Source organism: Azospirillum sp. NS33, assembly GCF_059703765.1.
Genome location: NZ_BAAKJB010000004.1, coordinates 1 through 108,577, shown reverse-complemented (window position 1 = coordinate 108,577; position 108,577 = coordinate 1). Strand labels below are relative to the sequence as shown.

The following is a 108,577-nucleotide window of genomic DNA, read 5'->3' as shown; positions in this document are numbered from 1 at the left end:
GACGGGGGACGCCAGGGCGGCGAACGGGTCGGTGACGGCCGGTGGCGGCGCAGCCCCCATCCCGCCCGGCTTGACCAAAGGCATGGTGTCCTCCGTTTCCTAGGCGAGCCACCGGCGCAGGTGCACCGCGACGTGTTCGGCGTCCAGCACCACGTCCGCACCGCCGCGGCGGATCAGGTCCTGGGGCATCCCGAAGACGACGGCGCTGGATTCGGACTCGGCGATCGTCCGCCCGCCGCGGGCCCGCAGGTCGGTCATGGCGGTCGCCCCGTCGTTGCCCATGCCGGTCAGCAGGACCCCCACCAGCTGGCGCGGTTCGACCAGCGCCAGCGCGCTCTCCACCAGGCGGTCAACGTTGGGGTGCCAGGGCCGGTCCGCCGCCAGCGGGACCGGCATCACGCACAACCGCCCGTCGCGGCGCGCCAGCACGGCGTCGGCGCCGCCGCGCGCCACCACCGCCAGCCCGGGCTCCAGCGCGACCGGCTGGGCCGCCTCCACCACCCGCAACGCGCACACGTCGTTCAGGCGCCGCGCGAAGGTGCCGGTGAACGCGGCCGGCATGTGCTGCACCACGACGATCGGCCAGGGGAAGGCCGCCGGCAGGATCGGCAGGATCAGTTCCAGGGTGCTCGGCCCGCCCGTCGACACCCCGATCACCACCACCCCGGGGGGATCGCCGGCCCGCGGCACGGCGGGGATCACCGCCGGCTGCGCCTGCTCCGGCGGCAGCCCGTCCTCCGGCGTCCCGATGATGCGGGCCCGGGTCGCCTGCAGGCGCTCGCGCAGGTTCCGGGCGCGCCGCACCCGTGCGGTGGCGGCCCCCCGCACCTTGGCGACGATCTCGGCGGCGATGCGGACCACGCCGAGGCCGCTGGCGGTCGGCTTCTGCACGGCGTCCACCGCCCCCAGGCGCAGCGCCTCCAGGGTCGGCTCCGCCCCGTCGGCGGTGAGGGAGGAGAGCATCACCACCGGCTTGGGGTGCTCCACCATGATGCGGCGCAGGCACGACAGCCCATCCATCCCGGGCATGGTGACGTCCAGGGTCACCACGTCGGGGTCGAGGTCCGGCAGGAGCGCCAGCGCCTCGAGCGCGCTGCGCGCGGTCACCACCTCGATGTCCCCGGCGGCCGTCAGGATGTCGGTCAACTGCCGGCGCATCAGCGCCGAATCGTCGACGACCAGGACCTTCACGATTCGGCTGCCCACGGTGTCATTGCGCTCAGAACGTTTCGACTGCCGACGAAAGCTGATCCATGTCCAGCAAGGCGTCAACCTCCAGAAGGAGGATCATCCGCCGCCCGCCGTCGAGATGGGCGACCCGCCGGATCAGGTGACGCTGGGCCACCGACACCGCCGGGGCCTCCTCGATCGCCGCCGCCGGCAAGCCCACCACGCCGAGCACGGCGTCCACCGCCAGCCCGACCCGGGTGACGTGAAGGCCGACCACGAGGATGCGCGGCCGCTGCGCCGCGCCAGCGCCGCCGGGCAGCTTCAGAATCCGCGCGGGGTCGAGCACCGGCAAGGCGGCCCCGCGCAGGTTGGCCAGCCCCGAGACGAACTCCGGCGCCTTGGGAAGCGGGGCCAGAGACTCCGGACGGCGCAGCACCTCGCGCACCGCCGCCACCGGCAGGCCGTATTCGCCGGCGCCGATGCGCACGACCACGTGCGGCTCGACGCCGCCGCCATGGGCGGCCCCGTCCGCCATCCGCCCGTCCGCCTGTCGCCCGTCCGCCATGCTGCCGGAGCCCTCCCCTTCACCGCCGCCGAACGCCGCCGCGAGCTCGGCGGTGTGGGCCAGCATCCGCTCCGCCGACAGCACCGACACCAGACGCCGCCCCTCGTCGAGGCGCAGGATGCCGTCGAGATCGGCGAATTCCGCCTCGCGCGCCAGGATCGCCGGGATGGCGCCCATGGATCCGGCCTCCAAACGCAGGATCTCGCACACCGTGTCGACCACCAGGCCCACCCGTTGGCCGCGCCGCGGCTCGACGATGACGACACGGCGGCTGCCGCCAGCGGTCGACGCTTCGCCGTCCAGACCGAAGAGCGCGCGCAGGCCGACCAGCGGCAGCAGGTCCCCCGCCTCCGCCACCACCCCCAGCAGGTGGGGGCGGGCGTTGGGCATGCGCGCGACCGTCCCGGCCAGCGGGACGATGCGCGCCACCTGCTCCACCGGCAGCGCGAACTCCTGCCCGGCGACCGCGAACGATACGAGCACCGGCCGCGCCGCGACGGCGCCGTCGATGCCGGCACCATGCCGCCCCCCGGCGGCACCGCCGCCCCCCCCCAGACCGCCGCCGTCACCGGCACCGCCGCCGCCGCCGCCCCCGGACGACCGCGGCAGGTCGACGAATTGGCGGCCGATCAGCGTGCCGGCGTCGAGCAGGAGCGCCACCACCTGGCCGTCGGCCCCGCGCAGCGCCCCGGCCAGATAGGCGCCGTCGATGCCGGCGGACTCCTCGCCCTCGGGCGCCACGCCGTCCAACTGGCCGCCCTCGGCGGACTGGACGCCGGTCACGGCGTCCACCACCAGTCCGATGCCCTGCCCATGGTGGTTGACCACCACCATCCGCACGCCGGCCGCGCCCGGGTCCGCGTCGGGCAGTCCGAGAATACGCCGCACCGCCAGCACCGGCAGCACCCGCCCATGGCGACGCGCCAGCCCCGCCAGCCCGGGCGGTGCCAGGGGCACGGGCACCAGGTCGGGGACGTGGGCGATCTCCAGCGCCGCATCCAGCGCGACGGCGAGGGGGGTGCCGGCGACCTGGAAGGTCAGAAAGCGGCGTTGGCCGGCGGCCGTCATGACGAGATGCTTTGCAGCTCGTCGGCCATGGCGGCGATCTCCTCGATCGCCCCGGCCAGCTCCTCGGTGCCGCTGGCCTGCTCGCGGGCCGCCTTGGCGGCCTCGCCCGCGGCCTGGTTGGCCTCGGACGCCGCGGCGGCAATCTGGTCGACGCCCTTCATCGCCTCCTGCACCGCCCGGGTCACCTCCTCCGTGCCGTCCTGGACCTGCTGGTTGCCGTCGATGATGGTCTGCAGGTCGGCGGCCACGCCGCCCAGCGCCGTACCGAACTCCTCGGTGCGGACCGCCTCCTGGGCGGCGGCGGCGGCGATGTCCTCGATGTCGCGGCCGACCCGGCCGGTCTGCTCCTGGATGATGCGGACGAGGTCCTTGGCCCGCTCCGCCGCGTCGGCCGATTCCTGGGCCAGGGCGCGGATGTCGTTGGCGACGACCGTGAATCCGCGGCCGAACTCGCCCGCCCGGGCCGCCTCGACGGCACCGGTCACCGCCAGCATGTTGGTCTGGATGCCCACCACGGCGATGGCGTCGATGGTCTTTTCGATGCGCCGCCCCATCAGGGCGAGGTCGGCCAACCGCTGGCTGTGGCTGCGCCCCGCGGCGATGGCCTGGACGACGCCGGCCGACAGCCTGTCCACGCTCCCGCGCATCTCGACCAGGCGCGCGGCCATGGCGTGGCTGCGCTGCAGCGCATCGCCGGCACGGCCGAGGCCGACCTGCGCCGCCGCCTCGATCTCGGCCACCGCGGAGGACGCCTGCTGGGTGGCGGCGCTCTGGGCCTCGGCGGCCCGGGCGATCTGGTTGATGGCGATGGTCACCTGGGCGGCGGCGCGGTTGATCTCCTCGATCGCCGCCGACAGCTCCTCTGCGGCCGAGGCCACGTCCTCGGCGCTGCGCCGGACGTCGCTCGCCCCGGTCAGGTCCTCGGCGATCTCGGCGAGCTGCGCGGCGGCCCGCTCGCTCTGGGACAGCGCGTCCACCTGCTCGGCCACCGTCCTCAGGGCCTCCTCGGCGGCGGCCGACTGCTCGGCGGCGGCGGCGGCGATGCTCTCCGCCCCCTTCTGCGCCTCGCCCCCGGCCACGTCCGCTTCGATCGCCGCCTTGATCGTCTCCTCGCTGCCGCGGGCGACGGCCGCCATGTCGGCGCGGACGCCGTCGAGCTGGGTGGCGACCTGGCGTCCACGGTCGACCTCGGCGCGGGCGGCGCGGGCCGCGTCGACGATGCCGCCAGTGATCGCCGTCACCGCCTCCTGGATCTGGCCCACCACGTCCTGGATCTCGCGGGTGCTGCGCTCGGACCGTTCGGCCAGACTCTGCACCTCGTCGGCGACCACGGCGAAGCCCTTGCCGGCGTCGCCGGCGCGCGCCGCCTCGATCGCCGCGTTGAGCGCCAGCAGGTTCGTCTGGTCGGCGATCTGCGCCACACCGCGCACGATCTCGCCGATCTCGCCGGCCTGGCTTTCCAGATCCCGCACCATGGCGACGGCGCTCTCCTGGCGCTCGGCGGCCCGCACGATGGACGACACCGCGGCGAGGATCTGGGCGCCGATGGCCTTCACCTGCGCGTCCAGGGTCTCCACCTTGGCGGCCGAGCCCTCGGCGGTGGCGCGGCTGCGCCGGATCAGTTCCGACGCCCGGTTGATCATCCGCTGGGACTGCTGGGTGCCGGCGGCCGCCTCCTCGGCGCCGGCCGCCACCTGCTCCATGGCGCGCCGCAGCGCCTCGGCCGCCGCGGACGCCTGGGCGACGCCGCCGGCAAGCTCGGCCGACGCCGCGGCAATCCCCTCGGCCGCCTTGCGGCGGCGGGTGCCGACCCGGGCGCGGCGACGGTCCGCCGCTTCGGCACCATCCCGGCCGGTGCCCTGGCCGGCGCCGGCCGGGGACGCCCCGCCGCCGGAGCCGCCGCCGGAGCCGCCGTCGGAGCCGCCGGCATCGCCACCGGCCTTGACGGCGGCGGAACGGGCAATCTGGGATTTCTTGACGAGCGCCATGGGCCGATCTTCCATCGTCGGTGTCGCCGGGAGGTGGGTCGTCGTCCGGCGGCGCGGCGTCCCGGCTTGGCGCGCCCCCGGTTCCGCCGGCCCGTCAGGTCACGGGCACCAGCGCCGCGGTCACGCTCCGCCCCCCGAGGTCATGCGCGCGACATAGTCCGCGGTCCGCACGCGCAGCTCCAGCGCCGAGTCGACGTCGAGGGCGATCACGATCTTTCCCACCACGTCGGTGCTGCGGACGTGGAATCGGATGTAGAACACCACCGCCATCGCCGTCTCGCCGCCGCCGGCACCGCATTGGGCGAAGATCTCCTCGCCGGTGCCGTAGACGACGCGCGGCAGCGCCGTCTCCAGGCGGGCCTCCAGCAGGTTGGCCACGGCCGACAGGCAGTTGTTCAGGACGATGTTGCCGATCTCGCTGAGGGCTTCCTGCTCCAGCTCGAAGATATGGTCGAGGTCGAGGTCGCGTGGCAGGGCGGCACGCACCAGCTCCAGGCTGTTGCGCTCGGGGAACACCAGGATGGCCGCCCCGCTGAGCGCGCCTTCGAACGTCTCCAGCACCGCGACCAGGCGCTCCGCGAACTCCGCCGTCAGACGTTCCGCCGCTTCGGCCCGGGGCACGATGTCCACGGCCGGCACCGACATGGCCACCTCGCCGCCGACCAGCCGGCCGAGCGCGACGGAGGCCCGCGACACCCCGATGTTGGCCAGTTCGGTCAGGGCGTCGCGCTCGATGGCGCTGAGCAGGTCCATGGTCGCCTAGCGCCGGGGCAACAGGGTGGAGGCGAGGAACCGCGCCACCTGCTCCTCGTCCACCGGCTTGGGAAGGAAGGCGGCGCCAAGGTCGCGGATTCCGGCGACGATGGAATCCTGGGCGTTGGCGGTGACGATGGCGATGCTCACCCCGGGCGCCCGGTCGCGCAACCGGGTGGCCGCCTCCAGGCCGTTCAGGCCCGGCATGTTGTAGTCGATGATGGCGACGTCCGCCGGGCTCGAGTCCAGGCGGCTGAACATCTCGTCGCTGTTGCCCGCTTCCATCACGGTCCAGTCCGGCTTGTGACGCAGCACGATGCCGCGGAGATGCATACGCGAAAGTTTGCTGTCGTCGACGACGATGACCGATCTGCTCACAGGGCGGCTCCGAAAGTCCGGCACATTTTGATGGCTTTAGAATATCTACAACATGGCCGGCGCCCGCAAGACAGCCCTATGTCCGGGTCACCCCCGGCCTTTCGGCCAGGACGGGGACGATTGGGTGTACCCGGTCCGCCGCCCCCCAGGCCCCGGCCGTCCCGCCGCTCAACACGCGTACAGCACGCTGTCGTGGAAGATCGGGCTGTGGTGGCGCAGGCGGAAGCGGTAGTCGGGACGGATCGCCGCCACCGCGTCGGCGATCGCGGCAATGTCGCGGGGCGCGTGGTACACCGCCAGCGACAGCTTCGGCTTGTGCCGGCGGATGGTGTCCGCCGCTCCCTCGAGGGCCGGGATCTCGGCCCCCTCGATGTCCAACTTGACCAGCGACACGGCGCCCAGCCCCAGCCGGTCGAGGGCGCGCACCGGCACCGCCGTGTCTCCCCCCGCACCCAGGCTGCTGGCCGCGCCCTGGCCGCCGGACAGGCACAGCGTCGATTCGCCGTTCCACAGGCCGACGGGATGAACCGTCACCCGCTCCAGACCGGCGATGCGGCGGCGCAGCGGGGCGATGTTGGCGGGGTCGACCTCGAAGGCGTGGACGTGCCGGTACCGCCCCCCGGTCCGTTCGGCGAAGGCCAGAACGGTGTCGCCGTCGAAGGCGCCGCCATCCACCAGCACCTCGTCCTCGCCGACGTCGAGGGCGTCGGTAAAGAAGTACATGGCCCGGTACGGCAGGCGCCGCGGCTCGATCCAGCGGCGGTCCCACGACAGCCGGTGAAGCAGCAGCGCCAGATAGGTGCGCCGGCTCTCCTCGTCGGCGAAGGCGCACCAGAGATCGCGCCGGTCCAGCAGGGCGGCGACGGTCGCCGGGTCGGAGAACGCGTCCGGACCGGGCTGGCCGGCGTGCCGCAGGGCCTCGAACAGCGACAGCAGCGGCCGACCACCGCCGTGGGCCTGCCACAAGGCCGTGAAATGATCCACCGCCCGGTCGGAGCAGCAGCACATCACCCCGACCAGCCGCGGCTCGCGCGCCAGCAGCGCCGCCAGGCCGTCGTCGCCCAGCACCGTGCGCCCGCCGCCGTCGCGCGTTCCGGCGCGGGCGTTGTCGACCACGCCGACCACGTCGAGGCGGGCGAGGGCGTGGGCGACGAAGGGCTGGGCGATCGCCGATCCGGCCCCGATCAACACCAGCGGATGCCCCGCCAGGTCGAGGTCGCGCCGGTCCGGCTCCTCTGCGGCGCGCGGATCGCCGCCGGCGCGCGCCACCGCCTCCAGGCGCGCCGCCAGGGCGCGCTCCAGGCGGTCGCTGCCGATGTCTGCGGCGGAATGCTCCATGCCGTTCCCCCGGATTGCGGGACGTCCGTCCCCTGTCTAGGATTTCGCCGATCTCGAAGTCGCGGTGGGCGATGGCGATCGCCACCACCGCATCGCGAAGGGCGCGTCGGCATGCTGAGCGATCTCACCCGCCGCATCAACGGCATTTACTGGAAGACCATGCAGCACCCGGCGTTCTGCGACCCCCGGGTGGTCGACGCGGCGGCCCGGGTGGTGGCCCTGGCCTGCCCGCGCGGCACCCGCCGGCCGGAGGCCGCCGAGGCGGCACGGCTGGCCGATCAGATCCACCGGCGCGGCTACACCGAGCCGCTGCCGCTGCTGTCGGACGCGGCGGTCGCCGCCATGCGCGCCTATTTCGACGGCGAGGCGTGCCACGACCCCTGGCGCCCCCACCTCGGCCGGTTCCGCCCCGGCGCGATCCCCAGCCCGGAAACCAACATGGGCTGGTACACCGAGGAGCAGATCGCCAACGCCCCCCATCTCCTCGACGCCCTGACCCATCCCCTGGTCCTCGGCACCGTCGAGGCGGTGTTCGGCCGCAAGCCGACTCTGGGCTTCCTCAACGCCTGGTGGGCCTACCCCGAGCGCGAGGCGGCCAAGGGGTCGCAGCGCTTCCACCGCGACTTCGACGGCGTCCGCTTCCTCAAGCTGTTCATCTACCTGACCGACGTGGACGCCGCCGGCGGCCCGCATGTCTACGTCGCCGACAGCGCCGGGGAACGGCCGCTCTACCACCCCCGCGCGATGACCGACGCCGAGGTCGCGGCGACCTTCGGCAAGGACCGCATCGTCACCCTCACCGGCCGGGCCGGAACCTGCTTCCTGGCCGACACCCGCGGCATCCACAAGGGCCTGCTGCCCCGCTCCGGGGCGCGCCTGGCGGTCATCGCCCAATACGCGCTGTGGCGCTCGGCCCACCAGTCGCCGCGGCCGGTGCGGGCCGTGCCGCCCGGGCTCTACGACGCCTATGTCACCCGCCGCCTGCTCGACCCGCGGCCGACACCGCCGCCCAGCCCCGGATAGCCGGCCCAGCCCAGGATAGCCGGCCCGGTCAGGCGGGCGCCAGGGTGCTGGCGGCGATGTGGCGCACCCCGGCGGAGTCGCACATGTAGTAGACCACCACCACCCGCCCGTCGGCCAACGGCGCCGCCCAGGGATAGCCGACGTCGGCCGACGGGGCGTCGTCGCGCAGCACGATCTCCGGGGCCGCCCCCGCGTCGCCGCCCGCCGGGTCCCAGATCCGGGCGCGCACGCCGCGGGGGCTGTGCCGGTAGCCGTACACCAGCAGCACCCGCCCGTCCGGCAACGGACAGGCGTCGTAGGGATGACCGGTCACCGCGTGGCGTCGCCAGGGCTCCCAGCTCCGCCCCTGGTCGCGCGACACCGACGTCGCCAGTTGATCCGCCAGCCCGGTGGTGCGGTGGAAGGCGGTGAGGACGCCGTCGTGCGCGAGGTGCAGGGCGGATTCGCAGAAGCCGGCGCTGCGCCCCTCCAGATCGACGGCGACGACCGAGCGGTGGGTCCACGTCTCGCCGCGGTCGGCGGAGGCGAAGAGGTGGCTGGCGTACTGGCCGGTCGCGGGATGGTGGGCGTAGGTGGTCATCAGCAGCGTGCCGTCCGCCGCCTCCACCGCCCGGCCGCGCACCGCACCGCCGTGCATCGGGCGGATGCCCGGCACCATGTCCGGTTGCCCGGGGACCGGCGGCAGGAAACGGTGGCGCGACCACGTCCGCCCGCCATCGTCGCTCCAGCGGGCGTAGGCCCCCCAGAACAGGTAGAGGTCGCCGGTGCCCTGGGGGCTGCCCACCACACCGACCCCCTGGGCGCGCAGGGCCTCGCCCTCCCGGGCCGGCAGCGGATACCAGGAGAACCCGGTCAGCACCAGCCGCCCGTCGCGCAACGCCAGGAGGTTGGCGTCCTGGTCCGCGGCCTGGGGGTCGGGCGGCACGGTCGCCGGCTCGGCCCCGCCCGCTCCGGCCCCTGGGCCGGCCCAGGGGCCGTCCACCGTCAGCAACGCGATCTGCGAGCGCGAATCGAGATGGTCGACGGCGTCGAAACCGGCGTCGCTGGCCTGGTACGCGGCTCCGCGAAGCCAGCGGTGGTCGCGGGCGCGACGGAACGCGACCAGCACCGCCCCGTCGGCCCGCACCGCCACCGAGGGGAAGGCCGCGAAAAACGCCGGGTCGTGATACACAACATGATGTGACACCGAAAAAGACCGTCCCACCGTCGCTACTCCCGCACCGCCCGCGCCACGCCGGGCCCCGCCCCATTGTGACCGCCGCGCCGGCCGGGTCGAGTGGAAATCCGCCCCCGCCGCCCGCAACCTTTGATCGGCCTTTTCCGGCAATCATCCAAGGAAAAGGTGAGTGCGCGCATTGACGCCGGCGGATTGCTTCGGTTCGCTGGAGCCAACGGGTCTCCCGGACGCCACGCCTTGTCCTCCGTGCCGGATGGACGTCACCCGGATGGACGTCACGATGCGATCGGACCACGCGCCTGCCCTTGGCCGCCGCTCCCGGGCGGCGCGGCGCCCCGCGGCGGCGCTGGCCGTGACGGCCTGGCTGGTGGCGGCGCTGCTGGCGGCCGGGACGGCCCAGGCCTCGGCCTACCGGGTGGCGGTGGTCGAGGCCAACCCGCCCTTCTCCTACCGTGCCGCCGACGGCCGGCTCAGCGGCTTCAACGTCGAGATCGCAGCCGAACTGTGCCGGGTGCTCGACGCGTCCTGCAGCATCGTCGATATCCCGTTGCCGGCCATGCTCGACGCGGTGGCCGCCGGTGACTTCGACATCGGCGTGGGAAACCTGCTGCTGACGCCCGATCGTGCCGCCCGCGTCGCCTTCTCCGCCCCGTACTGGCGTTCCAGCACCAGCCTCGTCGGCCCCGGCGGCGGAGCCGGCGGTGTCGGCGCCATCGGCCGGCAGCCGGCGGCGTCGCTGGCCGACGCGGTGGCCGGCCGGCGCATCGCCGTCGTCGAGACCACCCGCCAGCAGGCCTATCTGGCGGATTCCGGACCCGCGATCGCACCGGCCCAGGTGGTGGTGGTGCCCGGGCTCGAGCCGCTGTGGGCGGCGCTGCGCCGCGGCGAGGCCGAGTTCGCGCTGGTGCCGACCCTCGCGGCCATGGAGTTCCTGCTGTCCGAGGCGGGCAAGCACTTCGGCACCGTCGGCACGCCACTCACCGCCGACGGGCTGGGCGGGTCGGTGCACATGATCGTGCCGAAGGGCCGCGACCGGCTGCTGGCGGCGCTGGACGACGCCATCCGGGCGATCCGCGCCGACGGCTCCTACCAGGAGATCTGCCGGCGCTACTTTCCCTTCGACATCTTCTGAGGATTCCCGACCGCCTTGTCCGTCAGCGAAACGCTTCCCCTGGCGCCGGCGCCGCCGAACACCCCACCCCCGGGCCGCCCCGCGGCGGCGGCGGGGCGGCGCCTGGCGTCCGCCTTCGCGGCCGTTCTGGCCGGGGTCACGCTGCTCATCGCGCTCGTGATGGCCGACCTGACGGCGCTGGAGCGCCACGCCCTGGTGGGCTGCGAGGAGGCGGTGCCGGCGCTGCAGGAGCGCCAGCGGGCGGTGCTCAACGTGGAACGCTTCAAGCGCTACGGCGCGGTGGCCCTGACCGCACGCGCGGCGGCGTCACGGCGCGAGGCGCTGCTGGCGGCCCAGGCCCTGGCCTTCCACCCCTCCCTGCACTTTGACGCCCAGGTGCGCGAGCGCATGGCCTCCGCCTTCGCGACCCTCGACCAGGCGGCGGCCCTCGCCGGCCAGGCCGAGGCGCGCCGGACGGAGGCGGAGGGCGCCACGCTGGCCGCCGCCGACCGGAGCCGGATGGCCGCGGCCGAGCTGGAGCGGCGGGCCGGCGAGCTGTGGAGGGCCGCGGAATCGTCGCTGGACGTCGCCGCCGATCGCCTGAGCGCCGCCGCCGGGGCCACCGCGGCCAGCCACCTCGACGGGCTCCACGCGGAGGCCCGACGCGCCTGGCAGCGCGCCGCGGCGGCGTTCGCCGGCGTGCTCGCGCTGCTGGCGGTGGCCGGGTGGCTGGCGTGGCGGCGCGTGGTCGGGCCGATCCTCGGCGCGGCGGCCGCGCTGGACGGCGGAACCGCCGAGGAGCTGCGGCGGCGCGCCGGCGGCTGCGGCGCCGCGGCCGGACTGCTGCGCGCCGCCGAGCGCTTCGAGCGCACGGCGGCGGAACGGCGCGCCGCCCTCGACCAGCTGGCGCGGCGCGACGGGCTGGCCACTTTGGCCACCCGGGTCGCCGGCCTGGTCCGGCAGGTCGAGCCGGCGCTCGCCGCCGCCACCGCCGCCGGCACCGGCCTCGGCGACAGCGCTCGGGACACGGCAACGCTGCTGCACGGCGGGCGCCTGCGCCGCAGCGATCTGGACGGCCATCTGGCAACGGCCGACGAGGCGGCCCGCGCCGTGGTGTCCAACCTCGCCCGCAGCGGCGGCGTGCTGCGCGCCCTGAAGGACACCGCCGACGAGCGCGCCGTGCCCGCCATCCGCCCGGTCCGCCTCACCGCCTGCCTGCACGGCGCGCTGCTCGCCCTGGCCTCGCCCCTCAAGGAGGCCGGGCTGCGGGTCACCGTCGACAGCCCGCCCGACCTGGTGGCCGAGGCCGACCCGGCCGCCCTCGGCGAGGTCGTGGAAACCCTGGTGATGAACGCGGTCGCCCATGCCTGGCCGGCCGGCCGGGGCGGCCGGTTGGCGATCCGTGCGCGGGGCGACGGCGAAGCGGTGGAGGTGCAGGTGGCCGACGACGGGTGCGGCATCCCGGCCGATCTGCAGCCCCGGGTCTTCGAGCCGTTCGTCACCACCGCCGGGCCGCGGCCCGGCCTGTGCACGGGGCTGGGGCTGGGCCTGCACATCGCGTCGGTGGTGGTGGCCGAGCGCCTGGGCGGCACCCTCTCGGTGCACGGCGAACCCGGCGCCGGAACGACCTTCACGATCCGGTTCCCGCAGCCGGTGGCGCCGACGTGACGCGCGAGGACGCGCCGACGTGACGCGCGAGGACGCGCGGGCGTGACGCGCGAGGACGCGCGGGCGGGAACGGTGGCGGCAGGGCGGATCGGCGCCGGCCGCCGGTCAATGCCGCTTGCTGACCCCGCCGTTGGTCAGAACCGCGCCGGCCGAGGGCGGGCTGTGCCCCTTGGACTCGCCGGGTTTGGCGTCGGCGGCCTTGTCGGTGCCCCTGTCGGCACCCGGCACCGCGCGGCCGCCGGCCGGGCTGCGCACCGCATCGCGGCCGGGCAGTTCGATGTTGACCTCGAGGGTCGAGCAATCGCCGCCGCGGTCCAGCTTGACCTCGACCTTGTTCTCGTCGATGTCGACGTACTTGGCGATCACCGACAGCAGTTCCTGTTGCAGCATCGGCAGGTAGTCCGGCCCGGTCCGGCCGATCCGCTCATGCGCCATGACGATCTGCAACCGCTCCTTGGCCTGGGTCGCCGACGTCTTGGGCGTGGAGCGGAAGAAGCTGAAAATGCTCATGCGCTCCTCCGCAGGAGACGGCCGAACAGGCCCTTCTTCTCCGGCTTGACGAATCGGTGTTCGATGTCCTCGCCCAGGAACCGCGACACGGCGTCGAGGTAGGCCTGGCCGGCGTTCGACTTGTCGTCGAGGATGACGGGCATGCCGATGTTGGAGGCGCGCAGCACAGCCTGGCTTTCCGGCACCACGCCCAGCAGCGGGATGGCGAGGATCTCCAGCACGTCGTCGACCTTCAGCATCTCCCCCTTCTCCACCCGGTCCGGGTCGTAGCGGGTCAGCAGGAGCTGCTGGGTCACCGGCTCGATGCCCATCTCGGCACGCCGCGACTTGGCGTTGAGGACGCCCAGGATGCGGTCGCTGTCGCGCACCGACGACACTTCCGGGTTGGTGACGATCACCGCGTGGTCGGCGAAGTACAGCGCCATCAGCGCCCCCCGCTCGATGCCCGCCGGGCTGTCGCAGACGATGTAGTCGAACTCCTTCTCCAGCTCGCCCAGGATGCGCTCGACGCCGTCGCGGGTCAGCGCGTCCTTGTCGCGGGTCTGGGAGGTCGGCAGGATCGACAGGTTGTCGACCCGCTTGTCCTTGATGAGCGCCTGGTGGAGCTTGGCCTCGCCGTTGATCACGTTGATGAAGTCGAACACCACCCGGCGCTCGCAGCCCATCACGAGATCGAGGTTGCGCAGGCCGACGTCGAAGTCGATGACGACCGTCTTGAACCCGCGCAAGGCCAGCCCGGTGGCGAAGGCGGCGCTCGACGTGGTCTTGCCCACGCCGCCCTTGCCCGATGTCATGACGATGATCTTGCCCAACGAGCCTCTCCTAGCGTTCACGTGTTGGCATGACGACGATTGCCGTTCCACAGGGTCCGTCCACGCCGGTCCGTCACAGCGGGTCCACATGCAGGAAGCCGTCGCTGAGGCGGATCTGCACCGACTTCTTGAGGAAGGCGGCGTCGATGTCCTCCGCGACGCGGTACAGCCCGGCGATCGACACCACCTCCGCCTCCAGGCTCTGGCAGAAGATGCGCGCCGCGTCGTCGCCGGAGATCCCGGCCAGCGCCCGGCCGCGCAGCGCGCCATAGACGTGGATGTTGCCGTCGGCCAGCACCTCGGCGCCGTGGGACACCGGGGCGGTGATGACGAGGTCGGCCTTCTCGGCGTAGATCTGCTGGCCCGACCGGACGGGATCGCAGACCACCAGCGCCGGGCGGTGCACCTCGACCACCACGGGCTGGGCCGGAGCCGCGTGCCCGGCGGCCACGACCTGCGGGCGCGCCGCCTCCAGCCGTGCCGCCCGGCCCGTCGGCATGGGCACCAGGCCCAGCGCCATCGCGGCCTCCTGCACGGGCCGCGGGCCGCCCACATACCCGATCGGCAGCAGGTGCTGCTCGCGCACCTTGGCGACAAAGGTCGCGAGGTCGAAGGCGATGGACTCGGCCAGGTCCTCGAAATCGAGGACCACCGGCGCGTGGCGGAAGAAGTTGGGCGCCTGCCGGACCTTGCCGCCCAGCAGGGAGAAGAAGTGCGGCGACGCGGGATCGGTCACCTTGAGCACCATCATGGTGAAGGAGTTGCCCCGCAATTGGAACGGTGCGTCCCGTTCCGCGACCTGACCGGCGCTGCTCACCGCCACCTTCCTAACTTGTCTTGTCGCATCCATCGGAACCCGGCCCCGCCGCCACCCGACGCGCGCATCGTTGCGGCCTTCTAGCGCCCCGGAGGCCACCGGTTCAAGCGCCGCGCCCGTTTCCGGTGTGACCTTGTCCGGGAGGACCGCGTCGGGCGTGATCGTGTCGGGGTGGCCGTTCTCGGCCCGCGCCGTCGACCGCGCTCCTTGCGAACACGACGAGGCCTTTCCTTAATGGGACAGTAACGGAACTCCATATCGGGGGCAAAGGGTTTCGCCGGCACTACATCCTGCCCGCCACGCGTGCGGCGGCGGGTCACACGGCGGCCCGGGGGTGGCGCCCGCGGGCCGGCGCACGCGCCGCGGGGGCGCCCCCGCCGCCGTCACCGCCCACCCGCCTATGACCCTCGTCATGGGGGGCCCGGCCGCGGCATATCCACAACATGTTGTATGAAACTTTTGCGCCCGCCGCAATTTCCACAGACAGCCATGGCCCCCCCGCGTACCATGGTCGGGCGAGGCATGGTCCGGGTTCTCGCCCCGGAAATCGAGGAGTCGGGCTTGCACGATCCTTCGCTCACCGCACCCCAGCCCGTCCGCCCTCCGGCGGATTGCGCAGCGGCCGGCCTCGCACCGGCAAGCCGGCACCGGGCACACCGTCGTTCATCACCGCAGACGACCGCAAACCTCCCCTCCGTGGGAGGTTTTTTTGTGCCCGTGGCTCCGCCACCCCCCGTGACGTGAGGAGAGCGACATGGCCAAACGCCAGATGAAGGGCAGCATCGCGACCACGGTTTCCGATTCCACCGTCCGGCCCCTGTTTCCTGGCAACGGCTGGGACCCGCTGGTCGCGGACGAGCACCGCGACCAGAGCTACCTGCGCACGGTGAAGCCGCAGAGCCTCAACCAGAAGGCCCTGCTGGACGCGATCCGCGCCCATCATCTGGTGATGGCGTTGGGCCCCGCGGGCACCGGCAAGACCTACCTCGCCATCGCCTCGGCCGTCGAGGCGCTGGAGGAGAGCAAGGTCGACCGCATCGTCCTGTCGCGCCCCGCCGTGGAGGCCGGGGAGAGCCTGGGCTACCTGCCGGGCGACCTCAACGAGAAGATGGCGCCGTTCCTGCGCCCCCTCTACGACGCCCTGTCGGACCGACTCGGCGGCAAGCGCCTGCGCCAGTACATGAGCGACGGAACCATCGAGATCGCCCCCGTCGGCTACATGCGCGGACGCACCCTCAACAACGCCTTCGTGGTGATCGACGAGGCGCAGAACTGCACCTACGCGCAGATCAAGATGCTGCTGACGCGGCTGGGCTGGCACTCCACCATGGTGCTGACCGGCGACCCCGACCAGACCGACCTTCTCGACAACCTCTCCGGCCTCTCCGACATCGCCCGCCGGCTCGAGGCGGTGGAGGGCATCGCCGTGGTCCGGCTCCAGGACACCGACATCGTGCGCCACCCGCTGGTGGCCAGCATGCTGACCGTCCTGTGACGGCGACGGCCCGTCCCCCGGCCTCCGGGGGGCGGGCCGCCACCCGCCGATGCGGCGCGGCGCGCAGCACCTTTCCCTCGCCACGCCCGTGGGCTAAGGTCGCGCCACCGGTTTCCCCTTCCGACGCATCGGACCGCTATGAACGCGCGCCTCCTCCGCATCGCCCTCGCCTCCCTGGTCGGGCTGGCCATCGCCGCCGGCATCGCCTGGTGGCAGGTGCAGCACGCCGAGCGGATCGCCACCACCGGCACCGCCGACATCGGCGGCCCGTTCCAGCTCACCGACCACACCGGCACGCCGGTGACGGAGGCCGACTTCCGCGGCACGCACCTGCTGATCTATTTCGGCTACACCTATTGCCCCGACGTCTGCCCGACCGAGCTGGCGACCATGGCCGCGGCGCTCGACACGCTGGGGCCGCTGGCCGCGGAGGTGCAGCCGGTGCTGATCACCATCGACCCGGAGCGCGACACCCCCGCGCACCTCGCCGACTATGTCGGGCTGTTCCACCCGCGCCTGGTCGGGCTGACCGGGACGCCGGAGCAGGTGCGCGCCGTCGCCCGTGCCTACCGCGTGTACTACGCCAAGGCGCCCGGCGCCGAGGAGGCCGGCGCCGACTACCTCATGGATCACTCCAGCTTCGTCTACCTGATGGGCCCCGACGGACGGTTCCTCGACGTGTTCCCCGGCGGCACCACGGCGGACGCCATGGCCGAGGGCATCGCCCGGCGCGTGAAAGGTTAACGTCCCACCCTGCGGAATCCTCCGGTAACTCTTGTGTAATCAAGCACTTGCAGCCAAGGTTTTGCTTCTTGACAGTGTAGTGCCCCGTTCGTATGGTCTCGCCGCTTTCGCGTGGCGGTGAGCCGGTGGTGGGACGACGAAGCGGCATGAGCGACGACCGGCCCCCCACCTCTCTCGATGAGCTCGACGCCCGGTTGCGCAAGGCGCGGGAAGGGCAGGACCGGAAGTCCGCCCCCGGCACTCTGGCCGGCATCCCGCACGGGCCACTGGGGGTGGCCTGGCGCATCGGGGTGGAGTTGGTGGCCGCGATGATCGTCGGTGTCGGAGGCGGGCTTCTGCTCGACCGCTGGCTCGACACCGCGCCGTGGGGTCTGGTGGGGATGTTCTTCCTGGGCTCCGCAGCGGGTGTGCTGAACGTCTACCGGGCCATTTCCGGGCTCGGCTTCGCCCCCGGCTACGGCCGGGCCGACAAGGAAGATCACGAGCGCCCCTCCGGCGGCGACGAACATTGAGCGAGGACGACCTTGGATCCGCTGCACCAATTCCAAATCAACTCCATCGTGCAAATCGAGATCGCCGGTTACGACGTGTCGTTCTCGAACTCGGCGCTGTTCATGGCGGCCGCGGTGGCGCTGATCTACGCTCTTCTCGTCTACGGCATGAAGGGGCGCGCGCTGGTTCCCGGCCGCCTGCAGTCGCTCGCCGAGATGTTCTACGAGTTCGTCGCCAACATGGTGCGTGACAACGCCGGCCACGACGCCCGGCCGTACTTCCCGTTCGTCTTCACGATCTTCATGTTCGTGCTGTTCGGCAACATGCTCGGGATGATCCCCTACACCTTCACCTTCACCAGCCACATCATCGTCACCTTCGCCCTGGCGCTGACGGTGTTCGTGTTCGTGACGGTGCTGGCGCTGATCAAGCACGGGCTGCACTTCTTCACCTTCTTCATGCCGCACGGTGCGCCGGTGGCGCTCGCCCCGATCCTGATCCCGATCGAGGTGATCTCCTACCTGATGCGCCCGGTCAGCCTGTCCATCCGGTTGTTCGCCAACATGATGGCCGGCCACACCATGCTGAAGGTGTTCGCGGGCTTCACGGTTCTCATGATCAGCGGCCTGGGCGCGGTCGGCCTGTTCGTCGGCCTGATCCCGGTGCTGATCAACATTGCGTTGACCGGCTTCGAGTTCCTGGTCGCCTTCCTGCAGGCCTATGTCTTCGCGATCCTGACCTGCCTCTACATCCGCGACGCGCTGGAGCTGCACTGACCGCAGCCCGGCGCCCGCCGGACCCGTCTTCAACCCTTCGTTCTCCAGTTCACCCAAATAGAGGAATCAGTACCATGGAAGCTGAAGCCGCAAAGTACGTCGGCGCCGGTCTGGCCGTCATCGCCCTCGCCGGCGTCGGCATGGGCATCGGCAACATCTTCTCGACCCTGATCGGCTCGATCGCCCGCAACCCGGCCGTTCAGCCCAAGGTCTTCCCGATCGGCATCCTGGGCTTCGCGCTGACCGAAGCCGTGGCGCTGTTCGCGCTGCTGATCGCCTTCCTGATCCTGTTCGCCTAAGGTCCGAGCGGACGCTTCACTCGCTCGAGAGACGCGGCGCCGGGCTCACCGTCTGAGCTTCCGGCGCCGCTCCTTTGCCTTGGGGGACCGATCATGCCGAACCTGTTGGCCGAGGCACGGCTGGCCCGCTGGGCGGGCGTTGCGGGCAGCGCGCTCGCTTCGCTCACCCTGTTCGCCGGCACCGTCCTCGCGGCGACGGCGGAACACGCGCCGGGCGCCGAACACGGGGCGGAGCATTCCGGCGGTCTGCCGCAGCTCAACCCCGAAACCTTCCCGACCCAGATCTTCTGGCTCGCGGTGACCTTCATCGTCCTCTACTACCTCATGGCCAAGAAGGCCCTGCCCCGCGTGGCGGAGGTTCTGGAGGAGCGTCAGGACCGGATCTCCCGCGACCTGAACAAGGCCGCCTCCGTCAAGGAGGAAGCCGAAACCGTGCTGGCCGCGGTGGAGAAGGCCATGGCCGACGCACGGGTCGAGGCGCAGTCGGTGATCGCCGCCGCCGCCGCCGAGATCGAGGCCGGGAACCAGGCCCGCCAGGGCCAGCTCTCCGCCGACATCGCCGAGCGCCTGAAGGCCGCCGAGGCGCGCATCGCGTCCGCCAAGGACGAGGCCCTGGCCAACATCCGGGAGGTCGCCTCGGACGTCGCGCGCGACGTCGCCGGCCGTCTGGCGGGCGTCGAGATCGACGCCAAGAAGGCCGAGGCCGCCGTCGCCGCCGTGCTTGAGGAGCGCCGGTAATGTTCATGACCCCCGAATTCTGGGTTGCCGTCGCCTTCGTGATCTTCATCGCCCTGGTCTGGAAGAAGGCCGGCGCCGCGATCACGTCGCTGCTCGACACCCGCGCGGAGAAGATCCGCGCCGAACTGGACGAGGCCCAGCGCCTGCGCGAGGACGCCCAGGCGACGCTGGCCACCTACCAGCGCCGCCAGCGCGACGCGGTGAAGGAGGCGGAGGCCATCGTCGCCCACGCCCGTGAGGAGGCCGACCGCTTCCGCACCACCGCCCACGCCGACCTCGAGGCCGCTCTGCGGCGGCGCGAGGCCCAGGCGATGGAGCGCATCGCCCAGGCCGAGGCCCAGGCGCTGGCCGAGGTCCGCAACCTGACGGTGGACATCGCCATGGCCGCCGCCCGCCGCGTCCTCACCGAGGGCATCAGCCCGGCCCAGTCGGACGCGCTGGTCGACCAGGCCATCGCCGAGTTGCCCAAGCACCTGCACTGACCGTTCCGCCCACAGCAACGGTCTGTCGAGAACCCCGGCCTTGGCGCCGGGGTTTTCCGTTGGGCACAATGGCGTCCCGATCCGAACCGAAGGACGCTTGCGCGATGCCCACCCCCATCCCCACCGTCTTCGTCTCCCACGGCTCGCCCATGCTGATGCTGGAGGAGGACTCGGCGGGGCGCGCCTTCCTCGCCGGTCTGGGGGGGCGGCTCGGCCGCCCCTCGGCCATCCTGGCCGTGTCGGCCCATTGGACCACGCCACGGCCGATGGTCAGCCGGGCCGAGCGGCCGGCCACCATCCACGATTTCTACGGCTTCCCCGACGCCCTCTACCGCCTGTCCTACCCCGCCCCCGGCGCGCCGGCCCTGGCCGACCGGACGCTCGCGCTGCTCGGTGCGGCGGGGCTGGACGGCGGTGCCGATCCCGCCCAGGGCCTCGACCACGGCGCCTGGGTGCCGCTGTCGCTGATCTACCCCGAGGCCGACATCCCCGTGGCCCAGCTCTCGGTCCTGCCCGGCCAGGACGCGGCCGCCCACGTCGCGCTCGGCCGGGCGCTGGCACCGCTGGCACGCGAGGGCGTTCTGGTGCTGGGCAGCGGCGGCGCCGTCCACAACCTGCGCGCCCTCAGCCGCGGCGTCAGCGACGCCCCGCCGGACTGGGCCGCCGGGTTCGCCACCTGGCTGGACCAGGCCGTCGCCGGCGGCGGCGAGGCGCTGGCGGCCTGGGCGGCCGCCCCCAACGCCGCTGTGGCCCACCCGACGGACGAGCATTTCCTGCCCCTGCCCGTGGCGCTGGGCGCCGCCGGCCCCGGCGCCCGGGCGGAGCGGCTGCACGCCGGGTTCGAGCATGGCAGTCTGGCCATGAACGCCTACGCGTTCCACCCCGCCTGACGGGGCCGCGGCCCTTCTACACCCGCGGCCCGCGGTCGGGCGGGAAGCGCTCCAGCACGCGCTTGAGGATGCTGTCGCGCACCTGGCGGTAGCCGGCCAGCATGGCGTCGCGGCTGCCGTCGACCAGGGTGGGGTCGAAGGTCATCCAGTACGCGACGTCGCAGGCCATGGTGCGGGTCATTTCCACGGCCCGGTGCTGGGCCTCCGGCGACAGCGAGACGATGAGGTCGAAGGAGCTGTCCTCCAGCTCGTCGAAGGTCTTGCAGACATGGCCGGAGATGTCGATGCCCAACTCGTCCATCACCGCCACGGCGAAGGGGTCGACGCCGTCGCTCTCCCGCACGCCCACGGAGTCCACGTAGATGCGGTGGCCGTGGTAGTGGCGCAGCATGCCGGCCGCCATGGGCGAGCGGATCATGTTGAAGGTGCAGGCGAAGAGGACACTGGTGACCGGGAGGATGGGGGGCGGCGCCATGACGCGGTCCGGTCCGGCCGGGTCAGCCGCGGATGTGCAGGACGCAAATCAGCGTGAACAGCCGACGCGCCGTCTGCAGATCCATGTCGACCTTGCCGCTCACGCGCTCGCGCAGCAGCTCGGACCCCTCGTTGTGGAGGCCGCGCCGGCCCATGTCGATGGCCTCGATCTGCGACGGCGTCGCCTTCTTGATGGCGGCGTAGTAGCTCTCGCAGATCATGAAGTAGTCGCGCACGATCGAACGGAACGCCGACAACGGCACCATCACCTTGCCGAGCGCCGCGTCGTCCGCGCGCCGGATGTCGAGGATCAGCCGGTTGTCCTCGATCGACAGGTGCAGGTGGAACGGGCCGTCCTCGCGGTGGTCGCAGGGGCAGAACTCGTTCTCTTCCAGCAGGTCGAAGATGGCCACGGCGCGTTCGTGCTCCACCTCCGGCTTGCGGCGGACGACGGTCTTCTCGTCCAGTGTGACGTGGACGATGCGGTGCTTCGTCCGGTCGCCCATCACCCCTCCCCGTCGGCGCCGGACAATCGCAGCGCCACCGATTCGGCGTGGGCGTCCAGCCCCTCGGCCCGGGCCAGGGTCACCGCCGCCGGGCCGATGGCCCGCAGGGAGCGCCGGTCGCAGGCGACGAAGGTGGTCCGCTTCATGAAGTCCAGCACGTTGAGACCCGAGGAGAAGCGGGCGCTGCGCGCGGTCGGCAGGACGTGGTTGGGCCCGGCGACGTAGTCGCCGACCGCCTCGGGCGTGTAGCGGCCGAGGAAGATGGCGCCGGCGTTGCGCACCCGGGCCATCAGCGCGTCGGGGTCGGCCACCGCCAGCTCCAGGTGCTCCGGCGCCAGCCGGTCCACCAGGGACGGAGCGTCGCGCAGCAGGTCCTCGACCAGGATCACCGCACCGTGCTCGCGCCAGCTCTCCGCGGCGATCTCGGCCCGCGGCAGCCGGCGCAGATGGTCCTCCACGGCGGCTTCGACGGCGGCGGCGAAGGCTGCGTCGTCGGTGATCAGGATGGACTGGGCGACCCGGTCGTGCTCGGCCTGGCTCAGCAGGTCCATGGCGATCCAGGACGGATCGTTGGCGGCGTCGGCGACCACCAGGATCTCCGACGGGCCGGCGATGCTGTCGATGCCCACCACCCCGTAGACCTGCCGCTTGGCGGCGGCCACGAAGGCGTTGCCGGGGCCGACGATCTTGTCGACCGGGGCGATGGTCGCGGTGCCGTGGGCCAGCGCCGCGACGGCCTGGGCGCCGCCGACGCGGTAGATCTCGCCGATGCCGCAGCGCCGCGCCGCCGCCAGGACCAGGGGGTTGATCCTGCCGTCCGGCGTCGGCACCACCATGACCACCCGCTCGACACCGGCCACCCCGGCCGGCAGGGCGTTCATCAGCACCGACGACGGGTAGGCGGCGGTGCCGCCGGGGACGTAGAGGCCGACCGAGCCGACCGGCGTCCAGCGGGCGCCCAGACGCACGCCCTGCGGGTCATGGTAGTCGGTGACGGCCGGCACCTGCAGGCGGTGGAACGCCTCGATCCGCTCCGCCGCGGTGTCGAGCGCGCGCAGCAGATCCGGGTCGCAGGCGGCGACGGCGAGGTCCACCTCCTCCACCGGGATGCGCAGGGTTCCCGCGGTCAGGCTCAGCCGGTCGAAGCGCCGGGTGTACTCCAGCAGGGCGGCGTCGCCGCGGGCGCGGACATCCTCGACGATGGCCTGGACCACCATCTGGACGTCCTCGCTGGCCTCGCGCTTGGCGTGCAGCAGGTCGGTGAAGGCGGCCTCGAAGCCGGCGTGCGTTCGGTCAAGCCTGAGCGGCATGGACGGCCCCCCGGAAGCGTTCGATCCAGTCGGAAATCTCGTCGGGCCGCGTCTTGAACGCCGCCCGGTTGACGATGAGGCGCGAGGTGACGTCGGCGATGTGCTCCACCTCCACCAGCCCGTTGGCCTTGAGGGTCGAGCCGGTGGAGACCAGGTCGACGATGCGCCGGCACAGGCCCAGCGTCGGCGCCAGCTCCATCGCCCCGTTGAGCTTCACGCACTCCGCCTGCACGCCGCGGTCGGCGAAGTGGCGCCGCGTCACCTCCGGGTATTTGGTGGCGACCCGGACATGGCTCCAGCGCGACGGGTCGTCGCCCTCGACCATCGCCGCCGGTTCGGCCACCGACAGCCGGCAGGCGCCGATGCCGAGATCGAGCGGCGCGTAGATCTCGGGATAGTCGAACTCCATCAGCACGTCGTTGCCGGCAACCCCGAGATGGGCCGCGCCGAACGCGACGAAGGTCGCCACGTCGAAGGAGCGCACGCGGATCACGCTGAGGTTCGGCACGTTCGTGGCGAAGCGCAGGAGGCGGCTGTTCCCGTTGTCGAACTCCGGCTCCGGCTCGATGCCGGCGTGCGACAGCAGCGGCCGCAGCTCCTTGAGGATGCGGCCCTTGGGCAGGGCCAGCACGAGCGCGTCGTCGGTCTGGGTATCGGCGGACAAGGAACGACTCTCCGAGGCTGGTGCCGGTCGGCGGGACGGCCGCCCGGCCAGCCCGCGTCGAGCCGATAGATACCACATTCCGCGGCGGCGTCACGGCTTTCGACCCGCACCGGACGCGCAAAACGCGCGCTCCGCCGGCGCCCGCGCCCTGTCCGACGGCGCGGGCGCAGGAGGCGGGGGCGGTGCCGTCCGCCGGTCGACGCCCGGCCGGCGCGACTCTCCGGCCGCACCGCGTGTTGAGGGATGCGTGGGCCTGGCCCCTCAGGCCCGCCAACCGAGAGGAGCCATGCCATGGCGCACGAGAGCATCAAGACGCCGATGTCCCCGGACGGCCCGCTGACCGGCGACAGCGGCATCGACGAAACCCGCGCCCGCACCAACGCCGACCTGTCGCAAAGCGATCAGGCCCGCACCGGCGTCGAGCGGCGGCTGCAAGCGCAGCGCGAGGGGCGCCACATCCAGGCCACCGACTCCTCGGGCAAGCCGTACGGTCACGACTTCGACCCCGACGTGCACGAGGACGGGGTGGGCCGCACCGGAAGCCCGGGCAACGAGCTCTAGGGTGCGGGGTCCCGGTCCGGAACCCGCGCCCGGCGGGATGCCGGGTGCGCGGCGCGGCTACACGGCGGGCGGCGCGGGCGGGGCCGCCACGGGGGCGGCGAGCTGGGCGTCGACCACCGCGACGCCGGTCATGTTGAGCAACCCGCGCACCGTGATCGACGGGGTGACGATGTGCACCGGGCGCGCCGCGCCCAGCAGGATCGGCCCGACGTTCTGCGCCTCGCCCAGAACCTTCAGCATGTTGAAGGCGATGTTGGCGGCGTCCAGGGTCGGCATCACCAGCAGGTTGGCGGACCCCTTCAGCCGCGAATCCGGCAGCACCTTGGCGCGGATCGCTTCGGACAGCGCGGCGTCGGCGTGCATCTCGCCATCCACTTCGAGGTCGTTCATCTCCGCGGAGATGAGCTGGTAGGCCTGGCGCATCTTGCGCGCCGACGGCGTGTCGGCGCTGCCGAAGTTGGAGTGCGACAGCAGCGCCACCTTGGGCTCGATGCCGAAGCGCCGCACCTCCTCCGCCGCCAGGCGGGCGATCTCGGCCACCTGCCCCGCCGTCGGCTCGGGGTTCACGTAGGTGTCGCAGATGAAGTAGGTGCCGTTCTGCAGGATCAGCAGGTTCATCGCCGCGGCGGTGTTGACCCCCTTGCGCAGGCCGATGACGTCCTTGACGTGGGTGTAGTACTCGCCGTAGCGGCCGGAGGTGCCGCAGATCAGGGCGTCGGCCTCGCCGCGGCGGACCATCAGCGCGCCGAACACCGTGGGCTGGGTGCGCACGACGTTGGCGGCGTGGGTCGGCGAGACGCCGCGCCGGCCCATCATCGTGCGGTAGATCTCGGAATAGCGGTGGTAGCGCGGGTCGCGGATGATCTCGATGATCTCCACGTCGACGCCATGCTTCAGGCGCAGCCCCAGTTCCACCACCTTGCGCTCGATGATGTCGCGGCGGCCCAGGAGCACCGGCTTGGCGATGCCGTCGTCCACCGCGAGCTGGGCGGCGCGCAGCACCCGCTCGTCCTCGCCCTCGGCGTAGACGACCCGCTTGGGGTCCTTCATCGCCGCCTGCATCACCGGCTTCATGACCAGGCCGGAGCGGAACACGTACATCCCCAGCTCGTCGCGGTAGGCGCGGAAGTCGGGGATCGGCCGGGTGGCGACGCCGCTGTCCATGGCCGCCCGGGCGACGGCCGACGGCACCTCGATGATGAGGCGCGGGTCGAACGGCTTGGGCAGGATGTAGTCGGGGCCGAAGCGCAGATCCTCGCCGCGGTAGGCGGCGGCGACCACGTCCGACGGCTCGGCCCGGGCGAGGTTGGCCACGGCGTGGGTGGCGGCGACCTTCATCTCCTCGTTGACGGTGGTGGCGCCGACGTCCAGCGCCCCGCGGAAGATGAAGGGGAAGACCAGGACGTTGTTGACCTGGTTGGGGAAGTCGGAGCGGCCGGTGGCGATGATGGCGTCGGGCCGGACCTCGCGGGCCAGATCCGGCATGATCTCCGGCTCCGGGTTGGCCAGCGCCATCACGATGGGGCGTGGTGCCATCCGCTTGACCATGTCGGGCGTCAGGACCTTGGCCCCGGACAGGCCGAGGAACAGGTCCGCGTCGTCGATGACATCGCCCAGGGTGCGTTTGTCCGTGTCCTTGGCGTAGGCGTCCTTGTAGGGGTTCATGTCCTCGGCCCGCCCGGTGTGGACCAGCCCATGCTTGTCGACGAGCCAGACGTTCTCGCGCTTGACGCCCAGCGCCACCATCAGGTCGAGGCAGGCGATGCCCGCCGCACCGCCGCCCGTCGACACCACCTTGATCGCCGCCGGTTCCTTGTTCACCAGCTTCAGGCCGTTCAGCATCGCCGCCCCGACCACGATGGCGGTGCCGTGCTGGTCGTCGTGGAAGACCGGGATCTTCATCCGGTCGCGCAGGCGCCGCTCCACCTCGAAGCAGGCTGGCGCCGCGATGTCCTCCAGGTTGATCGCGCCGAAGGTCGGCTCCAGCCGCGCGATGGTGTCGACCAGGGCGTCGACGTCGGTCTCGTTGAGCTCCAGGTCGAAGACGTCGATGCCGGCGAACTTCTTGAAGAGGACCGCCTTGCCCTCCATCACCGGCTTGGCCGCCAGCGGGCCGATGTTGCCCAGCCCCAGCACCGCCGTGCCGTTGGTCACGACCGCCACCAGATTGGCCCGGGTGGTCAGCTCCGCCGCCTGGGCGGGGTCGGCGTGGATCGCCATGCAGGCGGCGGCGACGCCCGGCGAGTAGGCCAGCGCGAGGTCGCGCTGGTTGGCCATCGGCTTGGTGGCGACGATGGCGAGCTTGCCCGCTTTGGGCCGCCGATGGTATTCCAGCGCCAGCGCGTCGAGGTCCCCGGACATGACGTTCTCCCCCTTCGATTAACCCGCTTCCGGTTATTCTCCGGCCGGGCATGAACTGCTATGCGGCTTATAGCGCAAAGCGGGGGAGGCGGAAAAGCGCACCCGCCGCATGGCACCTCCCGGCGCGGCCGCCGTCGCACCGGGGGGATTGATCGAGAGGATAGCTGGGGCGGGGCGCGGCGGGGAAGGGAAAGCTCATGGACGGCGGGCCGCTGCCGCCGGCGCCCCGGCCCATGACGCCGGCACCGGGTCCTACATCGGACCCATGACGCTGCTGATCGCCATCTCGATGCTGGAGACGGCGCGGTGCACCTGCTGACCGATGAGGTCCATCTTCTTGAGCTGGACGATGCGCGGCTGCGCCTGGCGCAGCTCCATCGGGTCGAGCACGCTGCCGAACAGCCCGCTGACATCGACCAGATTGACCAGAACGACGTCGCGCGGGTCGGGGATCTCGTCGCCGAGCAGGAGGTCGCGCAGCCGGGCGCGCACCTCGCGCTGGCCGGTCCCGTCCACCACGGGATAGCGCCGGTCCTTGAAGATCCACAGGAAGCGGCCCTGCTCGGCGCGGACGATGCCGCGGTCGACCAGGCGGTCCAACGCGGCGGCGCGCAGCTCGGCGCCGTGCTCCGCCACGCCGTTGGTCCAGTCCGCCGGGGCGCCGGCGGGCCGCTTGGCCAGCCGCGCCAGCACGCCGTCCAGCAGCGGCTCGCCCGAGGGCGTCGGGTCGACCACCGCGATGCGCTCCAGGTCGCTGTCGATGCGGCCCAGCAGCGCCAGCTCCATCAGCACCGCGCCGGCGGCGAGCTGGTCGTAGACGCTGCGCGCCAGCGGCCGCAGCACGCCGCTGGTCTCGTCGATGCACAGCAGGACGATCTCCTCCAGCAGCGTCGGCTGCCGGCCGATCGGGCCGGCGGCCGGAGCGGAGGCCGGAGCGGAGGCCATCGGCGCGCCCGCCAGGGCGGCGATCGCACGGTCGGCGTCGGGGTGGATGGCGAACAGCGCGGTGAAACCGCTGACGTCGAACACCTCCCGCACCTGGGGGTGGAGGCCGCTCAGCGCCAACGCGGTGCCGCCCTGCTTGGCCTGGCGCCCGGCCTTCAGCAGGACGCGCAGACCGGCGCTGCTGATGTAGTCGCACGCCGCCAGGTCGAGCACCAGCGCCCCGCCCGCCGGCATCGCCGGGGGCGACAGCGCCGCGACCAGGGCGGCGTCCAGCTCCGGCCCGGTGTGGCCGTCGATGCGGCCGGCCACCGTCACGAGGGCCACCCCCGCCTGCGCAGACTGAGTGATGTCCATGTCCCCTGCTCCCTGGCGATGCCGGGCGGTGCGCCCGCCGGCTGACACACTGTCCGCGATCACCGCCGCGCGTCAACGGGCCGTTGCGCCACCACCACGGGCGGGCGGCGCGCGATGCCCCGCAAGGGTCTAGCCACGGCCGGGGCGCCCCGCTAAGGTCCGCGCGCGCGTGACCGCTGCCTGTCGGAGAGACCGAGATGATTCCCCGCTACACCCGCCCCGAAATGGCCCGCATCTGGGAGCCGGAGAACAAGTTCCGCATCTGGTTCGAGATCGAGGCCCACGCCTGCGACGCCCAGGCCGCCCTCGGGATCATCCCGAAGGAGGCGGCCGAGGCGGTGTGGACGCGCGGCAAATGGGAGATCGACCGGATCGACGCGATCGAGCGCGAGACCCGGCACGACGTCATCGCCTTTCTCACCAACCTGGCCGAGCACGTGGGTCCGGAGGCGCGCTTCGTCCACCAGGGCATGACCTCCTCCGACGTCCTCGACACCTGCCTGGCGGTGCAGCTGAAGCAGGCCGCCGACCTGCTGCTGGAGGACATGGACGCGCTGCTGGCGGTGATCAAGCGCCGCGCCGTGGAGCACAAGGACACCATCACCATCGGCCGCAGCCACGGCATCCACGCCGAGCCGACCACCTTCGGCCTCAAGCTGGCCGGGCACTACGCCGCCTTCGCCCGGGCCCGCGCCCGGCTCGTCCAGGCCCGCGAGGAGATCGCCACCTGCGCCATCTCCGGCGCCGTCGGCACCTTCGCCAACATCGACCCCCATGTGGAGGTGCACGTCGCCGAGAAGCTGGGGCTGCGGCCGGAGCCGGTGTCGACCCAGGTGATCCCGCGCGACCGCCACGCCTTCTTCTTCGCGGTGCTCGGGGTGATCGCGTCGTCGGTCGAGAACCTCGCCGTGGAGGTCCGCCACCTGCAGCGCACCGAGGTGCGCGAGGCGGAGGAGTACTTCCACCCCGGGCAGAAGGGCTCCTCGGCGATGCCCCACAAGCGCAACCCGGTGCTGACGGAGAACCTGACGGGGCTGGCGCGGCTGGTGCGGGCGGCCGTCGTCCCGGCGCTGGAGAACGTCGCGCTCTGGCACGAGCGCGACATCTCCCACTCCTCGGTGGAGCGCGGTATCGGTCCGGACGCCACCGTCACCCTCGACTTCGCCCTTGTGCGTCTCGCCGGCATGATGGACAAGCTGGTGGTCTACCCCGAGCGCATGAGGAAGAACCTGGAGGACCTGGGCGGCCTGGTGTTCTCGCAGCGCGTGCTGCTGGCGTTGACCCAGGCCGGCATGAGCCGCGAGGAGGCCTACCTCGCGGTGCAGCGCAACGCCATGAAGGTGTGGGCCGAGGGCGGCAACCTGCTCGACCACCTCGTCGCCGACGCGGAGGTGACCAGGCACATCTCGCGCGACGCGCTGGCGCCGATGTTCAACCTCGCCTACCACACCAAGCACGTGGACACGGTGTTCGGCCGGGTGTTCGGCGACTGACGGCGTTTTGCGGCCGCCGCCCCCTCCCGCCGAGGCGCGGAGACGCGGCGGCCGCCGAGTCGCGCCGCCTACTCCGCCTGCACCTGCGCGCGTGCGGTGGCCAGCAGGCTCTCCATCTCCTTCTCGACGCGGTGTTCCGAGATGTCGACGCCGCGGTCCCGGAGATCCCTCAGAAGGCGGTCGCGGATGTCGTGAGGGCCGATCGCCGCGATGTCGTCGTCAATGACCTGGCGTGCGTAGGCGTCCGCGTCGGCTCCGGCCAGCCCGAGCAGGTTCGCGGCCCACAGGCCGGCCAGCCTGTCGCGGCGCGCCCGGATGCGGAACAACAGCTCCTGGTCGTGCTGGTACTTGCTCTCGAAGGCTCTCTCGCGCTCATCGAAGGTCGTCATGACGAACCGGACTCCCTGGCTTGGTTTGCGCTCCCAGTGACACTTTATATAGCCGCAACGGCGCGAGACGACACCGGCGGCCGGCCGCTCGGCATGGCGAAGCCGGCGAGCGGCGGAATACCGGGAGAGGAGCGGAAAGGCAAGATTTCATGTGCAGCGTGATCATTCTGCGGCGCCCCCAATCGCCCTATCCCCTTGTTCTGGGGGCGAACCGTGACGAGATGGCCGACCGCCCCTGGCGGCCGCCGGGGCGCCACTGGCCGGACCGCCCGAACGTGGTCGCCGGGCTCGACGACTCCGCCGGCGGGTCATGGCTGGGCCTCAACGACGAGGGAGTCGCCGCCGCCGTCCTCAACCGCCGCGGCACCCTGGGCCCCGAGGCCGGCAAACGGTCGCGCGGCGAGCTGGTCCTGGAGGCGCTGGACCACGCCGACGCCGCCGAGGCGGCGCTGGCCCTGGGCCAGCTCGACACCCGGGCCTACCGCCCCTTCAACCTGCTGGTGGCCGACAACCGCGACGCCTTCGTCGCCGTCCACCGCGGCGACACCCCACGCCACCGCCCGGAGATCGTCACGCTGGGCACGGGGCTGCACATGCTGACCGCCGCCGACCCCGACGACGCCGAGGACCCACGGGTTCGCCTCTACCTCCCTCTCTTCCGCGCCGCGCCGCCGCCCGATCCGACGGTGCCCGATTGGGGCGGCTGGCCCGAGCTGCTGGGCAGCCGGATCTGGGAGGGCGACAGCCCGCGCGGGGCGATGGATTTCCAGCTGCCGACCGGATTCGGCACCTCGTCCAGCGCCCTGCTCGCCCTGCCATCGGCGGAGCGACCGGACCTCGCCCCGGTCTGGCACTTCGCGCCCGGACGTCCCCACGCGACCGCCTGGACGCCGGTGTCCCTGGCGTGACCGCGGCCCGCCGTGGTAGGATAACGGCCGCGCCGGACTCTTGCGGGCACGGGGGTGGCGGCGCCCGCCGCCGCCACCCGCCCTCCGCCGCCCCGCCGGGGCGGGCGGGCCACTTTCATTGTGTTCGCCGGTACGGCTTGCTATATCACTCTTCCGCACATTGACCGGATCGGCCTGCCCCAGGCCGATCCGCTGTAGTTTCGGACGACCACACATGAGCAGACGCCGGCGCATCTATGAAGGCAAGGCCAAGGTCCTTTTCGAAGGACCGGAGCCCGGCACATTGGTGCAGTACTTCAAGGACGACGCCACCGCGTTCAACAACCAGAAGAAAGGCGTCATCACCGGCAAGGGAGTGCTGAACAACCGCATTTCCGAATACCTGATGACGCGCCTGGGTGAGATCGGTGTGCCGACGCATTTCGTGCGCCGCCTCAACATGCGCGAGCAGTTGATCCGCGAGGTCGAGATCATCCCGATCGAGGTGGTGGTGCGCAACGTCGCGGCGGGCTCGCTGTCCAAGCGCTTCGGCATCGCCGAAGGCACGCCGCTGCCGCGCTCCATCGTCGAGTACCACTACAAGTCCGAGGAGCTGAACAACCCGATGGTGTCGGAGGAGCACATCACCGCCTTCGGCTGGGCCGCCCCCCAGGACCTCGACGACATGGTGGCGCTGAGCCTGCGGGTGAACGACTACCTCTCGGGCCTGTTCCTCGGCATCGGTCTGCGGCTGGTCGACTTCCGGCTGGAATTCGGCCGGCTGTGGGAAAACGACGAGATGCGCATCGTGCTGGCCGACGAGATCAGCCCCGACAATTGCCGCCTGTGGGACATCCGGACCAACGAGAAGCTGGACAAGGACCGCTTCCGCGAGGATCTGGGCAAGGTCGAGGAGGCCTATCAGGAGGTCGCCCGCCGCCTTGGCATCCTGCCCGAAGGCGGTCCGGTCGACGCCAAGGGCCCCAAGACGATCCAATGAGCTTGTTCAAGGAAAGCAGCGAACCCATGAAGGCCAAGGTCCACGTCACCCTGAAGCGCGGCGTACTCGACCCCCAGGGCAAGGCCATCGAGCACGCCCTGCACACCCTGGGCTTCTCCGGCGTCGACAACGTCCGCGCCGGAAAGGTCATCGAACTCGACCTCGCGGCGACCGACTCCGACGCCGCCCGCACCGAGGTGGAGGCCATGTGCAACAAGCTGCTGGCCAACACGGTGATCGAGGACTACGCCATCGAGCTGGTGGCGTGACCACGCCCACCGGCCGCGCGTGAGCGTCGACCGGCTCGCCGCCCTCGACCCGATCTTCGCCGAGTGCCTGCGCGTCGGCGGACCGGAGTTGCGCGCCTTCACCCGGCCGGCCGGGTTCCCCGGTCTCGTCCAGATCGTGCTGGAGCAGCAGCTTTCCACACGCGTGGCCCTGGCGCTGTGGGACAAGCTGCTGGACCACGTCGGCACGGTGGCGCCTGACACCCTGCTTGCCCTCGACGACGCGGCGCTGCGGTCCTGCGGCTTCTCGCGCCAGAAGATCGGCTACGTGCGCGGCCTCGCCGAAGCGGCGGACGGCGGCACGCTCGATCTCGCCGCAATCGACTCGATGGACGACGGCGCGGCGATCGCCGCGCTCTGCCGTCTCAAGGGGATCGGGCGCTGGAGCGCGGAGATCTACCTGATGGCGGCGCTGGGACGCCCCGACGTCTGGCCGGTCGACGATCTCGCCATCGCGCTCGGCGTGCAGCGCCTCAAGGGGTGGCCGGACCGGCCGCGCCGCGAGGCGCTGATGGCCGTGGCCGAGCCCTGGCGCCCCCACCGCACCCTGGCGGCGCGGCTGGTCTGGCACCATTACGTGGCCCTGCAGGAGCAACGTCGCGACGGCTGCCGGCGCTGACCGCCACGCCGCGAACCGCGCCGGGCCCGCCGGAGGTTCGCGTGGCCGGGCGAATAGCCGTCGGCGCAGGCACGCCCCCGCCCTTCCCCTGCCCTTCCCCTGCCCGAGCGCGCATGCCCCGGCATCTCCGTCGGACACCGGCGCAACCGCTGGTGACGGCGCGCTGGTGTTGCGGGATCCTCTCTCGGCGCGGCGCCGGAGAGCGCTGGGTGGACGGCCCCCTTCCCCTTGCCTTACGCCCCCCCAATCTCTAGTGTCCGCGCCATAGCGTCCCCTGGCTCGTGAGCGAATCCGCGCCCCATGAAGGCTGCCGTCATCCTGTTCCCCGGCTCCAACCGCGAACGCGACGCCGTCGCCGCGGTGGAGGCCTCCGCCGGAACCCGACCCTACGAGGTCTGGCACCGCGACACCGAACTGCCGGAGGTCGACCTGATCGTCGTCCCCGGCGGCTTTTCCTATGGCGATTACCTGCGCGCCGGCGCCATGGCGGCGCACTCGCCGATCATGCGCGAGGTCAAGGCGCGGGCCGAGCGGGGCGTGCGGGTGCTGGGCATCTGCAACGGCTTCCAGATCGTCACCGAGGCGGGGCTGCTGCCCGGCGCCCTGATGCGCAACGCCGGGCTGAGGTTCGTCTGCCGCACCGTCGCGCTGCGGGTCGAGAACACCGACAGCCCCTTCACCGGCCGGTACCGCAAGGGCCAGATCGTGCGCTACCCCGTGGCCCACCACGACGGCAACTACTGGGCCGACGCGGAGACGGTGAAGCGGCTCGAGGGCGAGGGGCGAGTCGCCTTCCGCTACGTCGGCGACGACGGGCAGGACGACCCGGTGTTCAACCCCAACGGTTCGGTGGCCGGCATCGCCGGCGTGTTCAACGAGGCGAGGACGGTGCTGGGCCTGATGCCCCACCCGGAGGACGCCGTGGCGCCGCTGCACGGCGGCCTGGACGGCAAGCCCCTGTTCGACGGTCTGGTGGAGGCCCTGTCGTGAGCGAACCAAAGGTCACGCCCGAGCTGGCGGCCGAGCATGGCATGACCGCCGAGGAGTACGCGCGCGCCCTGGAGATCCTGGGCCGCGAGCCGAGCTTCACCGAGCTCGGCATCATCTCGGTGATGTGGTCGGAGCACTGCTCCTACAAGTCGTCCAAGGTCTGGCTCACCACCCTGCCGACCACCGGGCCGCAGGTGATCTGCGGTCCCGGCGAGAACGCCGGCGTCGTCGACATCGGCGACGGCGACGCGGTCATCTTCAAGATGGAAAGCCACAACCACCCCTCCTTCATCGAGCCCTACCAGGGCGCGGCGACCGGGGTGGGCGGCATCCTGCGCGACGTCTTCACCATGGGCGCGCGGCCCATCGCGAACCTGAACGCCCTGCGCTTCGGCGCGCCCGACCATCCCAGGACCCGGCACCTGGTGTCGGGGGTGGTGGCCGGCATCGGCGGCTACGGCAACTGCGTCGGCGTGCCCACCGTGGGCGGCGAGACCAACTTCCACCCCGCCTACAACGGCAACATCCTGGTCAACGCCATGACCGTGGGCGTGGCCAAGACCGACCGGATCTTCTATTCGGCCGCCGCCGGCATCGGCAACCCGGTGGTCTATGTCGGCTCCAAGACGGGGCGCGACGGCATCCACGGCGCCACCATGGCCTCGGCCGAGTTCAGCGAGGATTCCGAGGAGAAGCGCCCGACCGTCCAGGTCGGCGACCCCTTCACCGAGAAGCTGCTGATCGAGGCGTGCCTGGAGCTGATGGCCACCGACACCATCGTCGCCATCCAGGACATGGGCGCGGCCGGCCTCACCTCCTCCTCGGTGGAGATGGCCGGCAAGGGCGGGCTGGGCATCGAGCTGGTGCTGGACGACGTGCCGGTGCGCGAGGAGGGGATGACCCCCTATGAGATCATGCTCTCCGAAAGCCAGGAGCGCATGCTGATCATCCTCAAGCCCGGCAGCGAGGACCAGGCCCGCGCGATCTTCGACAAGTGGGAGCTGGACTTCGCGGTGATCGGCACGCTGACCGACACCGGACGGCTGGCGATCCGCATGCACGGCCGGACCTGGTGCGACATGCCGATCGCGCCGGTCTCCAACGCCTCGCCCGTGTACGAGCGCCCGTGGGAGCCCACACCGCCGCGGCCCGAGCTGGACGCCGCGGTGCGGGTCCTGCCCGCCCGGCCGCTGGGCGACGTCCTGGAGACGCTGGTGGCGTGCCCCGACCAGGCCTCCAAGCGCTGGATCTGGGAGCAGTACGACAGCCTGGTCGGCGGCGACACCCGCTTCATGTCGGGCCAGGCCGATGCCAGCGTGGTCCGGCTGCCGGGCCAGGACAAGGCGGTGGCGGTGACCACCGACTGCACGCCGCGCTACTGCCTGGCCGACCCGGTGCGCGGCGGCGCCCAGGCGGTGGCCGAGGCGTGGCGCAACCTGACCGCGGTCGGCGCCCTGCCGCTGGCGGTCACCGACAACATGAACTTCGGCAACCCGGAGAAGCCGCGGATCATGGGCCAGTTCGTCGGCGCCATCCAGGGCATGGGAGAGGCCTGCCGGGCGCTGGACTTCCCGGTCGTGTCGGGCAACGTCAGCCTCTACAACGAGACCAACGGCGAGGCCATCCTGCCGACCCCGGCGATCGGCGCCGTCGGCCTGCTGCCCGACGCCATGATGGCGGTGGGCCTGGGCTTCCGCAACGAGGGCGACACGGTTCTCCTGGTCGGCGAGACCGCGGGGCACCTCGGCCAGTCGCTCTACCTGCGCGAGATCCTCGGCCGTGAGGACGGCCCGCCGCCGCCGGTGGACCTCGCGGCGGAGCGGCGCAACGGCGACCTGGTGCGCGGCCTGATCCGCGACGGCCTGGTGGTCGCCTGCCACGACGTGGCCGACGGCGGTCTGCTGGTGGCGGTGGCCGAAATGGCCATGGCCGGCGGAATCGGCGTCCAGCTCACCGGTCTGGATGGCGCCGACGCCGGCACCCTGTTCGGCGAGGACCAGGCACGCTATATCCTGGCGGTGCGGCCGGAGGACGCGGCGGCGGTCCACCAGCGGGCGGCCGCGGCCGGGGTGCCGTTGGCGGTGCTGGGCCACACCCGGGGCACGGCGCTGAGCGGCCGCGGCGAGGCGGAGTCGATCCCGGTGGAGCGCCTGCGGCGCGCCAACGAGGGCTGGCTGCCGGCGTACATGGCCGGCGAGGCCGCCAACTGATGGTGCGGCGCACCCGGTGACAAACGCCGCGGCGCTCCTACCTAATACGGTTAGGCCCGCACGGGCGGTTCAACCCAGGAACGGACGAGGACACGACCATGGCGATGGACGCCGCAGAGATCGAGAAGATGATCGTGGAAGGCATTCCGGACGCGGCGGTTCAAATCGAGGACCTGCGGGGCGACGGCGACCACTATGCCGCCCTCGTCACCTCCGCCACGTTCAAGGGCAAGTCCCGGGTGCAGCAGCACCAGATGGTCTACGCCGCCCTCCAGGGGAAGATGGGCGGCGACCTGCACGCCCTGGCGCTGACCACCGCCGTTCCCGAATCCGCGTGACCCGACACCATCCCCCGGCACCACCCCCCGGGCACCACCGGGGCATCAGAGGACTGAAGACATGGACCAGACCGTCGCCGACCGCATCCGCAGCGACATCGAAGGCAACGACGTCGTGCTCTACATGAAGGGTTCGCCGGTGTTCCCCCAGTGCGGCTTCTCCGCCGCCGTCGTCCAGGTGCTGAGCCAGGTCGGCGTGAAGTTCAAGGGCGTCGACATCCTCCAGGACCCCGGCCTGCGCCAGGGCCTGAAGGAGTTCTCCGACTGGCCGACCTTCCCGCAGCTCTACGTCAAGGGCGAGCTGGTGGGCGGCTGCGACATCATCCGCGAGATGTACGAGTCCGGGGAGTTGCAGCAGCACCTGACCACCAAGGGCGTCGCCCACGGCCAGGCCGCCTGACACCGGCCGCCGGCCGCGGCCGGCGCCCCGGGTCCACCGGACCGGCCCCGCCCGCCATGGGCGGGGCCGTTTTCATGCCGGCGCGCGGCGGGCCGCCGCCGCGCCGGCGGTGGCCAGGCGGGCGACGAGCACCAGCGCCAGGGCCGGCATCCACACCAGCGGACGCACCATCCACACCGCGTGAAGGATGGTGTGGTTGAGGAAGGCGAGATACCAGGCCACGGGCACCAGCAGCGACCCCAGCAGCACCAGGCTCTCGGCCCGCTCCCGCGGGGCCGACCGCGCCAGGGCCACCGCCAGCAGCGCCACCGCCAGCGCCGCGCCACCGACGATCACCGCCCGGCCGAGCGCCACCGAGCCGTGGGCGATGCGGAAGCTCTCATCGAGCAGGCGGAACACCATGAAGCGGACCGGCCGCAGCCATCCCTCCTCCACCGTGGCGAGATCGAACCCGGCGGCCTCCGCGCGCAGCCGGTCCCAGCGGCTGAAGCTGTAGAGGAAGCGGTCCGACAGGCGCACGTCGAGGGCGGCGGTCAGGACGGCCAGTTCATGGCCGCCGAACAGCGCCACCACCAGCGCGACCTTGACGGCCAGCGCGGTCACCACGCCGAGGCAGAACAGCGCCGCCGCGTGCGCCGCGCGGCGCAGCACCGCCGCGGCGTCGGGCGCGCCGCCCAGGGCCACCATGCCCAGCAGCAGCGCCAGCCCCAGGGGAATCCCGCCGGTGAGAAACTCGAACACCGCGGTCAGCACGCCGAAGCCGGTGGTCAGCGCCAGAAAGACCGGCCCCCGCGCACGCCCCAACGGCACCAGCAACCCGACGAGGAGGGCCGCGGCGATGACCCCGTCGGGCAGCCCGAAGGTGAAGTAGCGCCCGTAGACCGGCAGCCCGTAGAACAGCAGCAGGGCCACGGCGATCCCGGCGAAGGCGCGGTTGCGCGCACGCTCCGGCGCGTCCTCCGGGCCGCCGTCCCGGCGCCGCAGCCGCCATCCCGCCACCGCGACCACGGCCAGCAGAAGACCGTTGGCAAGGCCCCAGGTGATCCAGCCCAGCGCCGCCGGCGCCACATAGGCCGCCAGCACCCGGGCCACCGTGCGGTGGCCCAGCAGGTAGCGGTGGTAGGCATAGGTCTCCACCGCGGACAGGCCGTCGCCCTGCACGATCTCCATCAGGCGCTGGCAGGGCGGCCGCGGGATGCCGTTGTCGGGCGGCGGGTTGCGCAGCGGCGCCTCCACCGGCATCAGGTTGGTCACCGCCTCCGCCGCGGCGCCGGAATAGGGCAGCACGACGCTGGCCAGCACCCGGCAGTCGTTGCCCGAAAACGCCGGAATCGGGCGGTCGCCGCCGAACGGAAGCGCGATCGTCGCGGCGAAGCTGCCGTCATCCGCCGCGCTGCGCAGCCGCTCCAGAATGCGGTCGCGGTCCACCGCGGTGGAGGCCCAGCTCAGCGCGAAGAAGCATGCGGTGAACAGGACCGCCAGGAGCGCCCCCGCCGGGTAGAGGCGCAGGGCTTCGATGAGGTAGCGACGCATGGGACGACAACCGCCGGGGCCGGTGGGGGGAGGCGGCGGATGGTGCCATGCCCCCGGAAGCGCGGCAAGCGGCGGTCCCCGCGCGCGACCGGCGGGACCGCGGGCTCGCGCCCCAGCGGTTCGCGCCGCGCGCTCAGCGGTCGGGCGCGCTGGCCTCGGTTGGCGCCATCCCCAGGGCCCGCGCAACCACCTCGAGGAGCTCGGCCGGGCGCACCGGCTTCTGCAGGCACGCGACGGGGCCGAGCGGCCGGGCGCGGTCCAGCGTCGGCGGGTCCAGGGTGCCCGACACGAAGACGATGCGGGTGCCGTGGCGCCGCTGCAACTCCCCGGCCACCTCGATGCCGTCCATGCCGCCGGGCAGCCGGACGTCCACGAGCGCCAGGTCGGGCGGCGCCTGGGCGGCCACGGCCAAGGCCGTCGCCCCGGTCGCCGCCATGCCGGCGACGGTGTAGCCCGCATCCTCCAGCAGTTCGACCGTGTAAAGCGCGACCAGGGCCTCGTCTTCGACGACGAGGACGGGGCCGCCGGGCGGGTCACGCGTCATCGGGCACCGGGAACGTGAGACGGTAGGCGACGCCGTGCGGGGTCGGCAGCCGGGTCAGCGCGCCCTGGATCTGCACCGTCAGCGCCTGGATGAGCTTCAGACCGAGGCTGCCCGGGCGCTGCCCTCCCATGCCGCGGCCGTCGTCGGCGACCCGCACCTCGACCTCGGCGTCCCGGCGGCGGACCGACACGGTGATCTCGCCCCGCCCGTCGGGGAAGGCATGGCGCAGGCTGTTGGAGACGATCTCGTTGACGATCAGGCCCAGCGGGACGCCGAGCTGCAGCGACACCGCCGTCGGCTCCACGTCCATGGTCAGGGTGATGCCACCGGCGCCGGCCTGGGCGGTGGCGACCACGGCGCGGCACAGATCGCCGAGATAGGCGCCCAGGTCGAAGTGCGAAATGTCCTGGGACGTCTGCAGGATGCCGTAGGCCATGCCGATCGCATGGACACGCCCCTGCACCTCCTCCAGGGCGCGCCGCGCCGTCTCGTCACCGATGCGGTTGGCCTGCAGGCCGAGCAGGCTGGTGACGACGTAGAGGTTGTTCTTGACCCGGTGCTGAAGCTCGCGCAGCAGGACTTCCCGCTCGGTCAACGCCGCCTTCAGCGACTGGTCGATGCGCCGGCGGTGCACCACCGCGGCGATCAGATTGGCGAACCCCTGGAGGAAGTTGATCTCGTGGCTGGTGAACACCTGGCGCCGGGTGGTCACCACCTCCAGCACGCCGTAGACCTCTGACTGGATGATGATCGGCACGTTGACCACCGACACCACGCCGTAGGCACGGAACAGCGGTGTCGGGTTGAAACGGCCGTCCTCGACGATGTCCTCGGTGACCACCGGCTCCCGGCTCAGCACGGCCAGCCCGGGCGGGTGGTCGCGCGTGGCGGGGGCCCTGACGCTGCCCACCACGCCGGGCTTCCAGCCCACGCCGGCGCAGATCAGCAGGTCGCAGGCGTCCTCGCGATACTCCAGGACCTTGGCGTAGGGCACGCGCAGACCGTGTGCCACCTGGCTGCAGGCCTCATGGAGCAGGGCGTCGAGGTCCGATTCCCACAGCGCATACTTGCCGAATTCGGCGAGCGCCTGGAGGCGTCGCATCGTGGTGTCGGAGGACGATGGCGTCATCTCCGATGGCGTCTTGGGCTGAACATCCACGATCCGTCACCGGGCCAGCGAAACAATGTCTGATGAACTGCAAGTACACTGTTGACGAAGCTAGTGCAACTCCGCAGCAATTCCAGGGACGGTGAAGGACTATTTCCGGGTGCGAATACGCTGTTCGGCATAGCTCTTCCGCGGGGCGCGGACGGTTCGGCGGGCCGGCCGGCGCAGACATGCCGCCCGCGCAGTGCCGGCATGCCCGCGCGGGCATCGCGGGCCCAGCCCCACCATGTTACTCGCAGGCTCAGCCTCACCAAGACAAAGGGCCGCAATGCCCAACGACGCCCCCTCGCCCGCTGCCGGCGCCCCCGCCTCCGCCCTGGGCCTCGCCGCGGCGGTCGGCGCCTTTTCGTTGTGGGGCTTGGCTCCGGTCTACTTCAAGATGGTCGCCGACGTCGGTCCGGTGGAGATCGTCGCCCACCGCATCGTCTGGACGGTGGTGCTGATGGCGGCCATCGTCCTCGCCCTGAAGGGCCCGGCCGGAATCGCCCGGGCCGTGGGCAGCTGGAAACGCCTGGGGATCTTCCTGGTGACGACGCTGCTCATCACCGGCAACTGGACCATCTTCATCCACGCCATCATCTCCGGGAAGCTCGTCCAGGCCAGCCTCGGCTACTACATCAACCCGCTGGTCAACGTGGTTCTTGGCGTCGTCTTCCTGCAGGAACGCCTGACCCGCCGGCAATGCGGCGCCGTCGTGCTCGCCGCCGCCGGCGTGGCCAGCCTGGTGGTGTCCTATGGCGTGATGCCGTGGATCGCCCTGTCGCTGGCGCTGTCCTTCGGCTTCTACGCCCTGGTGCGCAAGAAGGCGGCGATCGACCCGCTGGTCGGGCTGCTGGTGGAGACCGCCCTCCTCGCGCCGCTGGCCGCGGGCTATCTGGTGTGGCTCGGCGGGGACGGCGCCTTCGCCACCGGCGCCGGGGCCGGCCACGACGTGCTGCTGCTGCTGGCCGGCCCGGTCACCGCCATTCCCCTGGTGCTCTTCATGGTGGGAGCGGCGCGGCTCAAGCTGGCCACCATCGGCCTGCTGCAGTACATCGCACCCACCGGCCAACTGCTGCTGGGGGTGTTGGCCTATGGCGAACGCTTCACCTCCGCCCATGGCGTGGCCTTCGGCTGCATCTGGGTGGCGCTTGCCCTCTATTCGAGCGACGCCATCGCCGGCCACCGCGCGTCGCGCCGCGCCGCCGCCGCGGCCGCCGCGGCCGCCGCCGGGACCGGACGCTGACCCGCCCAGCGCCCGGCCCCGCCGTCAGCGCCGGGGGGCCAGCCCGCGGGCCAGGGTATGGGCAAGGCTGCGGGCAACGGCGCACACCCGTTCCGGGTCGCGGGCGAACACGACGCGCTCCATGAAGCCCAACGCGAACGACAGCGACGCCAAACCGGCGGCGAGGTTGGCCAGATCGGCGTCGGCCGCGATCAGGCCGCGCCCCCGCAGACCCTCCAGCCGCGACAGCATGCAGGGGATGCGGGCCTGCGCCAGGGTCCGGCCCATCTGCTCGGCCACCTCGGCGTCGACCAGGGCGCGGTCGAGCACCACCTTGCTGAGGTCGCGGCAGTTCCAGGTGTGTTCGGCCTGCAGTTCGAGGAACGCCAGGATCTCCGCTTCGAGATCGTCGCCCGGCGGCGGCAGCGTGCAGCCGCGGCCCTCCTCGTCCCCGAACCGCTCGACGACCGCCAGCAGCAGTCCCGCCTTGCCGCCGAAATAGCGCTGGATCAGCTGCTCGTTCGCCCCGGCGCTGGCGGCGATCTCGCGCGTCGTCGCGGCATCGAAGCCGCGCTCGGCGAACACCACCTTGGCGGCGTCCATCAGCGCTTCCGTCGTCGCCTCCCGGCTGCGGCGGCGCGCTGTCGATGCTTCCGTCCCGATCTTGTCCACTGCCGCCCTGTCCCCGTCCGCACGGCGGTCCCGCCGCCGGACCTTCCTTGCTCTGGCCACGCCATACTAGGGACGCCGCATCCCCCTTGACAAGGCCGGCCGGCCGAATAAGTATGCAATCACATACATACTTGTCTGGCCCTTCCAGCCGCCCGACCGCCTTCCCGAAACGCCCTCTTCGAGGCCGACATGACCCAGCCAGACCTGTTCACGCCGCTGCGCCTCGGCGCGCTCGACCTGCCCAACCGCGTCGTCATGGCGCCGATGACCCGCAGCCGCGCCGGCGCCGGCAACGCGCCGACCGCCACCATGGCGCAGCACTACGCCCAGCGCGCCTCCGCCGGCCTCATCATCACCGAGGCGACCCAGGTGTCGGAGGATGGCCAGGGCTATCCCAGCACCCCGGGCATCCACAGCGACGCCCAGGTCGCGGGATGGCGCGCCGTGACGGACGCGGTGCACGCCCGCGGCGGCCGGATCGCGGTGCAGCTCTGGCACGTCGGGCGCATTTCCCACCCCATGTTCCAGCCCGGCGGCCAGGCGCCGGTCGCCCCCTCGGCCATCGCCGCCCGGGGCGAGCTGTTCACCGGGGCCGGCATGATGCCGTTCCCCGTCCCGCGGGCCTTGGAGACGGAGGAGATTCCACGCCTCGTCCAGGCCTTCGCCACGGCGGCCCGGCGCGCCGTCGAGGAGGCCGGATTCGACGCGGTCGAGGTGCACGGCGCCAACGGGTACCTGATCGACCAGTTCCTGCGGGACGGCACGAACCGGCGCACCGACCGCTACGGCGGCTCCGTCCAAAACCGCACCCGCTTCCTGCTGGAGGTGACCGAGGCGGTGTGCGAGGCCGTCGGCGGACGGCGCACCGGCGTGCGCCTCTCGCCCAACGGAACCTTCAACGACATGGGCGATTCCGACCCCGCCGCGCTGTTCGGCCACGCCGCATCGGCCCTCGACGGGTTCGGCCTCGCCTACCTGCACGTGATCGAAGGGGTGGACGGGCCGATGGCTCCGCCGGACGGGGCGGAGCGGGTGGCGCCGCTGCTGCGCCGCTGCTTCCATGGCCCGCTCCTGATCAACGGCGGGTTCGACCGCGCCACCGCCGACCGCTGGCTGGCCGACGGCGCGGCCGACGCCGTCAGCTTCGGCGTGCCGTTCATCGCCAACCCCGACCTGCCGGACCGGCTGCGCGCCGGGGTGCCCCTGGCCGAGGCCGACCGCGCCACGTTCTACGGCGGCGACGAGCGCGGCTACATCGACTACCCCGCGGCGGCGGAGGCCGCGTAGCCGCGGCTGGCGCCCCTACGGCAACCCGCTGCCGCCCCCGCCCAGGCCGCCGCCACTCAGGCCGCCGCCTCCCAGGCCGCCGCTGCCACCGGCGCCGCTGCCGGCACCGGGGAGCGCGGGGCGCGGCGACGGGCCGACCGGGGGCGGCTCCAGCGCCTGCTCCATCGGGCTGTCGATCGCATCGTCCAGGGGCGATCCGCTGCCGGGCCGGTTGGGGATGCCCTCGCGCACGCCGGCGCCCACCGCATCGGGCGGCGGCGTCGCCGAGGAGCGGGCCGCCGGCTCGACCAGGGGGCGTTCCGCCACCCCGGCGCCGCCTCCGCCGTCGCCGGCCCGCGCCACGCCGCGTGCCACCTCCAGATGCTGGCGGCACGCCGCGGTGTCCCCCTGCCCGGCCGCCGCCTGGGCGGCGCGGACCGCGTCGGCCGCCCGCCGGCGTTGCCGGTCGGAGAGTTCGGCGGCCGGCGGCGCGGCGCCCTCCCCGGCGGGGCCCCCGCCCCGGAGCCCTTCACCGATGGCCGAGGGCCGGGTGATGCCCCCGACAGCCTCCGGCCGGCGCTCGATCGGCTGATCGAGAAGGGGCGATGGTGGTGCCGGTGCCCGCGCCCGCGCGTCGAGCACCTCGTCCCGGAAGGCCGCGGCGAGATCGCCGCACGCCGTCGCCGCGTCCTCCTGCGCCGCCACCGCGACGGCGGCGCTCGGCAGCAGCGCGCCGCCAAGCAGCAGGACTCGCAGGACCCGCCCGCCCCTCATTGGCGCGGTTCCCCGTCCACGGGACGGTCATGATAGACGCCGGAGGCGCCCTCCTCGCCCACCGGACGCTGGCCGGGCGCGTCCGTCGCGGCGTTGCGCTCGCGCAGGGCACGCGCGGCGTCGGAGAGCGCGCCGTCCGGCGGCGCCGCCCGCGCCGGGCGGCGTGGCCCCGCGGCGGCGGCGGCCGCGGGGTCCGGGGGCTCGGCCGCCATCGCGCCGGACCCCGGCTGCAGCGCCCCTCCCGCCTCCTGCGCCGGGCGGCGCAGCAGGTCGAGCGCGCGGTCGACGGACTGGTCCTTGAGAAGCGAGACGGCCAGCAGCGCGCCGCCACCCGCGACGCCCTCGGCGTAGGCCTCCGCCTCGTCCTGGGGCACCCCCCAGCCGGCCAGGCGCGGCACCAGCTCGCCATGCCCGCTGCCGGCGCCGTACCCGGAATGGGCCAGCACCTCGATGTCGGCGTCGGCGATTCCCGCGCCACGCAGGTCGTGGCGGGCCGCTTCGGCGTCGGACACCCGGTCGTAGAGTGCGACGATGGTCTTGCGAGCCATGATTCTCCTCCCGGCGCAGGCGCCTATTGAATGAAGACCCAGACAAGGAGAAGGACGACCACCACCGCCAGCGCGGCGAGGGCCTTGGGCATCTGCGCCCGTGTCGTTCCCGCCCCTTCGTACACGCCGATCCTGCGCGGGCCGCCGCGGTAGGCTCCCTGGTTGCCGCCGATCGCGTCGCTGTGGTCGATGGCCATCGCTCGCCCTCCCCTGGGGTTCGGTTGCCTTGCGACAACAGGGGCGCGCGCAAGGGGGTTCCTGAATGGGCCATGTGGCCCCGGGCGCATCGCCCTACCCCCTGGCGCACAAAAAAAGGCCGCTCCCACGGGAGCGGCCCTCTTCGGAAGCCGCCCCCCTCGGGAACGGCCGATGCGCGGGTTCGACGCGCCGGTCAGCGCGAGTAGAACTCGATCACCAGGTTCGGTTCCATCTGCACGGGGTACGGCACGTCGGCGAGCAGCGGGGCGCGCACGAAACGGCCCTTGAGGGCGCCGGTGTCGACCTCGAGGTAGTCGGGGATGTCGCGCTCCTGGGAGGTGGAGGCCTCCATGATCAGCGCCATCTGCTTGGCCTTGCCGCGGACCTCGATGGTGTCGTTGTCCTTGATGCGGGCCGAGGCGATGTTGAGGCGGCGGCCGTTCACCAGGATGTGGCCGTGGTTGATGATCTGGCGCGCCGCGAACGGGGTGGGCGCGAACTTCATGCGGTAGACCACGGCGTCGAGGCGGCGCTCCAGCAGACCGACCAGGTTCTCGCCGGTGTCGCCCTTGCGGCGCACGGCCTCGGCGTAGATCTTGCGGAACTGCTTCTCGCTGATGTTGGCGTAGTAGCCCTTCAGCTTCTGCTTCGCCATGAGCTGCAGACCGTAGTCCGACGGCTTCTTGCGGCGCTGGCCATGCTGGCCGGGGCCATACTCACGACGGTTGACCGGGCTCTTGGGGCGGCCCCAGAGGTTGACGCCGAGACGGCGGTCGATCTTGTACTTGGACTCTTGACGCTTGCTCATCTTGTCCTCGGTGGAACACGAGTTGGTTTTGTCCCGGTAGTTCCGTCGCCGCCCCGCGAAAGGGGTGGCGCGGACGGGGCGTGATGAAGGCTCGCCCGCATTCCCGGAAGTGGAGGCGCGCACTATACGCAGGCGCGTCGGAAAGTCAAACCGGAAGCCCGGCGCCGGTGTCAATGCTCGAAATGGAGACGCAGCACCTGCACCGCGCCCAGCGGCCCCGCCTCGACGGCGGTCTCCAGCCGGTCGACCATGCGGCCGAGCAGGAAGCTGCCGAGGCGCAGCACCGCCTCCCCCGCCGCCCGTTCGCCGGGGGCGGTCATGGCCTCGTGGCCGGGCGGCGCGGCCGCGGGGACGACCGGCGCGCCCTCGTAGCGGATCTGCGCCGCGACGCTGTAGTCGTCGAAGGCCACCCGCAGCGTCACGGCGGAGCCGGGCTGCGCGAGCTGGTGGACGAGGTCCAGGGCCTCGGCGATGGCCATCTCGACCCGCGTCCACACGTCGCGCCGGGCGCCCCAGGCCGCCCCCTGCCGTTCGAGCGCCGCGACCAGCCGCGCCGTGCCCTCGGCCCCCGCCGCGCTGGACAGGTCCACCCGGCGGTGCACGCCGATGCGGAACAGCAGGTTGAGCGCGACCGCCGCGGTGATCGCCAGCACCAGGGAGGAGCTGACCAGCGGCTGCAAGACCACCGGCACCGCGTCGACGACGCCGGGAAACATGTCGCGGCTGAGGCCGAGGATCAGCGGCACGCCGATGACGAAGACCTTGCGGGCGTCGAGCATGCGCGCGAAGACGACCTGGAACCCGTTGACGATGATGAAGCAGCCGGAGAACACCAGGCTGGCCCCCATCACCGGCTGGGGCATTGCCGCCAGCAGTTCCAGAACCGGGGGCAGGAAGGCGAGCGCGATCATCAGGACGCCCAGCGCCACACCGACCACCCGGGCGGTGATGCCGGTCGCCACCGCCAGGCCGACGCTGCCGGAGAAGGTGTTCTGGCCGACCGTGCCGACCGCCCCGGCCAGGACGGTGCCGATGCCGTCGACCAGGACGCCACGGCGGATCGACGCGATGTCCGGGTGCTGCCATGCCGCGTCGTTGACCTTCTGGCAGGTGGTGACGTCGCCGATCGCCCGAAGCGCGCAGGCCAGCGCCCCCACCGCGAAGGGCAGCGCCAGCTCCAGGCTGAAGGCCGGCAGGCCGACGTCGGGCATCGGCAGGCGCAGCAGCGGCTGGCGCAGGGCCGCTGCGATGCGGTCGAGGTCGAGCCAGCCCAGCGGAGCCGCCAGGGCGTAGCCCACGGCCAGCCCGACCAGGGCGCAGAACAGGCGGATGCGGCCCTTGGACCAGACGTTGAGGCCGACCATGACGGCCAGCGCGACGCCGCCGACGATCAGCCGCTCGGCACCGGTCCCCTGCGCCGCCGCGGACCCGATCCCGAACATCAGCCGCACCCCGAGGGTGCCGAGCACGATGCCGATCATCGCGACGGCGAAGCCGGCGACCTCCGGCGGCAGGTATGGGCGCAGGCGGTGCAGCACCCGCGACAGCGCGATCTCGACCAGGCCGGCGAAGATGGTCATCCCGAACACCAGGGGCAGACCGCCGGCGCGCGCCGCCACGAGGCTCGCCGGCAGGTAGGCGGCGGTGAACACGGCCGGCAGCAGGAACCCCGACCCCAGGGGCCCGGCGCGCGTGCATTGCAGCAGGGTGGCGACCCCCAGGACCACCATCGACACCGCCAGGGTGTCGCGGATGCGGTCCGGCGAGGCGCCCGCGGCGGTCAGCACCAGCAGCGGGAACACCACGCCGATGCTGGTGACGATGGCTGCGTGCTGCACCGCGCTCAGCAGCGTCACGACGAGGGGCGGCCGCTCATCAAGCGCGTAGAGCAGGTCGGGTGGACGGGCCATTGCTCTTCCTGGCGGCTGGGTACGATCAGCAGACGGCCGCTGGTTTGTGCCACAGTTCATCCGGCCGACGCCACACGGCGGCGCGGGCGGCGCGGGCGGCGCCCCCACCCCTTTTAGTGGTCGCCCTTCCGCCGGCCCGTCAGGGCGGCGACGACGCCGTGGAAGGTCCGCACCTCCTGCTCGGTCATGCGCATGCGTTCCCACGCGTTGCGCAGGGTGCGGACCATCGAGGGCCGCTTCTCCGGCGTGGTGAAGAATCCGGTGCGGTCGAGCGCCTGTTCGAAATGCTCGAAGAAGTTCAACAGTTCGGCCTTGGTGGCCGGGCGGGTCTGGCCGGTGTGCAGGACGCTCTCCGGCGGCACGTCGCCGGTCTGGAACCACTCGTAGCCGATCAGCAGCACCGCCTGGCCGAGGTTGAGCGAGGCGAAGGACGGGTTGAGCGGGACGGTGATGAGCCGCTCCGCCAGGGTGAGATCGTCGTTGACCAGCCCGGTGCGCTCCGGGCCGAACAGCACGCCCACCCTGTGGCCGGCGCCATAGTGGGCGCGCATCGCCGCCGCCGCCGCGCGCGGCGTCACGAACTCCTGGATCATGTCGCGGGTGCGCACCGTGGTGGCGTAGACCACCTCCAGGTCGGCCACCGCCTCGGCGGTGGTGTCGAACAGCCGCACCCCGTCGAGCACCAGGCTGGCGCCGGCGGCGAACGCCACCGCGCGCTCGTTCGGCCAGCCGTCGCGCGGGCGCACCAGCCGCAGGTCGGTCAGGCCGCAGTTCAGCATGGCGCGCGCGCAGGCGCCGATGTTCTCGCCGAGTTGGGGCTCCACGAGGACAATGGCGGGACCGCCGAGGATGGACGGACGGTTGGGGTCTTTTCCGGAGGTCATGGCACGGATCCCGGCGCCGCCGCCGGGACGGGGCGCGACTGGTGGCGATGTTGGAAGTCTGGATTTGCCTTATAGCGGCGGCGCCGGGGCCGGGTCACGTCCTTGAACGCCGCGCCGCGGCGATTCCGATGCGCGAAGCGTCATCCGCCCGTGCTAATGTTGGCCGCCGCCGCGATGCCGTACCGGCCGCGCCCCGTCACCGACCGGCCCGCCCGATGATTCCGTTGCGCTCCACTGCAGTTCTCCTCACGCTGTGGACCGGACCGGTGCTGGCCGACGCCGGTCTGGAGCGGTTGCCCTACCATGACCCCGCCCACGGCCGGCCGGCGCGGATGGTCGTCTGGTACCCCACCGACGCGTCGGCGGCGCCGCAGCGCATGGGCCCCTTCACGATGACCGTCGCGCCAGGCGCCAAGCCGCGTCCCGGCAAGCACCCCCTGGTGGTGATCTCCCACGGTTCCGGCGGCAGCGAGCTGGGGCACCATGACACCGCGGCGGCGCTGGCCGAGCGCGGCTTCGTGGTGGTGGCGCTCCAGCATCCGGGAAACAGCTACGACGACAACGGCGAGGCCCGGCGTCCCGCGATGTGGCGCAACCGGCCACGGCAGTTCTCCGCCGCCCTGGACGCCGTTCTCGCCCACCCCCGCCTCAGCCCCCTCGTCGACGGCGGGCGCATCGGCGCCATCGGCTTTTCCGCCGGCGCCTACACGGTGCTGGTGGCGGCCGGCGGCGTCGCCGAGCTGTCCGGCATCTCCGAGCATTGCGCCCGCCACCCCGACGACAGCTTCTGCAGCCAGAGCGAGGTGTCCGGAACGGACCCGGCGGAGTCCGCCGCAGCCCGGACCGGCACGGTCGCGGCCCACGATCCGAGGGTCCGGGCCGTCGTCGTCCTGGCGCCGCCCGCCGCACCGTTTGGCGAGGGTGCGCTGGACGGCGTGACGATTCCGGTGAGGCTCTACGGCGCGGCCGCCGACACCGTCGTGCCACCGCGCCATCACGCCGAACGGATTCGCGACCTGCTGCCGGCGCCGCCGGAGTGGGAACTGGTGGCGAACGCCGGCCACTTCGCCTTCATGACGCCCTTTCCGGCGGCACTCGCCGCCGAGATCGGCCCGCCGGCCGAGGACCCGCCCAGCTTCGACCGGACGGCCTTCCACCGCCGGCTGAACGACGAGGTGGCCGACTTCTTCGAGCGCACCCTGGCGGTCAGCCCCTGACGCTCACCCCTGGGCGGCGGCACCGGCGCGGAACAGCTTGTAGACGTAGCTGTCCACCAGCGCCTCCATCGACGCCTCGATGATGTTGGTCGAGACGCCCAGCGTCGACCATTCGGTGCCGTCGCCGTCGCGCGAGCGGATCAGCACCCGCGGCATGGCGCCGGTCGCCGCGTTGGCGGCGAGGATGCGCACCCGGTAGTCGACCAGCTTGACCGCGGCGAGGTCGGTGTAGACCGGCTCCAGCGCCTTGCGCATGGCCTGGTCGAGCGCGTGCACCGGGCCGTTGCCCTCGGCCACGTGGAGGTGGACGGCGTCGCCGACGCGCACCCGCACCACGGCCTCGGACTCCACCACCAGGCTGCCCACCGCGTTGTAGCGCCGTTCGTCGGTGACGTGGAAGCGCAGCAGCTCGAAGTAGCGGGGCAGTTGCTTCAGCTCGCCGCGCACCAGCAGCTCGAAGCTGGCCTCCGCCGTGTCGTAGGCGTAGCCGGCGCTGTCGCGCTGCTTGACCAGGTCGACCAGCCGCGGCAGCCGCGGATCGTTCGCCTCGATCTCCGCACCGATCTCGCGCAGCCGGGCGACGATGTTGGAGCGGCCGGCCTGGTCGGACACGACGATGACGCGCCGGTTGCCGACCGTTTCGGGCGGCACGTGCTCGTAGCTGGTCGGGTCCTTCTCGATGGCCGAGACGTGGAGCCCGCCCTTGTGGGCGAAGGCGCTGGGGCCGACGTACGGGGCGTGGCGGTTGGGCGCCCGGTTCAGCCGCTCGTCCAGATTGCGGCTGACCTCGGTCAGCAGCGGCAGGCGCTCGGCGGCGATGCCGGTGGTGAACCCCATCTTCACCATCAGCGTCGGGATCAGCGACACCAGGTTGGCGTTGCCGCACCGCTCGCCCAGCCCGTTGATGGTGCCCTGCACCATGCGTGCGCCGGCCCGCACCGCGGCCAGCGAGTTGGCGACGGCGTTCTCGGTGTCGTTGTGGCAGTGGATGCCCAGGCGCTCCCCGGGAATGCCGTGCTCGTCCACCACCTGGCGGACGATGGATTCGATCTCGTCGGGCAGCGTGCCGCCGTTGGTGTCGCACAGCACGATCCACCGCGCCCCGGCGGCGTGGGCGGCGTGGATGCAGGCGACCGCATAGGCCGGGTTGCGCTTGTAGCCGTCGAAGAAGTGCTCGGCGTCGAACAGCGCCTCGCCCTTGGCCGCCACCGCGGCGGCGACGCTGTCGCCGATCAGTTCCAGGTTCTCCTGGCGCGGGATGCCCAGCGCCACGTCGACGTGGAAGTCCCAGGTCTTGCCGACCATGCACACGGCCCGGCAGCGGGCGTTGAACAGCGCCGCCAGGCCGGGGTCGTTGGCGGCGCTGCGGCCGGAGCGCCGGGTCATGCCGAAGGCGGTGAAGATCGCGCGATCCAGCGTCGGCGGATCGGCGAAGAACTGGTCGTCGGTCGGGTTCGCTCCCGGCCATCCGCCTTCCACATAGTCGATGCCGAGCCGGTCCAGGTCGCGGGCGATGGCGATCTTGTCGGCGACGGAGAAGTCGACGTCCTGCGTTTGCGCGCCATCGCGCAACGTCGTGTCGTAGAGGTAGATCCGCTCGCCGTTCATTGTCGAACCCGCTGGCCATTCGGTCGAAAATCATCGAAAGGGCAGGAAGAATGGCGGAACGTGACCGACATCTCAACCGATTCCTGCGATGTGCCCCGGCGCATGATTTCTCCCATGGAATCGGCGGGCGGGCGGTTTATGGTTACGGGCGTTGCGCCCATGAAACGTGCAACCGCCCGCAGACCAGCCATTGCCGCCCGTGACCCAGCCCGCCCCCCGCCCCGCCCCCGACCGCCTGATCGTCGTCATCGACGACGACGCCTCGGTGCTGACCGCGCTCGGCATCCTCCTGGAAACCTGGGGGTTCCGCGTCGTCACCGCCGAGGCCGAGGACGACGCCGTCGACCGGCTGGCCGCTCTGGAGGAGCGGCCGACCGCCATCGTCGCGGACTACCGCCTGCGCGCGGGCCGCACCGGCCTCCAGGCCATCGACCGCATCCGCCAGCTGTGCGGGTGCGACGTGCCCAGCCTGGTGATCACCGGCGACACCTCCAGCGAGCCGCTGCGGGAGGCCAGGACCCGGGGTATGACGGTTCTGCAGAAGCCGGTGATGCCGCCTCACCTGCACACCGTCCTGATGCAGATCCTGCCCGACGCCGGACGGTGACGTGATCGGCCGCCGGACACGGGAGGCCCCCGCCGGACGGGCCGAGGCGCGGAGCCGGAGCGGCCTGGGCTGGGCGCGCTCTCCGGAGACGGCGGCGGTCCTCGGGCTCAGCCTGCTGCTCACCGCGCTGGCGTCCTGGCTGCTCAACAGCCAGGTCGAACGCCTTGCCGAGTCCCGCTTCCGGGCCCGCGCCCACGACCTCGCCACCACGGTGGTGGGGCGGCTCGACAACTATCAGCAGATCCTGCGCAGCGGGGTCGCGATGATTCGGGCCAGCGAGCGGGTCGACCGCGCGGAGTGGCGGGTCTTCGTCGAGGCGCTGCGGGTCGAGGAGACCTATCCCGGCATCCAGGGCATCGGTTTCGCACCCAACGTCCCGTCGGACGCGGTGGCGGCCCACGAGGCGGAGGTCCGGGCGACCGGCTTCCCCGGCTACCGGGTGTGGCCGGACGGCATGCGCGACGACCACTATCCCATCCTCTTCCTGGAACCGTTCGATTGGCGCAACCGGCGTGCCTTCGGCTACGACATGTTCTCAGAGCCGGTGCGCCGCGCCGCCATGGTGGCGGCGCGCGACACCGGGCAGCCGATGGCCAGCGGCAAGGTCACCCTGGTGCAGGAGACCGAGAAGGACGTCCAGGCGGGCTTTCTGCTCTACCATCCGGTCTACCGGCCCGGCCCGCCGCGCCAGAGCATCGCCGACCGCCGCGCCGCCATCGTCGGCCTGGTCTACAGCCCGTTCCGCATGCGCGACCTGATGGAGGAGGTGCTGAGCACCGGGCCGCTGGGCCGCGTCCTGGACATCCGCATCTACGACGCCGCCGTGGCCGATCGCGACCAGTTGCTCTACGGCACCCCCGACGGCTCCCCCGACGGCGGCCCCCAGGGCGACCCCGATGACGACCCCGACCGCACCATCGGCGGCTACCGCCTGGAGACCGCCGTCGACGTGTTCGGCCGGTCGTGGCTCCTGGACATCCGCTCCACCGTCGCGTTCGACGCCTCCGTCGACCGCACCGCCCCGGCGGTGATGCTGGCGGCCGGGTTGATCATCTCCCTGCTTCTCATGGCGGTGATGAGGTCCCTGCTGGTCGAGCGCCAGCGCGCCGCCGCCCTGCAGGCGAGCGCCGAGGCGGCGACCCGGGCGCAGGCCGAAGCCCAGCACGCGGACGCCGCCAGGAGCCGGTTCCTGGCGGCGGCCAGCCACGACCTGCGCCAACCGCTGCAGACTCTCGGCATCTACCTGCACCTTCTGGGCGAGCATTCGGGCAGGGACGCCCAACGCCCCCTGCTGGCCGGGGCCCGCGGCGCCTTCGACATGGCGCAGCGCCAGCTCAACGCCATCATGGAGATCGCGTCGCTGGAGTCGGGGACCGTGCAGCCGCAGATGGCGCCGCTGCGGGTCGACCTCCTGTTGGAGCGGCTGGCCGCCGATGCGCAGCCCCGTGCGACGGCGAAAGGACTGGCGCTGCGGGTGCGCACGCTCGCCCTGGAGGTGGACAGCGACGCCGACATGCTGGGCCGCCTGGTGGCCAACCTGCTCGACAACGCCATGACCTTCACCACGGAGGGCACCGTCCTGCTGGCCTGCCGGGCGTCGCAGGACGCCGTGACGATCAAGGTCCAGGACACCGGGCCGGGCATCCCGGCGGACCGCAAGCGCCTGATCTTCGAAGACTTCTATCAGGTGGGCAACCCCGAGCGGGACCGCACCAAGGGGCTCGGCCTCGGGCTGGCGACGGTGGCGCGGCTGGCCCGCCTGCTGGGCTGCCGGGTCGACGTGCTGTCACGGCGCGGCCGCGGCGCCGTGTTCATCGTCAACGTCCCACGCCGGCGTCCGCCCACGCCGTGAGCGGCGCCGGCGGACGGCCGTCACGGCCGGGGCGGCACGACCGCCTGCCGGGAGGGGGCAGGGCTCAGCGGCGGCGGCGGCGGCGGTCGTCGCTGCGCACGCGGATCGGCTGCAACCCTCCGGCGTCCTCGTGCGGCCGCAGGCCGTGGCGGATCACCAGACCGGCCAGGGCGGTGACCGGGCCGAGCAGGCCGACCAGCAGGGAGTCGCGGATCACGCGGCGATCCGGCCCGGCGTCCTCCGACCACCAATAGAGGAACCCTGCGATCCCGCAGGTGTACCAGGCGAGGGCAGCGATGGGCAGTTCCGGCATCGCGCGTGTCTCCGCAATGTGTGACCGAATCTCTCACCGATAATGTGGGCATCGCCCGGGCGCTGGCAAGCCTCTCCCCCCGGGGTCCGTCTTCCGCATGACAGCGGGAGCCCCGGAGCCCCGCTACCCCGCCCGCTCCGCCGGCACCACGAAGCTGTCCATCACGCGCTTGGTGCCGGCCTGGTCGAAGGCGACCTCCAGCTTGTCCTGGTCGACCCGGTTGACGGTGCCGTAGCCGAACTTCTGGTGGAACACCCGCGCTCCCTTGGCGAACGGGGCGTCGGGGCGGGTGCGCGGCTCCACATGATAGGCGGTGCCCTCCAGGGTGACACCGCGGGGCGCCGGCGGCTGGCGCGCCGCGCCGCCCCAGAAGGAGGGCGCGCCGCCATGAGCCCCGCCCGGGCCGCCGGCCCCGGCGAACAGCCCGCCCGAGGCGTCGGCCTCGACGTGGGCGGCCGGCAGCTCGTCGACGAAGCGCGACGGGATGGCGCTGACCCAGTTGCCGTAGAGGCGGCGGTTGGCGGCGTGGCTGATGTGGGCACGCTTGCGGGCCCTGGTGAGACCGACATAGGCCAGCCGGCGCTCCTCCTCCAGCCCGGCCACCCCGCTCTCGTCGAGGGCGCGCTGGTTGGGGAACACGCCCTCCTCCCAGCCCGGCAGGAAGACGATGTCGAACTCCAGCCCCTTGGCGCCATGCAGGGTCATCAGCGTGACCTGGGCGACGCCCGCCGCCTCGGCGTTCTCCATGACCAGGCTGACGTGCTCCAGGAACCCGCCGAGGTTCTCGAACTCCGCCATGGCGGTGACGAGTTCCTTGAGGTTCTCCAGCCGGCCCGGCGCCTCGGGAGTCTTGTCCTCCTGCCACATGCGGGTGTAGCCGCTCTCGTCCAGCACCATGCGGGCCAGGTCGGTGTGGGCCATGGTGTCGGCCAGGCTGCGCCAGCGGAAGAAGTCCTGCAGCAGGCCGCGCAGGGCGCCGCGCGGCTTGGGCTTGAGCTCGTCGGTCTCGACCAGGCCCCAGCCCGCCTCGACCAGCGGCACGGCGCGGGCGCGCCCGGCCTGGAACACGGTCTGCAACGCGGCCGGTCCGAGGCCGCGCTTGGGCACGTTGACGATGCGCTCGAAGGCGAGGTCGTCGTCGGGGGAGAACACCACCCGCAGATAGGCGAGCGCGTCGCGGATCTCCTGGCGCTCGTAGAAGCGGGGGCCGCCGACCACCCGGTAGGGCAGGCCCAGGGTGATGAACCGCTCCTCGAACTCGCGGGTCTGGAAGCCGGCGCGCACCAGCACCGCCATGTCGCCCAGCGACACCCCGTGCCGCTGCAGCGACTCGATCTCGTCGCCGACCCAGCGGGCCTCCTCCTCGCCGTCCCACACCGCCTTGACCCGCACCGGATCGCCGCTGTCGGCGTCGGTCCACAAGGTCTTGCCGAGCCGCCCCTGGTTGTGGGCGATGATCCCGGTGGCCGCGGCCAGGATGTGGCCGGTGGAGCGGTAGTTCTGCTCCAGCTTGACGATGCGCGCGCCGGGGAAATCGGCCTCGAAGCGCAGGATGTTGCCGATCTCGGCGCCGCGCCAGGCGTAGATGGACTGGTCCTCGTCGCCGACGCAGCAGATGTTGCGGTGGGCCTGCGAGAGGATGCGCAGCCACAGGTACTGCGCGACGTTGGTGTCCTGGTACTCGTCGACCAGGATGTAGCGGAACTTGCGGTGATACTCCGCAAGCACGTCGGGGTGGTTCTGGAAGATGGTCAGGGTGTGCAGCAGCAGGTCGCCGAAGTCGCAGGCGTTGAGGGTGCGAAGGCGCTCCTGGTAGGCGCGGTAGAGGGCGACGGTGCGCCCGCCGGCCACCTCGCCGCCGTCGCTGTCGGCCAGTTTCCCCGGCGTCAGCCCACGGTCCTTCCACCGCTCGATCACGCCAAGGACCTGGCGCGCCGGCCACTTCTTGTGGTCGACCCCGGCGGCTTCCAGCAACTGCTTGACGAGGCGGACCTGGTCGTCGGTGTCGAGGATGGTGAAGTTGGACTTCAGCCCGACCAGCTCGGCATGGCGGCGCAGGATGCGCGCGGCCAGGGCGTGGAAGGTGCCGAGCCACCAGCCCTCCGGCTCCACCCCCACCAGCGCGGCGACGCGCTCGCGCATCTCCCGTGCCGCTTTGTTGGTGAAGGTCACCGCCAGGATCTGGAAGGGCGCGGCGCGGCGCGTCATCAGCAGATGGGCCAGACGGGTGGTCAGCACCCGGGTCTTGCCGGTGCCGGCCCCGGCCAGCACCAGCACCGGCCCGTCCAGCGCCTCCACCGCCTCGCGCTGGGACGGATTCAGCCCGTCGAAATAGGCCGGCCGGAGGGCCCGCGCCGGCACCGCCGGGGCGGCGTGGTTCAGGGGATCGTCGTCGAGAAAGGGATCGGACATGGGTGCGATATAGCGCACCCGCGCGCCCGTGTCGAAGATCTCGCGCCCGCCCGGGCGGGCGACCGCCGGCCCGCGCCGGAGCGCGGACCGGGGGTGGCGCGGCGCGCCGGGCCTACTGGCTTTCCGGGGTGCCCGGCGGGCTCATGTTGTGCGGGCCGGCCTGCGGAGCGGCCGACCCGCCGGACGCGCTGCCCGACTGTCCGCCCGACGTGGCGGCCCCGGCGGAGGAGCCCGCCGCCGGGGCCGGCGGGTTGATCACCATCATCACCATGTCGCCGTCGGCGGTGCGGGCCTGCACCAGGAACGCCGTGTCGAGGATCTGGACGTTCTCGAATCCGGCCTGCTCCATGGCGCTCTGCACCTTCTGCCGGCTCATGGCGGAGGGGCCGCCGGTGGTTTCGGCGCTGCCGCTGCCGGCGGCCCCGGAGGCCGCCCCCGCGGTGGTCCCCGAGGTGGTGCCGGACATGGTGTCCGGCGAGGAGGTCTGGCCGGTGGACGGCGCCCCCGCGGACTGGGCGAACGCCGGGGCGGCGAACAGCAGGGCGAGCGTGGCGGCGGACGCGGTGGTCCAGCGCGTGGTGGTCCTCATGGTCTTCCTCCGTGGCTGCGGGGCCGCCATTGATGGCGGTGATGCTCGGCAGGCCCATGCCTGCACGCCCGCCAACAGCCTCCGGCGCCATGGATCGCCGCCGCAATCGCCCTACCCCGCCGTCGTGGCACTACCACTGCGGAAAGAAGCACCCCGTCGTGGCGCACAAACGGACCCGTCGGCACCGCAACATCGGCGCATGCCGACCCATCTCGTCTGTCACGTTTACTCCCCGTTTCGGAGCGGCTTACATTCTTACGAGGACTTTCATTCATCCGGACTTAGGGCATATGCCCATTTCCGAACCGAACACGCCTTTAGAGAAATTTTCTGTCGCTCAATTCCGGGTTACTGTGCTCTTCGAAAACAGGGCTCCGGAACCGAAAGAGGCGCGCCGATCGGCGCAACGCCGTTCCGGGACCATTCCGAAGCGCCCGCCACGCCGGTGCGCTTGCGACGCAAACCCAGCATAGGTGGCTCGACGATGGATCCCGTGAACGTTTTCCTCATCGATGCGAACAAGCTGTTCCGCGAGGGCATGAAGCGCCTGGTCGACACCGCCGCCTTCCGCGTGATCGGCGAGGCCGGGTCCCTGCGCGAGGCGGTCGGCCTCGTCGACTCGGCGGACCCGCGCCCGGCTCTCGTGCTCATCGACCTCGCCAGCGGCGACCAGGACGAGGTCGAGGCGATGCGCCTCCTGCGGGTGCGCATCCCCGACATCCGCATCGTCATCCTCACCAGCGAGCTGTGCACCCGCCGGCTGTCGGGGGCGCTGGGCGCCGGGGCCGACGGCTACCTGATGAAGGACATCGCCTGCGAGTCCCTGATGCAGTCGCTGCGCCTGGTGATGATGGGCGAGAAGGTGTTCCCCACCCACCTCGCCGAACTGCTGGTGGCCGGCCGCTCGATCGAGCCCGGACCGGAAGCCCCCGCCCGCCGCAAAGGGCTGTCGCAGCGCGAGGTGCAGATCCTGCGCTGTCTGCTGAACGGCAACTCCAACAAGATGATCGCCAACCACCTCAACATCACCGAGGCGACGGTCAAGGTCCACCTGAAGAGCCTGCTGCGCAAGATCAACGCCTCCAACCGCACCCAGGCGGCGATCTGGGCGATGAACAACAACATCGCCGAGCAGCCCGCCGAGAGCCGGACGGAAAGCGCCACGTCTGCGTGAGGCGGCCCGCGGTGGCGTGGCGCCCCTGGAGATGTCCCCCGGCAGCGGCGCCGCTCCCTATGGGCATGTCGGTTGCGAACGGCCTATGTGGGGCGGCATAACACCAAAATCCCTCTTTACCCTGTTGTGGCACAGGCACTAAGAACGTCGAGGCGCAGGCACCAAGAACAAACGCCACGACGCTCAAGACATTACTGTCGAACATCCTGCGCGGTCAGCACACCGCTCCGTCGACGACCCGCTGCATTGACGGGTGGCATCGTGGCGTTTCCCGGCTCGAAACCCTGCAAGGGCGTTCCTGATGCACGTATTGATCGCCGACGACCACCTCTTGTTCCGGGACGGGCTGCGTCGGTTGTTGTCGCAGTTCAAGGAAAACATGTCCTTCCGGGAGGCGGGCACGTTCGACGAGGTGCGGGCGTTGTGCGACGGCACCACCGCCTTCGACCTCATCCTTCTCGATCTCGGCATGCCGGGATGGGCGGGATTCTCCGAACTGGGCGCGATCCATGAGCGCCTTCCAAAGGCCCTGCTGGTGGTCGTGTCCGGCTCGGAGCGGCGCAGCGACCTGCTGGAGGCGCTGGAGAACGGCGCGGCCGGCTACATCCCCAAATCCTCCAGCGCGAGGGTGCTGATGGGCGCGCTGGAACTGGTGCTGAACGGCGGGATCTACGTTCCCGCCCAGGCCATCCGCGGCGACCTGCTGACCTCCAGCGATCCCGGACCCGACGACCCGCTGACCGCCACCGGCGGCAGCGGCGACCAGTTGACGCCGCGCCAGCGCGAGGTCCTGACCCGCCTGCGCGAGGGCAAGTCGAACAAGCAGATCGCCCACGAACTCGGCCTCACCGAGGGCACGGTGAAGGTGCACGTCACCGCCATCCTCCGCCTGCTGGGCGTGCGCAACCGCACCCAGGCCGCCCTGACCGCCCAGGGCATGTGACAGGCCGGGCCGTTCCGTTCCTTGTCACCGGGCACCCCGTATTAACGCTTTCGCTGCCGTGGCCGCCGGCGCACAGTACCCCCGCCTGATTTGGTTAACAAAACGTTTCGCCGGGTGTTGGGGTGGAACGGGCTTGGCAGGGAGGCGGCATGGGGGCGGGGTTCAGGGCAGTGGCGGAGGCGGGCCTTCTCGGCGCCCTGGCGACCGACGCCATGCCGGCGGAGGCGGTGCACGACGCCTTCGCCGAACGCCTGGAAGAGGCGATCACCCGCGACGAGCTCCGGCTCGTCTGGCAGCCCCAGTTGGACACCCACGCCAGCCGCCTCACCGGCTTCGAGGCGCTGGTGCGCTGGCGCCTTCCCGACGGCACCATCATCCCCCCCGACGTCTTCGTTCCCATGGCGGAGGGCGGACCGGCGATCCACCGGCTGGGCGAGTGGGTGCTGCGCACGGCCTGCGCGACCGCCGCGGCCTGGCTGCACGACGGGGTCACCGACGTGCCGGTCGCGGTCAACCTGTCGGCGCGCCAGCTCGCCGCGCCGGGGCTGGCGCGCGGCGTGCTGACCGCCCTCGCCGACACCGGCCTGCCCGCCGCCCAGCTCAAGCTGGAGCTGACGGAAACCGCCCTGTTCGAGCATGGCGAGGACGCCCGCGCCGCCCTGGTCGAGCTGCGCGGTGCCGGCGTGCATCTGGTGCTGGACGATTTCGGGACGGGCTACTCGTCGCTCGCCCTGCTGCGCCGGGTGCCGGTGGAGGCGCTGAAGATCGACAAGCACTTCGTGCAGGCGATGGTGGAGGATCGCGACGCCGCGGCGATCGTCCACGGGGTCATCGCCATGGCCCACGCCCTGGGGCTGACGGTCATCGCCGAAGGCGTGGAGACGGCGGAGCAGCTGCTGTTCCTGCGCGCCTACCGCTGCGACCAGGTCCAGGGCTTCCTGCTGGCCCGACCGATGGCGGGCGACGCCGTGGCCGGGTTCATCGCCCGGACCGGCGTGCCGCCGACAGGCGGATGACGCGGGCCGTCTCGTCCCACGGCACCAGCGCCGCCGCCTCGTCGGCGGTGGCCCAGCGGGCCTCCAGCGCGTCGTCGGCGCACACCGCCTCGTCGCCGCCCACCACCTCCGCGGCCACCTCGACCAGGGTGTAGTGGTATTGCACGGCGCCGGCGCCGTCGCGGGTCACCGCGTCGACCACGGTGACCACCTCGCTGGGCGCCACCATCAGCCCGGTCTCCTCCCGCATCTCCCGGATCGCCGTCTGGAACACCGTCTCGCCCAGGTGCTGCGCCCCGCCGGGGATGCTCCAGGTGCCCTGGCGCGGTGCCTTGCCGCGGCGGATCAGCAGCACCCGCTCGCCCCGCCAGGCGATCACGCCGACCCCGACCCACGGACGATCGGGGTATTCGCGCTCGGAGCGGGCGGACGGCGGGGGAGCGGGGTCGCGGGTCTGTCTCATGGCGGCCGAGCCTAGCCGCCTCCTTGACAGGGCGCCAGCCCGCTCCGACACTCCTCCCGCATCGCGGCAGCACCCCGGCCTCTCCCATGAAACTGAACGAGATCCGCACCTTCATCGCGGTCGCCGAGGCGCGCTCGGTGCAGGAGGCGGCCAAACGCCTGCACCTGACCCAATCGGCGGTGTCGCGCCTGATCCAGCGCCTGGAGGCCGAGGTCGGCGCCGTCCTGTTCGACCGCCAGACCAAGCCGCTGGCCCTGACCCGCGACGGCGAGATGGCGCTGGCCCACGGGCGCCGCGTGCTGCGCGCAATCGACGCCTTCGCCGACGCCTTCGCCGCCGCCGGCGATCCCCAGGGGCTGGTGCGGCTGGGGGCGTCCCATGTGCTGGCACGGCTGCTCGCCGACGTCCCACTGGACCGCCTGCGGGCGGCCTTCCCGAAGCTGGTGGTGCGCCTGCAGTCGGACTGGAGCGCCGCGCTGCTGGCCCAGATCGAGGCCGGCACCCTGGACGGCGCGTTGCTGCTGCTGCCGGCCCGCGAGGAGCTGCCGCCGGGGGTGGCGGGGCGGCGGCTGATGATGGAGGAGGTCCACGTGGTCGCCAGTCCGGAGATGATCGCCCGCCACGGCCGGTCGTTGGACGCCATGAACGCCGCCGGCTGGGTGCTGCAGCCCGAGGGGTGCGGCTACCGGACCACCCTGGAGCGGGCGGTCGGCCGGGCCGGCGGCTCCCTCAACGTCCTGGTCGAGGCGTTCGACCAGACCCTGCTGCTGTCGCTCGCGGCGCGCGGCGTCGGCTTCGGCACCGCCCCGCTGCGCCTGCTCGCCGACCCCGCGGTCAGCGGGCGGCTGGTGCCGGTGTCGGTGCCCGGGTTCGGCCTGACGGTGGCCGTCTGGATGGTGCGCTCGCGCCACGCCGGCCGGCTCGACCGGGTGTTCGACTCGCTGGAGGAGACCCTGGCCGCCGAATTGGCACCCCAGCATTCCGCCGCGGAATGACGGCCGTTCCGTTTATGAATTTGAGGAAAGACGCGGCTCCCCCTATCCTGCCGCCTGAACACCAGCCGGCGCGCGTCGCACCGCACCGGGCCGCAGCGGAGGACCCATGAGCACCATCGATCGGCCCGCCGGGGCGCCCGCCCCGCGGGACTGGCGGACCCCGGACATCGTCGTCGCCTTCGGCTGCCTGATCGCCCTGATCGGCTTCGGCGTGCGCTCCAGCTACGGGCTGTTCAACGCGCCGCTGTCCGACGCCCATGGCTGGGGCCGCGACGTCTTCGCCCTGGCGCTGGCCATCCAGAACATCCTGTGGGGGCTGGGCCAGCCCTTCGCCGGGGCCATCGCCGACCGCTACGGCCCGGCCTGGGTGCTGGCGGCGGGCGGCGTGCTCTACGGCCTCGGCGTCGCCCTGACGGCGGTCGCCGACGCCCCGGCGACCTTGCACCTCACGGCCGGCGTGCTGGTCGGGCTGGGGCTGGCGGGCGCCTCCTTCCCCATCGTCATCGCCGCGTTCGGCCGGCACCTCCCGCCCGAGCGGCGGTCGTGGGCGGCCGGCGTGGCCACCGCCGCCGGATCGCTGGGCCAGTTCCTGTTCGCCCCGCTGGGCCAGGCCTTCATCGCCGCCTATGGCTGGCAGACCGCCCTGTTCCTGCTGGGCGGCGTGTTCATCCTGGTGCCGCTGATGGCCACGGCGTTGGCCGGCGGCCGCGGCGGCCATGCCGGGTCGCTGGGCGACCCCGACCAGACCACCATGCAGGCGCTGCGCCAGGCCTTCGCCCACCGCAGCTACCAGCTCCTGATCGCCGGGTTCTTCGTCTGCGGCTTCCACCTCGCCTTCATCACCGTGCACCTGCCGCCCTATCTGACGGATGTCGGTGCCCCGGCCGGCCTCGCCGCCTGGTCGCTGGCCCTGATCGGCCTGGCCAACGTGGTCGGCTCCTACGCCTCGGGGGTGCTGGGCGCGCGGATGAACAAGCGCACCATGCTCAGCGCCATCTATCTCGCCCGCGCCGTGGCCATCGCCGCCTTCGTCCTGCTGCCGGTGTCGACCGTGTCGGTGCTGGCCTTCTCCGCCGCCATGGGCCTGCTGTGGCTGTCCACCGTGCCGCCGACGTCGGGGCTGGTGGCGGCGATGTTCGGCACCCGCTACCTCGGCATGCTGTTCGGCATCGTCTTCCTCAGCCATCAGGTCGGCGCGTTCCTCGGCGTGTGGCTGGGCGGGGTGTTCTACGAGAGCGTCGGCACCTACGACGCGGTGTGGTGGATGAGCGTGGCCCTGGGCCTGTTCGCGGCGGTCGTCCACTGGCCGATCTCCGACCGGCCGGCGCCGCGGCTGGCCCCGGCGGCGGCCTGAGCCATGGCCACCGCGCCCCCGGCCACCGGACCCCCGGCCACCGGACACGGCGTCGCCCTGGCGCTGGGTGCGGCGGTGCTGGCGGTGTGGCTGGTGGCGATGAGCGTGGCGCTGCGCGAGGCGGCGCTGCCGCCCGACGGCGACGGCACGGTGCTGGCCGTGTTCCCGCCGGGCACCCCCCACGACGCGGCGTTCGCCGCCGTCGTGCGGGCCGGCGGCGAGCCGGTGCGGCGGACCTGGCTGGGCTTCGCCTGGGTGGCGCGCGGCGCCGGGTCCGGCTTCGTCGGCCGCCTGCACGACCAGGGCGCCTGGGCCGCCTATGGCGAGTTGCCGGTCGGCCCGCAGCTCGGCGGCTGCATCGCCGTGACCGCCGACGACAAGCGCCCCGGCGTCTACCGGCTGCGCCCCTGACCGGCGTGTCCCTTCACTCCAGGCCCAGCGATCCCTGGACCTGCGTCTCCGCGGCCGGCCCCGGCAGCCCGCATTCCAGGCGCAGCCGCTCCAGGTCGGCGGCGAAGCGGTCGGCCATGGACTGGGTGTAGATGCGGGCGATCGCCCCCTCGTTCTGGTACTCGACGATCCTCTTGAGGTCGCTGCGGCGCTGCCGCCAGGTCAGGCCGTCGGTGAACAGCAGGAAGCTGGTGTCGGCCCGCTTGGCGGCGATGATCTTCTCGATGTCGCCGATGATGTCGGTCATCTTCGACCCCGTGGCGCCGTAGCCCTTGGCCTCGACCAGGATGCGTGGCGCCTCGCGCGAGGGGATGGCGAAGTCGCACTTGGCGCGGTTGCCGCGGCTGCCGGTGAAGGTACAGCGGCTGTCGAAGCGGTCGCCGAAGACGCCGCGCACGATGGCCTCGGCGAAATCCTCCACGCCGCGCCCCCGCTTCTGCCCGGCGATGGCGCTGCCGCGCCCGCTGCGCAGCCGCTCCACCAGCACGTCGCTCCAGCGCAGCGGCCGGTTGACCTCCGCCGCCATCGCCTCGGGCACGCCCAGCGCGACCAGCGCCGCCACGAACCGCTCGCGGTCGGCCTGCCAGCCCTTGACCCCGGTGGCGCCGCCCTCGCCGACCGCCTCGGCCAGGGCCGCGGTGAACTGGTCCTTGGACAGGCCCAGGAACAGGCGGCAGATCAGCATGGCGTCGTCGAACGGCGTGGTCGCCAGCAGGCTGCGCAGATCGGCGGCTCCGTAGACCGGCTTCACCGGCAGCGCCGCCAGCCGGTCGATCACCCGCAAGGCGGTCGGATCGCGCCAGTCCACCGCCAGCGGGCCCAGCGCGCCCAGCAGGTCGTCCAGGCTCTGCTCCACCACCTCCATCTCAGCGCCCCACGATGACGTATTCCTCGACCGCGGCGCGGCGCACCGCGCCGTGGGTCCCGAAATGGTAGCGGTGCGGACGGGCGTGCACCTCGATCCGCGCCTTGTGCCGGCCCAGCAGCTCGACCAGCCGCTCGCGGTCGGGAAAGCCGTTGGAGCTGTAGGACAGCACGATGATGCTGTCGCGGAAGCGGTGGAACATGCGGTCGAACGCCTCCAGGGCGGTGCGCCGGTAGGAGAACGGGGTGAACCGCTTCTCGATCTTGCGCACCTTGGTGGTTTCCAGGATGCGCAGGCCGCGCCAGTAGCAGGACAGCCCCTCCACGAAATGGTAGCGCTTGATGTAGCAGTTGTCGTCGGCCCGCGGCACGTACGGCGGATCGAGGTAGACGAGGTCGACGCCGGCCGTGGCCGTGTCGAAGACGTCCTGGCGCAGCGCCACGTTCTCACGCCCGTTGTCGAACACCAGGGCGTTGAACACGCCGACCTGCTCGGCGAAGTGCTCCTCCAGGGTGAGGCGCAGGTCGCGCCGCCCGTCGTTGTAGCGGCTGAGGTCGCCGGAGACGGTGAAGACGCCGCGCGGCTGCTTCTTGAGGCAGGAGCGCACCAGGGCGGCACGGGCCAGCGCCTGCTCGTGGGGATGGGCCAGCCGCTCGAGGTTGGCGCACACCCGGTCGAGGAAACGCAGGTCGTCGGCGGTGAAGAAGATCCCGGCGAAGGTCCGCGCGATGAAATCCTCGGCGGCCGGGGCCGGCGCCAGCAGCCGGGCCAGGGCGCGCGGCTCCAGCCGGCGCCCGGCGTTCTCCACGGTCGCCTCGGCGAGGGTGGCCGCGACGTTGAGGAAATCCGACGCCACCACCTGCTTGCCCATGGCCTTCAGCAGGTGGGCGACGCAGCCGCTGCCGGTGAAGGGATCGGCCGCCGTCTCGAACGGCAGGCCGGCGAACACCGCGTGCAGCCAGCCCTGCAGGCGGTGCTTGGAGCCCATGTAGCGCAGCTCCGGGTAGGCCGCGGCCCGCGCCGGCAGCGTGTCCGGCGCCCTCATCGGCCCTGGAAGGTGACCATGACCTCGGCGATGTTGCCGGGATCCCGCTGCGCCGAGCGGAAGGTGGCGATCTCGCCGGGCAGCAGCCGGTCGGACGAGGCGGCGATGACCCACCGCGCCACCGGCTTGCGCGTCGGATCCAGGGAGACCGCGACCACCTCGGGCACCGCGCGCTCGGACTGGGAGACGTTGACGATCTGCCCCTCGACGACCAGCACCGGGGCGCCGTCCTCCTCGCGCTGCTCGGACCGCACGTTCTTCAGCTCCAGCCCGGCCCCCGGCGGTTCCACCGGCAGGCCGACGGTGTCGTAGAGCAGCGCCGCGGCGGGCCACAGGCGCACCACGTCGGCCCGCATCAGGACACCGCCGGCGCCCAGCCCGGCGACCAGGACCGCCAGCGCCAGCCACGCCACCAGGCCCTTGCGCCCGGCGGCGCGCCCGGTTGCCGCGGGCGCCCCGCCGCGCCGCGCCGCCGCCGTGGTGGCGGCCGCGGTGGCGGCGCGCGGGCGCTCCGGCTCCCGGGTGCCGGACTCCTCGACCGCGGTGGCGCCGGGGCCGTGGTGCGGGTATTCGTACCAGGTGTGCCCGCAACTGGTGCACCGGACCTTCTTCCCCTCCGGGCCCACCGCCGAATCGGGAACGGTGTACCGCGTGGAACACATCGCACAGGAGATGATCATCAGGGGGGCCGCGGGGTCTCGGAAGGGGCACTCGACTTATAGGTAACTGCGCGCGGCGACGCAAGGAACGCCCCTGCCGCGGTCGCAGTGGACGGACGGCCCCGCGCCGTGCGATGGTCGCGGCACGCGTACGTTGGGACCGGAAGCGCCGCCGCCGAGGCGGCGGTGGTGGGGATGTGATTCGTTTCGAGAACGTCGGTCTGCGCTACGGCACCGGCCCGGAGGTGCTGCGCGACATAACCTTCGCCCTCCCACCGGGCTCCTTCCATTTCCTGACCGGCGCCAGCGGCGCCGGCAAGTCGTCGCTGCTCAAGCTCATGTACCTGGCCCACCGCCCGACCCGCGGCCTGATCACCCTGTTCGAGCGCGACATGGCACGGGTCGCGCGGGTGGACCTGCCGGCGCTGCGCCGCCAGATCGGGGTGGTGTTCCAGGACTTCCAGCTCCTCGACCACCTGTCGGCCCTCGACAACGTGGCGCTTCCCCTGCGCATGTCCGGTGCGCCGGAGGGCGAGGTCCTGGCCCAGTGCGCCGAACTGCTGCGCTGGGTCGGCCTCGGCAGCCACCTGGAGGCCCGGCCTTCGACCCTGTCGGGCGGCCAGCAGCAGCGCGTCGCCATCGCCCGCTCGGTCATCAACCGGCCGCGCCTGCTGCTGGCCGACGAGCCCACCGGCAACGTCGACGACGCCATCGGCACCCGCCTGCTCTACCTGTTCGAGGAGTTGCACAAGCTGGGCGCCACCGTGGTCATCGCCACCCACAACGAACGCCTGATCCACCGCTTCGAGCACCCGCGCCTGCACCTGGAGCATGGCCAACTGCAGACGCTGCCGCCGCTCGCGGCGCGCCAGCCGGCGTGAGGCGGGCACCGTGATCCGTCTGCTGCGCGCCCGCTCCGACCTGCCGCTGGCCGACGATCCGTCGGCCCGCTTCCTGTCCTGGATCACCGCCGTCATGGTCTACCTCGCGACCCTGGCCGTCGCCGGCCAGATGGTCGTGTCGGAGATGGCGGCGCGTTGGGACGACGGGCTGTCCGGCGGCGCCACCGCCCAGGTCGTGCCGATGGTCGGCCCCGGCGCCATCCCGGTGGCCGAGCGGGTGGAGACCGCCCTGGCGATCCTGCGCGGCACCCCCGGGGTGGTGGCCGCCACGCCCCTGGACGCCGCGGCCACGGCGCGCCTGATCGAGCCCTGGCTGGGGCCCGACGCCGCCACCGATCCCGACCTGCCGGTGCCGACCGTCATCGACGTCGCCGTCGGCCCGGACGTCGACATTCCCACCCTGGCCCGCCGCCTGGCCGAGGCCGTGCCGGGTGCCAGCCTGGACGGCCACGCGGCCTGGCTGGCGGACCTGCGCGCCTTCGCGCGGGCGGTGGAATGGACCGCGCTGGGGATCGTCGCCCTGGTCGGCGGGGCCGCGGTGATGGCGGTGGTGTTCGCCGTGCGCACGGGCCTGGCGATCCACCGCCACGTGGTGGAGCTGCTGCACCTCATGGGCGCCACCGACCGCTACGTCTCGCACCAGTTCGAATCCCACGTGCTGCGCCTGTGCCTGCGCGGCGGGGTCGCCGGGATCGCCCTGGCCGCGGTCACCCTGGCGGCGGTGGACCGGGCGTCGGCCGGGCTGCGCGCCACCCTGCTGCCGGACTTCGCGCTCAGCGCCGCGCAGTGGGGGGCGCTGGCCCTGGTGCCGCTGGCCGCGTGCGCGCTGGCCGTGCTGACGGCCCGGCGCACGGTCACGCGCACGCTGGAGACCCTGCCGTGACGGGGGGCGCGTGAGCATGGCGCGGCATTTCGGACGGCGCGGCGGCGGCATCGGCCGCTCGATTCTCCACCTCGTCCAGATGGCGGCGTTTGCCACGCTGGTGTGGGCGGCCGGGCTGCTGTGGTTCGTCTCCACCATCCCTCCGGCCGGCCCCCAGGAGACGGGAGACCGGGAGACGGGAGCCACGCTGGCCCGCACCGATGCCATCGTCGTGCTGACCGGCGGCAGCGGACGCCTCTCCAAGGGGCTGGAGCTGCTCGCCGACGGCGCGGCGGAGAAGCTGTTCGTGTCCGGCGTCTACGACGGCGTCGAGGTGCAGGAGCTGCTGCGCCTGTCGCGCCAGGACCCCGGCGAGCTGGAGTGCTGCATCGTCCTGGGCTACGCCGCCGACAACACCATCGGCAACGCCTACGAGACCGCCGACTGGATGGAGGAGCAGGGCTACCGCTCGCTGCGCCTCGTCACCGCCAACTACCACATCCGCCGCAGCCTGCTGGAATTCCGCCTGGCGATGCCCGACCTGGAGATCGTGCCCCATCCCGTCGCCCCCGACGGCCTCGACCTCGAACGCTGGTGGCAGCGGCGTGGCAACGCAAACCTCTTGATCAACGAATACAACAAGTATCTCGTGGCGCTCCTGCGCTTCGAGATCGAGAGGCTCCTCGATTCCTGACCATCCGACGACGGTTTTCCGCGTATGCTCGCCCTTCGTTCCCTCCTCTTCAACCTGGCCTTCTTCGGCTGGACGACGGTGGCCTGCTTCGGCCTGGTCTGGATGCTGCTGCTGCCGCGGCGCCGGATGATCGCGGTGGTGCGCTGGTACCTGCGGGTCGTCGCCTGGCTGGAGCGCACCATCCTCGGCCTCGACTACGAGGTCCGCGGCGCGGACAACCTGCCACGCCACGGCGCCTACATCGTCGCCGCCAAGCACCAGTCGGCGTGGGAAACCATGAAGCTGCATCTGCTGCTCGGCGACCCGGCCATCGTGCTGAAGCGCGAGCTGATGTGGATCCCGCTGTGGGGCTGGTACGCGCGCAAGGCGCGCATGATCGCGGTGAACCGCGGGGCGCGCGGCCGGGCGCTCGCGTCGCTGATCGAGGGCGCCCGGCCGGTGAAGGCGGAGGGCCGGCCCATCGTCATCTTCCCTCAGGGCACCCGCACCGCTCCCGGCACCTACCGCACCTACCGCGTCGGCGTCGGCGCGCTCTACGAAACGCTGGACCTGCCGCTGGTGCCGATCGCCCTCAACTCCGGGCTGTACTGGCCCCGCCGCAGCTTCCTCAAACGGCCGGGCACCATCGTCGTCGAGATCCTTCCGCCGCTTCCGCCCGGCCTGCCGCGGACCGCCGCCATGGAGGAGCTGGAGCGGCGCCTCGAGGACGCCTCGGATCGACTCGTGGTCGCCGCGGGTGGGCCGGCGACCGTCCGCCCGTCCGTCAAGGCCGCGGAATCCGCGGTTTCCGCACAGTCGTGAACGAAACTGTGGATAAAATTGTGGGCTGCTGTCCCGTCAAGAGCACACAGTGTCACCGGCGCGGGTTCAAAAGACATGTGACGGGATTGTGTCATTGCCGCAACGGATCGCGAGGTGCGGCGGCGGAGTCCGGGGCAAACCGACCCCTGGTGCGGTGACACCCTGGCAACTGTTTGTTTATCTTAGGATATTCTCAAGGGATGGCGCCTGCCGGCGAGCGCACGGACCATCGATGGAGAGCGTGCATGGACGGGATCGCGGTCATTTCCCAACAGATCTGGGACATGAAGTACCGGCTCAAGACGGCCGCCGGCGAACCTGTGGACAAATCGGTCGAGGGGACCTGGAGGCGCGTCGCCGACGCTCTTGCGGCAGTGGAAACCCGGCCCGAGGATTGGGCCGACGCGTTCTACGGCGCCCTCGACGACTTCCGCTTCCTTCCCGCCGGGCGGATTCTCGCGGGCGCCGGGACGGGGCGGTCGGTCACGCTCTTCAACTGCTTCGTCATGGGAACCATCGAGGACAGCCTGCCCGGGATCTTCGCCCACCTGCGCGAGGCGGCGATGACGATGCAGCAGGGCGGCGGCATCGGCTACGACTTCTCGCCGCTGCGGCCCAAGGGGGCCGCGGTGCGCGGCGTCGGCGCCGACGCGTCGGGGCCGCTGTCCTTCATGGACGTGTGGGACGCCATGTGCCGCACCATCATGTCGGCCGGCGCCCGGCGCGGGGCGATGATGGCGACCTTGCGCTGCGACCACCCCGACATCGAGGCCTTCATCGACGCCAAGCGCGAGCCCGGCCGGCTGCGCATGTTCAATCTGTCGGTCCTGGTGAGCGACGCCTTCATGGCGGCGGTCGACGCCGACGCCGACTGGCCCCTGGTGTTCGACGGCGCGGTCCACCGCACGCTGCGCGCCCGTGACCTGTGGAACCGCATCATGCAGGCCACCTACGCCTACGCCGAGCCTGGGGTCATCTTCATCGACCGGGTCAACCGGGACAACAACCTGTCCTATGCCGAGGCCATCTCCGCCACCAACCCCTGCGGCGAGCAGCCGCTGCCGCCCTACGGCGCGTGCCTGCTGGGCTCCGTCAACCTCGCCCGCCTGGTCGTCGATCCGTTCGCGCCGACGGCGCGGCTCGACCTCGAGGCGTTGAGGGGGCTGGTTCCGGTCTGCGTGCGGATGATGGACAACGTGGTCGACGCCTCGCGCTTTCCCCTGGAGGAGCAGCGGCGCGAGGCCCGGGCCAAGCGGCGCATCGGCCTGGGCGTCACCGGACTGGCAGACGCCCTGATCCTGTGCGGCGTGCGCTACGGCAGCCCCGCGGCTGTGGCGCTGACGGAGGCCTGGCTGGGCGCGGTGCAGAACGAGGCGTACCGCGCCTCGGCCCTGTTGGCGGCCGAGAAGGGCGCGTTCCCCCTGTACGACCGCGACGCGTTCCTGGCCGCGCCGAAGGTGCGCGCCCTGGAGCCGGACGTCCGCGCCCTGGTGGAGGCGCACGGCGTGCGCAACGCGCTCCTCACCTCGATCGCCCCCACCGGCACGATCTCCCTGTTCGCCGACAACATCTCCTCGGGCATCGAGCCGGTGTTCGCCTACGCCTACGAGCGCTCGGTCCTGCAGCCCGACGGCACGCGCCGCACCGAGGCGGTGAGCGACCACGCCTACCGTCTGTTCCGGGCGCGATTCGGGGCCGACGCGCCGCTGCCCGACAGCTTCGTCGACGCCCAGTCGCTGACCCCGTCGGAGCATGTGGTGATGCAGGCCGCGGCGCAGCGCCACGTCGACAGCTCCATCTCCAAGACCATCAACTGCCCCGAGGACCTGCCCTTCGACGCCTTCCAGGACGTCTACCGCCAGGCCTACGCCCTGGGCTGCAAGGGCTGCACCACCTACCGCCCCAACGCGGTGACCGGCGCCGTCCTGGCGGTGAAGGCGGAGGAGGCCCGGCCGGCCGCCCCCCCCTGCGGGACCCCGGCCGAGCCGGCGCACGCCGACGGCCTGGCCGAGCATGCCCGCCCGCTCGACCGTCCCGACTCGCTGCCCGGCGAAACCTACAAGGTGCGCTGGCCCGACAGCGACCACGCCATGTACATCACCATCAACGACATCGTCGACGCCGGCCGGCGGCGCCCGTTCGAGGTCTTCATCAACTCCAAGAACATGGAGCACTACGCCTGGACCGTGGCGCTGACGCGCATGATCTCGGCGGTGTTCCGGCGCGGCGGCGACGTCTCCTTCGTCGTGGACGAGCTGAAGGCGGTGTTCGACCCGCGCGGCGGCGCCTGGATGCAGGGGCGCTACGTCCCCTCCCTGCTGGCCGCCATCGGCGACGTCATCGAAAAGCACATGACGGCCATCGGCTTCCTGGCCGACCGGGAGGACCGGGCGACCCTGGCCAAGGCCATCGCCGCCCCGGCCGGCGCCCGGACGGCGCCCGGCGCGCAGTGCCCGAAATGCGGCCAGCCCGGCCTGCTGCGCCAGGAGGGCTGCGACCTCTGTCCGTCGTGCGGATACTCCAAGTGCGGCTGACGCACGCGCTGCCGGCACGCCGGTAGGCGCAGCGGCCGCCAGCGGTCAAACCACCTCCGGTGCCACTCCCTTAAGATCGCGCAGGCGCGGCTGGCGCGCGTGCCCCCTGACGCGCGCGTCAGCCGCCGCCGGGCGGCGTTTCACGACGCCCGTCCCCGATCACCGGCCACGGATCGCGTCGCCGGCGCGAATTGCTGCGCGGCACAACAGTCCGTGGCTTGACTTCGTCGTTCCGATATCTGAAAGTTTGTTCATGATCGTGAAACAAGCCGAAAACCTCCTGGCCATCCTCGAGCTGTTCGCCCGGGTCAAGCGGCCACGCACCCTGTCGCAGATCAGCGAGGCGCTGGGCATGCCCAAGTCGTCGACGTTCAATCTGCTGGAGACGCTGGAGGCGCGCGGGCTCATCCACGAGATGCGGCTGTGGGGTGGCTACTACCCGACACGGCGCCTGCTGGTGCTCGCCCAGGAGATCGCCCAGAACGATCCCTTCATCGACCGCTTGCGCCCGGTCCTGACCTGGCTGCAGGAGCAGACCGGCGAGACCGTCCTGCTGGCCCACCGCGCCGACGCCGAGACGGTCTACCTGGAGGTCGTGGAGTCCCAGCACCCCGTCCGCTACTTCGCCCAGACCGGCGACCGCCGGCCGATCCAGGTGACCTCGGGCGGCAAGGCGATCCTCAGCTGCTACAGCGCCGAGGAGCGCGCCCGCCTGTTCGCCAACATCCCGTTCCGCAAGTACCAGGAAAGCACCCTGCCCGACGCCGCGGCGGTGGAGGCCGACATCCGGGCCTCGGTGGCGCGGGGCTGGTTCGAGAACCTCTCGGAGTTCACCACCGACGTGCTCGGCATCGGCATGCCGGTGGTGCTGGATGGCGAGCGGCTGGCCGTCTCGGTGGCCGGACCGAACTTCCGGCTGATGGACAAGCGCGCCGCGGTCGCCGCCCACATCGCCGAGGCGGTGGCCCGCATCGCCGCCCTGTTCTCCCCCCACGAGGACTCCCCATGACTTCCCGGCCCATGACTTCCCGGCCCATGACTTCCCGGCTGACCCGCGGCATCGTCCTCCTGGAAACGGCTCTCCTGGTGGTCGCCTGCCTGTTTCTGTTCCTGATGATGCTGATCGTCTTCGCCGACGTGACGCTGCGCTACCTGTTCAACAGCCCGCTGGGATTCTCCTACGACCTGATCTCGCTCTACCTGATGGTCGGGGTCTTCTTTTTCGGTTTGTCGAACACCCTGCGCCATGACGAGCATGTGCGCGTCGACATCCTCTACCTGCGCCTGCCGGCGGCCCTGCGGCGCTGGGTCGACCGCGTCATCTACACCCTGTCGGCGGCGCTGTTCGCGGCCATCCTGTGGACCGGGCTGCTGCGCGCGCTCGCCAGCACGGCGACGCTGGAGGTGATGGCGACCCTCATCCCCTGGCCGCTCTGGCTCGCCTACTGGATCGTTCCCCTCGGCACCGCCCCCATCCTGCTCCTGTGCGTCCTGCGCGTGGTCGAGCCGCAGACCGGCAGCGACCCGTCCTTCGTCTTCGAGACGCCGGAATGACCGCGCCTCCCGTCCGGCACCACCAGACAAAAAGAAACCTGAGGAAGTCATGACGCCCATCCTCGTCATCGGCGCGCTGTTCCTGCTGCTGGCCATCGGCACCCCGGTCGGCTTCGCCCTGGCGATCGCCGGCGCGCTCGGCCTCTACGTCACGGCCGGCGGTGCGGCGTTGATCGGCATCCTGCAGACCACGCCGTTCTCGGTGGCCAACTCCTACGAGCTCATCACCATCCCCATGTTCATCCTGATGGCGGAGCTGGTGGTGGCCAGCGGCATCGCCGACGGACTGTTCCACGCCATGTCCGTGTGGATGGGCCGGGTCAAGGGCGGGCTCGCCGTCGCCACCGCGCTCGCCGGGGCCGGGTTCGGCGCCATCTCCGGGTCCAGCACCGCGTCCGCCGCGGCGCTGTCGGCCACCTCGATCCCGGCGATGATGCGGGCGGGGTACGAGCCCCGCTTCTCGGCCGGCGTGGTCGCCATCTCCGGCACCCTGGCCATGCTGATCCCGCCGTCCATCGCGCTCGTGCTCTACGGCATCATCGCCGAGGTGCCGATCGCCGATCTGCTGATCGGCGGCGTCGTGCCCGGCGTGCTGGTCACCTTCGCCATCATCCTCACGGTGCGCGTGCTGCTGTGGCGCGATCCCACCCTGGCGCCCGCCGGCCAGAGCCACGACCTGGCCGCCAAGCTGGCCGCCCTGCGGGAGGTCGGCCCGATGCTGGCCCTGCTGTTCATCGTCACCGGCGTCATCTACCTCGGCATCGCCACGCCGACCGAGGCCGCCGCCCTGGGGGCGTTCGGCGCGCTGGTGCTGACGGCGATGCTGGGCCGGCTCGGCCCCCGCTCCCTCAGCCGGGTGCTGGCGCGGGCGACGCGGGCCACCTGCATGATCCTGATGATCGTCGTCGGCGCGCACATCTTCGGCTTCTACCTGACGCTCAGCCAGGTGACCCAGGGCGCGGTGTCCCTGGTCACCAGCCTCGACGTGCCGCCGCGCGTGGTCATCGTGCTCATCGTGATGCTCTACATCCTGATGGGCTGCTTCATGGACCAGCTCGCCATCCTGATCCTGACGGTGCCCATCGCCGTGCCGGCGATCACCGCGCTGGGCTTCGACCCCGTCTGGTTCGGCGTGATCGTCGTGGTGACCGCGGAGGTCGGCATGGTGACGCCACCGCTCGGCCTCAACGTCTTCGTCGTCGCCCGCTACAGCGGCCGCCCGCTGGCCGAGATCTTCTCCGGCATCGCCCCCCACGTGCTGGCCCACCTGCTGGTGATCGGCGCGCTCATCCTGTGGCCCGCACTCGTGCTCTGGCTGCCCGGCACCATGAACCATTGACCCCGCGAGGAACGCCCCCTGTGTCAAAGCCCCGGACCTATTTCGTGCGCGAGGCGGACGTTCCGTCCTATTCGCCCGCCAACCATTCCGGCACCGTCAACCGGCGCCTGATCGGCCGCGAGACGGTCGGCGCCGAGCATGTCGAGGTGGTGCTCGGCACCATCCAGAAAGGCCACGGCGCCCACCCCCACCTCCACGCCGGCATCGAGCAGGTCTGCTACGTGCTGTCCGGCGCGGCGCGGGCCACCGTGGGCGGGCAGGACACCGTGCTGGGCCCCGGCGACTGCTGCTTCTTCCCGGCCGATGAGGAGCACGTCTTCACCGCCGTCAGCGACGAACCCGTGCGCGTCCTCGTCGTCTACGCCCCGCCCTACGCGGAAAAGACCTGAACACCCGGTATCCGACCAACGACACCCAGGAGGAGATTCCCGATGACCGTCCGTTTCCCGCGCCTCCCGCTCGCCGCCGCCGCCGCCGCTGCCGCCGCCGCGGTGGTCGCGACCGCACCCGCCATGGCCGCCGACATCACGCTGAAGCTGGCCGATTCCCTGCCGGCGGGGCACACCATCACCAAGAACGCGACGCTGCATTTCTTCGACCGGGTGAAGGAGCTGAGCGGCGGCAAGGTCGCCTTCCAGCACTATCCGGCGGAGCAGCTGGGCAAGGCCAAGGACCTGCTGACGGTCACCCAGACCGGCCTCGTCGACATCGGCTACATCGTGCCGAGCTACGTCTCCGAAAAGATGCCGCTGGGCGCGGTGGCGGAGCTGCCGGGCGGCTTCACCTCCTCGTGCGAGGGGGCGGCCGCGTTCTGGAGCCTGGCCAAGCCCGGCGGGCTGCTGGACGAGCTGGAGTTCAAGCCCAACGGCGTCCGCGTCCTCTACGTCGTCGCCCTGTCGCCCTACCAGGCGGTGTTCTCGGCCAAGGCCGACTTCAAGGGCTTCGAGGACTTCAAGGGCCGCAAGGTCCGCTCCAACCCCGGGCCCATGGAGCTGAACCTGCGCAACCTCGGCGCCGTGCCCATCCGCATGACGCCGCCCGAGATCTTCGATTCCATGTCCAAGGGCACCATCGACGGCGCCCTGCTCCCCTACACCTCCACCGTCTCCTACGGCATCGACTCCGTCGTGAAGTCGGCGACCATCGGCCAGAACTTCGGCACCGTCGGCATCACCTATTCCATCAACCTCAACACCTGGAACGGCCTGCCCAAGGACGTCCAGGACCAGCTGTCCAAGGCCGGCGAGGAGACCGTGTCCCACGCCTGCGCCCTGTTCGATTCCGAGGAGAGCGCGCTGGCCGACAAGCTCCGGGCCGGCGGCACCACCCTGATCACCTTCACCCCGGAGGAGGAGCAGAAGCTGAAGGACAACTTCACCACGGTCTCCGCCGACTGGGCCAAGGGCCTGGAATCCCGCGGCAAGCCGGCCGAGAAGGTGCTCGCGGCGTTCCGCGCCGCCATCGCCGCCCAGCGCTGAGGCGGCCGACCACCCCCGCCGGCGCGGCCTCACCGCCGCGCCGGCCACACGCCCGTCCCCATCCCGTCCCCAGGAGCGGACCCATGGCCGGCCTGTATTTCGAAGAGTTCACGCCCGGGCGGACCATTGCCCACGCCATCACCCGCACGGTGACCGAGGCGGACAACATGATGTTCAGCTGCCTGACCATGAACCCGCAGCCGCTGCACATCGACCGGCACTTCGCCGCGACGACCGAGTTCGGGCAGCCCCTGGTGAACAGCCTTTTCACCCTCGGCCTGATGATCGGCATCTCGGTGGCCGACACCACGCTGGGCACCACCATCGCCAATCTCGGCATGACCGACGTGCGCTTCCCCAAGCCGGTGTTCCAGGGGGATTCCCTGCGCGTGGAGACCACCGTCGTCGCAACCCGCGACAGCCGATCCCGCCCGGATGCCGGCATCGTCGAGTTCGAGCACCGCGCCTTCAACCAGGACGGCGCCGAGGTTGCCGTGTGCCGCCGCCAGGCCTTCATGCGCCGGCGGCCCGCGGAGGCGTCCCATGCCGCGTGACCCCGCGGCCACGCCCCGCTCCTTCCTGTTCGTCCCCGGCGACGCGCCGGCGAAGATCGCCAAGGCGATCGCCGGCGCGGCCGACGCGGTGATCCTGGACCTGGAGGACGCGGTGGCCCCCGGGCGCAAGGACGAGGCGCTGGCGCTGGTGCGCGACGCCCTCGCCGCCGCCTCGGGCGGCGGGCCGGCGCTGTACGTGCGGCTGAACGGCACCGATCCCGCCCGCGCCGTGCGCGAGCTGGCCGCCTTGCCCCTGGCCCGGCTGGCCGGGGTGCTCTGGCCCAAGCTGGAGTCGGTGCGCCAGCTCGACCCCGTCGCCCACGCGCTCGACGCCCTGGAGGCCCGCGACGGCATCGCGCCGGGGCGCATCGGGGTGATCGGCATCGTCACGGAAACGCCGGCGTCGCTGCTGGCCGGCGCCGACCTCGGCCGCGGCCATCCCCGGCTGCGCGGCTACACCTGGGGCGTGGAGGACCTGTCGGCCGCGCTCGGCCGGGCTCCCCTGCCGGGGGGGCACGACACGACCGCGACGCTGGCCGCCCACGCCCAGATGTTCTGCCTGCTGGCCGCCACCGCCGCCGGCGTCACCCCCATCGACGCCGCCGACCCCGATTTCCGCAACCCGGGGGCCCTGACGGCCGCGACGCGGCGGGCCGCCGACCTCGGCTTCCGTGCCCGTCTCGCCATCCATCCGGCACAGATCGCGCCGATCCACGACGGCCTGGCCGCCGACGCCGCCACCATCGACTGGGCACGCCGTGTCGTCGCCCTGGCGGCGGACCAGCCCGACGTCTCGGCGTTCCAGCTCGACGGGCGCATGGTCGACCGCCCCCACATCGCGACCGCGCGCGCCATCCTTCACCGACTGCAGGCCCCATGATCCCCCTTCTCACCGGCATACGGGTCGTCGACGTCACCTCCATCATTCTCGGCCCGTTCGCCGGGCAGATCCTGGCCGACCTCGGCGCCGAGGTGATCAAGGTGGAGCCCCTCGACGGCGACCTCGCGCGGACCGTCCATCCCACCGCGGGCGGCGGGCGCAGCGCCATGTACCTCAACAACAACCGCAACAAGCGCAGCCTCGCCGTCGACCTCAAGACCGAGGCCGGCAAGGACGTGCTGCGCCGCCTCGTCGCCCGCTCCGGCGTGCTGCTGCACAACATGCGGGTCGACGCCATCACCCGCCTCGGGTTCGGCTTCGCCCAGGCCAAGGCGATCAACCCGCGCATCATCTACTGCTCCGCCATCGGCTTCGGCCAGGACGGCCGCTACCGCGACCGTCCCGCCTTCGACGACGTGATCCAGGCCGCCTCCGGCCTCGCCATGCTGCCGGCCCATGTCGGGCAGGACCCGGCCTATGTCCCGAGCGTCGTGGCCGACAAGGTGGCCGCCCTCTACGCCGCCTATGGCGTGCTGGCGGCGGTCGCCGCCCAGGCGCGCGGCCTGGTCGAGGCGGTGGAGGTCGAGGTGCCGATGTTCGAGGCGCTGGTCGGCTTCCTGCTGAACGAGCATCTCGCCGCCGCCACCTTCACGCCTGAGGCGGAGGGCGCCGGCTATCACCGCCTGTTCTCGCGCAACCGCCGGCCGTACCGCACGCGGGACGGCTGGGTCGCCGCCCTGCCCTACACCGGCGAGCAATGGCGCCGCATCCTGGTGGAGATCGGCCGCGACGACCTCGTCACCGCCGCCTGGTTCGCCGACGCCGGCGAGCGCAGCCGCCGCATCGACCAGCTCTACGCCGCCCTGGCCGAGGGGGTGGCGGGGCGCGGCACGGCGGAGTGGCTGGAGACCTTCGCGCGGCTGGACATCCCCTATTCCAAGGTGAACGACCTGAACGATCTGCTGAACGACCCGCACCTCGCCGATGTCGGCTTCTTCGCCGCCGGTGGGCAGGCGGATGCCGGCGCGCACCGGGCCCTGCGCCAGCCCGTGGTCTTCCGCGGCGCCCCCGTCGAGCCGGACCGCGGTGCCCCCGACGTCGGCGCCGATACCCGGACCATTCTCGCCTCCCTCGGGCTGTCCGACGCCGAGATCGGCGGGCTCGAGGCGGCCGGCGTCGTCCGCAGCCCGACCGGAGAGCCCCATGCCTGAGCCGACCACCCCCCCGACCGCCCCCCCGGCCGGCCATGCCGCCGCCGGCACCACCGCCGCCGCCGACGCCGACTACGTGAAGATCGGCACCGGCTTCCATTTCGAGGATCTGACGCCCGGACAGCGCTTCCGCACCGCCGGGCGCACCATCACCGAGGCGGACCTGTCCGCCTTCTGCAATCTGACCTGGCTGACCGAGGAGCTGTTCACCAACAGGGCCGCGCGCGAGGGCGCGGCGCTGCCGGCGCAGGTGGTGCCCGGCGCCCTGGTCTACGCCTTCGCCGAGGGGCTGCTGCTGCCCATGATGCAGGACACCGGCCTGGCGTTCCTGCACGCCGATCTGGCGGTCAAGGCGCCCACCGTGGTGGGCGACACGATCACCGTCTACTGCCAGGTCACCGAGGCCCGGCGGACGTCGGCGGGGGATCGCGGCCTGGTCCGCACGCTCAACAGCGTGCGCCGCCACGACGGGCTGGAGGTGCTGTCCTACACCCCCCTGCGCATGATCAAGGCGCGCGCCCCGTGAGAACCGCCCCGCCCCGCCCCGCCGGCAGGACCGGACGGGGCGGGGCGGCGCCGGCCGGCGGGTCAGTACATGTGCTGGCCGCCGTTGACCGACAGGGTCGACCCGGTCATGAAGCCGTTGTCGTCGTCGACGAGGTAGAGCACCGCCTTGGCGATCTCCGAGGCCTTGCCGAGGCGGCCGACGGGGATGCGGGCGACGATCTTCTCCAGGACGTTGGCCGGGACCGCGCGCACCATGTCGGTGTCGATGTAGCCCGGCGCGATGGCGTTGACCGTGATGCCCTTGGCCGCGCTCTCCTGGGCCAGCGCCTTGGTGAAGCCGTGGATGCCGGACTTGGCGGCGGCGTAGTTGACCTGGCCGTACTGGCCGGCCTGGCCGTTCACCGAGCCGATGTTGACGATCCGCCCGAAGCCGCGCTCGCGCATGCCGTCGATGACGTTGCGGCACATGTTGAAGCAGGACGACAGGTTGGTGTGGATCACCGCCTCCCACTGCGGGTAGCTCATGCGGTGCATCACCCCGTCTCGGGTGATGCCGGCGTTGTTGACGAGCACCTCGATCGGCCCGAGGTCGGCGGCGATCCGCGCGCAGCCGTCCTTGCAGGCGTCGAAGCTGGCGACGTCGAACTTGTAGACGGGAATGCCGGTGCGCGCCGAGAACTCCTTCGCCGCCTCGTCGTTGCCGGCGTAGGTCGCGGCGACCGCATACCCCGCGTCCTTCAAGGCCACGCAGACCGCCTCGCCGATGCCGCGCGTGCCTCCGGTGACTACTGCAACTCGTGCCATGGGCTTCTCCCCCTAGAGATGTGGTCTTTGATTGAGTTGATTGGGCCCTCGGGGCCGTCCCGTCGCCGGGACGGCCCGACGGCCGGCCGTCAGTCGCGCGCGACGCAGAGGGCGATGCCCATGCCGCCGCCGATGCACAGGGTCGCCAGCCCCTTCTTGGCGTCGCGCTTCTGCATCTCGTGCAGCAGGGTCACCAGGACGCGGGCCCCCGACGCGCCGACCGGATGGCCGAGCGCGATGGCGCCGCCGTTGACGTTCACCTTCGCCGGGTCCCAGCCGAGATCCTTGTTGACCGCAAGGGCCTGGGCCGCGAACGCCTCGTTGGCCTCGATCAGGTCGAGCTCGTCGATGGACCAGCCGGCCTTCTCCAGCGCCTTGCGGGTGGCCGGGATCGGGCCGGTGCCCATCACCGCGGGGTCGACACCGGCGGTGGCCCAGGCAACGATGCGGGCCAGCGGGGCGACGCCGCGCCGCGCCGCGTTGTCGGCCGACATCAGCACCAGGGCGGCGGCGCCGTCGTTGATGCCCGACGCGTTGCCGGCGGTCACCGTCCCCTCCTTGGAGAAGGCCGGACGCAGCCGCCCCAGCGTCTCCCGGGTGGTGCCGTGCTTGGGATACTCGTCGGCGTCGACCACCACGTCGCCCTTGCGGCCCTTGATGGTCACCGGAACGATCTCGTCGGCGAAGCGGCCGCCCTTCTGGGCCGCCTCGGCCTTCTGCTGCGACGCCACGGCGAACTCGTCCTGCTCGTCGCGGGTGAGCTGCCATTTCTGGGCGACGTTCTCCGCGGTGGTGCCCATGTGGTAGCCGTGGAACGCGTCCCACAGGCCGTCCTTCAGCATGGTGTCCAGCATTTCGGCGCCGCCCATCTTGACGCCGTTGCGCAGGTGCATGACGTGGGGCGCCATGCTCATACTCTCCTGGCCGCCGACCACCATCACGTCGGCGTCACCCTCGCGGATCGCCTGATGGCCGAGCGCCACCGCGCGCAGGCCCGAGCCGCAGAGCTGGTTGATGCCGAAGGCGGTCGCCGAGGCGGGAATGCCGGCGTTGATCGCCGCCTGGCGGGCCGGGTTCTGGCCCTGGCCGGCGGTCAGGATCTGGCCCAAGATGACTTCGTTGACCTCGCCGGCCTCCACCTTGGCACGGGTCAGCGCCTCGCGGATGGCGACCTCGCCAAGGGTGTGCGCGGGCACGGAACTCAGGGTGCCGTTGAACGAGCCCACGGGGGTTCGGGCGGCGCCGGCGATAACGACCTCGGTCATGTTGCGCTCCTCGGGGTTGGCAGATTTATTATGCTTGTCGAATGAAGACCGTTGGTGCCCACCTTAGTTGCAAGACTGCGGTGACGCAAGACGGGCGAGGCCTTGCGCCTATGCCGTCGTCATAAGCCATTCGGCAATAGGCCGCCACACCGCGGACTCCGCTCCGGCGCTCACGACCATGCCAATATGGCCCAACGGCGGCACCATCATTTGCGCGCCCGGTATGGTACGCGCCAAGGCCTTGGCCGACGCTGGCGGAACGATGCGGTCGCGTTCCGGCACCAGGGCCAGGGTGGGCATCGACACGGCGGCCGGATCCACCGGCAGTCCGCCGACGATCCAGGCGCCGCGGGCCGTGTCGTTGCGCCCGTACCAGCCGGCCAGGGTGTCGCGGGCCACCGCCGCGGCCAGCGGAACGCCGTCGTTGAGCCAGTCCTCCAGGGCCACGAAGGCGCGGGCCGCGGGGCTGTCCGGGTCCATGCGGGCGAACTGGCTGAATTTCTTCAGCGCCAGCAGCGGGTCGAGCTGCGCGAACAGCGCCTGTATGGCGTCAACCGGCAGTTCCCCCCAGCCGTCGACCAGCGGCCCGAAGGGTTGGAAGGCCGCGGCGGCGCGGCGCGCCAGCGCCGCGTCCTCGGCGTGGAAGTCCCAGGGCGTCGCCAGCAGCAGCAGCGACGAAATGTCGCGGGGTCGGCGCACCGCCAGCGCGGTGGCCAGCAGCCCGCCCATGCAGTATCCGGCGACGGCGACCGGTCCGCCGCAGCGCGCCAGCGCCGCGTCGAGCGCCCGGTCCAGGCGCCCGGCAATGTAGTCGGTGAGCGTGAAGCGGCGCTCCACCGCCCCCACCGTGCCCCAGTCCAGCAGCAGCGGCCGCACCCCCCGCGCCGCCAGCCAGCGCATCAGGCTGCGGTCTTCCGACAGGTCGAGCACGTAGGCGCGGTTGACCAGCGACGGCACGACCAGCACGGGCACGCCGCCGGACGGGCCGAAGTCCAGCAGCCGGCTGCCGCCCTCGCGCCACGCCACCGGCGGATCGGCCAGCGCACGCCGGTAGGGATGGTGGCGGTAGCGCTCCAGCCCGGTCAACACCCGGTCGAGACGCCGCCGCAGCTCGCGGTCAAGCGCCTGGTGGAGGGCGTCGGGATCGGCCCCGGCGAGGAGCGGCTGCAGCGCCGCCGCCCTCTCCTGCAGATGCGGTTTCCAGGGCAGCGAGCCGGCCCTCGAGGGCCGCAACCCGGCCGGCGAGCCCAGCAGCATCGCCGTCACCGTCGCCAGATGAAGGCCCAGGGGGCGTGGCCCCTGGCGCAGGCGCGGCGCCGTCATGGCCGCCCCCGGCCGGCCCGGCGGGGGCTGGGCGGGGGCCACGGGAGCCGGACGGCGGCGGCGCGGTGTCGGTGTGCGGCCATGGCTGCGACGCTTCAGGGTTGGAGGCTGCCGGGTCGGGGGACGCCGGGGCGGCGGCCGGGCGTGGGTCCCAGCCGGTGCCCGCGGTTCCGAAGGCGAAGGGGGCGAGCGACGCCGCGGTCTGGCCCATCGCCTGGAACAGCCGGGCCAGCGTCTCCGCCGCCGCCGGGTCCGCGGCCACCGCGGCCCACTGCTCCTGCCACAGGTCGAGGTAGCGGCGCGCCAGAGCCTCGAGGGACGGAGGGTCGGAGTCGGTGGGGTCGGCCATGTCCGTCAGTATAGGCGGCGCGCCTCCCCCTTGGCCAGTGCCAGCGTGCCGGCGACCCGGCCGCGCCAAACGCCGCTTCGATCACCGGATCCTTGTCAAAAGCTTGCCAGTCCCGCTGACATAGCGTAGGTCTACACAATGCGCGATTGCCGCCGGACGCTCCGTATCGAAAGACCCGCGATGGCCGACAAGGAAGATCAGAAGTCCGCTCCGATCACGATCAAGAAGTACGCCAACCGTCGCCTCTACAACACGGCGACCAGCAGTTACGTGACGCTGGATCACCTGTGCCAGATGGTGAAGGATGGCCTGGACTTCGTCGTGTACGATGCCAAGACCGGAGAGGACATCACCCGCTCCGTGCTGACCCAGATCATCGTCGAGGAGGAGAGCAAGGGGCAGAACCTGCTGCCGATCAGCTTCCTTCGCCAGCTCATCGGCTTCTACGGCGACAACATGCAGTGGATGGTGCCCCGGTACCTCGAATACAGCATGCAATCGTTCGCCCGGAACCAGGAGCAGATGCGCGACTACTTCCAGAACACGCTGGGCGGCATGTTCCCGTTCGGGCGGCTGGAGGAGGTCGGCAAGCAGAACCTGGCGATGTTCGAGCGTGCCATGCGCATGTTCACGCCGTTCGGCGCCCAGGAGGAGGGCGATGCCGCTCCCGGGGCGCCGCGCGGCCCGGCGCCGAAGAGCGAGGGTGAGCAGTCCCTGGAGGAGATGCAGAAGCGCATCGACGACCTGCAGAAGCAACTGTCCACCATCAACAAGCCGGCGAAGCCGCCGGCCAAGTGATCGGCCAGCACGCCGGCGACGCCGCCGGCCAGGTGATCGGCCGTGCACCGCGGGGCGTGCCGCACGCTCCGCGTCCCGGCGGGTGGCCGCGGCGCCCATGCGCGACGCGGACCGATGCGCCCCGGCCCGGGCCGGTCGACGCAGCCCGCCGCTCCGCCGCGGGATGGTCCTGCCAATGATCCCTGTCGTCCAGGCCCCGCTTCCGACCCCCCGCTGCCGGGCGGCCCCCTCCGGGACAACCCAGGCCGCGCCCCCATGACGGGCGTGGCGTGATCACCGCCGGTTTCGAGGCGGGCCGCGCCCTGGCCTGCGGCGACTGTGGCCACGTGTACGATGCCGCGGCCGGCGACCCCGCCCGCGGCGTCGCGCCGGGGACCCTCCTGGGCCGCCTTCCCGCCACGTGGCGCTGCCCCGGCTGCGGCGCGCCGCGGCTTCGGTTCGCCGGCGCGGCCGTCAGCGCCGATCCCGCGCGCGAACGGCTGGTGGCGCTGGTCGAGGCCCACCGGCAGATCGCCGCCGCCGCGGACACGCCGCCGGCCAACCCGCGCCTGTCGGTCGAGGCGGTGGACTTCCGGCCGTGGGGCCCCGGGCTTCTCGGGGCGCTGATCACGCCCGGCGCGGTGGTGGTGACTCTGCTCCCCGACGCCCCCGACCACCTCGCGGCGCTGGCGGACGGTGCCGTGGTGACGGTCGCCCTGCCGTCGGGATCGTGCCGCTTCACCGTCGCCACCATGGGCGCGCTGGGCGGTGTCGCCGGTCTCCCGGCGGTCGCCGACCCGCGGACCCTGCCCGGCCAGGACGCCGCCCGCCGGGCCGCCCGCGCCGCGCTGGAAACACTGCTGGCGCCACCGCCGGTGCGGCACCTGGCCGCGGGGGACGCGGCCGCGGCCACCGGCGACGCAACGCCGGCGCTCTCCCGGCGCGCCCTCTTCCGCCGCGGCCGGTCATGACCGGGCCGGCGGGGCTCGAGGGGGTGGTCGCCGTGCGCCTCGTCGCGGCCGCCGGGGTCGTGGCCGAGGCCCGGGTCACGGTGCGCCGCCCCACCGCCGTCGCCCGCGCCCTGGCCGGGCGGAGCGTGGAGGAGGCGTTGCGCCTCGTCCCCCTGCTCTACAGCGTGTGCGGCACGGCGCAGGGCGTGGCGGCGGTGACCGCCGTCGAATCGGCGCTCGGCCTCGCCCCGGCGCCGGCGCACACCGCCGCCCGCGAGCTGCTGGTGCTGGCGGAGACCGCGGCCAGCCATGCCTGGCAGACGCTGATGGAATGGCCGCGGCTGATGGGCGAGGCGGCCCGGCCCGCCGAACTCGTCCCGCTGCGGGCGGCGGCGGCGGCCCTGGGGGCGGCGCTGCATCCCGCCGGCGACGCCCTGCGCCCGGGCGGCGGCGAGCTGCGACCCGACGCCGCGGCGCTGGGCGCCGCCATCGACGCCATCGCCGCCGCCGTGGCCGCCGCGGTGATCGACCATGAGCCGCCCGACGCCGCGGCGCTGGCCACCTGGGCGGCGGGGCGAACGACGCCGGCGGCGCGCCTGCTGACCCGTGCGCTGTCCCCCGGTCTCGCCGGCTTCGGCGCCAGCGCGGTGCGCCCCCTGCCGCCGCTGCCGGCCGACTGGTTCGCCCAGCGCCTGGCCACGGACTCCGGCTTCTCCGCCCGCCCACGCCTCGACGGCGGACCGGCCCTCACCGGGCCCCTGCCGCGCATGGCCGACCACCCGGCCGTGGCCGCCCTGGCGGCCCGCCACGGCGCCGGCCTGGCTGCGCACTTCGCGGCGCGGCTGTGCGAACTCGCCGCCCTGCCCGGCCGGCTGCGCGCCCGGGCCGCGGACCTCTGCGCCGCCGGCCCGGCGGACCCGGTCGCCGCCGGCCCGGCGGGGGCCGACGGCGACCGCGCCGGCGCGGCTCCCGGGAGCGGCGCCGGGGTGGTGGAGACGGCGCGGGGGCGGCTCGCCCACTGGGTGCGCCTGGACGGGCGGCGCATCGCCGAGTACCGTACCGTGGCGCCCACCGAATGGACCTTCGCCGCCGACGGCGCCCTGGCCCGCGGCCTCGTCGGCGCCGCCGTCGACGACGGCCTGCGCGCCCGCGCCGGGCTGCTGGTCGCCGCGCTCGACCCCTGCGTCGCCGCCGACATCGCCGTCGACGGCGGCCCGTGACGCGCCGCTCCACGGGGAGAAGACCGATGTGCCTGGCCGTGCCCGCCCGCGTCATCGCGCTCCTGGAGGGAGGCCGCGCCGAGGTCGCGCTGGCCGGCGGCCCCGCCGCCGTGTCGCTGGCCCTGGTGGACGGCGTGGCCGTCGGCGACCATGTGCTGGTCCAGGGCGGCTATGCGGTCGGCCGCCTCGATGCCGAGGAGGCGGCGCGGACGCTGGCGCTGCTGGCCGAGGCCGGAGTGATCGCGCGGTGACCATGGCGACGGCGCAACACCCGGCGCCCGCCGCGCATCGCGCGTTTGCTGCCGAGCCCGGGAGTACCCACATCAGGCGGTGGCCGCCGTCGCCGCGCCAAAAATTGAGATCGATGCTCCCCCGTGGTAACTTGCACGCGTGCGAGTGTCGGTGTCGGGACGCGGCGTCCGCCACCCGGTGAAATGTTGGTGTAGTGGCATCGATGTCTTGGAGCACGCCGGCACGGCCGGACAGTCGAGAGGGGCTCAGGATGGCGAAACTGGTCGGGGCGCTGTTGCTGCTGATGGTGGCGATGGGGCCGGCCTGCGCGCTCGTGCCGTCCGCCCGCGGCGACGTTACGGAACCGCTGGAGCATTTCCGCCAGGAGTTTGCGAAGGTCCGGACCAACAGCGCGCCGCTGTCCGTCGCCGACCGCAACTATCAGCTGTTCGCCGACGTGCTGCGGCGCGTCCTGGCCGAACACGTGAAGCCGTCGGAGCCGCAGATCCTGGTGGCCAAGGCCGTGGTCGGCCTCGCCAAGACCCGCGCCGAGGAGCCGACCGCCGACGACCGGCGCCTGACCGAGGCGGCGCTGGACAGCATGCTGACCTCGCTGGACCCCTATTCCAGCTTCCTCGACGCCGAGCACTTCCGCTACATGCGCGAGCAGACCCAGGGCGAGTTCGGCGGCCTCGGCATCGAGGTCACCATGGACGACGACAGCGGCCTGGTGCGCGTGGTGTCCCCCATCGACGGCTCGCCCGCGGCGCGGGCCGGGCTGCGCGCCGGCGACCTGATCGCCGGCATCGACGACGCGCCGGTCAAGGGCCTGAACCTGCGCGACGCGGTCGCCCGGATGCGCGGCCCGGTCGGCACCTCGGTCGACCTCACGCTGCGGCGGCCCAGCACCGAGCTGCCGGTGCGGGTGTCGCTGACGCGGGCCGTGGTGAAGATCCAGCCCGTGCGCTACCGGCTGGAGGGCGACGTCGCCTACATCCGCATCGCCGCCTTCAACCAGCAGACGACCCACAGCCTGGACGAGGCGGTGGAGGACATGCGCCGCCAGGCCAACGGCCGGCTGGCCGGCGCCGTGATCGACCTGCGCAACAACCCCGGCGGCCTGCTCGACCAGGCGGTCAGCGTCGCCGACCGCTTCCTGGAGGCGGTGGACATCGTCGCCGTGCGCGGCCGCGACCCGGCCGAGAACCGCCACTACACCGGGACCCCCGGCGACCTGATGGCCGGCCTGCCCATCGTCGTGCTGGTCAACAGCGGCTCCGCCTCGGCGTCGGAGATCGTCGCCGGCGCCCTGCAGGATCACAGCCGCGCGCTGCTGTTCGGCGTGCGCACCTATGGCAAGGGATCGGTGCAGACCATCTCGTCGCTGTCGGGCGACGTCGGCATCCGCCTGACGACGGCCCGTTACTTCCGCCCCTCCGGGGCGCTGGTGGACTGCTTCGGCATCAATCCCAACCTGGAGGTCCGCCCGGCCATGCCGGTGCCGGCCGGCACCCCGCCGCCGGAGGAGATCCACGCCGACCCCGCGGCCTGCGACCCCAACGCCCCGCCTCCCCCGGCCCAGCGCGCCTGGGCCATGGAGGAGCTGTGCCCGGACGTGGCGCTGATGCCCATCAACCCGGAGGGCGACCGCCCGATGGAATGCGCGGTGGCCGCCATCCGCACGCGGCTGATGGGGACCCTGATCGGCCGGAAGTGACGGCCCCCGAAGGGGCCCGTCGCATCAGGGGAACGGCACCACCGTGTGAAGGTGGTTGAGCGGCCCGTGGCCGTGGCCCAGGCCGGGCGCGGTCAGGATCGCGGTGTGCACGTAGGCCCGGGCGCGCGCCACGGCGTCGCGCACGCCCAGCCCCTGGGCGACGCCGGCGGCGATGGCGGAGGCCAGCGTGCAGCCCGTGCCGTGGGTGTGCGGGGTGTGGAACCGCTCGGACTCGAAGACCTCCTCACCGTCGTCGGAGAGCAGGAGGTCCTGCACGGTGTCACCCTCCATGTGGCCGCCCTTCAGCAGCACCGCGGTGGGACCGAAGCTGCGGATCAGCGCCGCCGCCCGCCGCATGTCGTCGAGATCGCGGATGACGACGTCGGTCAGCGCCTCCGCCTCCGGCACGTTGGGGGTGACGATGTCGGCCAGGGGCAGCAGGCGCCGGCGCAGGGTCAGCACCGCGGCCTCGGCCAGCAGGGGGTGGCCGCCCTTGGCCACCATCACCGGGTCGACCACCAGCGGCACGTTGACGGCGCGCGCCTCGTACTCGTTCGCCACCGCCTCGATGACCTCGACGGTGGCCAGCATGCCGATCTTCACGGCGTCGGCGCCGATGTCCTCCAGCACCACGTGCATCTGCTGCGCCACGAACGCGGGGTCCACGGGATAGACCCCGTGGACCCCCAGCGTGTTCTGGGCCGTCAGCGCGGTGATCGCCGTGGCGGCGTAGGCGCCCAACGCGCTGACCGCCTTGATGTCCGCCTGGATGCCGGCCCCCCCGCCGGAATCCGAGCCCGCGACGATCAGCACCCGTCCTTTCATGCTCCCCTGCCCTTCGTTCTCACTCGGCCGCCGCGACGGCCGGCTGCGATGCCGTCTGGATCGCCCCGGCGATGTCGGCGACGATGCGGTCCACCAGCGCCTCGTCATCGCCCTCGGCCATGACGCGGATCACCGGCTCGGTGCCCGACTTGCGGATCAGGATGCGGCCGCATCCGTCGAGGCGGCCCTCGCCGTCGCGGATGGCCTCCTTGACCAGGGCGTGCTCGAGCGGCTGCGACCCCGCGGCGAAACGGACGTTGGTCAGCTTCTGCGGCACCGGGGCGAACAGGCGGCAGACCTCGCTGGCCGGCCGGCCCACGGTCTGGATCACCGCCAGCACCTGCAGCGCCGCGATCAGCCCGTCGCCGGTGGTGGAGTAGTCGGACAGCACGATGTGCCCGGACTGCTCGCCGCCGACGTTGTAGCCCTTCTCGCGCATGTGCTCGACCACGTAGCGGTCGCCGACCGGGGTGCGCGCCAGGGTCAGGCCGAGCCCCTGGAGGTGGCGTTCCAGCCCCAGGTTCGACATCACCGTGGCGACCAGGCCGCCGCCCTTCAGCGTGTCCGCCTTGGCCCAGGAGGTGGCGACCAGCGCCATCAGCTGGTCGCCGTCGATGGCCCGGCCATGCTCGTCCACCATGATCAGGCGGTCGGCGTCGCCGTCCAGCGCGATGCCCAGATCGGCGCCCTCGGCCGCCACCGTCTCCTGCAGCAGTGTGGTGGCGGTGGCACCGCAGCCCTTGTTGATGTTCAGGCCGTCCGGCTTGACGCCGACCGGCACCACCTCCGCGCCCAGTTCGTACAGCACGTTGGGGGCCACCCGGTAGGCCGCGCCATGGGCGCAGTCGACGACGATCTTCAGCCCGTCGAGGCGCAGGCCGCGGGGAAAGGTGTTCTTGACGTACTCGATGTAGCGGCCCGGCGCGTCCTCCATGCGGCTGGCACGGCCGAGCGCCGCCGACCCGGCGAGGTCGGGGGCGAACGGCAGCTCCATGCGCGCCTCGATGGCCGCTTCCACCTCGTCCGACAGCTTGTAGCCGTCCGGGCCGAACAGCTTGATGCCGTTGTCCTGATACGGGTTGTGGGAGGCCGAGACCATCACCCCCATGTCGGCGCGCAGCGAGCGGGTCAGCATGGCCACCGCCGGGGTGGGCAGCGGCCCGACCAGCACCACGTCCATGCCCATCGAGATGAACCCGGCGGTCAGCGCCGGCTCCAGCAGGTAGCCCGACAGCCGCGTGTCCTTGCCGATCACCACCTTGTGCCGGTGGTCGCCGCGGCGGAACTGGAGCGCCGTCGCCATGGCGACCCGCAGGGCCGTTTCCGCCGTCATCGGCTCGGTGTTCGCGGTGCCGCGGATCCCGTCGGTGCCGAAGAGGTGTCTGGTCATGAAATGCTCCCGCGCTGGACCGTCATTTTACCGCAAATCCACGTGCGGCAAAGCCTTCTTCGCCGCAAGCCCGCTCCCCGGTCAAGCACCCTTCCGCGACCGTGCCGAAGTGTTACACAGCCTCCAGCGGGGCGCCCCGAAGGCCCCGCCTCCACCGAACGGACGGCTTTCCATGATCGACCTTCGCGACGCCACGGCGGACGACCTCGCGGCCCTGCTGGCCATCTACAACGACGCCGTCCTCACCACGACCGCGGTCTACGACGAGACGCCGCGCGACGCGGCGGCGCAGGCCGGCTGGTTCGCCGCCAAGGGCGCGCAGGGCCTGCCGGTGCTGGTCGCCGCCGACGGCGCCGGCAGGGTGCGCGGTTTCGCCAGCTACGGCCCGTTCCGCCCCTTCCCCGGCTTCCGCCACACCGTGGAGACCTCCCTCTACGTCGCCCCCGACAGCCGCGGCCAGGGCGTCGGCCGCCTCCTCCTGGCCGCGCTGGTGCAGCGCGCCCGGGCCGACGGCGCGCTGCACGCCATGGTCGCCGGCATCGACGCCGACAACGCCGCCAGCCTGCGCCTCCACGCCGCCCAGGGCTTCGTCGAGGTCGCCCGCATGCCCGAGGTCGGCCGCAAGTTCGGGCGCTGGCTGGATCTCGTGTTCCTGCAGCTCATCCTGTGACGCCCGGGCGGCCCACGGCGGACGGAGCACGGCCCGCGGTCAGCCGGCGGGGTGCAGGATGTTCCACAGGGCGCGGGCCTGGAAGGTCTCGGCGACGTCGTGGACGCGCAGCATCTGGGCGCCCTGGCTCCAGGCGTCGAGGCCGATGGCCAGGGAGCCCGGCGCGCGCTCCCTGGCCGGCTCGCCGCGCGACAGGCCGGCGATGAAGCCCTTGCGCGACACCCCGATCAGCACCCCGCAGCCGAGCCCGTGGTAGAGCGCCGTGTGCCGCAGGACGTGCATGTTGTGCTCCACCGTCTTGCCGAAACCGATGCCGGGGTCGACGACGATGCGGTCCAGCGGCACCCCGGCGGCGACGCAGGCCTCCACCCGGCCCTCCAGCCAATCGAACACGTCGAGCGCCGCGTCCTCATAGGTCGGGTTCGCCTGCATGGTGGTGGGGTCGCCCTGCATGTGCATCAGCACGACCGGCGCGCCGGCCCCCGCCACCACCGCCGGGCTGCCGGGATCGCCGGCCAGACCGCTGACGTCGTTGACGATGGCCGCCCCCGCCGCCAGCGCCGCCGCCATCACCCGGGCGTGGCGGGTGTCGACCGACACCACCGCGCCGGCCGCGGCGAAGTGACGGATCACCGGCAGCACCCGCGCCTCCTCCTCCTCCGGCGCCACCGGCGCGGCGCCGGGCCGGGTGGACTCGCCGCCCACGTCGAGGATGTCGGCCCCGGCGTCGAGCAGCGCCTGGCCGTGCGCCAGCGCCCGGGCCGGGTCGAGGAAGTCGCCGCCGTCGGAGAAGCTGTCGGGGGTCACGTTGACGATGCCCATGATCGACGGGCCGGTCAGCGGCACCCCGGCGAACGGCGGGCGCGGGCGGGTCAGCGCCGCCAGCCGGCGGTCCACGGCGTCGACCACCGCCGCACCGCGCGCCTTCGCCCAGGCCATGACGTCGGAGAGCGGCGCCACCGCCCGGTCGATCCGCCCCTCGGTCCGGGCGATGACCTCGACCATGGCGAAGGCGAAACGGCCGCCGGCCAGCGGCAGCGCCGGGGCCTCGACCGCCAGCCCGGCCGGCAGCAGCCCCACCGGGCGCAGGTAGAGCCGCGGCCGCGGCGCCCGCGCGATCCAGGGGCAGAAGGCGGACAGGGGAAGCGGCGCGGGCATCGGGCTGGTCTCCGGCGAACAGGTTGCGGCGAACGGGTCGAGGGACCAACGATAGCGCGGATCGCCGCCCCCGGCCATGGCGGCCGGCCGGCCGGGGGGCCCCCGCGGTGCCGTCCGGCCATCGCGCGGCCGCCATATTTTGGTCATCGCCCCATGGTTCGGTGGCGACGGGCGCGGGGGGCGTCGGAAACGGTGGCGGCACGCCCTATATCAAACCCCATCACCAACTCCCATCGGTCGGCACCGCGGATCGCCGGCCCGCGGCCACGGGAACGGAGGGCGGCATGCAGGACACGACGCGGGCGCGCCCGGGCGCGCCGTCGCCGCGGCGCGGCGGGGCATCCACCGACCCGGCCGCCGCCCCGGCCGGGCCGGCGGAGAGGACGCGGCGGGACGGCGAGCCGGTCTGGCGTCTGTGGCAGGCGCGGGCGTCGCTGACCTGGGAGCGCCTGTGGCCGGCGCTGTGGGTGCCGGTCGCCCTGGCCGGCGCCTTCCTGGCGCTGGCCCTGGCCAACGTGCTGCCGCTTCTGCCGGCGTGGCTGCACACGGCGGTGCTGGCCGCCGTCGCGGTCGCCGTGCCGGCAAGCCTGTACCGCGGCCTGCGCCGCGTCGCCCTGCCCGACCGCGCCGCGGCCCGCCGCCGGCTGGAGCGGGACAGCGGCCTCGCCCACCGCCCGCTCAGCGCCCTGCGCGACACCCCCGTGGGCGGCGACGCCACGGCGCTGGCGCTGTGGCGGCTGCACCAGGAGCGCATGCGCCGGGGTGCCAGCCGCCTGCGGGTCGCCCTGCCCCATCCCAACCTCGCCGCCCGCGACCCGCTGGCGCTGCGCATGGCGGTCGGCCTGCTGCTGGTCGTGGCGGTCGCCGGCGCCGGCACCGACTGGCGCCCCCGGCTGGCCGCCGCGTTCAGCCCGCGGTTCGATGCCGGCGCCGCGGTCCGGCCGGTGGCCCTCGACCTGTGGATCACGCCGCCCGAGTACACCGGGCTGCCCCCCGTCTTCCTCAAGGCCGGCGACGCGGCGGCGGGAGCGGGCGCGACGGCGGCCGGCGGCACCGCGCCGGGGACCGGCGGCCCGGTCGTCGTCCCGGCGGGCAGCCTGGCCCTGGGCCGGGTCACCGGGGGCGGCGAGGCGCCGACGCTGGCGATCGGCGACACCGCCGTGGCGTTCGAGACGGTGGACGCCGACAGCTTCCAGGTGCAGGCGCCGGTGACCGCGGGCGACCGCATCGCGGTCAGCCAGGACGGCACCAGTCTCGGCTCCTGGCCGATCACCGTGGTGCCGGACCAGCCTCCGACCATCGCCTTCGTCGCGCCGCCGGCCCAGACCGACCGCGGCGCCCTGCGCGTGGAGTACGTCGCCCAGGACGACCACGGCCTCGCCGCCGCCACCGGGACGGTGCGGCTGGCCGCCGAGGATCTTCCCGAGGCGCTGTCCGGCGACCCGCTGGAGCTGCCGCTGTCGTTGCCCGGGGTGAACCCGAAGGAGGCGCGCCAGGCCGGATTCCACGACCTCACCGCGCATCCCTGGGCCGGACTGCCGGTGACGGTGCGCCTCACCGCGACCGACGGCGCCGGCCAGAGCGGCAGCAGCGAAGAGTTCCCGATGATCCTGCCGGAGCGGGTGTTCAACCATCCCGTGGCCCGCGCCATCGTCGACCTGCGCAAACGCCTCACCCTCGCGCCGGGGGAGCGTCGGCCGGTCGCCGAAGGGCTGGCCGCGCTGTCGGCGCTGCCGGGGCAGTACCACAACGACATCGTCGCCTTCCTGGCGATGCGCAGCGCCGCCGCCCGCCTCATCCTCGACGAGGACGCGGGGGCGGTGCCGGCGGTCCAGGGGCTGATGTGGGAGACCGCCCTGCGCATCGAGGACGGCGGCCTCTCCCTGGCCGAGCGCGACCTGCGCGACGCCGAACGCCGGCTGGCCGAGGCGCTGGATCGCAACGCCTCCGACGAGGAGCTGCGCCAGCTCATGGACGAGCTGCAGCAGGCGCTCGACCGCTTCATGGAGGCGATGGCGGAGAACCTGCGCCAGGCGCTGGAGCGTGGCGAGCAGGTGCCGATGGTCCCGCCCGAGCTGGCCCAGAACATGCTGAACCAATCCGACCTCCAGGAGATGATGGACCGGATGCGCGAAATGGCCGAGGCGGGGGCGCGCGACGCCGCCCGCCAGATGCTGTCCCAGCTTCAGCAGATGATGGAGAACATGCGCGCCGGGATGATGGCCCAGGCGCAGCAGAACCAGCAGAACCAGGCCATGGAGACGCTGCGCGGCCTGCAGGAGCTGATGCAGCGCCAGCAGGAGCTGATGGATCAGACATTCCAGCGCGCCCAGGAGCAGATGAACGACGAGAGCGGCCTGCCCCAGCCGGGATCCCGCAGCCCGCGCGGCCGCGGCCAATCGCCCTCGGCCAGCCCGTTGACGCAGCAGCAGGCCGAGCAGCAGGAGGCGCTGCGCCGCCAGCTCGGCGAGCTGATGCGCCAGATGGGGGAGCAGATGGGCGAGATCCCGCAGCCCTTCGGACGGGCCGAGCGGGCGATGCGCGGCGCCGGCGAGGCGCTGGAGCAGGGCGCCCCGGGTGCGGCGGTGCCCAACCAGGCGCAGGCGATGCAGGAGCTGCAGCAGGGCATGCAGGGCATGGCCGAGCAGATGATGCAGCAGATGGCCGGCCCCGGCATGATGATGGGCCCGCCGGGCCAGCCGCCCGGCAGCCAGCCCGGCCGCGGCCGCGACCCGCTCAACCGCAACCCCTCGCCGTTCGGCCAGGTCGACAGCGGCGACGTCAAGGTGCCAGCCGAGGCCGACCTGCAGCGCGCCCGCGAGATCCTCGACGAGTTGCGCCGCCGCGCCGGCGAGTACGACCGCCCGCAGACCGAGCGCGATTACATCGACCGGCTGCTGCGGCAGTTCTGACGGCGGACCGTCCGGCCCGTCGCTCCGGCCCGGCGCTCTGACCCGCGGGGCCTCACGGCACCGGATCGATGCCCACCACGGTTTCCTCGATCAGCCAGTCGACGACGCGGCGCATCGCCTCCCAGCCGTCGGCGCCCTCCTCCAGGGCCTGGCGGTAGACCGCGACCTGGCGGTGGGCGCTGGTGCCGCGGGCGAGGATCGCGCGCGCCCCGGCCACCTCGTCGACGCAGCCGAAGTGGCGGGCATCCTCCTGCACCAGGTCGATCAGCTCCTCCAGCAGGTCGGCGTAGGCGACGATCTCGCCGCGGCCGAAGTCGACCAGCCCGTCGTCCAGGCCGTAGCGCTGGGCCCGCCAGCGGTTCTCCTCGATCAGCAGGCGGCGGTAGGGGCGCCAGGTGACGTTGCGCAACTTCAGCCGCCACAGCATCCGCAGCAGGCAGCGCAGCAGGGCGGCCACCGTCACCGCGTCGTCCAGGCGGGTGCAGACGTCGGTGATGCGCATCTCCAGGGTGGGGAACCGGCTGGAGGGGCGGATGTCCCACCACAGCTTGCTGGCGTCCTCGATCACCCCGCACTTCACCAGGACGTCGACGTGCTGGAGGTACTCGCCGAAGCTGGCGAAATCCTCGGGCATGCCGGTGCGCGGCAGGTCGTGCCAGACCGCCAGGCGGTAGGACTTGCGCTCCATCTCCCGCCCCCGCCAGAACGGCGACGAGGTGGACAACGCCAGCAGGTGCGGCAGGAAGTAGCGGACCTGGTTCATCAGGTCGATGCGCAGGTCGTCGTCCTCGATGCCGACATGGACGTGCATGCCGCAGATCATCAGCCGCCGCGCCGGGGCGCCGAGGTCGCGCGCCAGCATGTTGTAGCGGTCGCGGTTGGTGTGCTTCTGCGGCTCCCAGGCGGCGAACGGGTGGGTCGACGCGGCGATCGGGGCGAGGCCGTGGGCCCCGGCCACCCCGGCCACCGTGCCGCGCAGCCGCGCCAGCTCGGCCCGCGCCTCCTGGACGGTCCGGCAGACCGCCGTGCCGACCTCGATCTGGCAGCGCAGGAACTCCGGCTGGATCTGCCCCGGGGCCTGCGCCTGGGCGGCCTCCAGCATGGCGTCGGGCGGCGCCGGCACGATGTCGCGGCTGCGCCGGTCGACCAGCAGGTACTCCTCCTCCAGGCCGATGGTGAAGGCCGGCTCGCCCGCGGTCATTCGCCGCCGTCCCGGGGATGGTGCTCGACGCGGTAGAGGCCGGGGTCGGCCAGCACCGGCTCAAGCGCATCGCCCAGGATGGCGGCCCAGGCGGCGGCGCCGTCCGGCGTCGCGATCAGGTCCTGGCGGACCTCCAGCAGCACGTTGGGAAGCCCGGCCGGGGTGGCGTGGGTCTCCACCGTGCCGCCCAGGGTGCCGCGGCCCGAATAGGGCTCGTTGTCGCCGACGCACCAGCGCCGGTCGGCGCGCAGGCGCTCCAGCAGGGGGCGGGCGATGCGCGGGTCGTGGTCCCACAGCACGCCGACGTGCCAGGGCCGGGCGACGCCGCGCATCGCCGGCGTGAAGCTGTGCACCGACACCACCGCCGGCACCATCCCGGCGGCCCGGCGCGCCGCCAGCACCCCGGCCACCGTCTCGTGGTAAGGGTGGAAGATGGCGTCGACGCGGCGCCGCACGCCGGCGGCGTCCAGCGCCCGGTTGCCGGGGATCACCACGTCGTCGCTGACCACCGGCACGGCGGTGGGGTCGTCCAGGGAGCGGTTGGGGTCGATCACCAGGCGCGAGTAGCCCGCCAGCACGGCGGTCGCGCCGAGGCGGTCGGCCAGGCCACGGGTCACGTCGGCGGCGCCGATGTCGTAGGCGATGTGACGGGCCAGCGCGTCCTCGTCCAGACCCAGGCTGCCCAGGGCGGCGGGGATCGCCCGGTGGGCGTGGTCGCACACCAGCACCACCGGCCCGGTGGCGTCGGGGTTGAGGACGGTGGCCGGCGGCGGGTCGCCCGGGCCGAGCAGCGGCGGCTGCGCCGCCGGGCGCGCCGGCAGCGGTCCGGTGACCGGGCGGACGTGCTGGGTTGGGGTTCGCAGGGTCATGGCCGCCACTCTAGCCCAGGCACGGCGCGGGGCGGAAGCCGCCAGCGGCGGAGGTACACCGTCCGCGTCCCCCGGGCCGGCACGCCGGTCGGCGATTCGCGCGCCGGACGGTTGGTTCGCACAACGGAGCCATGCCCGCGGCACGGATGACGGCCCGGCCATCCCCCCGCTATAAGCGTGTCATGCCCGACGCCCCCTCCGCCGCGCTGCCCCTGGCCTCCTCCGCGCCCAGCGGTGCCGGCCGCACCCAGCGCATCGCCCTGATCGCCCTGCTGGCGGGCGCCCTGGGCATCGCCTTCGCGCCGATCTTCGTGCGGCTGTCGGAAGTCGGGCCGAGCGCCACCGCCTTCTGGCGCGTCGCCTTCGCGCTGCCGGCGCTGATGCTGTGGATGCGCCTGGAGCCCCGCGGCGCGGGCGCCCCGCGCCGCCCCTCCGGCCTCGGCGACCACCTGCGGCTGACCGCCGCCGGGCTGTTCTTCACCGGCGACCTCGCGGTCTGGCACTGGTCGATCCAGTACACCTCGGTCGCCAACGCCACCCTTTTGGCCAATTTCGCGCCGATCTTCGTCACCCTGGTGTCCTGGCTGGTGTTCAAGGAGCGCTTCTCCCGGGCCTTCGTGCTGGGACTGGCCCTGGCCCTGGGCGGCGCCATGGTGCTGATGGGGCGCAGCCTGCAGCTCAGCGCCGACGCCGCCTTCGGCGACGCCCTGGGGCTGCTCACCGCGGTGTTCTACGGTGGCTACATCCTGTCGGTCGGCCGGCTGCGGGCCGAGTTCTCGACCGCCACCATCATGACGTGGAGCGGCGCGGTGACGGCGGTCACGCTGCTGCCCATCGCGCTGCTGTCGGGCGAAGGGCTGATCGCGCCGACGGCGGCGGGGTGGGCGGTGCTGCTGGGCCTCGCCCTGCTCAGCCACGCCGGTGGCCAGAGCCTGATCGCCTACGCGCTGGCCCATCTTCCCGCCGCCTTCTCCTCGGTCAGCCTGCTGATCCAGCCCGCCGCCGCCGCCATCCTGGCCTGGGTGCTGCTGAACGAACCGCTGGGGCCGTGGCAGGCCGTCGGCGCCGCGGTGATCCTGGCGGGCATCCTGCTGGCGCGCCGCGGCAGCCGTTGACGTTGCGAATCCCCAGGGCGGATACTCGGACCATGAGCGATCGCGATGCCTCCGCCCCCCTCCCCGCCCCGCCGCCCGGCGCCGGCGGCGCCCGGCCCGACCCGGCCCGGCGGGTGTCGGAATGGGTGGCCGAGCGCCTGCTGGAGCGCATCGGGACGGGCGAGCTGGAGCCGGGCCAGCGCCTGCCCGGCGAACGCCAGTTGGCCGAACAGCTCAACGTCAGCCGGGTGTCCGTGCGGGCGGCCCTGCAGACCCTGAAGACGCAAGGCTTCCTCACCGCCGTCCAGGGGGGCGGCACCCGCGTGGTGTCGTCGGCCGGCACCATGGACGCGGCGCTGACCGCCATGGTCCGGGTCAAGCTGGACAACCTCTACGACCTGGTCGAAATCCGCATGGCGCTGGAAACCTGGGCGGCGCGCCGCGCCGCCGAGCGGGCGACGGCGGAGCAGCTCGACCACATCGGCCGCATCGTCGAGGCGATGCACCAGCCCGGGCGCAACCGCACCGACGACGACATCGACTTCCACATCGCCATCGGCCGGGCCGCCGGCAGCCCCGTCTACCTGCACATCCTGTCCACCATCCGCGAGATCCTCGGCCAGATGGTCGAGTTCCACCACTCCCCGGCCTTCCTTGCCGACCGCGAGGAGGCCATGCTGGGCCACCACACCGCGATTTACGAGGCGCTGCGACGGCGCGCCCCGGACGAGGCCGCCGACGCCATCCGCGCCCATCTGCGGTGGGTGCTCGAGCGCTACCGCCGGATCGAGCCGCCGGACGCCGGGGACGGCGCCGCCCCCCGCGCCCCGCCCGACGGCGCGGACCCCGCCGAGACCCCCGGCGCGGACCCCGGCGCAGAGCCCGGCGCGTAGGGTCCCGGCGCCCCGGGCCGCGCGGCATCATTGACCGGGTCCACGAAACCCGGTATGGCGCTGGCCCATGGCCGTCTACACCGAAGTTTCCGACGAGGAGCTCAGCGCCTTCGTCGCCCAGTACGATCTGGGAGCCGTCCTCTCGTGCAAGGGTATCGCCGAGGGAGTGGAGAACTCCAATTTCCTGCTGGTCTGCGACACCGGCCCCTTCATCCTCACCCTGTACGAGAAGCGCACGCGCCGCGAGGACCTGCCGTTCTTCCTGGGCCTGATGGAGCATCTGGCGACCAAGGGGGTGGCCTGCCCGCAGCCGGTGAGCGGGCGCGACGGCGCCGCGTTGCGCGAGCTGTGCGGCCGCCCCGCGGTGATCGTCACCTTCCTCAAGGGGATGTGGCCGCGCCGCGTCCAGCTTCACCACTGCGCCCAGCTCGGCACCGCGCTGGCGCGCCTGCACCTGGCGGTGGGCGACTTCGCGCCGCGCCGCGAGAACGCCCTCTCCCTGCCGGGGTGGCGGGACCTGCACGCCCGCTGCGCCGGGCGCGCCGACACCGTGCGCCCCGGGCTGCGGGCGACGCTGGACGCGGAGCTGTCGGCGCTGCAGGCCCATTGGCCGACCGACCTGCCGTCCGGGGTCATCCACGCCGACCTGTTTCCCGACAACGTGTTCTTCAGCGGCGACGCGCTCTCCGGGCTGATCGATTTCTATTTCGCCTGCAACGACTTCCTGGCCTACGACCTGGCGATCTGCCTGAACGCCTGGTGCTTCGAGCCGGACGGCGCCTTCAACGCCACCAAGGCGCGCCAGCTGCTGGCCGGCTACGCCCGCGTCCGGCCGCTGTCCGCCGCCGAGGCGGCGGCCCTGCCCTGGCTGTGCCGGGGCGGCGCGGTGCGCTTCCTGCTGACCCGGCTCTACGACTGGCTGAATCACCCTCCGGGCGCGTTCGTGCGGCCGAAGGACCCGCTGGAATACCTGCACAAGCTGCGCTTTCACCAGCAGGTGCGCGGCCCCGGCGAATACGGAATGGACCTGCTGCCATGAACGAACCCCGCACGACCGGCGCCGTCGACATCTTCACCGACGGCGCGTGCAGCGGCAACCCCGGCCCCGGCGGCTGGGGCGCCATTCTGCGCTATGGCGACACGGACAAGGAGCTGTGGGGCGGCGAGCCCGCCACCACCAACAACCGCATGGAGCTGATGGCGGCGATCCAGGCGCTGGAGGCGCTGAAGCGGCCGGTCAAGATCCGCCTCTACACCGACAGCGAGTACGTGAAGAACGGCATCACCAAGTGGATCCACGGCTGGAAGGCCAAGGGCTGGCAGACCGCGGACCGCAAGCCGGTCAAGAACGTCGATCTCTGGCAGCGCCTGGACGAGGCGCAAAGCCGCCACGACATCGAGTTCCACTGGGTGCGCGGCCACGCCGGGCACCCCGAGAACGAGCGCGCCGACGCGCTCGCCCGTCAGGGCCTCCAGGAATCGCGCGGGCGCTGATCCCTACTCCTCCGGATCGGGGTGGGGCGGGTCCCCGACCGGCTTCCAGGCGCGCTGGATGTCGATCTCGGCCGGCAGGGACTCGTCCGGCGGCGGTTCGCCGAGGCGCTCGAGGTCGTCCTGCGAGGCGGTGTCGTCCTCGGTCTCCGGCGCCGGGGGAAGGCCGGTCTTGGCGCTGGTCGCCGCCGTGCCGGCGTCGTCGAGGCGCCGCATCGGCACCTCGTCCACGACCACGGTGCCGGCCGGCCCGGCGCCTCCCGTCGCCCCTCCCGCCAGGCCGGGCTGGTCGGCGGTGTCCCCGGCCCGCGCCGCCGGGTTGGCCGGCCGCGCCAGCGCATCGCCGGCCGGCGCCCCGTACTGCCGGCCCACCGCCGTCGCCGGCGCATCCTCCGCCGACGGACGGTCCCACCCCGGCGGCGGCGCCGGGGTGAGGTGGTCCTGCGCCGTGTTGGCCCCGGGGGCCTGGGCGGCGGCCGGAAGGGCGGTGGCGCCGAGAAGCAGCGCGGCGGTGATCGGGCCAAGTCTGGTCACGGGGCCTTCTCCTTCGGTCATGGGGGGCCCGCCGCGCGGGCGGCCGGCCGGGCTGCCCATCCAACAGCATGGGCACGGAGGGTGTTCCCCGCGGCGACGGTCCGGGTTGCGCCGGTGCGGCAAATGATCCCGGCGTGACCGCTGGACTTGGGGGGCGGAAGCCCCTACCTTGACAGTGGTGGCATTTCGTGCCGCGGCCGGGTCAGCCGACCCGCCCGGGGCACGGCATCCAACGTTGCCCCCGACGAAACGAGGACGCCATGTACCGCGACAATTCGCTGATGCCGAAGGAAGCCGTGCGACTCGCGGTCCTGGGCACCCTGATCCAGAGCGGGCCGACCCGTTACGCCGACCTCGCGTCCGCGGTGCGGCATTTTCTGGACCGCATCGTCGGGCCGTCGCTGGACCTCATGGGCACCTCGCTGGAGATGCTGCGCTACGAGGGGCTGGTGGAGGCGCTGGACGGCTCGGGCATGGAGGACAACGCCCTGCTCGCCCCCACCGCGGCGGGCCGGCTGGAGTTCGACACGCTGATGCGGGCCAACGTCCGCGCACCCTCGGCGGACGGGTTGAACAAGCTGGTGATCGCCCTCAAGCTCGGCTTCCTGCATCTGCTGGACGGCGAGGCGCAGCGCGACCAGGTGGACCATCTCCTGGTGCTTCACGAAACCGAACTGGCCCGCCTCACCGACCTCAAGCATCGCCACGCCGACGACCCCGGTGTCCTCGCCGCGTGGCTCGACCATGACCTGCAACTGACCCAGGCGCGGATCTCCTGGTTCGAGGGCCTGCTGCAGCGGTTGTGACATGGGAGTGCAAACAATCCCCGTGACAATTGCTGTGTCGACGCCGCGACGTCGTCTATTCGCCGGGTGCGATCTGGTGTAGCTTCAGGTCAACTCTGACCGAACAACTGCCCGGACGCACGCGATGGCCACGACGCCGCTGACCGACGACCTCGAAGACCGTTTGCGCATCGAATTCGTCGATGATGCGCGGGATCGTCTCCATCTGATGTACGAGGCGCTGGAAGGCCACGCGAAGGGGACGCGCAGCGACGCCGACGTGATCGGTCTGGTGCGGCTCGGCGCGCACAACCTGAAGGGCATGGGGACCAGCTTCGGCTATCCGACCGTCAGCCTGGTGGCCCACCGCCTCGAGGACTACCTCACCGACCTCGCCCGGCTCGACGAGCGCGAGGTGCCGAACATCCAGGTCTTCCTCGACCGGGTGGCCGAGCTGGTCGACCGCGCCGAGCAGCCGGCGCTCGCCGAAACCAACAAGATCATCCGCGCGCTCCCCGTCCGCTACAAGTTCGAGGTGACGGACGTCGAGATCCACGACGTCGAGATCATGGTGGTGACGCCGTCCAAGGTGGCAGCGAAGAAGGTGGGCAAGGAACTCGCGGCGTGCGGCTTCCGCACCATCACCGTCGGCGACCCCATCGAGTCGATCAGCCTGGCGGTGCGCGTCCCCCCCGACATGCTCATCGCGTCGATGGTCATGGACGGGCTGTCCGGCCTCGACCTCATCCGCGGCCTGCGCGCCATGAGCGTCACGCGCGACGTGCCGATGGCCCTGCTGACCTCGATGGCCCTGGACAACCCGGCGCTCAAGGAGATCCCCGACGGTGTGTCGGTGATCCGCGTGGGCGAGCATTTCGGCGAGGACTTCGCCGCCGTGGTCTCCCGCCACAACCTGGGCTGAGCCCCCGGGCCGCTGGACCCGGCGGCCGGCGCCCCTCAGTAGAGGTGCTGGCCGCCGGTGATGAAGATCTCGGTTCCGGTGACGTAGGCCATGTCGGGACCGCAGAGCTGGAAGACGACCGCCGCCACCTCCTCCGGCGTGCCCATGCGGTGCAGCGGGATGCGCGGGATCAGCACGTCATACTCCGGCCCGGTCATGGCCGTCTCGATCTCGCCCGGGGCCACCGCGTTCACCCGCACGCCCAGCTCGGCGAACTCGACCGCCATCTCCCGCGTCAGGCCCGACAGGGCGGCCTTGGAGGTGGAGTAGGCCGATCCGGCGAAGGCGTGGACGGAGTGGCCGGCGATCGAGGTGACGTTGACGATCGCGCCCTTGCCGCGCGCCAGCGCCGCCGCGAAGCCGCGGGCCAGCACCAGCGGCGCGAAGAAGTTCAGCTCGAACACCCGGTACCACCCGGCGATGTCGCCGTTCAGGCATCCCAGACGCTCCTTGATGGGTGTCTTCGGCGACACCCCGGCGTTGTTCACCAGCGCGCCGAGCGGCGCCCCATCCAGCGCTTCGTTCGCCTCGGTGATGAAGGCCTGCCGGCTGGCCGGGTCGGACAGGTCGGTGGGGATGTGGTGCGTCCAGTTGGGGTCGCGCCGGCAATGGGCCGGCACCTCCTCGCGCGAGCAGGAGATGACCCGCCACCCCTCGGCGCTGAAGCGCGCGACGGTGGCGTGGCCGATGCCCCGGCTGGCGCCGGTCAGGATCACGGTCTTGCGGTGCGGCATGGCGCGCATGCTAGCGCGGTTTGCCGCGCCCCGCCAGAGGGCGCCGGCCGTTGACGGCCACCGCCCACGCCCCAACCTTTCAGACACGGCCGGCGCCGCCGCCCGCCCGCACTCGCACAAAGGAACTCCGCCCGGTGCTGCGCCGCCTCATCGTCACGCTCGCGCTGGCCGGCTGCGCCCTGCCGGCCGCCGCCCCCGCCCCGGCCAACTCGGCAGCGCCGGGCGCCCCCCCGCCCGGCGTGTGCGTCGCTGCCGGCGCGTGGTCCAGCGGAACCGGGCAGGCGCTGGCCGCCGACGCCGTGCTGCGGCGCGCGGCGGCCGCCCCCGCCGTGCTGCTGGGGGAGAGCCACGACGAGCCGGAGCATCACCGCTGGCAGCTCCACACCCTGGCCGGCATCCACGCCCTGAACCCCGCCATCGCCATCGGCCTGGAGATGGTCCCGCGCTCGCGCCAGGCGGCGCTGGACCGCTGGTCCGCCGGCCGGTCGAGCGAGGCGGAGCTGCTGCGCGAGAGCGGCTGGGAGGAGGTGTGGGGCTTCGACGCCGGGATGTACCTGCCGATCTTCCATTTCGCCCGCATGCACCGCATCCCGATGGTCGCGTTGAACGTCGAGCGCGCGCTGGTCGCCCGCACCGGCCGGGAGGGCTGGGCCGCCGTGCCCGCGGCCGAGCGCGAGGGGGTCGGCGACCCGGCGCCGCCGCCCGCCGCCTATCTCGACCGCCTGGCCGAGGTCATGGCGCACCACGGCGACCGCGCCGGCGGGCGCGACTCGCCGGGCTTCGCGCGGTTCGTCGAGGCGCAGTCGGTCTGGGACCGCGCGATGGCCGAGCGCATCGCCGCCACCCGCGCCGCCACCGGCCGCACCGTGGTGGCGCTGATGGGGGCGGGCCACATCGAGGACCGCTTCGGCGTGCCCCACCAGCTCGCCGACCTGGGAATACCCGACTCCGTGGTGCTGCTGCCGTGGCCGGCGACGCGCGACTGCACCCGCCTCGACGGCGGCGTCGCCGACGCCGTGTTCGGCCTCGCCCCGCCGGTGCCGGCGGCGCCACCGCCGCGGCCCCGCCTGGGCGTGATGCTGGAGCCGGCGGACGGCGGCGTCCGCATCGGCGAGGTGCAGGGCGGCAGCGTCGCCGCGGCGGCCGGTCTGGCCTCCGGCGATCTGGTGGTGGCCGCGGCCGGCACCCCCGTCGCCACGCCGGCCGACCTCAGCGCCATCGTCCAGCGCCAGGCGCCGGGCACCTGGCTGCCCATCACGGTGCGGCGCGACCGCGCGCGGCGCGACCTGGTGGCCAAGTTCCCGGCGCGGTGAGCCGACGCGCTCAGCCCAGCGCCCGCAGCACCGCCGCGAGGGTGCCGACCGTCTCGTCGATGTGGGTGGGCTCGACGATCAGCGGCGGCGACAGGGCGATGATGTCGCCGGTGGCCCGCACCAGAAGCCCGTTGGCGAAGCAGGAGGTGAAGACCTCGTAGCCGCGTGCGCCCGGCGCGCCTGGCCGCGGCTCCAGCTCGATCGCCGCGGCGAGGCCGATGGTGCGCAGGTCCACCACGTGGGGCAGGCCCTTCAGGGTGAAGACGGCGTCGGCCCAGACCTCCTCCAGGGCGCGGGCGCGGGCGAACAGCCCCTCCTCCTCGTAGGTGTCCAGCGTCGCCTCGGCCGCCGCGCAGGCCAGCGGGTGAGCCGAATAGGTGTAGCCGTGGAACAGCTCGATCGCCGCCTCGGGCCCGGTCATCAGGGCGTCGTGGACGTGGGCGCGGGCGAACACGGCCCCCATCGGCACGCAGCCGTTGGTGATGCCTTTCGCGGTGGTCACCAGGTCCGGCAGCACGCCGAACCGTTCGACCGCGAAGCCGGTGCCGAGCCGGCCGAAGCCGGTGATCACCTCGTCGAAGATCAACAGGATGCCATGGCGGTCGCAGATCGCCCGCAGCCGCTCCAGATACCCCTTGGGCGGCGGCAGCACGCCGGTCGATCCGGCCACCGGCTCGACGATCACCGCGGCGATGGTGGAGGCATCGTGAAGCGCGACGATGCGCTCCAGGTCGTCGGCGAGGTGGCCGCCCCAGTCCGGCTCGCCACGGCTGAACCCCTGGCGGCCGCGGTCGTAGGTGTGCGGCAGATGGTCGACGCCGGGCAGCAGGGCCGGCGCGAAGGCCTTGCGGTTGGCGGGGATGCCGCCGACCGACATGCCGCCGAAGCCGACGCCGTGGTACCCCCGCTCGCGCCCGATCAGGCGGAAGCGCTGCCCCTCGCCGCGGGCGCGGTGGTAGGCCAGCGCCATCTTCAGCGCGGTGTCCACGGACTCCGAGCCGGAGTTGGTGAAGAAGACGTGGTCGAGGTCGCCCGGCATCATCGCGGCCAGCCGGGTCGCCAGGCGGAAGGCGCGGGGGTGCCCGACCTGGAAGGCGGTGGCGTAGTCCAGCTCCGCGATCTGCCGCTGCACCGCCTCGACGATGCGCGGCCGGGCATGGCCGGCGTTCACGCACCACAGGCCGGCGACCGCGTCGAGGATGCGGCGCCCGTCGTCGGCGGTGTAGTGCATGCCCTCGGCCGCCACCAGCATGCGCGGGTTCGCCTTGAACCGCCGGTTGGCGGTGAACGGCATCCAATAGGCGGCGAGGTCGTTGGGGCGCAGATCCGCGCCCCGCGCCACGGTGTCGTCCATGTCCCGTTCCCTTTCCACGCCGTCGTGCCCAGTCGGGCGAGCCTACCGCCCGGCAGGGGGCGCGCTCAAGCGCCGGGGCGCCGGGCGCGGGCCGCTCCGCTGGTCCGGGCGATCCATCCAATTTTGGTCAAACTCGTCGTGAATACCATGATATGCTTCCGCTCATGCGATCCGGCGCTTCGACAGGGAGGTGGGGCATGGAGGTGCAGGGCCCCTTGGCTGTGGTGGTCGACGACGATGCGCGGTGCCTCGACGTCCTGGAGACCTGCCTGGAGAGCCGCGGCTTCGTCGTCGTCACCTTCGCGGAGGCCGGAGAGTTCTTCCGCCTGATCCCGAACAGCGCGTTCCGCCCGACCGTCGCGATCATCGACGGGTCCGGGCCGGACCGCCGCGCCTACGCGGCCCTGGCCGACGAGTACCACCGCTGCGCCCAGGCCTTCCCCGTGGTGGTGCTGACCCGGCCCGAGGCGCCCGCGCCGACCGGCCGGGTGCCGAACGGATGCCATTTCCTCAGCAAGCCGGTCCACCCCGGCCGCCTCGGCGCGCTGCTCGACGCGGTGGTCGAGCGCCCCCACCCCCGCCACCGCACCGCCTGAGCGCGGCGCCCGCCCGGACGGGGCACCCCCGACGGTGCCGGCCACGCCTACGCACCGGGGCTATCTCGCCACGGCGGTGCCGGCATCCCAGATACAGGGGGGACGACAGGGCGACGACCGAAGGAGGCTGGTGGTGGTGTTCGGCTTGGGACGGCGCGCCGCGGACACGGAACAGCGCGGCAGCGCCGCGGACACGGAACAGCGCGGCAGCGCCGCGGTCCCGCGGGGCTTGCGCGTCTACGCCGTGGGCGACGTCCATGGTCGCCTCGACCTGCTGGAGCGCCTGTTGCGGCGCATCGAGGAGGACGCGGCCGACGCCGGCGACGCCATCAAGTACCTGGTGTTCCTCGGCGACTACGTCGACCGCGGCCCGGAGTCCGCGGGCGTGGTGGACCGCCTGCTGGCCGGCCCGCCGCCCGGGTTCGGTGCCGTGCACCTCAAGGGGAACCACGAGCAGGCCTTGCTCGAGTTCCTCGACGACACCGCGGTCGGGCCGGGCTGGCTCACCTACGGCGGCCGCGAGACCCTGGCCAGCTACGGCGTGCCGCCGCCCGCGGCCGACGCCCCGCGCGAGGTACTCGCCATGGTCCAGCAGCAGTTCCGCGCCCGCCTGCCCGACGCTCACCGCCGCTTCTACGAGGGGCTGCGCCGGCACCTCGCCATCGGTGACTACCTGTTCGTGCACGCCGGCATCCGCCCCGGGGTGCCGCTGGCCGAGCAGACGGAGCGCGAGTTCCTGTGGATCCGCGACGGCTTCCTCGACTGCGAGGCGCCCCTGGGGGCGGTGGTGGTGCACGGCCACACCATCAGCAAGCGGCCGGAGGTGCGGTCCAACCGCATCGGCATCGACACCGGCGCCTACGCCTCGGGACGGCTGACCTGCCTGGTGCTGGAGGGCATGGGCCGGCGGTTCCTGGGCACCTGAGCCCTTGCCGGGCGGCGGCGCCCGTGGAATGGTCGCGCGGCCCCGCCCCCCTCCGCCGCCACTCCCCTCCGCCGCCACGGTCCGCCGCCATGCCCAGCCCCTTCGACGCCACCGACGCCCGCGTGAAGGCGGCGCTCGACCGCCCCCTGCTCTTCGTGGTCGGCGCCCCCCACTCCGGCACGACGGCGGTCCAGCTCACCCTCGACCGGCACCGCGAGATCCGCTGCGCCGGCGAAGGCCACTTCACCGACTGGTTCGGCACGCCGCTGAAGGACCTGCTCGGCGCCTACAACGCCAGGCTGGCGGCCAACAACGCCGCCATCCACCCCCGGACCGCCAGCCACCACGGCTTCACGACGGGCGATTTCCGCCACCTCCTTCGCACCGCCATCGGCCTTGCCCTCGCACGGCTCGATCTGCCGCCCGGCACCCGCCTGGTCGGCGAGGCGACACCGGCCTACGTCCAGCGCCTCGACGTGCTGGAGGCGCTGTTCCCGACCGCGAAGGTCCTGCACGTGGTGCGCGACGGCCGGACGGCCGTCCTGGCCGCCCTGGCTGCGGCGGCGGGGGCCGAAGGGACGGCGGGGGCGGCGGCGCGGGGCGGCCCCGGCTGGCACCAGCTGGTGGAGACGGCGGCCCGGCAATGGGCGGGCGATGTCGGCAAGGCGGTCGTCTTCGGGGCCAGCCGCCCCGACCGCTACCACGAGATCCGGATCGAGGACCTGCAGGCCGACCCGGGCCCGCACATGGCCGCCCTCCTGCGCTTCCTGGAGGTCGATCCGGAGGGGCTGACCGAGCGGCCGGTGACGGTGGCGGCGCCGCCCGGGCCGCCGCTGGACGGACCCGCCCTGGAGATCGTCATGCGGCACCAGGAGGCGTTGCTGCGCCAGTTCGACTACACCTAGCCGGCGCCCGCGTCAGGCGGGGCCGGCCTGGAGCGCGGCCAGCGCCGCGCGGGCCAGCGACAGCACCAGCACCGCCTCCACCGCGCGCAGCATCAGGCGGATCACCAGACCGGCGAAGCCGCCGGCCCAGCCCGGGCCGGGGAACACCTCGTCGACCATGGCGGCGACGGTGCGGTGGAACCGCCGGGTCGCGGCGCCGGCCACCAGCAGCAGCGGCGGCGTTCCGACCATGAAATAGAGGATGCCCTTCCAGGTCGCGTAGCTCCAGGGTGCCGCGGCGAAGCCGACCGCGCCGGCGACGATCCACACCGCCACCGGCCAGACGTCCCATCCCTCGGCCCCGTCCGGCCGCGGCTCGGCCACCCTCACGCGCCCGGCAGGTGGCGGTAGGCCATCACCAGCCCCACCCCTCCGGCCGCGCCGGCCAGCGGCAGCAGCAGCTCGACGTAGCGGGCCTCCGGCAGGACCGGGTCGTTGCGCACGAGATGGCACAGCGGCGACGCCGCGGCGACGCAGGCCCGCAGGTCGGCCAGGGCGCGGGCGGCGGCGTCCGGTCCGTGGCAGGCGGTGAGGGTCCGGGCAACCGGGCGGAACCCCATGCGCCGCTGCAGGGCACGCCCGCAGGCGCGGTAGAGGAAGTCACCGCCGGCCAGCGGCTCCAGCAGGGCGAGGCGCGGCACGCACTCGCGGATCTGCGCGGTGTCGATCTCCGCCGCCCCGGGCATCGCCCGCTGCTGCTTCAGCCGGCGCCAATGGGAGTAGAGGATGCGCGCCTGGGGCGGCGCCATGTCGATGTCCAGCGGGCTGGAGGAGCAGACCGCGGGCGGCGCCTCGGCCGCCGCCTCGGCGGCGGCACGCGCCGGCCCGGAGGCGGCCGCGATCG

General features: G+C 72.7%; 112 protein-coding genes (1 of these 112 cut by a window edge). 63 read left to right on the top strand and 49 right to left on the bottom strand.

Features of this window, described 5'->3' with window-relative positions; all coding sequences use genetic code 11:
* The 7 genes from AC6H2I_RS05685 to AC6H2I_RS05655 all read right to left on the bottom strand — a co-directional run.
* A protein-coding gene (locus AC6H2I_RS05685) for a HEAT repeat domain-containing protein (protein WP_497499611.1) crosses the window boundary here: on the bottom strand, positions 1-84 show its 5' portion. Its footprint begins 525 nt before the window's first position; the window shows 84 of its 609 coding nt (coding positions 1-84); its start codon is at positions 82-84; its stop codon lies off the left edge, out of view.
* Positions 85-99: 15 nt separating this feature from the next.
* Positions 100-1,194, bottom strand: a complete 1,095-nt coding sequence (gene cheB, locus AC6H2I_RS05680; protein ID WP_497499749.1) for a chemotaxis-specific protein-glutamate methyltransferase CheB — start codon at positions 1,192-1,194, stop codon at positions 100-102.
* 25 nt (positions 1,195-1,219) lie between these two features.
* On the bottom strand, positions 1,220-2,803 hold the full coding sequence (locus AC6H2I_RS05675; protein WP_497499610.1) for a chemotaxis protein CheW: 1,584 nt from the start codon (positions 2,801-2,803) through the stop codon (positions 1,220-1,222).
* Positions 2,800-4,791: a methyl-accepting chemotaxis protein gene (locus AC6H2I_RS05670; RefSeq protein WP_497499609.1), complete on the bottom strand. Its 1,992-nt coding sequence runs from the start codon at positions 4,789-4,791 to the stop codon at positions 2,800-2,802. The genes AC6H2I_RS05675 and AC6H2I_RS05670 overlap by 4 nt, the downstream gene beginning before the upstream one ends.
* 120 nt (positions 4,792-4,911) lie before the next feature.
* Entirely contained in the window at positions 4,912-5,544 is a 633-nt protein-coding gene (locus AC6H2I_RS05665) for a chemotaxis protein CheX (protein ID WP_497499608.1), read from the bottom strand.
* 6 nt (positions 5,545-5,550) lie between these two features.
* Positions 5,551-5,922 carry a response regulator transcription factor gene (locus AC6H2I_RS05660; RefSeq protein ID WP_497499607.1) on the bottom strand — a complete coding sequence of 124 codons (372 nt, stop codon included), beginning with the start codon at positions 5,920-5,922 and terminating at the stop codon, positions 5,551-5,553.
* 168 nt (positions 5,923-6,090) lie between these two features.
* Positions 6,091-7,260, bottom strand: coding sequence for an FkbM family methyltransferase (locus AC6H2I_RS05655; RefSeq protein ID WP_497499606.1), 1,170 nt, complete (start codon positions 7,258-7,260; stop codon positions 6,091-6,093).
* A gap of 111 nt (positions 7,261-7,371) precedes the next feature.
* Between AC6H2I_RS05655 and AC6H2I_RS05650 the strand changes: the two genes are divergently transcribed.
* Complete coding sequence (locus AC6H2I_RS05650; RefSeq protein ID WP_497499605.1) at positions 7,372-8,283, top strand: phytanoyl-CoA dioxygenase family protein; 912 nt, start codon at positions 7,372-7,374, stop codon at positions 8,281-8,283.
* A gap of 28 nt (positions 8,284-8,311) precedes the next feature.
* Here AC6H2I_RS05650 and AC6H2I_RS05645 read toward each other — a convergent pair whose 3' ends face one another.
* Positions 8,312-9,469, bottom strand: a complete 1,158-nt coding sequence (locus AC6H2I_RS05645) for an exo-alpha-sialidase (RefSeq protein WP_497499604.1) — start codon at positions 9,467-9,469, stop codon at positions 8,312-8,314.
* 271 nt (positions 9,470-9,740) lie between these two features.
* On the opposite strand from AC6H2I_RS05645, the gene AC6H2I_RS05640 reads away from it, so the two are divergent.
* Both AC6H2I_RS05640 and AC6H2I_RS05635 read left to right on the top strand, forming a co-directional pair.
* Entirely contained in the window at positions 9,741-10,592 is an 852-nt protein-coding gene (locus tag AC6H2I_RS05640) for a substrate-binding periplasmic protein (protein ID WP_497499603.1), read from the top strand.
* Positions 10,593-10,607: 15 nt separating this feature from the next.
* Positions 10,608-12,239 carry a sensor histidine kinase gene (locus AC6H2I_RS05635; protein ID WP_497499602.1) on the top strand — a complete coding sequence of 544 codons (1,632 nt, stop codon included), beginning with the start codon at positions 10,608-10,610 and terminating at the stop codon, positions 12,237-12,239.
* A gap of 105 nt (positions 12,240-12,344) precedes the next feature.
* Here the strand turns inward: AC6H2I_RS05635 and minE are convergent, their stop codons facing one another.
* From minE to minC, 3 genes are all read right to left on the bottom strand, one after another.
* Positions 12,345-12,749 carry a cell division topological specificity factor MinE gene (gene minE / locus AC6H2I_RS05630; RefSeq protein WP_497499601.1) on the bottom strand — a complete coding sequence of 135 codons (405 nt, stop codon included), beginning with the start codon at positions 12,747-12,749 and terminating at the stop codon, positions 12,345-12,347.
* Positions 12,746-13,561 (bottom strand): septum site-determining protein MinD, encoded by an 816-nt coding sequence (minD, locus tag AC6H2I_RS05625; RefSeq protein ID WP_497499600.1) that lies wholly within the window; start codon positions 13,559-13,561, stop codon positions 12,746-12,748. The genes minE and minD overlap by 4 nt, the downstream gene beginning before the upstream one ends.
* A 73-nt stretch (positions 13,562-13,634) precedes the next feature.
* Positions 13,635-14,378 (bottom strand): septum site-determining protein MinC, encoded by a 744-nt coding sequence (minC, locus tag AC6H2I_RS05620; protein ID WP_497499599.1) that lies wholly within the window; start codon positions 14,376-14,378, stop codon positions 13,635-13,637.
* A gap of 754 nt (positions 14,379-15,132) precedes the next feature.
* Here minC and AC6H2I_RS05615 point away from each other — a divergent pair.
* From AC6H2I_RS05615 to AC6H2I_RS05580, 8 genes are all read left to right on the top strand, one after another.
* Positions 15,133-15,873, top strand: coding sequence for a PhoH family protein (locus AC6H2I_RS05615; RefSeq protein WP_497499598.1), 741 nt, complete (start codon positions 15,133-15,135; stop codon positions 15,871-15,873).
* A 138-nt stretch (positions 15,874-16,011) separates the two neighbouring features.
* Complete coding sequence (locus tag AC6H2I_RS05610; RefSeq protein ID WP_497499597.1) at positions 16,012-16,617, top strand: SCO family protein; 606 nt, start codon at positions 16,012-16,014, stop codon at positions 16,615-16,617.
* A gap of 146 nt (positions 16,618-16,763) precedes the next feature.
* Positions 16,764-17,129, top strand: a complete 366-nt coding sequence (locus AC6H2I_RS05605; RefSeq protein ID WP_497499596.1) for an AtpZ/AtpI family protein — start codon at positions 16,764-16,766, stop codon at positions 17,127-17,129.
* A 12-nt stretch (positions 17,130-17,141) separates the two neighbouring features.
* Entirely contained in the window at positions 17,142-17,885 is a 744-nt protein-coding gene (locus tag AC6H2I_RS05600) for a F0F1 ATP synthase subunit A (RefSeq protein ID WP_497499595.1), read from the top strand.
* 74 nt (positions 17,886-17,959) lie between these two features.
* Positions 17,960-18,184: an ATP synthase subunit C family protein gene (locus AC6H2I_RS05595; RefSeq protein ID WP_029006950.1), complete on the top strand. Its 225-nt coding sequence runs from the start codon at positions 17,960-17,962 to the stop codon at positions 18,182-18,184.
* A gap of 93 nt (positions 18,185-18,277) precedes the next feature.
* Positions 18,278-18,922 carry a F0F1 ATP synthase subunit B family protein gene (locus AC6H2I_RS05590; protein ID WP_497499594.1) on the top strand — a complete coding sequence of 215 codons (645 nt, stop codon included), beginning with the start codon at positions 18,278-18,280 and terminating at the stop codon, positions 18,920-18,922.
* Complete coding sequence (locus tag AC6H2I_RS05585) at positions 18,922-19,404, top strand: F0F1 ATP synthase subunit B family protein (protein ID WP_497499593.1); 483 nt, start codon at positions 18,922-18,924, stop codon at positions 19,402-19,404. The genes AC6H2I_RS05590 and AC6H2I_RS05585 overlap by 1 nt, the downstream gene beginning before the upstream one ends.
* Positions 19,405-19,508: 104 nt before the next feature.
* Positions 19,509-20,294, top strand: a complete 786-nt coding sequence (locus AC6H2I_RS05580; protein WP_497499592.1) for a DODA-type extradiol aromatic ring-opening family dioxygenase — start codon at positions 19,509-19,511, stop codon at positions 20,292-20,294.
* Positions 20,295-20,310: 16 nt separating this feature from the next.
* On the opposite strand, the gene AC6H2I_RS05575 is transcribed toward AC6H2I_RS05580, so the two are convergent.
* The 4 genes from AC6H2I_RS05575 to hisG are packed head-to-tail and all read right to left on the bottom strand — an operon-like array spanning position 20,311 to position 23,248.
* A complete protein-coding gene (locus AC6H2I_RS05575; protein WP_497499591.1) occupies positions 20,311-20,769 on the bottom strand; it encodes an arsenate-mycothiol transferase ArsC in 459 nt (152 codons plus the stop codon).
* Between the two features lie 22 nt (positions 20,770-20,791).
* Positions 20,792-21,274, bottom strand: a complete 483-nt coding sequence (locus AC6H2I_RS05570) for a UPF0262 family protein (protein WP_497499590.1) — start codon at positions 21,272-21,274, stop codon at positions 20,792-20,794.
* Entirely contained in the window at positions 21,274-22,584 is a 1,311-nt protein-coding gene (gene hisD, locus AC6H2I_RS05565) for a histidinol dehydrogenase (protein WP_497499589.1), read from the bottom strand. The genes AC6H2I_RS05570 and hisD overlap by 1 nt, the downstream gene beginning before the upstream one ends.
* Positions 22,568-23,248, bottom strand: coding sequence for an ATP phosphoribosyltransferase (gene hisG / locus AC6H2I_RS05560; protein WP_497499588.1), 681 nt, complete (start codon positions 23,246-23,248; stop codon positions 22,568-22,570). The genes hisD and hisG overlap by 17 nt, the downstream gene beginning before the upstream one ends.
* A 291-nt stretch (positions 23,249-23,539) precedes the next feature.
* Here hisG and AC6H2I_RS05555 point away from each other — a divergent pair, with 291 nt between their 5' ends.
* Complete coding sequence (locus AC6H2I_RS05555) at positions 23,540-23,809, top strand: hypothetical protein (RefSeq protein WP_497499587.1); 270 nt, start codon at positions 23,540-23,542, stop codon at positions 23,807-23,809.
* 57 nt (positions 23,810-23,866) lie between these two features.
* Here the strand turns inward: AC6H2I_RS05555 and AC6H2I_RS05550 are convergent, their stop codons facing one another.
* Positions 23,867-26,170, bottom strand: coding sequence for an NADP-dependent malic enzyme (locus AC6H2I_RS05550; RefSeq protein WP_497499586.1), 2,304 nt, complete (start codon positions 26,168-26,170; stop codon positions 23,867-23,869).
* A gap of 252 nt (positions 26,171-26,422) precedes the next feature.
* Entirely contained in the window at positions 26,423-27,469 is a 1,047-nt protein-coding gene (locus tag AC6H2I_RS05545; protein WP_497499585.1) for an anti-sigma factor antagonist, read from the bottom strand.
* A 197-nt stretch (positions 27,470-27,666) separates the two neighbouring features.
* On the opposite strand from AC6H2I_RS05545, the gene purB reads away from it, so the two are divergent.
* A complete protein-coding gene (gene purB, locus AC6H2I_RS05540) occupies positions 27,667-28,962 on the top strand; it encodes an adenylosuccinate lyase (protein WP_497499584.1) in 1,296 nt (431 codons plus the stop codon).
* Between the two features lie 68 nt (positions 28,963-29,030).
* Here purB and AC6H2I_RS05535 read toward each other — a convergent pair whose 3' ends face one another.
* The gene (locus AC6H2I_RS05535; RefSeq protein WP_497499583.1) at positions 29,031-29,351 is read right to left on the bottom strand and encodes a DUF1476 domain-containing protein; all 321 of its coding nucleotides are present in this window, start codon (positions 29,349-29,351) and stop codon (positions 29,031-29,033) included.
* Between the two features lie 149 nt (positions 29,352-29,500).
* Here AC6H2I_RS05535 and AC6H2I_RS05530 point away from each other — a divergent pair, with 149 nt between their 5' ends.
* From AC6H2I_RS05530 to grxD, 8 genes are all read left to right on the top strand, one after another.
* Positions 29,501-30,259 (top strand): NRDE family protein, encoded by a 759-nt coding sequence (locus AC6H2I_RS05530; protein ID WP_497499582.1) that lies wholly within the window; start codon positions 29,501-29,503, stop codon positions 30,257-30,259.
* A 214-nt stretch (positions 30,260-30,473) separates the two neighbouring features.
* On the top strand, positions 30,474-31,238 hold the full coding sequence (gene purC, locus AC6H2I_RS05525) for a phosphoribosylaminoimidazolesuccinocarboxamide synthase (protein ID WP_497499581.1): 765 nt from the start codon (positions 30,474-30,476) through the stop codon (positions 31,236-31,238).
* Positions 31,239-31,264: 26 nt separating this feature from the next.
* On the top strand, positions 31,265-31,507 hold the full coding sequence (gene purS, locus AC6H2I_RS05520; protein ID WP_497499748.1) for a phosphoribosylformylglycinamidine synthase subunit PurS: 243 nt from the start codon (positions 31,265-31,267) through the stop codon (positions 31,505-31,507).
* 19 nt (positions 31,508-31,526) lie between these two features.
* Positions 31,527-32,144, top strand: a complete 618-nt coding sequence (locus tag AC6H2I_RS05515) for a DNA-3-methyladenine glycosylase family protein (RefSeq protein WP_497499580.1) — start codon at positions 31,527-31,529, stop codon at positions 32,142-32,144.
* 300 nt (positions 32,145-32,444) lie between these two features.
* The gene (gene purQ, locus AC6H2I_RS05510) at positions 32,445-33,134 is read left to right on the top strand and encodes a phosphoribosylformylglycinamidine synthase subunit PurQ (RefSeq protein WP_497499579.1); all 690 of its coding nucleotides are present in this window, start codon (positions 32,445-32,447) and stop codon (positions 33,132-33,134) included.
* Positions 33,135-33,175: 41 nt separating this feature from the next.
* Positions 33,176-35,344, top strand: a complete 2,169-nt coding sequence (gene purL, locus AC6H2I_RS05505) for a phosphoribosylformylglycinamidine synthase subunit PurL (protein ID WP_497499747.1) — start codon at positions 33,176-33,178, stop codon at positions 35,342-35,344.
* 98 nt (positions 35,345-35,442) lie between these two features.
* Positions 35,443-35,682: a BolA family protein gene (locus AC6H2I_RS05500; protein ID WP_497499578.1), complete on the top strand. Its 240-nt coding sequence runs from the start codon at positions 35,443-35,445 to the stop codon at positions 35,680-35,682.
* A 61-nt stretch (positions 35,683-35,743) separates the two neighbouring features.
* On the top strand, positions 35,744-36,082 hold the full coding sequence (gene grxD, locus AC6H2I_RS05495) for a Grx4 family monothiol glutaredoxin (RefSeq protein WP_497499577.1): 339 nt from the start codon (positions 35,744-35,746) through the stop codon (positions 36,080-36,082).
* 72 nt (positions 36,083-36,154) lie between these two features.
* Here grxD and AC6H2I_RS05490 read toward each other — a convergent pair whose 3' ends face one another.
* The 3 genes from AC6H2I_RS05490 to AC6H2I_RS05480 all read right to left on the bottom strand — a co-directional run bounded on the left by AC6H2I_RS05490 (position 36,155) and on the right by AC6H2I_RS05480 (position 39,288).
* Complete coding sequence (locus AC6H2I_RS05490; RefSeq protein ID WP_497499576.1) at positions 36,155-37,615, bottom strand: hypothetical protein; 1,461 nt, start codon at positions 37,613-37,615, stop codon at positions 36,155-36,157.
* Between the two features lie 133 nt (positions 37,616-37,748).
* Positions 37,749-38,159: a response regulator gene (locus AC6H2I_RS05485; protein WP_497499575.1), complete on the bottom strand. Its 411-nt coding sequence runs from the start codon at positions 38,157-38,159 to the stop codon at positions 37,749-37,751.
* Positions 38,149-39,288: a sensor histidine kinase gene (locus AC6H2I_RS05480; protein ID WP_497499574.1), complete on the bottom strand. Its 1,140-nt coding sequence runs from the start codon at positions 39,286-39,288 to the stop codon at positions 38,149-38,151. The genes AC6H2I_RS05485 and AC6H2I_RS05480 overlap by 11 nt, the downstream gene beginning before the upstream one ends.
* Positions 39,289-39,595: 307 nt before the next feature.
* On the opposite strand from AC6H2I_RS05480, the gene rarD reads away from it, so the two are divergent.
* On the top strand, positions 39,596-40,552 hold the full coding sequence (gene rarD, locus AC6H2I_RS05475; protein ID WP_497499573.1) for an EamA family transporter RarD: 957 nt from the start codon (positions 39,596-39,598) through the stop codon (positions 40,550-40,552).
* Between the two features lie 24 nt (positions 40,553-40,576).
* On the opposite strand, the gene AC6H2I_RS05470 is transcribed toward rarD, so the two are convergent.
* Positions 40,577-41,134 (bottom strand): TetR/AcrR family transcriptional regulator, encoded by a 558-nt coding sequence (locus AC6H2I_RS05470; RefSeq protein WP_497499572.1) that lies wholly within the window; start codon positions 41,132-41,134, stop codon positions 40,577-40,579.
* Positions 41,135-41,392: 258 nt separating this feature from the next.
* Here AC6H2I_RS05470 and AC6H2I_RS05465 point away from each other — a divergent pair, with 258 nt between their 5' ends.
* Positions 41,393-42,490 carry an alkene reductase gene (locus tag AC6H2I_RS05465; RefSeq protein WP_497499571.1) on the top strand — a complete coding sequence of 366 codons (1,098 nt, stop codon included), beginning with the start codon at positions 41,393-41,395 and terminating at the stop codon, positions 42,488-42,490.
* A 15-nt stretch (positions 42,491-42,505) separates the two neighbouring features.
* Here the strand turns inward: AC6H2I_RS05465 and AC6H2I_RS05460 are convergent, their stop codons facing one another.
* From AC6H2I_RS05460 to AC6H2I_RS05435, 6 genes are all read right to left on the bottom strand, one after another.
* Positions 42,506-43,243: a hypothetical protein gene (locus tag AC6H2I_RS05460; RefSeq protein ID WP_497499570.1), complete on the bottom strand. Its 738-nt coding sequence runs from the start codon at positions 43,241-43,243 to the stop codon at positions 42,506-42,508.
* Positions 43,240-43,791, bottom strand: a complete 552-nt coding sequence (locus tag AC6H2I_RS05455) for a hypothetical protein (RefSeq protein ID WP_497499569.1) — start codon at positions 43,789-43,791, stop codon at positions 43,240-43,242. Before AC6H2I_RS05455 ends, AC6H2I_RS05460 begins: the two co-directional genes overlap by 4 nt.
* Positions 43,792-43,814: 23 nt before the next feature.
* A complete protein-coding gene (locus AC6H2I_RS05450; protein WP_497499568.1) occupies positions 43,815-43,988 on the bottom strand; it encodes a hypothetical protein in 174 nt (57 codons plus the stop codon).
* A gap of 194 nt (positions 43,989-44,182) precedes the next feature.
* On the bottom strand, positions 44,183-44,797 hold the full coding sequence (gene rpsD, locus AC6H2I_RS05445) for a 30S ribosomal protein S4 (protein ID WP_497499567.1): 615 nt from the start codon (positions 44,795-44,797) through the stop codon (positions 44,183-44,185).
* A gap of 170 nt (positions 44,798-44,967) precedes the next feature.
* Positions 44,968-46,707 carry a uracil-xanthine permease family protein gene (locus AC6H2I_RS05440; protein WP_497499566.1) on the bottom strand — a complete coding sequence of 580 codons (1,740 nt, stop codon included), beginning with the start codon at positions 46,705-46,707 and terminating at the stop codon, positions 44,968-44,970.
* 113 nt (positions 46,708-46,820) lie between these two features.
* Complete coding sequence (locus AC6H2I_RS05435; RefSeq protein WP_497499565.1) at positions 46,821-47,591, bottom strand: RNA methyltransferase; 771 nt, start codon at positions 47,589-47,591, stop codon at positions 46,821-46,823.
* A gap of 215 nt (positions 47,592-47,806) precedes the next feature.
* Here AC6H2I_RS05435 and AC6H2I_RS05430 point away from each other — a divergent pair, with 215 nt between their 5' ends.
* Positions 47,807-48,808: an alpha/beta hydrolase family protein gene (locus AC6H2I_RS05430; protein ID WP_497499564.1), complete on the top strand. Its 1,002-nt coding sequence runs from the start codon at positions 47,807-47,809 to the stop codon at positions 48,806-48,808.
* Positions 48,809-48,811: 3 nt separating this feature from the next.
* On the opposite strand, the gene cimA is transcribed toward AC6H2I_RS05430, so the two are convergent.
* Entirely contained in the window at positions 48,812-50,416 is a 1,605-nt protein-coding gene (gene cimA, locus AC6H2I_RS05425; protein ID WP_497499563.1) for a citramalate synthase, read from the bottom strand.
* A 199-nt stretch (positions 50,417-50,615) separates the two neighbouring features.
* On the opposite strand from cimA, the gene AC6H2I_RS05420 reads away from it, so the two are divergent.
* Together AC6H2I_RS05420 and AC6H2I_RS05415 are read left to right on the top strand one after the other, a co-directional pair.
* Positions 50,616-51,023, top strand: coding sequence for a response regulator (locus tag AC6H2I_RS05420; protein WP_497499562.1), 408 nt, complete (start codon positions 50,616-50,618; stop codon positions 51,021-51,023).
* A 1-nt stretch (position 51,024) separates the two neighbouring features.
* On the top strand, positions 51,025-52,875 hold the full coding sequence (locus AC6H2I_RS05415; RefSeq protein WP_497499561.1) for a CHASE domain-containing protein: 1,851 nt from the start codon (positions 51,025-51,027) through the stop codon (positions 52,873-52,875).
* A 64-nt stretch (positions 52,876-52,939) separates the two neighbouring features.
* Here the strand turns inward: AC6H2I_RS05415 and AC6H2I_RS05410 are convergent, their stop codons facing one another.
* From AC6H2I_RS05410 to AC6H2I_RS05400, 3 genes are all read right to left on the bottom strand, one after another.
* The gene (locus AC6H2I_RS05410) at positions 52,940-53,188 is read right to left on the bottom strand and encodes a hypothetical protein (protein ID WP_497499560.1); all 249 of its coding nucleotides are present in this window, start codon (positions 53,186-53,188) and stop codon (positions 52,940-52,942) included.
* 123 nt (positions 53,189-53,311) lie between these two features.
* Positions 53,312-55,600: an ATP-dependent helicase gene (locus AC6H2I_RS05405; protein WP_497499559.1), complete on the bottom strand. Its 2,289-nt coding sequence runs from the start codon at positions 55,598-55,600 to the stop codon at positions 53,312-53,314.
* A 112-nt stretch (positions 55,601-55,712) separates the two neighbouring features.
* A complete protein-coding gene (locus tag AC6H2I_RS05400; RefSeq protein WP_497499558.1) occupies positions 55,713-56,189 on the bottom strand; it encodes a hypothetical protein in 477 nt (158 codons plus the stop codon).
* A 484-nt stretch (positions 56,190-56,673) separates the two neighbouring features.
* On the opposite strand from AC6H2I_RS05400, the gene AC6H2I_RS05395 reads away from it, so the two are divergent.
* From AC6H2I_RS05395 to AC6H2I_RS05385, 3 genes are all read left to right on the top strand, one after another.
* On the top strand, positions 56,674-57,363 hold the full coding sequence (locus AC6H2I_RS05395; RefSeq protein WP_497499557.1) for a LuxR C-terminal-related transcriptional regulator: 690 nt from the start codon (positions 56,674-56,676) through the stop codon (positions 57,361-57,363).
* A gap of 301 nt (positions 57,364-57,664) precedes the next feature.
* Positions 57,665-58,306 carry a LuxR C-terminal-related transcriptional regulator gene (locus tag AC6H2I_RS05390; RefSeq protein ID WP_497499556.1) on the top strand — a complete coding sequence of 214 codons (642 nt, stop codon included), beginning with the start codon at positions 57,665-57,667 and terminating at the stop codon, positions 58,304-58,306.
* Positions 58,307-58,455: 149 nt separating this feature from the next.
* Positions 58,456-59,322: a putative bifunctional diguanylate cyclase/phosphodiesterase gene (locus AC6H2I_RS05385; RefSeq protein ID WP_497499555.1), complete on the top strand. Its 867-nt coding sequence runs from the start codon at positions 58,456-58,458 to the stop codon at positions 59,320-59,322.
* On the opposite strand, the gene AC6H2I_RS05380 is transcribed toward AC6H2I_RS05385, so the two are convergent.
* On the bottom strand, positions 59,285-59,764 hold the full coding sequence (locus AC6H2I_RS05380) for an NUDIX hydrolase (RefSeq protein ID WP_497499554.1): 480 nt from the start codon (positions 59,762-59,764) through the stop codon (positions 59,285-59,287). The genes AC6H2I_RS05385 and AC6H2I_RS05380 overlap by 38 nt on opposite strands.
* An 86-nt stretch (positions 59,765-59,850) precedes the next feature.
* Between AC6H2I_RS05380 and AC6H2I_RS05375 the strand changes: the two genes are divergently transcribed.
* From AC6H2I_RS05375 to AC6H2I_RS05365, 3 genes are all read left to right on the top strand, one after another.
* The gene (locus tag AC6H2I_RS05375) at positions 59,851-60,759 is read left to right on the top strand and encodes a LysR family transcriptional regulator (protein ID WP_497499553.1); all 909 of its coding nucleotides are present in this window, start codon (positions 59,851-59,853) and stop codon (positions 60,757-60,759) included.
* A 106-nt stretch (positions 60,760-60,865) separates the two neighbouring features.
* Complete coding sequence (locus tag AC6H2I_RS05370) at positions 60,866-62,113, top strand: MFS transporter (RefSeq protein WP_497499552.1); 1,248 nt, start codon at positions 60,866-60,868, stop codon at positions 62,111-62,113.
* A gap of 3 nt (positions 62,114-62,116) precedes the next feature.
* A complete protein-coding gene (locus tag AC6H2I_RS05365; RefSeq protein ID WP_497499551.1) occupies positions 62,117-62,524 on the top strand; it encodes a hypothetical protein in 408 nt (135 codons plus the stop codon).
* A gap of 13 nt (positions 62,525-62,537) precedes the next feature.
* Here the strand turns inward: AC6H2I_RS05365 and AC6H2I_RS05360 are convergent, their stop codons facing one another.
* The 3 genes from AC6H2I_RS05360 to AC6H2I_RS05350 are packed head-to-tail and all read right to left on the bottom strand — an operon-like array spanning position 62,538 to position 65,153.
* On the bottom strand, positions 62,538-63,428 hold the full coding sequence (locus AC6H2I_RS05360) for a DpnII family type II restriction endonuclease (protein ID WP_497499550.1): 891 nt from the start codon (positions 63,426-63,428) through the stop codon (positions 62,538-62,540).
* Position 63,429: 1 nt separating this feature from the next.
* Positions 63,430-64,473 (bottom strand): DNA adenine methylase, encoded by a 1,044-nt coding sequence (locus tag AC6H2I_RS05355; protein WP_497499549.1) that lies wholly within the window; start codon positions 64,471-64,473, stop codon positions 63,430-63,432.
* Positions 64,470-65,153: a zinc-ribbon domain-containing protein gene (locus AC6H2I_RS05350; RefSeq protein WP_497499548.1), complete on the bottom strand. Its 684-nt coding sequence runs from the start codon at positions 65,151-65,153 to the stop codon at positions 64,470-64,472. Before AC6H2I_RS05350 ends, AC6H2I_RS05355 begins: the two co-directional genes overlap by 4 nt.
* 176 nt (positions 65,154-65,329) lie before the next feature.
* On the opposite strand from AC6H2I_RS05350, the gene ftsE reads away from it, so the two are divergent.
* From ftsE to AC6H2I_RS05280, 14 genes are all read left to right on the top strand, one after another.
* Positions 65,330-66,013, top strand: coding sequence for a cell division ATP-binding protein FtsE (gene ftsE, locus AC6H2I_RS05345; RefSeq protein WP_497499547.1), 684 nt, complete (start codon positions 65,330-65,332; stop codon positions 66,011-66,013).
* 10 nt (positions 66,014-66,023) lie between these two features.
* The gene (locus AC6H2I_RS05340; RefSeq protein WP_497499546.1) at positions 66,024-66,917 is read left to right on the top strand and encodes a cell division protein FtsX; all 894 of its coding nucleotides are present in this window, start codon (positions 66,024-66,026) and stop codon (positions 66,915-66,917) included.
* Between the two features lie 16 nt (positions 66,918-66,933).
* A complete protein-coding gene (locus AC6H2I_RS05335; RefSeq protein ID WP_497499545.1) occupies positions 66,934-67,590 on the top strand; it encodes a YdcF family protein in 657 nt (218 codons plus the stop codon).
* Positions 67,591-67,614: 24 nt separating this feature from the next.
* Complete coding sequence (locus AC6H2I_RS05330) at positions 67,615-68,391, top strand: lysophospholipid acyltransferase family protein (RefSeq protein WP_497499544.1); 777 nt, start codon at positions 67,615-67,617, stop codon at positions 68,389-68,391.
* Positions 68,392-68,636: 245 nt separating this feature from the next.
* Positions 68,637-70,925, top strand: a complete 2,289-nt coding sequence (locus tag AC6H2I_RS05325) for an adenosylcobalamin-dependent ribonucleoside-diphosphate reductase (protein WP_497499543.1) — start codon at positions 68,637-68,639, stop codon at positions 70,923-70,925.
* Between the two features lie 253 nt (positions 70,926-71,178).
* Positions 71,179-71,934 (top strand): IclR family transcriptional regulator, encoded by a 756-nt coding sequence (locus tag AC6H2I_RS05320; protein WP_497499542.1) that lies wholly within the window; start codon positions 71,179-71,181, stop codon positions 71,932-71,934.
* Between the two features lie 26 nt (positions 71,935-71,960).
* Positions 71,961-72,479: a TRAP transporter small permease gene (locus AC6H2I_RS05315; RefSeq protein ID WP_497499541.1), complete on the top strand. Its 519-nt coding sequence runs from the start codon at positions 71,961-71,963 to the stop codon at positions 72,477-72,479.
* 49 nt (positions 72,480-72,528) lie between these two features.
* Positions 72,529-73,818 carry a TRAP transporter large permease gene (locus tag AC6H2I_RS05310; protein WP_497499540.1) on the top strand — a complete coding sequence of 430 codons (1,290 nt, stop codon included), beginning with the start codon at positions 72,529-72,531 and terminating at the stop codon, positions 73,816-73,818.
* Between the two features lie 20 nt (positions 73,819-73,838).
* On the top strand, positions 73,839-74,207 hold the full coding sequence (locus AC6H2I_RS05305; RefSeq protein ID WP_497499539.1) for a cupin domain-containing protein: 369 nt from the start codon (positions 73,839-73,841) through the stop codon (positions 74,205-74,207).
* Between the two features lie 42 nt (positions 74,208-74,249).
* Positions 74,250-75,296 carry a TRAP transporter substrate-binding protein gene (locus AC6H2I_RS05300; protein ID WP_497499538.1) on the top strand — a complete coding sequence of 349 codons (1,047 nt, stop codon included), beginning with the start codon at positions 74,250-74,252 and terminating at the stop codon, positions 75,294-75,296.
* Between the two features lie 83 nt (positions 75,297-75,379).
* Positions 75,380-75,850 carry a MaoC family dehydratase gene (locus tag AC6H2I_RS05295; protein ID WP_497499537.1) on the top strand — a complete coding sequence of 157 codons (471 nt, stop codon included), beginning with the start codon at positions 75,380-75,382 and terminating at the stop codon, positions 75,848-75,850.
* On the top strand, positions 75,840-76,730 hold the full coding sequence (locus AC6H2I_RS05290; protein ID WP_497499536.1) for an HpcH/HpaI aldolase/citrate lyase family protein: 891 nt from the start codon (positions 75,840-75,842) through the stop codon (positions 76,728-76,730). Before AC6H2I_RS05295 ends, AC6H2I_RS05290 begins: the two co-directional genes overlap by 11 nt.
* Positions 76,727-77,941: a CaiB/BaiF CoA transferase family protein gene (locus AC6H2I_RS05285; RefSeq protein ID WP_497499535.1), complete on the top strand. Its 1,215-nt coding sequence runs from the start codon at positions 76,727-76,729 to the stop codon at positions 77,939-77,941. Before AC6H2I_RS05290 ends, AC6H2I_RS05285 begins: the two co-directional genes overlap by 4 nt.
* On the top strand, positions 77,934-78,467 hold the full coding sequence (locus tag AC6H2I_RS05280; protein ID WP_497499534.1) for a MaoC family dehydratase: 534 nt from the start codon (positions 77,934-77,936) through the stop codon (positions 78,465-78,467). Before AC6H2I_RS05285 ends, AC6H2I_RS05280 begins: the two co-directional genes overlap by 8 nt.
* Positions 78,468-78,529: 62 nt before the next feature.
* Here the strand turns inward: AC6H2I_RS05280 and phbB are convergent, their stop codons facing one another.
* From phbB to AC6H2I_RS05265, 3 genes are all read right to left on the bottom strand, one after another.
* Positions 78,530-79,252 (bottom strand): acetoacetyl-CoA reductase, encoded by a 723-nt coding sequence (gene phbB, locus AC6H2I_RS05275; RefSeq protein ID WP_497499533.1) that lies wholly within the window; start codon positions 79,250-79,252, stop codon positions 78,530-78,532.
* An 89-nt stretch (positions 79,253-79,341) separates the two neighbouring features.
* Complete coding sequence (locus AC6H2I_RS05270) at positions 79,342-80,517, bottom strand: acetyl-CoA C-acetyltransferase (protein WP_497499532.1); 1,176 nt, start codon at positions 80,515-80,517, stop codon at positions 79,342-79,344.
* 108 nt (positions 80,518-80,625) lie between these two features.
* Positions 80,626-81,840 (bottom strand): alpha/beta fold hydrolase, encoded by a 1,215-nt coding sequence (locus AC6H2I_RS05265; protein WP_497499531.1) that lies wholly within the window; start codon positions 81,838-81,840, stop codon positions 80,626-80,628.
* 529 nt (positions 81,841-82,369) lie between these two features.
* Here AC6H2I_RS05265 and phaR point away from each other — a divergent pair.
* The 5 genes from phaR to AC6H2I_RS05240 all read left to right on the top strand — a co-directional run bounded on the left by phaR (position 82,370) and on the right by AC6H2I_RS05240 (position 87,084).
* Entirely contained in the window at positions 82,370-82,987 is a 618-nt protein-coding gene (gene phaR / locus AC6H2I_RS05260; RefSeq protein ID WP_497499530.1) for a polyhydroxyalkanoate synthesis repressor PhaR, read from the top strand.
* Between the two features lie 269 nt (positions 82,988-83,256).
* The gene (gene hybE / locus AC6H2I_RS05255) at positions 83,257-83,937 is read left to right on the top strand and encodes a [NiFe]-hydrogenase assembly chaperone HybE (RefSeq protein ID WP_497499529.1); all 681 of its coding nucleotides are present in this window, start codon (positions 83,257-83,259) and stop codon (positions 83,935-83,937) included.
* Positions 83,934-85,136 (top strand): nickel-dependent hydrogenase large subunit, encoded by a 1,203-nt coding sequence (locus tag AC6H2I_RS05250; protein ID WP_497499528.1) that lies wholly within the window; start codon positions 83,934-83,936, stop codon positions 85,134-85,136. The genes hybE and AC6H2I_RS05250 overlap by 4 nt, the downstream gene beginning before the upstream one ends.
* A gap of 26 nt (positions 85,137-85,162) precedes the next feature.
* Positions 85,163-85,387 (top strand): HypC/HybG/HupF family hydrogenase formation chaperone, encoded by a 225-nt coding sequence (locus AC6H2I_RS05245; RefSeq protein ID WP_497499527.1) that lies wholly within the window; start codon positions 85,163-85,165, stop codon positions 85,385-85,387.
* Between the two features lie 251 nt (positions 85,388-85,638).
* A complete protein-coding gene (locus AC6H2I_RS05240) occupies positions 85,639-87,084 on the top strand; it encodes a S41 family peptidase (protein WP_497499526.1) in 1,446 nt (481 codons plus the stop codon).
* Between the two features lie 24 nt (positions 87,085-87,108).
* Here the strand turns inward: AC6H2I_RS05240 and thiD are convergent, their stop codons facing one another.
* Both thiD and glmM read right to left on the bottom strand, forming a co-directional pair.
* Complete coding sequence (thiD, locus tag AC6H2I_RS05235; RefSeq protein WP_497499525.1) at positions 87,109-87,909, bottom strand: bifunctional hydroxymethylpyrimidine kinase/phosphomethylpyrimidine kinase; 801 nt, start codon at positions 87,907-87,909, stop codon at positions 87,109-87,111.
* A 19-nt stretch (positions 87,910-87,928) separates the two neighbouring features.
* Positions 87,929-89,299, bottom strand: coding sequence for a phosphoglucosamine mutase (gene glmM, locus AC6H2I_RS05230; protein WP_497499524.1), 1,371 nt, complete (start codon positions 89,297-89,299; stop codon positions 87,929-87,931).
* A gap of 172 nt (positions 89,300-89,471) precedes the next feature.
* On the opposite strand from glmM, the gene AC6H2I_RS05225 reads away from it, so the two are divergent.
* Positions 89,472-89,969, top strand: a complete 498-nt coding sequence (locus AC6H2I_RS05225) for a GNAT family N-acetyltransferase (RefSeq protein ID WP_497499523.1) — start codon at positions 89,472-89,474, stop codon at positions 89,967-89,969.
* A 39-nt stretch (positions 89,970-90,008) separates the two neighbouring features.
* On the opposite strand, the gene folP is transcribed toward AC6H2I_RS05225, so the two are convergent.
* Positions 90,009-91,127 (bottom strand): dihydropteroate synthase, encoded by a 1,119-nt coding sequence (gene folP, locus AC6H2I_RS05220; protein WP_497499522.1) that lies wholly within the window; start codon positions 91,125-91,127, stop codon positions 90,009-90,011.
* Between the two features lie 284 nt (positions 91,128-91,411).
* On the opposite strand from folP, the gene AC6H2I_RS05215 reads away from it, so the two are divergent.
* The gene (locus tag AC6H2I_RS05215; RefSeq protein ID WP_497499521.1) at positions 91,412-94,039 is read left to right on the top strand and encodes a TIGR02302 family protein; all 2,628 of its coding nucleotides are present in this window, start codon (positions 91,412-91,414) and stop codon (positions 94,037-94,039) included.
* Between the two features lie 52 nt (positions 94,040-94,091).
* On the opposite strand, the gene AC6H2I_RS05210 is transcribed toward AC6H2I_RS05215, so the two are convergent.
* The gene (locus AC6H2I_RS05210; protein ID WP_497499520.1) at positions 94,092-95,240 is read right to left on the bottom strand and encodes a carboxylate-amine ligase; all 1,149 of its coding nucleotides are present in this window, start codon (positions 95,238-95,240) and stop codon (positions 94,092-94,094) included.
* Positions 95,237-96,109, bottom strand: a complete 873-nt coding sequence (locus AC6H2I_RS05205; protein ID WP_497499519.1) for an N-formylglutamate amidohydrolase — start codon at positions 96,107-96,109, stop codon at positions 95,237-95,239. The genes AC6H2I_RS05210 and AC6H2I_RS05205 overlap by 4 nt, the downstream gene beginning before the upstream one ends.
* 182 nt (positions 96,110-96,291) lie before the next feature.
* Between AC6H2I_RS05205 and AC6H2I_RS05200 the strand changes: the two genes are divergently transcribed.
* From AC6H2I_RS05200 to rnhA, 4 genes are all read left to right on the top strand, one after another.
* A complete protein-coding gene (locus tag AC6H2I_RS05200; RefSeq protein WP_497499518.1) occupies positions 96,292-97,224 on the top strand; it encodes a DMT family transporter in 933 nt (310 codons plus the stop codon).
* A gap of 32 nt (positions 97,225-97,256) precedes the next feature.
* Positions 97,257-98,096: a FadR/GntR family transcriptional regulator gene (locus AC6H2I_RS05195; protein ID WP_497499517.1), complete on the top strand. Its 840-nt coding sequence runs from the start codon at positions 97,257-97,259 to the stop codon at positions 98,094-98,096.
* Between the two features lie 67 nt (positions 98,097-98,163).
* Positions 98,164-99,135 carry a homoserine kinase gene (locus AC6H2I_RS05190; protein WP_497499516.1) on the top strand — a complete coding sequence of 324 codons (972 nt, stop codon included), beginning with the start codon at positions 98,164-98,166 and terminating at the stop codon, positions 99,133-99,135.
* The gene (rnhA, locus tag AC6H2I_RS05185; protein ID WP_497499515.1) at positions 99,132-99,590 is read left to right on the top strand and encodes a ribonuclease HI; all 459 of its coding nucleotides are present in this window, start codon (positions 99,132-99,134) and stop codon (positions 99,588-99,590) included. The genes AC6H2I_RS05190 and rnhA overlap by 4 nt, the downstream gene beginning before the upstream one ends.
* A 3-nt stretch (positions 99,591-99,593) precedes the next feature.
* Here the strand turns inward: rnhA and AC6H2I_RS05180 are convergent, their stop codons facing one another.
* Positions 99,594-100,121, bottom strand: coding sequence for a hypothetical protein (locus AC6H2I_RS05180; RefSeq protein WP_497499514.1), 528 nt, complete (start codon positions 100,119-100,121; stop codon positions 99,594-99,596).
* A gap of 260 nt (positions 100,122-100,381) precedes the next feature.
* Here AC6H2I_RS05180 and AC6H2I_RS05175 point away from each other — a divergent pair, with 260 nt between their 5' ends.
* Together AC6H2I_RS05175 and AC6H2I_RS05170 are read left to right on the top strand one after the other, a co-directional pair.
* Entirely contained in the window at positions 100,382-100,927 is a 546-nt protein-coding gene (locus AC6H2I_RS05175; protein ID WP_497499513.1) for a hypothetical protein, read from the top strand.
* A gap of 124 nt (positions 100,928-101,051) precedes the next feature.
* Positions 101,052-101,828: an Hpt domain-containing protein gene (locus AC6H2I_RS05170; protein WP_497499512.1), complete on the top strand. Its 777-nt coding sequence runs from the start codon at positions 101,052-101,054 to the stop codon at positions 101,826-101,828.
* Between the two features lie 35 nt (positions 101,829-101,863).
* Here AC6H2I_RS05170 and AC6H2I_RS05165 read toward each other — a convergent pair whose 3' ends face one another.
* Entirely contained in the window at positions 101,864-102,601 is a 738-nt protein-coding gene (locus AC6H2I_RS05165) for an SDR family NAD(P)-dependent oxidoreductase (protein WP_497499511.1), read from the bottom strand.
* A 134-nt stretch (positions 102,602-102,735) separates the two neighbouring features.
* On the opposite strand from AC6H2I_RS05165, the gene AC6H2I_RS05160 reads away from it, so the two are divergent.
* Positions 102,736-103,914, top strand: coding sequence for a ChaN family lipoprotein (locus tag AC6H2I_RS05160; RefSeq protein ID WP_497499510.1), 1,179 nt, complete (start codon positions 102,736-102,738; stop codon positions 103,912-103,914).
* A gap of 10 nt (positions 103,915-103,924) precedes the next feature.
* On the opposite strand, the gene aptA is transcribed toward AC6H2I_RS05160, so the two are convergent.
* Positions 103,925-105,268: an omega-aminotransferase AptA gene (gene aptA / locus AC6H2I_RS05155; protein WP_497499509.1), complete on the bottom strand. Its 1,344-nt coding sequence runs from the start codon at positions 105,266-105,268 to the stop codon at positions 103,925-103,927.
* 197 nt (positions 105,269-105,465) lie between these two features.
* Between aptA and AC6H2I_RS05150 the strand changes: the two genes are divergently transcribed.
* From AC6H2I_RS05150 to AC6H2I_RS05140, 3 genes are all read left to right on the top strand, one after another.
* Positions 105,466-105,864, top strand: a complete 399-nt coding sequence (locus AC6H2I_RS05150) for a hypothetical protein (protein WP_497499508.1) — start codon at positions 105,466-105,468, stop codon at positions 105,862-105,864.
* 133 nt (positions 105,865-105,997) lie between these two features.
* Complete coding sequence (locus AC6H2I_RS05145; RefSeq protein ID WP_497499507.1) at positions 105,998-106,789, top strand: metallophosphoesterase; 792 nt, start codon at positions 105,998-106,000, stop codon at positions 106,787-106,789.
* A gap of 89 nt (positions 106,790-106,878) precedes the next feature.
* Positions 106,879-107,694: a sulfotransferase family protein gene (locus AC6H2I_RS05140; RefSeq protein WP_497499506.1), complete on the top strand. Its 816-nt coding sequence runs from the start codon at positions 106,879-106,881 to the stop codon at positions 107,692-107,694.
* 12 nt (positions 107,695-107,706) lie between these two features.
* Here the strand turns inward: AC6H2I_RS05140 and AC6H2I_RS05135 are convergent, their stop codons facing one another.
* Both AC6H2I_RS05135 and AC6H2I_RS05130 read right to left on the bottom strand, forming a co-directional pair.
* Entirely contained in the window at positions 107,707-108,057 is a 351-nt protein-coding gene (locus AC6H2I_RS05135; RefSeq protein WP_497499505.1) for a hypothetical protein, read from the bottom strand.
* Positions 108,058-108,059: 2 nt separating this feature from the next.
* A partial coding sequence (locus AC6H2I_RS05130) for a PAS domain-containing protein (protein ID WP_497499504.1) occupies positions 108,060-108,577 on the bottom strand: 518 nt, incomplete at its 5' end.

What these genes read in the sequence shown, in the direction of transcription:
- AC6H2I_RS05615 (WP_497499598.1), top strand. Translation starts at nt 15,133, where the DNA reads ATGGCCAAACGCCAGATGAAGGGCAGCATCGCGACCACGGTTTCCGAT.
- minE (WP_497499601.1), bottom strand. Translation starts at nt 12,749, where the DNA reads ATGAGCATTTTCAGCTTCTTCCGCTCCACGCCCAAGACGTCGGCGACC.
- purB (WP_497499584.1), top strand. Translation starts at nt 27,667, where the DNA reads ATGATTCCCCGCTACACCCGCCCCGAAATGGCCCGCATCTGGGAGCCG.
- AC6H2I_RS05550 (WP_497499586.1), bottom strand. Translation starts at nt 26,170, where the DNA reads ATGTCCGGGGACCTCGACGCGCTGGCGCTGGAATACCATCGGCGGCCC.
- AC6H2I_RS05355 (WP_497499549.1), bottom strand. Translation starts at nt 64,473, where the DNA reads ATGAGGGCGCCGGACACGCTGCCGGCGCGGGCCGCGGCCTACCCGGAG.
- phaR (WP_497499530.1), top strand. Translation starts at nt 82,370, where the DNA reads ATGGCCGACAAGGAAGATCAGAAGTCCGCTCCGATCACGATCAAGAAG.
- AC6H2I_RS05465 (WP_497499571.1), top strand. Translation starts at nt 41,393, where the DNA reads ATGACCCAGCCAGACCTGTTCACGCCGCTGCGCCTCGGCGCGCTCGAC.
- AC6H2I_RS05250 (WP_497499528.1), top strand. Translation starts at nt 83,934, where the DNA reads ATGACCGGGCCGGCGGGGCTCGAGGGGGTGGTCGCCGTGCGCCTCGTC.
- AC6H2I_RS05350 (WP_497499548.1), bottom strand. Translation starts at nt 65,153, where the DNA reads ATGATCATCTCCTGTGCGATGTGTTCCACGCGGTACACCGTTCCCGAT.
- AC6H2I_RS05285 (WP_497499535.1), top strand. Translation starts at nt 76,727, where the DNA reads ATGATCCCCCTTCTCACCGGCATACGGGTCGTCGACGTCACCTCCATC.
- AC6H2I_RS05610 (WP_497499597.1), top strand. Translation starts at nt 16,012, where the DNA reads ATGAACGCGCGCCTCCTCCGCATCGCCCTCGCCTCCCTGGTCGGGCTG.
- cimA (WP_497499563.1), bottom strand. Translation starts at nt 50,416, where the DNA reads ATGAACGGCGAGCGGATCTACCTCTACGACACGACGTTGCGCGATGGC.
- AC6H2I_RS05205 (WP_497499519.1), bottom strand. Translation starts at nt 96,109, where the DNA reads ATGACCCTGCGAACCCCAACCCAGCACGTCCGCCCGGTCACCGGACCG.
- AC6H2I_RS05530 (WP_497499582.1), top strand. Translation starts at nt 29,501, where the DNA reads ATGTGCAGCGTGATCATTCTGCGGCGCCCCCAATCGCCCTATCCCCTT.
- AC6H2I_RS05580 (WP_497499592.1), top strand. Translation starts at nt 19,509, where the DNA reads ATGCCCACCCCCATCCCCACCGTCTTCGTCTCCCACGGCTCGCCCATG.
- AC6H2I_RS05270 (WP_497499532.1), bottom strand. Translation starts at nt 80,517, where the DNA reads ATGACCGAGGTCGTTATCGCCGGCGCCGCCCGAACCCCCGTGGGCTCG.
- AC6H2I_RS05640 (WP_497499603.1), top strand. Translation starts at nt 9,741, where the DNA reads ATGCGATCGGACCACGCGCCTGCCCTTGGCCGCCGCTCCCGGGCGGCG.
- AC6H2I_RS05665 (WP_497499608.1), bottom strand. Translation starts at nt 5,544, where the DNA reads ATGGACCTGCTCAGCGCCATCGAGCGCGACGCCCTGACCGAACTGGCC.
- rarD (WP_497499573.1), top strand. Translation starts at nt 39,596, where the DNA reads ATGCCCAACGACGCCCCCTCGCCCGCTGCCGGCGCCCCCGCCTCCGCC.
- AC6H2I_RS05385 (WP_497499555.1), top strand. Translation starts at nt 58,456, where the DNA reads ATGGGGGCGGGGTTCAGGGCAGTGGCGGAGGCGGGCCTTCTCGGCGCC.
- AC6H2I_RS05245 (WP_497499527.1), top strand. Translation starts at nt 85,163, where the DNA reads ATGTGCCTGGCCGTGCCCGCCCGCGTCATCGCGCTCCTGGAGGGAGGC.
- AC6H2I_RS05485 (WP_497499575.1), bottom strand. Translation starts at nt 38,159, where the DNA reads ATGACGCGTGACCCGCCCGGCGGCCCCGTCCTCGTCGTCGAAGACGAG.
- AC6H2I_RS05360 (WP_497499550.1), bottom strand. Translation starts at nt 63,428, where the DNA reads ATGGAGGTGGTGGAGCAGAGCCTGGACGACCTGCTGGGCGCGCTGGGC.
- AC6H2I_RS05395 (WP_497499557.1), top strand. Translation starts at nt 56,674, where the DNA reads ATGGATCCCGTGAACGTTTTCCTCATCGATGCGAACAAGCTGTTCCGC.
- AC6H2I_RS05450 (WP_497499568.1), bottom strand. Translation starts at nt 43,988, where the DNA reads ATGGCCATCGACCACAGCGACGCGATCGGCGGCAACCAGGGAGCCTAC.
- AC6H2I_RS05210 (WP_497499520.1), bottom strand. Translation starts at nt 95,240, where the DNA reads ATGACCGCGGGCGAGCCGGCCTTCACCATCGGCCTGGAGGAGGAGTAC.
- AC6H2I_RS05555 (WP_497499587.1), top strand. Translation starts at nt 23,540, where the DNA reads ATGGCGCACGAGAGCATCAAGACGCCGATGTCCCCGGACGGCCCGCTG.
- AC6H2I_RS05650 (WP_497499605.1), top strand. Translation starts at nt 7,372, where the DNA reads ATGCTGAGCGATCTCACCCGCCGCATCAACGGCATTTACTGGAAGACC.
- AC6H2I_RS05365 (WP_497499551.1), top strand. Translation starts at nt 62,117, where the DNA reads ATGGCCACCGCGCCCCCGGCCACCGGACCCCCGGCCACCGGACACGGC.
- AC6H2I_RS05290 (WP_497499536.1), top strand. Translation starts at nt 75,840, where the DNA reads ATGCCGCGTGACCCCGCGGCCACGCCCCGCTCCTTCCTGTTCGTCCCC.
- AC6H2I_RS05670 (WP_497499609.1), bottom strand. Translation starts at nt 4,791, where the DNA reads ATGGCGCTCGTCAAGAAATCCCAGATTGCCCGTTCCGCCGCCGTCAAG.
- AC6H2I_RS05590 (WP_497499594.1), top strand. Translation starts at nt 18,278, where the DNA reads ATGCCGAACCTGTTGGCCGAGGCACGGCTGGCCCGCTGGGCGGGCGTT.
- AC6H2I_RS05325 (WP_497499543.1), top strand. Translation starts at nt 68,637, where the DNA reads ATGGACGGGATCGCGGTCATTTCCCAACAGATCTGGGACATGAAGTAC.
- AC6H2I_RS05470 (WP_497499572.1), bottom strand. Translation starts at nt 41,134, where the DNA reads ATGGACGCCGCCAAGGTGGTGTTCGCCGAGCGCGGCTTCGATGCCGCG.
- AC6H2I_RS05575 (WP_497499591.1), bottom strand. Translation starts at nt 20,769, where the DNA reads ATGGCGCCGCCCCCCATCCTCCCGGTCACCAGTGTCCTCTTCGCCTGC.
- AC6H2I_RS05605 (WP_497499596.1), top strand. Translation starts at nt 16,764, where the DNA reads ATGAGCGACGACCGGCCCCCCACCTCTCTCGATGAGCTCGACGCCCGG.
- AC6H2I_RS05240 (WP_497499526.1), top strand. Translation starts at nt 85,639, where the DNA reads ATGGCGAAACTGGTCGGGGCGCTGTTGCTGCTGATGGTGGCGATGGGG.
- rnhA (WP_497499515.1), top strand. Translation starts at nt 99,132, where the DNA reads ATGAACGAACCCCGCACGACCGGCGCCGTCGACATCTTCACCGACGGC.
- folP (WP_497499522.1), bottom strand. Translation starts at nt 91,127, where the DNA reads ATGCCCGCGCCGCTTCCCCTGTCCGCCTTCTGCCCCTGGATCGCGCGG.
- AC6H2I_RS05410 (WP_497499560.1), bottom strand. Translation starts at nt 53,188, where the DNA reads ATGCCGGAACTGCCCATCGCTGCCCTCGCCTGGTACACCTGCGGGATC.
- AC6H2I_RS05435 (WP_497499565.1), bottom strand. Translation starts at nt 47,591, where the DNA reads ATGACCTCCGGAAAAGACCCCAACCGTCCGTCCATCCTCGGCGGTCCC.
- AC6H2I_RS05675 (WP_497499610.1), bottom strand. Translation starts at nt 2,803, where the DNA reads ATGACGGCCGCCGGCCAACGCCGCTTTCTGACCTTCCAGGTCGCCGGC.
- AC6H2I_RS05335 (WP_497499545.1), top strand. Translation starts at nt 66,934, where the DNA reads ATGGCGCGGCATTTCGGACGGCGCGGCGGCGGCATCGGCCGCTCGATT.
- AC6H2I_RS05455 (WP_497499569.1), bottom strand. Translation starts at nt 43,791, where the DNA reads ATGGCTCGCAAGACCATCGTCGCACTCTACGACCGGGTGTCCGACGCC.
- AC6H2I_RS05440 (WP_497499566.1), bottom strand. Translation starts at nt 46,707, where the DNA reads ATGGCCCGTCCACCCGACCTGCTCTACGCGCTTGATGAGCGGCCGCCC.
- purL (WP_497499747.1), top strand. Translation starts at nt 33,176, where the DNA reads ATGACCGCCGAGGAGTACGCGCGCGCCCTGGAGATCCTGGGCCGCGAG.
- AC6H2I_RS05140 (WP_497499506.1), top strand. Translation starts at nt 106,879, where the DNA reads ATGCCCAGCCCCTTCGACGCCACCGACGCCCGCGTGAAGGCGGCGCTC.
- AC6H2I_RS05595 (WP_029006950.1), top strand. Translation starts at nt 17,960, where the DNA reads ATGGAAGCTGAAGCCGCAAAGTACGTCGGCGCCGGTCTGGCCGTCATC.
- purS (WP_497499748.1), top strand. Translation starts at nt 31,265, where the DNA reads ATGAAGGCCAAGGTCCACGTCACCCTGAAGCGCGGCGTACTCGACCCC.
- AC6H2I_RS05330 (WP_497499544.1), top strand. Translation starts at nt 67,615, where the DNA reads ATGCTCGCCCTTCGTTCCCTCCTCTTCAACCTGGCCTTCTTCGGCTGG.
- AC6H2I_RS05380 (WP_497499554.1), bottom strand. Translation starts at nt 59,764, where the DNA reads ATGAGACAGACCCGCGACCCCGCTCCCCCGCCGTCCGCCCGCTCCGAG.
- AC6H2I_RS05190 (WP_497499516.1), top strand. Translation starts at nt 98,164, where the DNA reads ATGGCCGTCTACACCGAAGTTTCCGACGAGGAGCTCAGCGCCTTCGTC.
- purC (WP_497499581.1), top strand. Translation starts at nt 30,474, where the DNA reads ATGAGCAGACGCCGGCGCATCTATGAAGGCAAGGCCAAGGTCCTTTTC.
- AC6H2I_RS05170 (WP_497499512.1), top strand. Translation starts at nt 101,052, where the DNA reads ATGGCCACGACGCCGCTGACCGACGACCTCGAAGACCGTTTGCGCATC.
- AC6H2I_RS05195 (WP_497499517.1), top strand. Translation starts at nt 97,257, where the DNA reads ATGAGCGATCGCGATGCCTCCGCCCCCCTCCCCGCCCCGCCGCCCGGC.
- AC6H2I_RS05225 (WP_497499523.1), top strand. Translation starts at nt 89,472, where the DNA reads ATGATCGACCTTCGCGACGCCACGGCGGACGACCTCGCGGCCCTGCTG.
- AC6H2I_RS05310 (WP_497499540.1), top strand. Translation starts at nt 72,529, where the DNA reads ATGACGCCCATCCTCGTCATCGGCGCGCTGTTCCTGCTGCTGGCCATC.
- glmM (WP_497499524.1), bottom strand. Translation starts at nt 89,299, where the DNA reads ATGACCAGACACCTCTTCGGCACCGACGGGATCCGCGGCACCGCGAAC.
- AC6H2I_RS05150 (WP_497499508.1), top strand. Translation starts at nt 105,466, where the DNA reads ATGGAGGTGCAGGGCCCCTTGGCTGTGGTGGTCGACGACGATGCGCGG.
- AC6H2I_RS05315 (WP_497499541.1), top strand. Translation starts at nt 71,961, where the DNA reads ATGACTTCCCGGCTGACCCGCGGCATCGTCCTCCTGGAAACGGCTCTC.
- AC6H2I_RS05400 (WP_497499558.1), bottom strand. Translation starts at nt 56,189, where the DNA reads ATGAGGACCACCACGCGCTGGACCACCGCGTCCGCCGCCACGCTCGCC.
- AC6H2I_RS05370 (WP_497499552.1), top strand. Translation starts at nt 60,866, where the DNA reads ATGAGCACCATCGATCGGCCCGCCGGGGCGCCCGCCCCGCGGGACTGG.
- AC6H2I_RS05460 (WP_497499570.1), bottom strand. Translation starts at nt 43,243, where the DNA reads ATGAGGGGCGGGCGGGTCCTGCGAGTCCTGCTGCTTGGCGGCGCGCTG.
- AC6H2I_RS05390 (WP_497499556.1), top strand. Translation starts at nt 57,665, where the DNA reads ATGCACGTATTGATCGCCGACGACCACCTCTTGTTCCGGGACGGGCTG.
- AC6H2I_RS05295 (WP_497499537.1), top strand. Translation starts at nt 75,380, where the DNA reads ATGGCCGGCCTGTATTTCGAAGAGTTCACGCCCGGGCGGACCATTGCC.
- AC6H2I_RS05655 (WP_497499606.1), bottom strand. Translation starts at nt 7,260, where the DNA reads ATGGAGCATTCCGCCGCAGACATCGGCAGCGACCGCCTGGAGCGCGCC.
- AC6H2I_RS05375 (WP_497499553.1), top strand. Translation starts at nt 59,851, where the DNA reads ATGAAACTGAACGAGATCCGCACCTTCATCGCGGTCGCCGAGGCGCGC.
- AC6H2I_RS05535 (WP_497499583.1), bottom strand. Translation starts at nt 29,351, where the DNA reads ATGACGACCTTCGATGAGCGCGAGAGAGCCTTCGAGAGCAAGTACCAG.
- AC6H2I_RS05280 (WP_497499534.1), top strand. Translation starts at nt 77,934, where the DNA reads ATGCCTGAGCCGACCACCCCCCCGACCGCCCCCCCGGCCGGCCATGCC.
- AC6H2I_RS05570 (WP_497499590.1), bottom strand. Translation starts at nt 21,274, where the DNA reads ATGGGCGACCGGACGAAGCACCGCATCGTCCACGTCACACTGGACGAG.
- AC6H2I_RS05585 (WP_497499593.1), top strand. Translation starts at nt 18,922, where the DNA reads ATGTTCATGACCCCCGAATTCTGGGTTGCCGTCGCCTTCGTGATCTTC.
- AC6H2I_RS05200 (WP_497499518.1), top strand. Translation starts at nt 96,292, where the DNA reads ATGCCCGACGCCCCCTCCGCCGCGCTGCCCCTGGCCTCCTCCGCGCCC.
- AC6H2I_RS05300 (WP_497499538.1), top strand. Translation starts at nt 74,250, where the DNA reads ATGACCGTCCGTTTCCCGCGCCTCCCGCTCGCCGCCGCCGCCGCCGCT.
- AC6H2I_RS05265 (WP_497499531.1), bottom strand. Translation starts at nt 81,840, where the DNA reads ATGACGGCGCCGCGCCTGCGCCAGGGGCCACGCCCCCTGGGCCTTCAT.
- AC6H2I_RS05320 (WP_497499542.1), top strand. Translation starts at nt 71,179, where the DNA reads ATGATCGTGAAACAAGCCGAAAACCTCCTGGCCATCCTCGAGCTGTTC.
- AC6H2I_RS05215 (WP_497499521.1), top strand. Translation starts at nt 91,412, where the DNA reads ATGCAGGACACGACGCGGGCGCGCCCGGGCGCGCCGTCGCCGCGGCGC.
- rpsD (WP_497499567.1), bottom strand. Translation starts at nt 44,797, where the DNA reads ATGAGCAAGCGTCAAGAGTCCAAGTACAAGATCGACCGCCGTCTCGGC.
- thiD (WP_497499525.1), bottom strand. Translation starts at nt 87,909, where the DNA reads ATGAAAGGACGGGTGCTGATCGTCGCGGGCTCGGATTCCGGCGGGGGG.
- AC6H2I_RS05405 (WP_497499559.1), bottom strand. Translation starts at nt 55,600, where the DNA reads ATGTCCGATCCCTTTCTCGACGACGATCCCCTGAACCACGCCGCCCCG.
- aptA (WP_497499509.1), bottom strand. Translation starts at nt 105,268, where the DNA reads ATGGACGACACCGTGGCGCGGGGCGCGGATCTGCGCCCCAACGACCTC.
- hisD (WP_497499589.1), bottom strand. Translation starts at nt 22,584, where the DNA reads ATGCCGCTCAGGCTTGACCGAACGCACGCCGGCTTCGAGGCCGCCTTC.
- grxD (WP_497499577.1), top strand. Translation starts at nt 35,744, where the DNA reads ATGGACCAGACCGTCGCCGACCGCATCCGCAGCGACATCGAAGGCAAC.
- AC6H2I_RS05480 (WP_497499574.1), bottom strand. Translation starts at nt 39,288, where the DNA reads ATGACGCCATCGTCCTCCGACACCACGATGCGACGCCTCCAGGCGCTC.
- AC6H2I_RS05500 (WP_497499578.1), top strand. Translation starts at nt 35,443, where the DNA reads ATGGCGATGGACGCCGCAGAGATCGAGAAGATGATCGTGGAAGGCATT.
- phbB (WP_497499533.1), bottom strand. Translation starts at nt 79,252, where the DNA reads ATGGCACGAGTTGCAGTAGTCACCGGAGGCACGCGCGGCATCGGCGAG.
- AC6H2I_RS05165 (WP_497499511.1), bottom strand. Translation starts at nt 102,601, where the DNA reads ATGCCGCACCGCAAGACCGTGATCCTGACCGGCGCCAGCCGGGGCATC.
- AC6H2I_RS05430 (WP_497499564.1), top strand. Translation starts at nt 47,807, where the DNA reads ATGATTCCGTTGCGCTCCACTGCAGTTCTCCTCACGCTGTGGACCGGA.
- AC6H2I_RS05545 (WP_497499585.1), bottom strand. Translation starts at nt 27,469, where the DNA reads ATGGACATCACTCAGTCTGCGCAGGCGGGGGTGGCCCTCGTGACGGTG.
- AC6H2I_RS05175 (WP_497499513.1), top strand. Translation starts at nt 100,382, where the DNA reads ATGTACCGCGACAATTCGCTGATGCCGAAGGAAGCCGTGCGACTCGCG.
- AC6H2I_RS05490 (WP_497499576.1), bottom strand. Translation starts at nt 37,615, where the DNA reads ATGCGTCGCTACCTCATCGAAGCCCTGCGCCTCTACCCGGCGGGGGCG.
- purQ (WP_497499579.1), top strand. Translation starts at nt 32,445, where the DNA reads ATGAAGGCTGCCGTCATCCTGTTCCCCGGCTCCAACCGCGAACGCGAC.